Origin of the sequence: Paenibacillus sp. FSL H8-0457 (genome assembly GCF_038051935.1) — a bacterium.
GTDB lineage: Bacteria > Bacillota > Bacilli > Paenibacillales > Paenibacillaceae > Paenibacillus_AQ > Paenibacillus_AQ lautus_A.
On record NZ_CP150293.1, the window covers coordinates 6,019,449 to 6,134,347 of the forward strand.

115 protein-coding genes and 2 riboswitches (2 of these 117 cut by a window edge) are annotated in these 114,899 nt (G+C 52.4%); of the genes, 27 read left to right on the top strand and 88 right to left on the bottom strand.

Going from position 1 to position 114,899, the window contains the following annotated elements:
• From MHI43_RS27005 to MHI43_RS27035, 7 genes are all read right to left on the bottom strand, one after another.
• On the bottom strand, positions 1-1,698 hold the 5' portion of the coding sequence (locus tag MHI43_RS27005) for an ABC transporter ATP-binding protein (RefSeq protein ID WP_341283183.1). It extends 453 nt beyond the left edge of the window; 1,698 of the gene's 2,151 nt are visible here — the first part of the coding sequence; its start codon is at positions 1,696-1,698; the stop codon falls past the left edge of the window.
• 108 nt (positions 1,699-1,806) lie between these two features.
• On the bottom strand, positions 1,807-2,244 hold the full coding sequence (locus MHI43_RS27010; protein WP_015737325.1) for a signal peptidase I: 438 nt from the start codon (positions 2,242-2,244) through the stop codon (positions 1,807-1,809).
• Positions 2,234-2,515 (bottom strand): PqqD family protein, encoded by a 282-nt coding sequence (locus MHI43_RS27015; protein ID WP_009590425.1) that lies wholly within the window; start codon positions 2,513-2,515, stop codon positions 2,234-2,236. The genes MHI43_RS27010 and MHI43_RS27015 overlap by 11 nt, the downstream gene beginning before the upstream one ends.
• A complete protein-coding gene (locus MHI43_RS27020; RefSeq protein WP_341283184.1) occupies positions 2,512-3,324 on the bottom strand; it encodes a hypothetical protein in 813 nt (270 codons plus the stop codon). Before MHI43_RS27020 ends, MHI43_RS27015 begins: the two co-directional genes overlap by 4 nt.
• A gap of 265 nt (positions 3,325-3,589) precedes the next feature.
• A complete protein-coding gene (locus MHI43_RS27025) occupies positions 3,590-4,642 on the bottom strand; it encodes a nucleotidyltransferase family protein (RefSeq protein WP_036665147.1) in 1,053 nt (350 codons plus the stop codon).
• A complete protein-coding gene (locus MHI43_RS27030) occupies positions 4,639-5,328 on the bottom strand; it encodes a CpsD/CapB family tyrosine-protein kinase (protein WP_009590428.1) in 690 nt (229 codons plus the stop codon). Before MHI43_RS27030 ends, MHI43_RS27025 begins: the two co-directional genes overlap by 4 nt.
• A gap of 116 nt (positions 5,329-5,444) precedes the next feature.
• On the bottom strand, positions 5,445-5,855 hold the full coding sequence (locus tag MHI43_RS27035; RefSeq protein ID WP_015737328.1) for a hypothetical protein: 411 nt from the start codon (positions 5,853-5,855) through the stop codon (positions 5,445-5,447).
• A 328-nt stretch (positions 5,856-6,183) separates the two neighbouring features.
• Here MHI43_RS27035 and MHI43_RS27040 point away from each other — a divergent pair, with 328 nt between their 5' ends.
• Positions 6,184-6,552 (top strand): helix-turn-helix transcriptional regulator, encoded by a 369-nt coding sequence (locus tag MHI43_RS27040; protein ID WP_009590422.1) that lies wholly within the window; start codon positions 6,184-6,186, stop codon positions 6,550-6,552.
• Between the two features lie 97 nt (positions 6,553-6,649).
• Here MHI43_RS27040 and MHI43_RS27045 read toward each other — a convergent pair whose 3' ends face one another.
• The 5 genes from MHI43_RS27045 to MHI43_RS27065 all read right to left on the bottom strand — a co-directional run bounded on the left by MHI43_RS27045 (position 6,650) and on the right by MHI43_RS27065 (position 15,566).
• Positions 6,650-6,796, bottom strand: a complete 147-nt coding sequence (locus MHI43_RS27045; RefSeq protein WP_015737329.1) for a hypothetical protein — start codon at positions 6,794-6,796, stop codon at positions 6,650-6,652.
• A 303-nt stretch (positions 6,797-7,099) separates the two neighbouring features.
• Positions 7,100-11,695, bottom strand: a complete 4,596-nt coding sequence (gltB, locus tag MHI43_RS27050) for a glutamate synthase large subunit (protein ID WP_036665145.1) — start codon at positions 11,693-11,695, stop codon at positions 7,100-7,102.
• 533 nt (positions 11,696-12,228) lie between these two features.
• Positions 12,229-12,429, bottom strand: coding sequence for a hypothetical protein (locus MHI43_RS27055; protein WP_036665144.1), 201 nt, complete (start codon positions 12,427-12,429; stop codon positions 12,229-12,231).
• Positions 12,430-12,505: 76 nt separating this feature from the next.
• The gene (locus MHI43_RS27060; RefSeq protein WP_036665143.1) at positions 12,506-14,773 is read right to left on the bottom strand and encodes a YhgE/Pip domain-containing protein; all 2,268 of its coding nucleotides are present in this window, start codon (positions 14,771-14,773) and stop codon (positions 12,506-12,508) included.
• 211 nt (positions 14,774-14,984) lie between these two features.
• Positions 14,985-15,566 carry a TetR/AcrR family transcriptional regulator gene (locus MHI43_RS27065; protein WP_015737333.1) on the bottom strand — a complete coding sequence of 194 codons (582 nt, stop codon included), beginning with the start codon at positions 15,564-15,566 and terminating at the stop codon, positions 14,985-14,987.
• Positions 15,567-15,892: 326 nt separating this feature from the next.
• Here MHI43_RS27065 and MHI43_RS27070 point away from each other — a divergent pair, with 326 nt between their 5' ends.
• Positions 15,893-17,068, top strand: a complete 1,176-nt coding sequence (locus MHI43_RS27070; protein WP_036665141.1) for a UDP-N-acetylglucosamine--LPS N-acetylglucosamine transferase — start codon at positions 15,893-15,895, stop codon at positions 17,066-17,068.
• Between the two features lie 98 nt (positions 17,069-17,166).
• On the opposite strand, the gene MHI43_RS27075 is transcribed toward MHI43_RS27070, so the two are convergent.
• The 3 genes from MHI43_RS27075 to thpR form a co-directional block, all read right to left on the bottom strand.
• A complete protein-coding gene (locus MHI43_RS27075) occupies positions 17,167-17,850 on the bottom strand; it encodes a metal-dependent hydrolase (RefSeq protein ID WP_015737335.1) in 684 nt (227 codons plus the stop codon).
• 42 nt (positions 17,851-17,892) lie between these two features.
• Positions 17,893-18,789, bottom strand: a complete 897-nt coding sequence (locus MHI43_RS27080; protein WP_036665140.1) for a cell wall hydrolase — start codon at positions 18,787-18,789, stop codon at positions 17,893-17,895.
• Between the two features lie 97 nt (positions 18,790-18,886).
• A complete protein-coding gene (gene thpR / locus MHI43_RS27085; RefSeq protein WP_015737337.1) occupies positions 18,887-19,444 on the bottom strand; it encodes an RNA 2',3'-cyclic phosphodiesterase in 558 nt (185 codons plus the stop codon).
• Positions 19,445-19,766: 322 nt separating this feature from the next.
• On the opposite strand from thpR, the gene MHI43_RS27090 reads away from it, so the two are divergent.
• Together MHI43_RS27090 and MHI43_RS27095 are read left to right on the top strand one after the other, a co-directional pair.
• The gene (locus MHI43_RS27090; protein WP_036665138.1) at positions 19,767-20,720 is read left to right on the top strand and encodes a D-2-hydroxyacid dehydrogenase; all 954 of its coding nucleotides are present in this window, start codon (positions 19,767-19,769) and stop codon (positions 20,718-20,720) included.
• A gap of 149 nt (positions 20,721-20,869) precedes the next feature.
• Complete coding sequence (locus tag MHI43_RS27095; protein ID WP_015737339.1) at positions 20,870-21,181, top strand: MGMT family protein; 312 nt, start codon at positions 20,870-20,872, stop codon at positions 21,179-21,181.
• 16 nt (positions 21,182-21,197) lie between these two features.
• Here MHI43_RS27095 and MHI43_RS27100 read toward each other — a convergent pair whose 3' ends face one another.
• The 3 genes from MHI43_RS27100 to dgt are packed head-to-tail and all read right to left on the bottom strand — an operon-like array spanning position 21,198 to position 24,609.
• Positions 21,198-22,178, bottom strand: coding sequence for an RsmD family RNA methyltransferase (locus MHI43_RS27100; RefSeq protein WP_081746352.1), 981 nt, complete (start codon positions 22,176-22,178; stop codon positions 21,198-21,200).
• Positions 22,179-22,227: 49 nt separating this feature from the next.
• The gene (locus tag MHI43_RS27105) at positions 22,228-23,169 is read right to left on the bottom strand and encodes an LLM class flavin-dependent oxidoreductase (RefSeq protein WP_036665136.1); all 942 of its coding nucleotides are present in this window, start codon (positions 23,167-23,169) and stop codon (positions 22,228-22,230) included.
• A 24-nt stretch (positions 23,170-23,193) separates the two neighbouring features.
• Complete coding sequence (dgt, locus tag MHI43_RS27110; RefSeq protein ID WP_015737342.1) at positions 23,194-24,609, bottom strand: dGTP triphosphohydrolase; 1,416 nt, start codon at positions 24,607-24,609, stop codon at positions 23,194-23,196.
• A 416-nt stretch (positions 24,610-25,025) separates the two neighbouring features.
• Between dgt and MHI43_RS27115 the strand changes: the two genes are divergently transcribed.
• Both MHI43_RS27115 and MHI43_RS27120 read left to right on the top strand, forming a co-directional pair.
• Positions 25,026-26,345: a polysaccharide lyase family 7 protein gene (locus MHI43_RS27115; RefSeq protein WP_036665134.1), complete on the top strand. Its 1,320-nt coding sequence runs from the start codon at positions 25,026-25,028 to the stop codon at positions 26,343-26,345.
• Positions 26,346-26,444: 99 nt separating this feature from the next.
• On the top strand, positions 26,445-31,409 hold the full coding sequence (locus MHI43_RS27120; protein ID WP_036665132.1) for an alpha/beta hydrolase fold domain-containing protein: 4,965 nt from the start codon (positions 26,445-26,447) through the stop codon (positions 31,407-31,409).
• A 265-nt stretch (positions 31,410-31,674) separates the two neighbouring features.
• Here the strand turns inward: MHI43_RS27120 and MHI43_RS27125 are convergent, their stop codons facing one another.
• The 33 genes from MHI43_RS27125 to MHI43_RS27285 form a co-directional block, all read right to left on the bottom strand.
• The gene (locus tag MHI43_RS27125) at positions 31,675-31,941 is read right to left on the bottom strand and encodes a hypothetical protein (RefSeq protein ID WP_015737345.1); all 267 of its coding nucleotides are present in this window, start codon (positions 31,939-31,941) and stop codon (positions 31,675-31,677) included.
• 211 nt (positions 31,942-32,152) lie between these two features.
• Positions 32,153-32,938 carry a glycoside hydrolase family 73 protein gene (locus MHI43_RS27130; RefSeq protein WP_036665130.1) on the bottom strand — a complete coding sequence of 262 codons (786 nt, stop codon included), beginning with the start codon at positions 32,936-32,938 and terminating at the stop codon, positions 32,153-32,155.
• A complete protein-coding gene (locus MHI43_RS27135; protein ID WP_036665128.1) occupies positions 32,925-33,377 on the bottom strand; it encodes a phage holin family protein in 453 nt (150 codons plus the stop codon). Before MHI43_RS27135 ends, MHI43_RS27130 begins: the two co-directional genes overlap by 14 nt.
• A gap of 259 nt (positions 33,378-33,636) precedes the next feature.
• Positions 33,637-33,807 (bottom strand): XkdX family protein, encoded by a 171-nt coding sequence (locus MHI43_RS27140; RefSeq protein ID WP_341283185.1) that lies wholly within the window; start codon positions 33,805-33,807, stop codon positions 33,637-33,639.
• Positions 33,794-34,375, bottom strand: coding sequence for a hypothetical protein (locus tag MHI43_RS27145; RefSeq protein WP_036665126.1), 582 nt, complete (start codon positions 34,373-34,375; stop codon positions 33,794-33,796). Before MHI43_RS27145 ends, MHI43_RS27140 begins: the two co-directional genes overlap by 14 nt.
• Positions 34,376-34,387: 12 nt before the next feature.
• On the bottom strand, positions 34,388-37,060 hold the full coding sequence (locus MHI43_RS27150) for a hypothetical protein (RefSeq protein ID WP_036665125.1): 2,673 nt from the start codon (positions 37,058-37,060) through the stop codon (positions 34,388-34,390).
• Positions 37,061-37,606, bottom strand: coding sequence for a YmfQ family protein (locus MHI43_RS27155; RefSeq protein WP_036665122.1), 546 nt, complete (start codon positions 37,604-37,606; stop codon positions 37,061-37,063). It abuts the gene before it with no gap.
• On the bottom strand, positions 37,603-38,661 hold the full coding sequence (locus MHI43_RS27160; RefSeq protein WP_036665121.1) for a baseplate J/gp47 family protein: 1,059 nt from the start codon (positions 38,659-38,661) through the stop codon (positions 37,603-37,605). The genes MHI43_RS27155 and MHI43_RS27160 overlap by 4 nt, the downstream gene beginning before the upstream one ends.
• Positions 38,654-39,067, bottom strand: a complete 414-nt coding sequence (locus MHI43_RS27165; RefSeq protein WP_036665119.1) for a DUF2634 domain-containing protein — start codon at positions 39,065-39,067, stop codon at positions 38,654-38,656. Before MHI43_RS27165 ends, MHI43_RS27160 begins: the two co-directional genes overlap by 8 nt.
• A complete protein-coding gene (locus MHI43_RS27170; RefSeq protein WP_036665118.1) occupies positions 39,064-39,360 on the bottom strand; it encodes a DUF2577 domain-containing protein in 297 nt (98 codons plus the stop codon). Before MHI43_RS27170 ends, MHI43_RS27165 begins: the two co-directional genes overlap by 4 nt.
• A 6-nt stretch (positions 39,361-39,366) precedes the next feature.
• Positions 39,367-40,332, bottom strand: a complete 966-nt coding sequence (locus MHI43_RS27175; RefSeq protein WP_036665117.1) for a phage-like element PBSX protein XkdQ — start codon at positions 40,330-40,332, stop codon at positions 39,367-39,369.
• Between the two features lie 12 nt (positions 40,333-40,344).
• Positions 40,345-41,064 (bottom strand): LysM peptidoglycan-binding domain-containing protein, encoded by a 720-nt coding sequence (locus MHI43_RS27180; protein ID WP_036665115.1) that lies wholly within the window; start codon positions 41,062-41,064, stop codon positions 40,345-40,347.
• 1 nt (position 41,065) lies between these two features.
• Positions 41,066-43,048, bottom strand: a complete 1,983-nt coding sequence (locus MHI43_RS27185; protein ID WP_036665113.1) for a hypothetical protein — start codon at positions 43,046-43,048, stop codon at positions 41,066-41,068.
• A gap of 194 nt (positions 43,049-43,242) precedes the next feature.
• A complete protein-coding gene (locus tag MHI43_RS27190; protein WP_015737358.1) occupies positions 43,243-43,665 on the bottom strand; it encodes a phage portal protein in 423 nt (140 codons plus the stop codon).
• Positions 43,666-43,694: 29 nt separating this feature from the next.
• Positions 43,695-44,153 (bottom strand): phage tail tube protein, encoded by a 459-nt coding sequence (locus tag MHI43_RS27195; RefSeq protein ID WP_009594586.1) that lies wholly within the window; start codon positions 44,151-44,153, stop codon positions 43,695-43,697.
• Position 44,154: 1 nt separating this feature from the next.
• A complete protein-coding gene (locus tag MHI43_RS27200) occupies positions 44,155-45,474 on the bottom strand; it encodes a phage tail sheath family protein (RefSeq protein ID WP_036665112.1) in 1,320 nt (439 codons plus the stop codon).
• A complete protein-coding gene (locus MHI43_RS27205) occupies positions 45,475-45,648 on the bottom strand; it encodes a hypothetical protein (protein ID WP_015737360.1) in 174 nt (57 codons plus the stop codon).
• Positions 45,645-46,082, bottom strand: coding sequence for a DUF6838 family protein (locus MHI43_RS27210; RefSeq protein WP_036665202.1), 438 nt, complete (start codon positions 46,080-46,082; stop codon positions 45,645-45,647). The genes MHI43_RS27205 and MHI43_RS27210 overlap by 4 nt, the downstream gene beginning before the upstream one ends.
• 77 nt (positions 46,083-46,159) lie before the next feature.
• Positions 46,160-47,341, bottom strand: a complete 1,182-nt coding sequence (locus tag MHI43_RS27215) for a phage tail protein (RefSeq protein WP_036665111.1) — start codon at positions 47,339-47,341, stop codon at positions 46,160-46,162.
• A 1-nt stretch (position 47,342) separates the two neighbouring features.
• Positions 47,343-47,894, bottom strand: a complete 552-nt coding sequence (locus MHI43_RS27220; protein ID WP_081746353.1) for a YmfQ family protein — start codon at positions 47,892-47,894, stop codon at positions 47,343-47,345.
• Positions 47,895-47,901: 7 nt separating this feature from the next.
• Entirely contained in the window at positions 47,902-49,056 is a 1,155-nt protein-coding gene (locus tag MHI43_RS27225; protein ID WP_036665109.1) for a baseplate J/gp47 family protein, read from the bottom strand.
• Positions 49,056-49,514: a DUF2634 domain-containing protein gene (locus tag MHI43_RS27230; protein WP_036665108.1), complete on the bottom strand. Its 459-nt coding sequence runs from the start codon at positions 49,512-49,514 to the stop codon at positions 49,056-49,058. The genes MHI43_RS27225 and MHI43_RS27230 overlap by 1 nt, the downstream gene beginning before the upstream one ends.
• Positions 49,507-49,896 carry a hypothetical protein gene (locus MHI43_RS27235; RefSeq protein WP_036665107.1) on the bottom strand — a complete coding sequence of 130 codons (390 nt, stop codon included), beginning with the start codon at positions 49,894-49,896 and terminating at the stop codon, positions 49,507-49,509. Before MHI43_RS27235 ends, MHI43_RS27230 begins: the two co-directional genes overlap by 8 nt.
• Positions 49,889-50,866: a hypothetical protein gene (locus MHI43_RS27240; RefSeq protein ID WP_036665106.1), complete on the bottom strand. Its 978-nt coding sequence runs from the start codon at positions 50,864-50,866 to the stop codon at positions 49,889-49,891. The genes MHI43_RS27235 and MHI43_RS27240 overlap by 8 nt, the downstream gene beginning before the upstream one ends.
• Positions 50,863-51,507: a LysM peptidoglycan-binding domain-containing protein gene (locus MHI43_RS27245; protein ID WP_036665104.1), complete on the bottom strand. Its 645-nt coding sequence runs from the start codon at positions 51,505-51,507 to the stop codon at positions 50,863-50,865. Before MHI43_RS27245 ends, MHI43_RS27240 begins: the two co-directional genes overlap by 4 nt.
• A 65-nt stretch (positions 51,508-51,572) precedes the next feature.
• Positions 51,573-53,342: a hypothetical protein gene (locus MHI43_RS27250; protein WP_036665103.1), complete on the bottom strand. Its 1,770-nt coding sequence runs from the start codon at positions 53,340-53,342 to the stop codon at positions 51,573-51,575.
• Between the two features lie 17 nt (positions 53,343-53,359).
• Positions 53,360-53,503 carry a hypothetical protein gene (locus tag MHI43_RS27255; protein WP_222125857.1) on the bottom strand — a complete coding sequence of 48 codons (144 nt, stop codon included), beginning with the start codon at positions 53,501-53,503 and terminating at the stop codon, positions 53,360-53,362.
• A gap of 14 nt (positions 53,504-53,517) precedes the next feature.
• Positions 53,518-53,952, bottom strand: coding sequence for a hypothetical protein (locus MHI43_RS27260; RefSeq protein ID WP_015737374.1), 435 nt, complete (start codon positions 53,950-53,952; stop codon positions 53,518-53,520).
• A 136-nt stretch (positions 53,953-54,088) separates the two neighbouring features.
• Positions 54,089-54,496 (bottom strand): phage tail tube protein, encoded by a 408-nt coding sequence (locus MHI43_RS27265; protein WP_009594594.1) that lies wholly within the window; start codon positions 54,494-54,496, stop codon positions 54,089-54,091.
• Positions 54,497-54,605: 109 nt separating this feature from the next.
• Positions 54,606-56,072 carry a phage tail sheath family protein gene (locus MHI43_RS27270; protein WP_036665102.1) on the bottom strand — a complete coding sequence of 489 codons (1,467 nt, stop codon included), beginning with the start codon at positions 56,070-56,072 and terminating at the stop codon, positions 54,606-54,608.
• Between the two features lie 2 nt (positions 56,073-56,074).
• Positions 56,075-56,284, bottom strand: coding sequence for a hypothetical protein (locus MHI43_RS27275; RefSeq protein ID WP_036665101.1), 210 nt, complete (start codon positions 56,282-56,284; stop codon positions 56,075-56,077).
• A 10-nt stretch (positions 56,285-56,294) separates the two neighbouring features.
• Complete coding sequence (locus MHI43_RS27280; RefSeq protein WP_036665100.1) at positions 56,295-57,134, bottom strand: hypothetical protein; 840 nt, start codon at positions 57,132-57,134, stop codon at positions 56,295-56,297.
• 462 nt (positions 57,135-57,596) lie between these two features.
• Positions 57,597-58,073 carry an ArpU family phage packaging/lysis transcriptional regulator gene (locus tag MHI43_RS27285; RefSeq protein ID WP_036665099.1) on the bottom strand — a complete coding sequence of 159 codons (477 nt, stop codon included), beginning with the start codon at positions 58,071-58,073 and terminating at the stop codon, positions 57,597-57,599.
• Between the two features lie 297 nt (positions 58,074-58,370).
• Between MHI43_RS27285 and MHI43_RS27290 the strand changes: the two genes are divergently transcribed.
• Together MHI43_RS27290 and MHI43_RS27295 are read left to right on the top strand one after the other, a co-directional pair.
• A complete protein-coding gene (locus tag MHI43_RS27290) occupies positions 58,371-58,790 on the top strand; it encodes a helix-turn-helix transcriptional regulator (RefSeq protein WP_009594555.1) in 420 nt (139 codons plus the stop codon).
• Positions 58,791-58,861: 71 nt separating this feature from the next.
• The gene (locus MHI43_RS27295) at positions 58,862-59,287 is read left to right on the top strand and encodes an ImmA/IrrE family metallo-endopeptidase (RefSeq protein ID WP_009594580.1); all 426 of its coding nucleotides are present in this window, start codon (positions 58,862-58,864) and stop codon (positions 59,285-59,287) included.
• Between the two features lie 179 nt (positions 59,288-59,466).
• On the opposite strand, the gene MHI43_RS27300 is transcribed toward MHI43_RS27295, so the two are convergent.
• From MHI43_RS27300 to MHI43_RS27335, 8 genes are all read right to left on the bottom strand, one after another.
• The gene (locus MHI43_RS27300; protein ID WP_015737379.1) at positions 59,467-60,204 is read right to left on the bottom strand and encodes a hypothetical protein; all 738 of its coding nucleotides are present in this window, start codon (positions 60,202-60,204) and stop codon (positions 59,467-59,469) included.
• Positions 60,205-60,619: 415 nt separating this feature from the next.
• The gene (locus MHI43_RS27305) at positions 60,620-61,399 is read right to left on the bottom strand and encodes an AraC family transcriptional regulator (protein ID WP_015737380.1); all 780 of its coding nucleotides are present in this window, start codon (positions 61,397-61,399) and stop codon (positions 60,620-60,622) included.
• 6 nt (positions 61,400-61,405) lie between these two features.
• The gene (locus MHI43_RS27310; protein WP_015737381.1) at positions 61,406-62,002 is read right to left on the bottom strand and encodes a LysE family transporter; all 597 of its coding nucleotides are present in this window, start codon (positions 62,000-62,002) and stop codon (positions 61,406-61,408) included.
• 137 nt (positions 62,003-62,139) lie between these two features.
• Positions 62,140-62,499 carry a multidrug efflux SMR transporter gene (locus tag MHI43_RS27315; RefSeq protein ID WP_009594607.1) on the bottom strand — a complete coding sequence of 120 codons (360 nt, stop codon included), beginning with the start codon at positions 62,497-62,499 and terminating at the stop codon, positions 62,140-62,142.
• A 4-nt stretch (positions 62,500-62,503) separates the two neighbouring features.
• On the bottom strand, positions 62,504-63,073 hold the full coding sequence (locus tag MHI43_RS27320) for a TetR/AcrR family transcriptional regulator (protein ID WP_009594579.1): 570 nt from the start codon (positions 63,071-63,073) through the stop codon (positions 62,504-62,506).
• Positions 63,074-63,220: 147 nt separating this feature from the next.
• A complete protein-coding gene (locus MHI43_RS27325; protein WP_015737382.1) occupies positions 63,221-64,027 on the bottom strand; it encodes an energy-coupling factor transporter transmembrane component T in 807 nt (268 codons plus the stop codon).
• The gene (locus tag MHI43_RS27330; RefSeq protein WP_049788745.1) at positions 64,024-65,700 is read right to left on the bottom strand and encodes an ABC transporter ATP-binding protein; all 1,677 of its coding nucleotides are present in this window, start codon (positions 65,698-65,700) and stop codon (positions 64,024-64,026) included. The genes MHI43_RS27325 and MHI43_RS27330 overlap by 4 nt, the downstream gene beginning before the upstream one ends.
• Positions 65,693-66,322 (bottom strand): ECF transporter S component, encoded by a 630-nt coding sequence (locus MHI43_RS27335; protein WP_015737384.1) that lies wholly within the window; start codon positions 66,320-66,322, stop codon positions 65,693-65,695. Before MHI43_RS27335 ends, MHI43_RS27330 begins: the two co-directional genes overlap by 8 nt.
• Positions 66,323-66,413: 91 nt before the next feature.
• Positions 66,414-66,526: riboswitch (TPP riboswitch) on the bottom strand.
• A 165-nt stretch (positions 66,527-66,691) separates the two neighbouring features.
• Between MHI43_RS27335 and asd the strand changes: the two genes are divergently transcribed.
• Positions 66,692-67,495 (top strand): archaetidylserine decarboxylase, encoded by an 804-nt coding sequence (gene asd / locus MHI43_RS27340; protein WP_015737385.1) that lies wholly within the window; start codon positions 66,692-66,694, stop codon positions 67,493-67,495.
• A 63-nt stretch (positions 67,496-67,558) separates the two neighbouring features.
• Here asd and MHI43_RS27345 read toward each other — a convergent pair whose 3' ends face one another.
• The 3 genes from MHI43_RS27345 to MHI43_RS27355 form a co-directional block, all read right to left on the bottom strand.
• Complete coding sequence (locus MHI43_RS27345) at positions 67,559-68,464, bottom strand: oxidoreductase (protein WP_015737386.1); 906 nt, start codon at positions 68,462-68,464, stop codon at positions 67,559-67,561.
• 683 nt (positions 68,465-69,147) lie between these two features.
• The gene (locus tag MHI43_RS27350) at positions 69,148-69,933 is read right to left on the bottom strand and encodes an AraC family transcriptional regulator (RefSeq protein WP_009594561.1); all 786 of its coding nucleotides are present in this window, start codon (positions 69,931-69,933) and stop codon (positions 69,148-69,150) included.
• A 59-nt stretch (positions 69,934-69,992) separates the two neighbouring features.
• Positions 69,993-71,459: a PLP-dependent aminotransferase family protein gene (locus tag MHI43_RS27355; protein ID WP_015737387.1), complete on the bottom strand. Its 1,467-nt coding sequence runs from the start codon at positions 71,457-71,459 to the stop codon at positions 69,993-69,995.
• 127 nt (positions 71,460-71,586) lie between these two features.
• Here MHI43_RS27355 and MHI43_RS27360 point away from each other — a divergent pair, with 127 nt between their 5' ends.
• From MHI43_RS27360 to MHI43_RS27370, 3 genes are all read left to right on the top strand, one after another.
• On the top strand, positions 71,587-72,201 hold the full coding sequence (locus tag MHI43_RS27360) for a pyridoxamine 5'-phosphate oxidase family protein (protein WP_015737388.1): 615 nt from the start codon (positions 71,587-71,589) through the stop codon (positions 72,199-72,201).
• 125 nt (positions 72,202-72,326) lie between these two features.
• On the top strand, positions 72,327-73,625 hold the full coding sequence (locus MHI43_RS27365; protein WP_009592117.1) for an aminotransferase class I/II-fold pyridoxal phosphate-dependent enzyme: 1,299 nt from the start codon (positions 72,327-72,329) through the stop codon (positions 73,623-73,625).
• Positions 73,626-73,793: 168 nt separating this feature from the next.
• Positions 73,794-73,916, top strand: a complete 123-nt coding sequence (locus MHI43_RS27370) for a hypothetical protein (RefSeq protein WP_009592125.1) — start codon at positions 73,794-73,796, stop codon at positions 73,914-73,916.
• A gap of 139 nt (positions 73,917-74,055) precedes the next feature.
• Here the strand turns inward: MHI43_RS27370 and MHI43_RS27375 are convergent, their stop codons facing one another.
• The 4 genes from MHI43_RS27375 to MHI43_RS27390 all read right to left on the bottom strand — a co-directional run bounded on the left by MHI43_RS27375 (position 74,056) and on the right by MHI43_RS27390 (position 78,640).
• A complete protein-coding gene (locus tag MHI43_RS27375) occupies positions 74,056-75,279 on the bottom strand; it encodes an ABC transporter permease (RefSeq protein WP_015737389.1) in 1,224 nt (407 codons plus the stop codon).
• Entirely contained in the window at positions 75,276-76,028 is a 753-nt protein-coding gene (locus tag MHI43_RS27380) for an ABC transporter ATP-binding protein (protein ID WP_015737390.1), read from the bottom strand. The genes MHI43_RS27375 and MHI43_RS27380 overlap by 4 nt, the downstream gene beginning before the upstream one ends.
• Positions 76,029-76,155: 127 nt before the next feature.
• Positions 76,156-77,502 (bottom strand): DEAD/DEAH box helicase, encoded by a 1,347-nt coding sequence (locus tag MHI43_RS27385; RefSeq protein ID WP_015737391.1) that lies wholly within the window; start codon positions 77,500-77,502, stop codon positions 76,156-76,158.
• A gap of 253 nt (positions 77,503-77,755) precedes the next feature.
• Positions 77,756-78,640 (bottom strand): LysR family transcriptional regulator, encoded by an 885-nt coding sequence (locus MHI43_RS27390; protein ID WP_036665090.1) that lies wholly within the window; start codon positions 78,638-78,640, stop codon positions 77,756-77,758.
• A 217-nt stretch (positions 78,641-78,857) separates the two neighbouring features.
• Here MHI43_RS27390 and MHI43_RS27395 point away from each other — a divergent pair, with 217 nt between their 5' ends.
• Positions 78,858-80,138 (top strand): adenylosuccinate synthase, encoded by a 1,281-nt coding sequence (locus MHI43_RS27395; protein ID WP_036665088.1) that lies wholly within the window; start codon positions 78,858-78,860, stop codon positions 80,136-80,138.
• Here the strand turns inward: MHI43_RS27395 and MHI43_RS27400 are convergent.
• On the bottom strand, positions 80,125-80,886 hold the full coding sequence (locus MHI43_RS27400) for an alpha/beta hydrolase (RefSeq protein WP_015737394.1): 762 nt from the start codon (positions 80,884-80,886) through the stop codon (positions 80,125-80,127). The two genes, MHI43_RS27395 and MHI43_RS27400, sit on opposite strands and share 14 nt — an antisense overlap.
• Before the next feature lie 147 nt (positions 80,887-81,033).
• Here MHI43_RS27400 and MHI43_RS27405 point away from each other — a divergent pair, with 147 nt between their 5' ends.
• Positions 81,034-81,975, top strand: coding sequence for a YafY family protein (locus MHI43_RS27405; RefSeq protein WP_015737395.1), 942 nt, complete (start codon positions 81,034-81,036; stop codon positions 81,973-81,975).
• A 44-nt stretch (positions 81,976-82,019) separates the two neighbouring features.
• A complete protein-coding gene (locus tag MHI43_RS27410; RefSeq protein ID WP_015737396.1) occupies positions 82,020-82,853 on the top strand; it encodes a nucleotidyltransferase domain-containing protein in 834 nt (277 codons plus the stop codon).
• Between the two features lie 12 nt (positions 82,854-82,865).
• Here MHI43_RS27410 and MHI43_RS27415 read toward each other — a convergent pair whose 3' ends face one another.
• A complete protein-coding gene (locus tag MHI43_RS27415; RefSeq protein ID WP_313958358.1) occupies positions 82,866-83,639 on the bottom strand; it encodes an SDR family oxidoreductase in 774 nt (257 codons plus the stop codon).
• Positions 83,640-83,733: 94 nt separating this feature from the next.
• A complete protein-coding gene (locus MHI43_RS27420; protein WP_009593072.1) occupies positions 83,734-84,192 on the bottom strand; it encodes a chemotaxis protein CheX in 459 nt (152 codons plus the stop codon).
• A gap of 419 nt (positions 84,193-84,611) precedes the next feature.
• Here MHI43_RS27420 and MHI43_RS27425 point away from each other — a divergent pair, with 419 nt between their 5' ends.
• Positions 84,612-85,514: a LysR family transcriptional regulator gene (locus tag MHI43_RS27425; RefSeq protein ID WP_009593067.1), complete on the top strand. Its 903-nt coding sequence runs from the start codon at positions 84,612-84,614 to the stop codon at positions 85,512-85,514.
• 53 nt (positions 85,515-85,567) lie between these two features.
• Entirely contained in the window at positions 85,568-86,377 is an 810-nt protein-coding gene (locus MHI43_RS27430) for a histidinol-phosphatase (RefSeq protein WP_015737398.1), read from the top strand.
• Between the two features lie 243 nt (positions 86,378-86,620).
• Here the strand turns inward: MHI43_RS27430 and MHI43_RS27435 are convergent, their stop codons facing one another.
• Positions 86,621-87,529: a metallophosphoesterase gene (locus MHI43_RS27435; RefSeq protein ID WP_036665082.1), complete on the bottom strand. Its 909-nt coding sequence runs from the start codon at positions 87,527-87,529 to the stop codon at positions 86,621-86,623.
• 97 nt (positions 87,530-87,626) lie between these two features.
• Between MHI43_RS27435 and MHI43_RS27440 the strand changes: the two genes are divergently transcribed.
• Positions 87,627-89,006, top strand: coding sequence for an aldehyde dehydrogenase (locus MHI43_RS27440; protein ID WP_015737400.1), 1,380 nt, complete (start codon positions 87,627-87,629; stop codon positions 89,004-89,006).
• A 74-nt stretch (positions 89,007-89,080) separates the two neighbouring features.
• Here the strand turns inward: MHI43_RS27440 and MHI43_RS27445 are convergent, their stop codons facing one another.
• The 5 genes from MHI43_RS27445 to MHI43_RS27465 form a co-directional block, all read right to left on the bottom strand.
• On the bottom strand, positions 89,081-89,767 hold the full coding sequence (locus MHI43_RS27445; RefSeq protein WP_015737401.1) for a potassium channel family protein: 687 nt from the start codon (positions 89,765-89,767) through the stop codon (positions 89,081-89,083).
• A 213-nt stretch (positions 89,768-89,980) separates the two neighbouring features.
• Positions 89,981-90,781: an AAC(3) family N-acetyltransferase gene (locus tag MHI43_RS27450; protein WP_036665079.1), complete on the bottom strand. Its 801-nt coding sequence runs from the start codon at positions 90,779-90,781 to the stop codon at positions 89,981-89,983.
• Positions 90,782-90,913: 132 nt separating this feature from the next.
• A complete protein-coding gene (gene sdhB / locus MHI43_RS27455) occupies positions 90,914-91,678 on the bottom strand; it encodes a succinate dehydrogenase iron-sulfur subunit (RefSeq protein ID WP_015737403.1) in 765 nt (254 codons plus the stop codon).
• Between the two features lie 19 nt (positions 91,679-91,697).
• Positions 91,698-93,440 (bottom strand): succinate dehydrogenase flavoprotein subunit, encoded by a 1,743-nt coding sequence (gene sdhA / locus MHI43_RS27460; RefSeq protein WP_015737404.1) that lies wholly within the window; start codon positions 93,438-93,440, stop codon positions 91,698-91,700.
• A 17-nt stretch (positions 93,441-93,457) separates the two neighbouring features.
• Positions 93,458-94,126 carry a succinate dehydrogenase cytochrome b558 subunit gene (locus MHI43_RS27465; protein ID WP_015737405.1) on the bottom strand — a complete coding sequence of 223 codons (669 nt, stop codon included), beginning with the start codon at positions 94,124-94,126 and terminating at the stop codon, positions 93,458-93,460.
• A 275-nt stretch (positions 94,127-94,401) separates the two neighbouring features.
• Between MHI43_RS27465 and MHI43_RS27470 the strand changes: the two genes are divergently transcribed.
• Positions 94,402-95,319 carry a LysR family transcriptional regulator gene (locus tag MHI43_RS27470; protein WP_015737406.1) on the top strand — a complete coding sequence of 306 codons (918 nt, stop codon included), beginning with the start codon at positions 94,402-94,404 and terminating at the stop codon, positions 95,317-95,319.
• 36 nt (positions 95,320-95,355) lie between these two features.
• Here the strand turns inward: MHI43_RS27470 and MHI43_RS27475 are convergent, their stop codons facing one another.
• Positions 95,356-96,030 (bottom strand): TrkA family potassium uptake protein, encoded by a 675-nt coding sequence (locus tag MHI43_RS27475; RefSeq protein ID WP_009592874.1) that lies wholly within the window; start codon positions 96,028-96,030, stop codon positions 95,356-95,358.
• Between the two features lie 16 nt (positions 96,031-96,046).
• Positions 96,047-97,387: a TrkH family potassium uptake protein gene (locus MHI43_RS27480; RefSeq protein WP_036665075.1), complete on the bottom strand. Its 1,341-nt coding sequence runs from the start codon at positions 97,385-97,387 to the stop codon at positions 96,047-96,049.
• Positions 97,388-97,450: 63 nt separating this feature from the next.
• Positions 97,451-97,595: riboswitch (cyclic di-AMP (ydaO/yuaA leader) on the bottom strand.
• A gap of 290 nt (positions 97,596-97,885) precedes the next feature.
• Here MHI43_RS27480 and MHI43_RS27485 point away from each other — a divergent pair.
• Positions 97,886-99,574, top strand: coding sequence for a CPBP family intramembrane glutamic endopeptidase (locus MHI43_RS27485; protein ID WP_036665072.1), 1,689 nt, complete (start codon positions 97,886-97,888; stop codon positions 99,572-99,574).
• Here MHI43_RS27485 and uvrC read toward each other — a convergent pair.
• Together uvrC and trxA are read right to left on the bottom strand one after the other, a co-directional pair.
• Entirely contained in the window at positions 99,546-101,549 is a 2,004-nt protein-coding gene (gene uvrC, locus MHI43_RS27490; RefSeq protein WP_036665070.1) for an excinuclease ABC subunit UvrC, read from the bottom strand. The genes MHI43_RS27485 and uvrC overlap by 29 nt on opposite strands.
• Before the next feature lie 137 nt (positions 101,550-101,686).
• Positions 101,687-102,004 carry a thioredoxin gene (gene trxA / locus MHI43_RS27495; protein WP_009592891.1) on the bottom strand — a complete coding sequence of 106 codons (318 nt, stop codon included), beginning with the start codon at positions 102,002-102,004 and terminating at the stop codon, positions 101,687-101,689.
• A 251-nt stretch (positions 102,005-102,255) separates the two neighbouring features.
• Here trxA and MHI43_RS27500 point away from each other — a divergent pair, with 251 nt between their 5' ends.
• The gene (locus tag MHI43_RS27500; RefSeq protein ID WP_006212594.1) at positions 102,256-102,411 is read left to right on the top strand and encodes a hypothetical protein; all 156 of its coding nucleotides are present in this window, start codon (positions 102,256-102,258) and stop codon (positions 102,409-102,411) included.
• 126 nt (positions 102,412-102,537) lie between these two features.
• Here MHI43_RS27500 and dnaI read toward each other — a convergent pair whose 3' ends face one another.
• The 3 genes from dnaI to MHI43_RS27515 all read right to left on the bottom strand — a co-directional run bounded on the left by dnaI (position 102,538) and on the right by MHI43_RS27515 (position 105,531).
• Entirely contained in the window at positions 102,538-103,491 is a 954-nt protein-coding gene (gene dnaI, locus MHI43_RS27505) for a primosomal protein DnaI (protein ID WP_009592849.1), read from the bottom strand.
• Between the two features lie 34 nt (positions 103,492-103,525).
• Positions 103,526-105,031, bottom strand: coding sequence for a helicase DnaB (locus MHI43_RS27510; protein WP_015737410.1), 1,506 nt, complete (start codon positions 105,029-105,031; stop codon positions 103,526-103,528).
• A gap of 200 nt (positions 105,032-105,231) precedes the next feature.
• Positions 105,232-105,531, bottom strand: a complete 300-nt coding sequence (locus tag MHI43_RS27515; protein WP_015737411.1) for a YuiB family protein — start codon at positions 105,529-105,531, stop codon at positions 105,232-105,234.
• Between the two features lie 250 nt (positions 105,532-105,781).
• Between MHI43_RS27515 and hemQ the strand changes: the two genes are divergently transcribed.
• Positions 105,782-106,531, top strand: a complete 750-nt coding sequence (gene hemQ / locus MHI43_RS27520) for a hydrogen peroxide-dependent heme synthase (RefSeq protein ID WP_015737412.1) — start codon at positions 105,782-105,784, stop codon at positions 106,529-106,531.
• A gap of 69 nt (positions 106,532-106,600) precedes the next feature.
• Here the strand turns inward: hemQ and MHI43_RS27525 are convergent, their stop codons facing one another.
• Complete coding sequence (locus MHI43_RS27525; RefSeq protein WP_009592851.1) at positions 106,601-106,861, bottom strand: hypothetical protein; 261 nt, start codon at positions 106,859-106,861, stop codon at positions 106,601-106,603.
• Entirely contained in the window at positions 106,862-108,055 is a 1,194-nt protein-coding gene (locus MHI43_RS27530) for an NAD(P)/FAD-dependent oxidoreductase (protein WP_036665068.1), read from the bottom strand.
• Between the two features lie 479 nt (positions 108,056-108,534).
• On the opposite strand from MHI43_RS27530, the gene MHI43_RS27535 reads away from it, so the two are divergent.
• On the top strand, positions 108,535-109,536 hold the full coding sequence (locus MHI43_RS27535; RefSeq protein WP_015737413.1) for an NAD(P)/FAD-dependent oxidoreductase: 1,002 nt from the start codon (positions 108,535-108,537) through the stop codon (positions 109,534-109,536).
• Between the two features lie 193 nt (positions 109,537-109,729).
• On the opposite strand, the gene sda is transcribed toward MHI43_RS27535, so the two are convergent.
• Both sda and MHI43_RS27545 read right to left on the bottom strand, forming a co-directional pair.
• Positions 109,730-109,873, bottom strand: a complete 144-nt coding sequence (sda, locus tag MHI43_RS27540; protein ID WP_006212600.1) for a sporulation histidine kinase inhibitor Sda — start codon at positions 109,871-109,873, stop codon at positions 109,730-109,732.
• A gap of 298 nt (positions 109,874-110,171) precedes the next feature.
• Positions 110,172-110,834: a YheC/YheD family protein gene (locus MHI43_RS27545; RefSeq protein WP_009592895.1), complete on the bottom strand. Its 663-nt coding sequence runs from the start codon at positions 110,832-110,834 to the stop codon at positions 110,172-110,174.
• 222 nt (positions 110,835-111,056) lie between these two features.
• Between MHI43_RS27545 and MHI43_RS27550 the strand changes: the two genes are divergently transcribed.
• Positions 111,057-111,266 (top strand): hypothetical protein, encoded by a 210-nt coding sequence (locus MHI43_RS27550; protein ID WP_009592898.1) that lies wholly within the window; start codon positions 111,057-111,059, stop codon positions 111,264-111,266.
• A 163-nt stretch (positions 111,267-111,429) separates the two neighbouring features.
• Here MHI43_RS27550 and MHI43_RS27555 read toward each other — a convergent pair whose 3' ends face one another.
• Positions 111,430-111,789 carry an iron-sulfur cluster assembly accessory protein gene (locus MHI43_RS27555; protein WP_009592872.1) on the bottom strand — a complete coding sequence of 120 codons (360 nt, stop codon included), beginning with the start codon at positions 111,787-111,789 and terminating at the stop codon, positions 111,430-111,432.
• Between the two features lie 392 nt (positions 111,790-112,181).
• Here MHI43_RS27555 and mqnE point away from each other — a divergent pair, with 392 nt between their 5' ends.
• Positions 112,182-113,288: an aminofutalosine synthase MqnE gene (gene mqnE / locus MHI43_RS27560; RefSeq protein WP_009592862.1), complete on the top strand. Its 1,107-nt coding sequence runs from the start codon at positions 112,182-112,184 to the stop codon at positions 113,286-113,288.
• Positions 113,289-113,443: 155 nt separating this feature from the next.
• Positions 113,444-114,502 carry an FAD-dependent oxidoreductase gene (locus tag MHI43_RS27565; RefSeq protein ID WP_009592908.1) on the top strand — a complete coding sequence of 353 codons (1,059 nt, stop codon included), beginning with the start codon at positions 113,444-113,446 and terminating at the stop codon, positions 114,500-114,502.
• 65 nt (positions 114,503-114,567) lie between these two features.
• Here MHI43_RS27565 and MHI43_RS27570 read toward each other — a convergent pair whose 3' ends face one another.
• Positions 114,568-114,816 carry a YuzB family protein gene (locus MHI43_RS27570; protein WP_015737415.1) on the bottom strand — a complete coding sequence of 83 codons (249 nt, stop codon included), beginning with the start codon at positions 114,814-114,816 and terminating at the stop codon, positions 114,568-114,570.
• Positions 114,817-114,898: 82 nt separating this feature from the next.
• On the opposite strand from MHI43_RS27570, the gene MHI43_RS27575 reads away from it, so the two are divergent.
• A protein-coding gene (locus MHI43_RS27575; protein WP_006212609.1) for a NifU family protein crosses the window boundary here: on the top strand, position 114,899 shows a 1-nt sliver of it. 245 nt of this gene lie beyond the right edge of the window; only 1 of the gene's 246 nt is visible here; the start codon is cut by the window's right edge — 1 of its three bases falls inside, at position 114,899; the stop codon falls past the right edge of the window.

A 114,899-nucleotide genomic window follows, 5' to 3' on the forward strand; every position in this document is an offset into this window, starting at 1 on the left:
ACTGGCTTCGGGGCATCCATAAGCGATATTCTGCGATATGGTCCCATCGAAGAGGAAGGTTTCCTGAAACACTACCCCAATATTTCTCCTTAACTCCTCTTGCTTAATGCTGGTAAGCCTTCGTCCGTCCACATAGATGTCCCCCTCGTCCGGATCATAAAATCGGCACAACAGATGGATCAAGGTCGACTTCCCCGCTCCTGACGGACCGATGATGCCTATCATCTCGCCAGGTGCTATTCGTAGGTTGATCCCTTGGAGAATTCGTCGATCTTGCGTATAGCCGAAAGCCACCTGATCATAGACGATTTCGCCTTGAACGTTGTTAAAGCTCGGAGCTTTCTCGTCATCCTTCACTTCAGCAGGCGTTTGAATCACCTCAAAGATTCGTTCGGCCGATCCCAGCACCTCATTGATCCAGCTGGCGGATTGCGCCAGCCATTTGACAGGACCGAAGAACATGATCAAATACGATGCATATGCGCTTAATGTTCCGACAGTCATGCTGCCTTCCAGCACGCTCCGTCCTCCGGCAAACCATACGAGGGCTGCAAACAGTGAAATGAATAACGTGAGTACCGGCGTCATGAACATCCATAAGTTTTGAATTGAAATCATGCGATGAACATATTTTTGATTGACCTGATCAAAGCGTGCTTTTTCAGCATGTTCCTTGGAGAAGGCTTTTATGATTCGTATTCCCTGAAGAGCCTCCCCTACCATATTTTGAACGTGAATGGACGACTGCCACTGGGCATACCACATGTCCCGGACTTTCGGCCACAGTCGCATCACAACGATTCCAAGCGGCGGCAGCGGCAGAAGGATCATCAGGGTCAAGCGCCAATCCAAATAGAACAGCATTCCCATAATAAAAATAGCGGATAAAAATTGAGAGGTCAGGTGAACAATCCCTTGGGACATAAAATTTTTGAGCGCATCCGTATCCTGATTAATGCGTCCGATATATTGAGATACCTGCCGATTATCAAAAAAACGCATCGATTGTTTCATCAGGGAGTGAAACATATCTCTGCGAATCTCCCCGAGGAAGCGTCCACCGATCCTAATGGCCGTATAACCTTCGATCATCTGAAGCAATGCCTGCAGAATATACAAACCGGCGAGCATTGCGGCCAACCATATCAATGACGCGGAATCCCCGTCTGAGCGAGTAGGCGATGATATTTCATCAATGATCCATTTGATTACGTAGGGTGGTGCCAGGGATACAAGAACGGTAACGATTACGATGATCCCCATCATCATGATAGAAGATCGATAGGCTCTGCTCCGCTGAAGAAGATGGGACACCGTACTCCATTTCGGATTGCAGCGCATGCAGAAAGCGGAAGCAGTCCGTTTTGCGCGGCCGCAGCGGTCACATTTCCCCTTTTTTTCATCCAAATCGCCGCGTTGGTCCATACGATGCGGCGATGAATCCGTTATCCACTGTTCGACTTGCGGCAGAGCCTTGCGACAGGACTCAAGGTACGGTTCCGTGAATCGTAAAATTTCAACCGGGCCATCCGAAGTGCCAGCGACAAGACAACCACCGCCGATGACCTCAACCAGGTCGATGTTCATCATTTTACGCTTGGGAATCTCCAGCAATTTCTTTCCTTCCCGATCCAGCACCTGCAGCCTGGAAGCTGTAAACACAAGCTGCAACGGTTCAAAACGCACATCACGATTCAAGTCTCCGTGCAATATTAGCCAGGGCGTCTCTTTGCCATGCGTTTCCGATCGTTCCGAAATCCTCGATCCTCGTTTTCGTAATATCCTCATATCATCACATCTTTCTATTTAAAGCCTTCTTAACGACAAATACCGCCTTACCATCTTTGGCCACAGCGGTATGTTGAGCGTTATCCAGGTTAGAATCGACAATTTCCAATGATCGGCAGGAATCCAACCCTTCCTTTTATAAGTTCCGGTAAACCGTCCCAAGATTTGTTCTTTCCGTACCGGCTCATCCGGGACAATGTTGGTGTCCCCTTTAAATATGTATCGTTTCAAGCTGCCTTCGCCATGAATGTCATGAAGCCGATGACAGACGAGGCTTCCCGCTCCTGTAACAAAGAGATAGACTTCACCGATTCTGGCTTCCTCATGATTGAGCTTTTCAAAAGAACTTAGCTCCCCCTCCACCATGAAGGGGTACATGCTGCGCCCCAAGGAGGGAAGTTGGATCCCCCCGCGTCTTTCCATCCATTCGTTGGCGATTCTGGCCTCATCCAGCATACGTCAGAAGGCCGCTGCCCAACAGTTCTTCAATAAATGGTTTTACGTCCTGCTCAGCAGTATGACGGTCAATGTCATACTCCTCCGCAATTTTTTCAATGATTCCTTCCATGTGCCCATATTCCGGGATGATGCTCCAGATATACCCCCCGAGTTCATTCAGCTTGGTTGCCACATGCTCCTTCATGTTCAGCAGTATCCATTCGTTTCCGATCATTTCGCTTTCAACGTGCTCGTTTCTTATCAGCAGCCTCGTTTGTGTTTGGCTCATGAAATCCTCTCCCAAAACGTATCATTTTTCTGAAAATAGAGCTGATAGGAAGGTACTTGCTGCACTACCTTCTTGCATAAAGCAATCATATTTCTTGTTTCCTCAGGATCATGACGCCAATAAAACACCTTATCCAGCATTAGCGCGAATCCATCTAACGGCGTTATGGACACACGCTCCACTTCAGGGGATTGAATAATGTAATGGATGCCGGATAATTCGGCTTCCTCAAGTTCACAGGGATTCTCCATCTCGCTGCGAAATGGAGAATCGAACACGGTTATACGTCCGTTTTCTTCTATGTACAGAAACGTAGCTTCATCAGATAAAATCGGACGGGGACGCGACAGCTCAGCGACAGTCGACTTACCTGCACCGGATTGGCCTGCGAACATCCACGCTTTGCCGTCTTGAACCACACAAGAGGAATGGATCAGCAGTCCGCGCTCTCCATGGATTAGCCATGAGCTATACAAATTAATTAATGCATGCTTCAGGGCAAACTCGTCATAGACATGGATTTCCGCCGAACTGTAATCCCGGGATGAAATCATATGATAATCACAGCGTTTGAAGTTAATTAGATGTTCGGATACAGAAATCTGGACAGGTCCATCATCAAATGGCTCTCCGTACCCACCTCGAATACGAACATTCAAATCAGCCTGAGGATCCTGACCAGAAATGGCGGATACCCTAAATCGCTTGGCGACAAATTCGGCTATCCGTTTCGATTCGGTTTTAAAGGACACCCGGGACTTTCCGACTATTGCCGTTGCTACATACATATGATCAACCTCGACTTCCACCTATAATAATTCAATTCCAGCGAAGCGCTTTATGGAACGATGAACAAAGGAATGTATAAATACTACCAAATAGGGTTTCCGCCGCCGCCCGGGTTGCTGGGACGAGTCGTGCCAAACTCCACTTTGCCCTGTGCCAAAATTTTTGGAGCCTCGTAGGTCTTTTTCATACTTAACACCTCCTTCTTGAGCATTAGTTTATGATACAATTTGTATCATGTCAACTAGATAATGCTACATATCACAACCAAAAAATAGTAAAAATATCCTATCTGAAAATTTCACGTTTTCTTATCCACAACAGCGGCAAATTCCAAATAAGGAATCCTACCTGGGACCAGCGCTGCCTCCAAGTATCATGGACCGTGAAGGCGGTCATCATTCTAAACCATGAGTAACTAAAGCCCTTGCGACCCTGCATAACTTTACGCGCCTTTTCAAGATTCCATCCTGGATATTTAAACTTGTATGAAAGCAGCGGCAGCGGCCATCGTGCCTGAAGATGCGGGAACATGCTGTAAACCAGATTCAAAGCGATCCATACCTTCGAGAGATTTCGATCCGCAGCGGCCATATCCAACAGTTTCTCGTAATCCAGCCTTGTATCAAGGGAATGTATAAGCGTTGCAATGTCTACAAAGTATTTCATCGACATCATATGATGGTTCATGCCGTGCAGACAAATATGGTAAAAGGTGTGCAACGGGCTTAGCTCGTAAATGTAATTAAAATCGCTCATCACGCAAGCTTCGTCCCACAAACGGGACACATCCGTAGCCGTAAAATCCTCTCTGCTGATATTCCAATGCAATTCAATGGTTAGCGAGGGAAAATTATCGTTATCCAATGATTTGACGTATTCTTCATGAAAATGTGTAGCGTCGCCCGCAGCTTTAACAAATCCAGCATTCGTCAACAGCGTGGCGGCTCGATGCAAGTCCTCCTTGCCCACAAGCAGGTCGATATCTGTTGTGCCGCGTGCTGCGAGACCGCCAAAATAGCGTTCTGCAAGCAGCGTTCCCTTGAGAGGGATCGCTTCTATACAGGACGCTTCGAAGGTCTGCAGGATCTTTTTGAGCTCGATTTTTATAAAAAGGTTCTGTAAGAGTACGGTATTTGCATCAGAGCTTAATTTGCGCCGGAATTTTTCCGGGATTTGAAGAAGAAGTTGTTTTCGCTCAAGCCCTGAGAAAACCTGGGGCCCGATATCAAACAATTCGACATCTTCCATCAGTTTGTCATATTGAGATTCACTCAGGGAAGGAAGCCTCCCCTGGTACAACTCATCCAGAAACATAACCAGAATGTCGCGGTTCTTCATTTCAACCACTTACTACCGTAATAAAGCTGCTCTGCTTCATTTTCTCTGATCGTTATATTGTTAAGCACTACCCCAAGAAGATGGGCCTTAACATGCTCAAGTTGAGTTTTGGCTTTTCTCACCTGGGATTTCTTCACCTTCCCACCCAGTACAACCAAAACGACGCCATCGCATAAAGCACTGACAATAAGCGCATCGCTCACTGCCAATATGGGAGGGGTATCAAACAAAATCATGTCGTAGCGTTGCTTAAGATCGTGAACTAACATTTGCATGTTGTGGGAACCTAGCATTTCGGAAGGGTTGTATGGAATAGAGCCGGAAGTTATGACGGAGAGATTCGTAACCGCCGTCGGCCGAATGACGTCTTCAACATCTACCTGCTGGGCCAAGACATTGGTCAATCCGGTATCGTTCGAAACGCCGAATACGTGATGCAGTGAGGGTTTGCGCAAATCCGCTTCAATCAACAGCACATTTTTGCCTTCATGCGCATAGGCGACGGCCAAGTTGCTAACTGTGGTTGTTTTGCCTTCGTTCATTTGAGCCGAGCCAACCATGATCACCCTAACCTGTTTGTCATGAACGGAAAATTGAATGTTCGTCCTTAGCCCCCGATACGATTCCGCTGCCGGAGATTTCGGGTTAATGACGGTAACCAGAGGATTTTTGTATTTTCTCGCCATTTAACTCACCTGCCTATTAAAATAGTCCGATCCCTGTGAAAAGAGTGAGCGGATTTAAGGTAAAAGAACTAATGACCAAGCATCTTAAATATAGTAAAATGTCTGTATCTAGTTTGTTACTGTATGATTAGCTTTTTATTATATTGGCCTGGCGAACGATATATGTAATTTTGATAAACGGCATGGCTAAACGCCACATGACTGCTTATCATCCGGTTAAGCATGCCCGTTATCCGTGCTTTTTGATCACGATCCGTACATATTTGAACCTGATACAACCGATAATCATGCAATGGCTCTTGAGTCTGTATCCTCCCATAAACCTGAATATGATCAAACATGTCATCGATTTCATAACGCAGCTTTATCTTGGGACTCATGGGGATATCCCAGGGACACAGGAAAACAAGCTTCTCCGGACCCAGCTCGATCGGCGTCACATCGTGGCTTCTGCCGTGCAGGCTCAGGGGACCAATCTCCATGACTCTAATCCCTACCTTAATAAGATGCTTCGTTTCGCTTGACATCAGGAATTTAATTCTCCTTTATTTCTATAAATTCTGGTATGGGACATTTTATCGATGGATAAAATGATACTAAGTGTCACTCGAAAAATGATAACAGATACAAATTGTATCATTTTATTTTCCAATTTTACGATACATATCGTATCGAGTCAATAGAAAAATCGTCATTTTCTACCTTCCGTGTGTAAATTTAGGATGTTGCGTAATTTTACGACCCTCTCATCACCAAACCGTGACTTTACGTACATTAAGCTGCTTTATATAGAATCGACGCATTTTTCTAATCACACCATCAGGTATGCCAAGCAATTGAAAGGGGGATCAAAGCATGAACTACGGAGAACGAATTGCAGAACTACGTGAACAGCGCGGGTGGACTCAAGAAGAACTCGCTACCTCTGTCGGCATTACTCGTGCTGCACTATCCCATTACGAAAAAAACCGGCGCAAGCCGGATTTTGAAACATTGACCCGCCTGGCAGACCTCTTTGACGTATCCATAGACTATCTGATCGGGAGAACAACATTGGAGAAATCGGTGCTTGACCCGGAGGTTCGCTCATTTGTGGACGGACTTGAGCTTTCGGACCAGGATTTGCTGGAGCGGTTCAATCTCACGGTGGATGGCCGCAAGTTAACCGAAGAGGAAGCCAAAAGATTTATTGCTTTTGTTCGCATGGAACGCTCCATGAAATAATGCAGATCATGAAGATGGAAATCCCCGTTACTCACTATGTCCAACATAGCGGTATCGGGGATTTTCACTAGAGTCATGTTTAGCAATGACAAATGTATTAATCGTTATGAGTTTCCTCCATTTGCAGCCATTTATCAGGATGGATTCCCAATTGAGTCATGAGCTTATTGATGTCGATGTTCGTCTTCTGCTGGTCAAGCCGCTGCTCGGTGCTTCCGGAGCCTCTCTCCTTGTCCACACTCATTTCTTCAACTACCTCGCTTATCTATAGTTTCATCTCCATCCCTGCTGCATGAACACGATGATAACGCATATCTTCCCAACAACTTACTTACCAATATTATAACGAATGAAATCACATGATGCTGTCGTCTTGTGGAGCCTTTGTCCTATGCTTCCGGTTCTAATTTTGTCGAATTTTCTTTTGGTGAATCCTGTCATCACCATAGAAGATTCTTAAACCCTTGTAATTTATTTATATATGAAGAAAAACCACATTGCATTCATTAAAGAATACAATGTGGTTTCCCGTCATACGTTTTGGATTCTAGTTCCCTGTACGTGCCAGCTCTTTCATATTCGCCTCGAAGGCGGCGAGGAGCGCTGCTTCCCCCGTCAGGCCTTGATCTTGTACCTTCTCGATATGCAGCAGCATGCGTTTGTAATCCTTCGGAATGATACGGACAAAGCGGCTGAGCGCTTGATCCCAGTCTCCCAGAATTTGCTGTGCCGGCACGCTGCCGGTATACTGCTCATGCTGCCGGACAAGACGGTGGAGGGCTTCCGCTTCCGTTCCATCCTCGACGCGTTCCAGAAGCACCATCTCCAGATTGCAGCGATCCACGAAGGTTCCCTCAGGATCATAGACGTAGGCTATGCCGCCGGACATCCCGGCCGCGAAGTTGCGTCCGGTTTCCCCGAGAACGACCACCCGGCCGCCGGTCATATATTCGCAACCATGATCGCCGACGCCTTCAACGACGATGTTCGCGCCCGAATTACGTACGGCAAAACGCTCGCCGGCAATGCCTCTTACATAGGCTTCTCCGCCTGTAGCCCCATAGAATGCGGTATTCCCCGCAATAATGTTCTCCTCGGCTTTGAAGGTTGCTTTAGGTGAAGGTTTCACGATCAGCTTGCCGCCGGAAAGGCCTTTACCGATATAGTCGTTGGCATCCCCTTCAACCGTCAGCGTCATCCCTTTCGGCACAAATGCGCCGAAGCTCTGCCCTGCGGAACCCACGAAGTCGAATCGAATGGTGTCTTCCGGCAATCCGGCAGCACCATACTTGCGCGTGACTTCGCTTCCCAGGATGGTTCCCACGGCACGGTCCACGTTCGTGATCGGGAAGGTGCCCTTCACCGCAGCTCCCGATTCCAATGCCGGCGCCGCGGTGCCCAGCAGCGAACGCATATCCAGCGTCTGTTCCAGACCATGATTCTGTCTTTGGGTACGGTAGCGCGTGCTGCCCTCCGGCAGCTCCGGCGTATAAAGCAATGCCGAAATATCCACGCCTTTCTTCTTCCAGTGATGTTCCGCTTTGACGGCATCCAGGCAATCCGTACGACCAATCATCTCGTTAATGGTACGGAAGCCAAGCTCAGCCATCAGCTCGCGCATGTCTTGAGCGACAAAGCGCATAAAGTTGGCGACATGCTCCGGATCTCCCGTAAAGTTCTTGCGCAGCTCCGGATTCTGCGTGGCCACGCCAACCGGGCAGGTGTCCATTTGGCAGACGCGCATCATAATGCATCCGACGGCAATCAATGGTGCCGTTGAGAATCCATACTCTTCGGCTCCGAGCAGAGCCGCCACCACCAAATCGCGCCCGTTCAGCATTTTGCCGTCGGTCTCCAGCACCACGCGGTCACGCAGATTGTTCATGATGAGGGTTTGATGGGTCTCGGCAAGCCCAAGCTCCCAAGGCATGCCTGCATGACGGATGGAGCCTTGCGGCGAAGCACCCGTGCCGCCATCGTAACCGCTGATCAGGATGATGTCCGCGCGGCCCTTCGCAACGCCTGCGGCAATCGTGCCTACGCCCACTTCGGATACGAGCTTCACGTTGATATCCGCACGTGGATTGGAATTTTTCAGGTCATAGATCAGCTCCGCCAAATCCTCGATGGAGTAAATATCATGATGCGGCGGCGGCGAGATCAGCCCTACGCCCGGCGTCGAACCGCGGACCTCGGCCACCCAAGGGTATACCTTGCGGCCCGGCAGCTGTCCGCCTTCACCCGGCTTCGCTCCCTGCGCCATCTTGATCTGGATTTCGTCCGCGTTCACCAGGTAATTGGAAGTGACGCCGAAACGTCCCGACGCCACCTGCTTGATGGCACTTCGGCGGGAATCGCCGTTGGCATCCGGAATGAAGCGGGCCGGATCCTCTCCGCCTTCACCCGTATTGCTCTTGCCGCCGATGCGGTTCATCCCGATCGCGAGGCTTTCATGCGCTTCCTTGCTGATGGAGCCGAAGGACATCGCGCCCGTTTTGAATCGGCGCATGATGGACTCCGCGGATTCAACCTCATCGAGCGGCACCGGTTTGCCGGCCGGCTTGATTTTGAGCAGTGCGCGAAGCGTCAGATGCTGCTCATTCTCACCCTGCACGAGCTCGGCGTATTTCTTGTAAGTTGCGTAGTCATTGGTCCGGACGGCCTGCTGCAGCAAATGGATGGTTCTCGGATTGAACAAATGCTCTTCCCCGTCCGCTCTCCACTGGTATTCGCCGGCTGAATCCAGCGCTTTATCGTTGCCGTCCTTATCGGTAAAGGCACGCTCGTGATGGGCCAGCGTTTCCCTGGCCACTTCCTCCAGGCCGATGCCGCCGATGCGGGACGGCGTCCGCGTGAAGTAGCTCTCCACGAAATCTTCCTTCAGGCCGACGGCTTCAAAGATTTGTGCGCCGCGATAGGACTGAATCGTGGAGATCCCCATCTTCGACAACACTTTCACGACGCTTTTGCTTGCCGCTTTAATGTAATTTTTCACAGCCTTCTCATGCGAGATGCCGCGAAGCATGCCTTCCTGAATCATGTCGTCCAGCGTTTCGAACGCAAGATACGGGTTGACCGCGCTCACGCCGTAACCGAGCAGCAGAGCGTAATGATGGACTTCGCGAGGTTCGCCGGATTCAAGCAGGATCGCCACCTTGGTCCGGGTTCCCTGACGAATCAGGTGATGATGGAGCGACGAAACGGCTAGCAGCGAAGGAATCGCCGCATTGTCCTTATCCACGCCGCGGTCGGACAGGATCAGGATGTTATGCCCCTTGGCGATGACTCGATCCGCGGCTTCGCAGAGGGTGTCGATCGCCTTGCGAAGCCCTTCAGCTCCTTCGGCCGCCGGGAAGAAAATCGGAATCGTCATGGACTTGAAGCCCGGACGGCGGACATGGCGCAGCTTCGCAAACTCTTCGTTGGACAGCACCGGCGAATCCAGGCGGATGTGGCGGCAGCTTTCCGGTTCAGGCTTCAGCAGATTGCGCTCCGGGCCGATCGTCGTCGCCGTCGAAGTGACCAGCTCCTCGCGGATCGCATCGATCGGCGGATTCGTCACTTGGGCGAACATCTGCTTGAAGTAGTTGAACAGCCGCTGCGGGCGGTCGGACAGCACTGCAAGCGGTGCGTCATATCCCATGGAAGCGATCGCTTCCGCGCCGGTGATCGCCATCGGCTCGATCACTTTGCGCAGTTCCTCGTACGTGTAGCCGAACGCTTGTTGGAGCTGACGCACATTCTCATGCTTCGGATCCGGAAGTTCCGGCGCATCAGGAAGATCATGCAGCTCTACCAGATGCTCATCCAGCCATTCGGAATATGGAAGCTCTGCCGCGATGCCGGCTTTGACTTCCTCGTCGGAAATGATGCGGCCTTCCTTCGTGTCGACAAGCAGCATGCGTCCAGGACGCAAGCGATCCTTGTACAGCACATTTTCCGGCGCAACGTCCAGAACGCCCGCTTCGGAGGACAGGATGATCAGATCATCCTTCGTCACGTAATAACGGGATGGGCGCAGCCCGTTCCGGTCCAGGGTGGCGCCGATCTGAACACCGTCCGTGAATGCCATCGCCGCTGGTCCGTCCCATGGCTCCATCAGCGTGCTGTGGTATTCGTAGAATGCTTTTTTGGTCTTATCCATGCTCTCATGGTTGCTCCACGGCTCGGGAACCATCATCATGGCCACGTGCGGCAGGGAACGACCGCTGAGGTACAGGAATTCAAATGTATTATCGAACATCCCGGTATCGGATCCGTCCGGGTTGATGACAGGTTTCACCTTCTCCAAATCGCTTCCGAACAGCTCATGCTCGAACATGGACTGGCGCGCGTGCATCCAGTTCACATTTCCGCGCAGCGTATTGATTTCGCCGTTGTGAATCATGAAACGGTACGGATGCGCACGTTCCCAGCTCGGGAACGTATTCGTGCTGAAACGGGAGTGAATGAGCGCAATCGCCGATTCCAAACCCTCATCCTGCAGATCCAGGTAAAATTCCCCTACCTGCTCCGTCGTCAACATGCCTTTATATACGATTTTTCGGCAGGAGAGGCTGGATACGTAGAAGCTGTCGCCTTCGGGCTTGCCGCTGTAACGGATCGCCAGCTCGGCTCGGCGGCGGATGACATACAGCTTGCGCTCGAACGAGAGATCATCCTGAATGTCGGCGCTGCGTCCGATGAACACTTGGCGGACATACGGCTTTGCCGCTTTTGCGGACTTGCCCAGCATTTCATCATGGGTAGGTACATCGCGGAAGCCAAGCAGGGTCTGGCCTTCTTCGGCAATAATCGAAGCCAACTGCTCCTCATGTGCCGAACGGACGGCAGGATCATGGGAAAGGAACAACATGCCTGCACCGTAATGCCCGGCTTCGGGAAGCTCAAAGCCCAGTTTCGCCGCTTCGGCAGCAAAGAAGGAATGAGGAATCTGCAACATGATTCCCGCACCGTCGCCGGAGTTCGGCTCGCTGCCCTGACCGCCGCGATGCTCCATATTGGCAAGCATGGTCAGCGCGCTGCTGACGATTTCATGGGATGGCTTACCCTTGATATGGGCAACGAAACCCATACCGCAAGCATCTTTTTCGAACTGCGGATCATAGAGGCCCTGTTTCTGGGGAAAATCAGTATGTTTCATAAGATGCAACCTTTCTTTTTATAGAATAAAATGCTGCTGATCAATAACAGAAAACATAAAGTGCGTGTTCAAAAAGGTCGGTTTTCAGCACCGAGAAGATTGGATGAAGCTAGGGACTGAGGAGTGGAGCGTACGTTTTGGTACGTGAGCACCGGAAGGCCCGGTTGAATTCAAGATTCGATGTCGAGTGGCTTCCTGATTCACTTCGTGATCAAAAGCGGACTTTTTGAACAACCTCTTAAAGGTTGGACATCAATCCTCTCCTGCAGTGGACACACTGTCTTGAGGCGATGCAGTATTGTGCAAAAGCGACAAGGGTTAACATTTACCTAACACGTAAGATTAATTAGTTCTATATATTTTATCACCGTCATACAATGCAGGCAATTCAAAGTTTTTATGAATTTGATAAGAATTGTTTTTGTGAGAGTAATCACAAAAGTTAGTTAAATATTATGTAGAATAGTGCAAAAAAACATGCAAATAGAACATTCCGAACAAGCGGTTTTCATCACTTTTTTCGTAATTCGTTATCATATCGCTCCGCTTTGGCCGCTCACTCCTCTCTCCGGCAGTGAAGCCGTGATCATCCTGACCATCCATCCTATATAAAATGAAGCTCCTTCATGATCGGTTCTCGGGAATATTTCCAGCGGCAGGTTGAGGGGAGCCGATGAAACTTGACGCAACATACCCGCCATCGCCTCGATGATCGCCACGTTATGTCGGCTCATCAAAAAAGGACCTCCCCTGGATCTGTTCGATCCCCCGGGAAAGTCCTTTTCCTTACATATTATATAGAAGCTCTTCTTACGCAGTCACCGCTGTATCGGCGTCTGCTGCTTGCTTGTTGTTTCGGATTGCCAGGAAGTACACCGCGGTCAACACTAGGAACACCAGACCGAATCCGACCAGTACGCCCACGTTGGCCCACATGCCGTCGAAGCTTCCCGTGGAAATGACGTCTTTGTAGCCTTTTACGCTGTAGGTCATCGGCAGCAGCGGATTCAAAGCCTTCATCCAGTTCGGAATCAGCTCTACCGGGAACGTGCCCGCGCTCGTTGTCAATTGAAGGATCAGGATTACGATGACGACGAAGCGTCCAGGCTGATCCAGCCATGTGACGAACATTTGCACCAGGAACATGAACGACAAGCTGGTAATGATGGAGAAGAGATAGAAGAGCGGAACGCTCTGAACCTCTAGCTTCAATCCGTACAGCATGACAACCGAAGCCAGCAGCGCTTGAATCAATCCCATGCCGGCAAAGGACAGCGTACGGCTGACAAACCGGTTCCAGCCCGATGCGTTCGGTACCGATGCCTCACGGATCGGCAGAATAATCGTGCAGAGCAGGGCTCCGACAAACAAGCCGAGCGACAGGAAGTATGGCGCGAATCCGGTACCGTAGTTCGGTACTTCGTTCACTTTATGCTCATCTACCTGAACCGGTCCGGCAAACATCGTGACCGTTTCGTCGGTGGTTTGGATACCGCCAGTCTTGTCGGCAGCCTCGTTCAGCTTGCCTGCAAGCTCCCCGCTGCCTTCCTTCAATTCGTTCATTCCGTTGACCAGCTCGCCAGCCCCGGAATCCAGCTGTTTCGAGCCGTCGGCGAGGGTCGTTACGCCGCTTCCCAGCTTGCCGGCTCCGCCTGCCAGCTGCTGCGTGCCCTGCGACAGGGCGGCCGCGCCGCTGGCAAGCTCCTTGCCGCCGGCTGCCGCTTCGCTCAGCTTCGTGCCGAACAGCTTCATGCCGTCGGCCAATTGGTTTTGGCCGGCGTTCAGCTGTTTGGCGCCGGCCAGCAGCTCTTGGCCGCCCGCGGCGAGCTGTTTGCCGCCGTCAGCGAGCTGGTTCGCGCCGGCGCTCAGCTTGCCTGCGCCTTCCTGCAGCTGCTGCGTGCCTTGGTTCAGCTCCGCTGCGCCTTGCGCCAGCTGCTTCTGACCGGCATTCAGCTCATTCGTGCCGGAGGCGACGGACTGGCTCGCGGCCAGCAGCTTCTGAACCTCCGGACTTTGCGCCAGCTCCGGATTGCCTTCGGCCAGCTGCTTCAGGCCGTCCGCAACGGCCTTTGCGCCTTGCTCCAGCGCAGCCGTGGCTTCCAGCGATTGATTCAGGCCGGCCTTCAGGCTGCCGCTGCCATCATGAGCGCTCTTCGCGCCAGCGGCAAGCTGGGCTGCCCCTGCCTGGTTGGCTTGCAGGCCTTCATTCAAGGCCGTGCTGCCGGCTGCAGCAGATTCAATGCCCGCTTGCAGCTTGGCACCACCCTTGGCGGCCTCTTCTGCCCCTGCTTGCAGCTGGCTGTGAGCCGCCTTAAGCTGATCCAGGCCGGAGGCGAGGGAGCCCGCTCCCGTGTTCAGCTTGCCGGCACCGTTATTCAGCTCCTGCACGCCCTGCGTCAATGGCGCGATGCCGTCTTGCAGCTCCTGCGTGCCGCTGACGAGTTTAGCCAGATTCTCTTTAAGCTTCACCGCGCCGTCGTCCAGCTTCACGGCACCTTCGGACAGCTTCGTGGCGCCGTCCCCCGCTTCGCTTAGGCCGTCAGATACTTTGGCCACTTGGTCGAACAGGGTTTCCGTGTAGGCTTCCGTCACTTTCGCCGACACCTTGGACTGAATCTGCTTCACGGCAGATCCGCCGATCTGTGCCGCAAGGAAGTTGTAGCCTTCGTTCGGCTCGAAGACGATTTGCGCAGGCTGCGGATGTTCATCCATTAACGTTGTCGCCTGCTGCGAGAAATTTTCCGGAATGCTGATGGTCATGTAGTATTTGTTATCCTGCATGCCCTGTTCAGCTTCACTCCGGTTAACGAACTGCCAATTAAAATCTTTTCCCTTCTTCAGCTCGGCCACCAAATCCTCGCCGGCGTGAAGCGTCTTTCCTTCAAAAACAGCGCCCTGATCGTTATTGACGACCGCTACGGGCAAATCCTCCATCTTTCCGTACGGGTCCCAGAAGGCCCCGAGGAACATACCGCTGTACATGACCGGTATGAACAGCACCGCGATGATCGGAATCAATATTTTTTTATTCCGAACGGCGGCACCAAGATCTTTGGCAAACACAGATAATGACTTCATCCAGTCTCTCTCCTTTTTTTCTTTAGATACAGCAGTTAACCAGCCGACATGAATCTGCTCTTACGGCAAATCACATCTTCATTCCAGTACACAATGACCAATATGCTCATTTGGTCAGTTTAGACCAAAAAAACGATCCCTGGCAAGGAAGGCGATCCCTCAAGCCAAGAGAGTCCGCCTTCCTCATCACGAAGGAGATTGCATCTTCCTCTTACGAGGAGGCTTTGAGCCCGTCAGCCAAGAACACCATCATATATTCCTTGATCTGTTCCTTGCTGAGCGGCTTGTGAAGCTGATTGAAGTCGGTCGTGAGCGCAACGTACAGCTTAAGCATCACAAAGGATACCACCTGAGCATCCAGCGGCTTGATCTCACCGATCGAAATGGCATTCTCCACGATTCCCTTGAGATACCCGACGATTCCGTTCTCCACTTTCGTCAATCCCTCATGCGCCTTAGGCGTGCCGATGTCCCGAACTTCCTGCGACAGCTTGATGAACAGCTCATGCTCGCTTCGGAATTCAAGCAGCGCATCCAGCACCCGGTAGAGATTGTCAAAGAAATCCCTGTCCTTCCGTATCTCCCGTTCGGCCAGACGTTTCATCTCCATGATGGCCGATAGCAGGATCTCGTCGAACAGCTCATCCTTATTCGTGAAAAACGTGTAGATCGTGCCTTTCCCAACATTTGCAATCTTCGCCACCTGTTCCATCGTCGTCGCTTTGTATCCGAACAAAGCAAACGACTTGGAGGCAGCATCTAGCACCTGCTTCCGTCGGTCCACAGCTGGCATGCTTACCCCTCCTTCTACGATCTTCTTTTGATTGGCCTTTTCTTTCGAAACTGACCAAAATACAATTCTGGTCATTCGGTCAAAAATCACTTTACCAGATTATCGGATGCGTTGCAATATCTTTCGTTAAATTTTTTTGAAAATGCGGATGCAGGGTTCAAATCTTATCATAACGTCTAATGAAAGAAAAAGTCCGCCGGTAAAATAATTGAAATGCTTTTCCCTTTTGCGCGTATACTTAGGATGCATACTCTTTTTTTTCGCGCCGCTCTTCAAAAAATGATTCCTGTTTTGTAAGATAGAGGGAGAAAGAAGTAGGTGAAACCATGCGATATACAAGAGTGCTCCTCTTCTCAGAGGGTTTCGGCACAGGACATACGCAAGCGGCGTATGCGCTGGCTGAAGGTATAAAGCGGATGAATCCCCGCATCCACTGCCGCGTCATTGAACTTGGCAATTTTTTGAATCCCACCGTGGGGCCGTTAATTTTGTCCGCTTATCGAAAAACCGTCAGCACCCGGCCGCGCCTTGTCGGCATGCTGTACCGTTCGCAATATAAGAAATCGTTAAACCGTCTGACGCGGCTCGCGCTGCATCGGATTTTCTATGCGCAGGCCCAGCGGGTCATCGAGGAGCTGAAACCGGATCTGATCATATGCACCCACCCGTTTCCTAACGCCGTGGTCTCCCGTCTGAAGCGCCAGGGGCTTGATGTTCCGCTCTATACGCTGATTACCGACTATGATGCGCACGGCACCTGGGTCAATCCGGAAGTTGATGAATATCTCGTATCGACGCCTCATGTGAAAAAGATGCTCATGCTGCGGGAGATTGAGCCCGAATTCATCCATGTGACCGGCATTCCGGTGCATCCGAAGTTCTGGGAAAGAGGCAGCCGGGTTGCGCTGCAGGCCGAGCTTGAATTAAAGAACATGCCCACCGTGCTGATCATGGGAGGCGGATGGGGGCTCGTATTCAACAAGGAGCTGCTCAGCAAGCTGGCCGGCAGGGCCGATGATATCCAGTTGGTCTTCTGTATGGGACAGAACGATAAGCTGGTTGCCAGCATGCGCGAAGATCCGATCTTCCAACATCCCAACATTCATGTTCTCGGTTATCGGGACGATATACATAAACTGATGGACGTGTCCGATCTTCTCATTACGAAGCCCGGCGGGATGACATGCACGGAAGGAGCCGCCAAGGGAATTCCGATGCTGTTCTATGAGCCTATCCCGGGACAGGAAGAAGTGAATTCCCACTTCTTTGTCAGCGAAGGCTACGGGGAAATTCTCGACTCCCCTGCCGTGATCGACAAGTGGTTGAACCTGCTGTCCGATCATTATGACCAGGTGGAGAAGAAGCGTAACGGAGCGGTCCGGCAGCGCACGCCGCATCTGGAGCCCGACCACTGCGCCGGCCAGGTGATGGGATTGCTGACCGAAGGACGCATACCCGTTTATCCCGAAGATGCCGTCAAAATATTGGCGGACCAGCCCTAATATGCATCCTGTTCCAAGAACGCGCTTATGCACTTATCCTCTACCAAAAAGCTTCCCTGTCCTATGTGACAGGGAAGCTTTTTTAAGTATAAATCGATCTATATTTCCAGCGTTTCTCCTGCTTTCAACGGATGACCCTGAATGCCCGTTTGGGCCAGTTCGTCGCAGAAGGCCCTTGCATCCTGTTTAATGCCCGGGAACGTGTCATAGTGCACCGGGATGACATGCTTCGCACGAATCCACTGTGCGGCCAGCAGGGCGTCCTGCGGGCCCATCGTTAACATATCCCCGATCGGCAGCGCGGCTGCATCGATGTTGTTCATCTCTCCGATCAGGCGCATATCGCCAAACAAACTTGTGTCGCCAGCATGATAGAACGTTTTTCCGCCCATGGTCAGAATGACGCCTCCAGGCTGCCCCGCATAGATCCAGGTATCCCCCACCGAGATGGAGGAAGAATGGAAGGCCGGGGTAAACTTCACCTTAAAACCGTCGAATTGCGCGCTTCCGCCGATATTCATCCCATGGGATTTGGCTCCCTGCTGGCCGCAATACACGGCGAGTTCGTACACGGCGATAATCGGACAATCATTCTGCTTCGCAATTTCGATGCAGTCGCCAAAGTGGTCGGAGTGCCCATGCGTCAGAACCACTGCATCCACTTTCACGTCACTGGGTTCGATGCCGGAACCGGGATTACCGGACAGCAACGGGTCGATGATGACACGAACGCCGCCTTCCTCCACCAATATGCTGGAATGGCCATAATACGTAATATTCATGGTTAAACACACCTCCTACATCCTAGTTTACCCTTATGGGCACTACTTGTAAAAAGAGTGATTTCCTATTTTTTTAACAAAAGTCCTGGAATGATGCACCGTGAGATCCTGAGCCAGCTTCAAAGACAGGAAGAAGTACGTATCGTCCTTCACCTCTTTTTGGCCATGAAGCGCCGCATTCACGGACTTAATCGTCTCTTCGTTCGGCTGGACACGTTTAAGACGCCCGTTCGCTACAGGACTAAATTGATGCTTTTGATAGATGACATCGGTAATCGTATCGGGAAAATTGGCTGACCGCAGCCGGTTTAAGACAACGTTGGCAACTGCCACCTTGCCTTCGTACGGTTCGCCTTCCGCCTCTGCCATGACAATCTTCTGGAGCAGAAGCAGTTCTTCAGCTGACAAATCATAGGTCCAGGTCGCTTTGTCTTTTTGGTCCTGGGTTAACGTATTTGTTCTTGTGAAGAATAAAGTTGTGGGGGGTGATAGGCTTTCCGCCTTGGATTTGACGACATGAGTCCCCTTTTGTTTTGCCGGTTTCCCGTCCGCAGCCTGAGATTTGGTTGCTTTCTTCTTCTCATCTGCAGTCTTCAATGATGCTTTCGAGTCGATATTCCCGGAGGCTAAACCAATGCCTTTTGCGTTTGAAAAAGCATGAACCTTGCTCCCCGGCTTATTCCACTCTTGGAAAACAATTGAAGACAAAATGTTGACAGGTTCCCTATCCTGCTGCCTACTCTCAGCTTTAACGTAGTGATCAGGGTCGCCTTCCGGAACCGGAGCAGCCGTTACAAATTTGGGCATGTCCTGCTTTGGCTCTTTCCCTTCCGTCGTTTTCGATTGCATTCCAAGCAAACTTATAAGAGACAAACTCACAAAGAGCGCTCCGATGAGCAGCGCAACCCAGCGATTTTGCCGTAGCACTTTCATAACCATATTTTTCCTCCTATGATGTCGGCACATTTCTACACTATGTAACCACATTTTTAGGCGTTGAAAACATGGTAATTTTATGAACATTCTATTTTCAATTTCAAAAAATGGTCGAAAGCCGCGCCACACCTACGGTTTCGTACATCGGGCTCGCCTGTAAATTTGTTCGAAAAAGAACCATTTCTAGCACGTCCCACTGGATAGGTTCGGGTCCTTTTCCGATAACATCCAAAGAAAATGTTTGATTTCCTTGAAATTTCCGGCCAACCGTAATATGCGGTCGAAAGGGACGCTCCTCCGGTACGAATCCGAAAGATTCCATCCGCGACACGACCGATTGCTGCAGCTCAGCGAGCGCATTCAGATCCCCGCCGACCCCAGCCCATAGAATCCTTGGGGAGCCGCTTGCCCCGAACACGCCGGCATCATAAAGACTGAGCTTGAAGGGCTTGCGTTCCTTGGCTACCTCCTGGAGCGCACCGGTAAGCTCCGCTATGCGATGAGAGGGCGTATCGCCCAGAAACTGTAAGGTAATGTGGTAATCCTGCGGATGAACCCATTTTTTGAAATTGGCATGCTTCCTCAATGTTTCCGTCCAATCCTGTATCCGGGAGGAGACCTCCGATGGCAGACGCACGGCAACAAACAAACGATCCATAGCTCCCTCAGCCGAATGGCTCAACTACGACACTTCCTTCCAATCATCTTTTATCGCTAGCAGTCTAAGCACTGCCACCATGTTTTCCTGGTTCGTTTATAGTTTGAGCAAGAACATCTGAAAATAGTATGAGGGGTACATCAAATACGCCTAAAAATATGATGAAGCTTCAATTTACCATAAATCGGACAATAATTCATGTACAAATTTACCAATCGCGTCCGTTCGTTCATGCGCAGAGCGATGATTTCTGATAATATGTTCCCTAAGAGATTTTCGCTATGATTCTGGTTGAACATCATATTCCTTAGGAGGTAGTACCATGCCGAACATCGTGGCCATACACGACTTAACCGCCGAGCAGCAGCAAAAAATCAAGGAGATTGCCCCCCACTATGACCTGTTGGTGACAAAAGCGAAAGAGTTGACGGGAAGCATCGTTCGGAATGCCGAGATCATGATCGGCTGGTCACGCTCCATGCAGGACGAGGTATTGTCCGCCGACAGCAAACTCAAATGGATTCAAGCCTGGTCGGCCGGGGTGGATAAAATGCCGCTCCGGGAACTAGAGGAAAAAGGCATTCAGTTGACCAACGCCAGCGGCGTACATAGCGTTCCGATCACGGAGCATATTTTTGCGATGATCCTGGCCTTCAACCGCAACCTTCATCTCGCAATCCGTCAGCAGTCGAACAACAACTGGGATACATCCGGCACGTTCACGGAATTGGCCGGCAAAACCATCGTCATCGTCGGCGTCGGCCAAATCGGCAGCCATACGGCACGGGTGGCCCAGGCGTTCGGTATGCGGACCGTCGGGGTCCGCAACTCCGGCAAGTCCGATCCTAACGTGGAATCGATGTATAAGGTCGATCAGCTCGATGAAGCACTGGCGCAAGGCGATTACATCGTCAATATCCTGCCGCTGACCGATGAAACCCGCGGACTGTTCAATACGGCAAGATTCTCGGCGATGAAGGACTCCGCCTTCTTCGTGAACGTAGGCCGCGGCCAGACCGTGGTCACGGACGACATGGTCCAAGCGCTGCAATCCGGAGGTTTGGCAGGAGCGGGTCTGGATGTCTTCGAGGATGAGCCTCTTCCTGCGGACCATCTGCTGTGGAACCTGGACAACGTCATCATGACGCCTCACATGGCAGGCGATACGGATCGATACGGCGAGCGTGCCGTGGATATTTTCCTGGAGAATTTAAAGCACTACGTAAACGGAGAGCCGTTGTCCCGCAATGTGGTCGATTACAGCAAGTCGTACTAAGACCAGGCAACAAGTCGTGAAGCACCATTTCGTATCTAGATCCACGCGTTGGTTTAAGGAGCTTGTCAAAAAAAGGAACGTCCCGAGGTTTTCCTTGCCTGTCGGGACGCCCTTTTTATTTATATGGAAAATGGAGTGAGCACACATAAATGCAGCCGTTTACAAAACGCGTCATTGAAGTGATTCAGAGCATTCCGGAAGGATACGTGATGACTTATGGACAGGTGGCCAGACTGGCCGGCAGCCCAAGAGGTGCCCGGCAGGTCGTCAGAATACTTCACACCCTCAGTCATATTCACAAGCTGCCGTGGCATCGGGTCATCAACGCCAAAGGCGAAATCGCCATCCAAGACGACGAGTCCAGGCTCATGCAGGAGCTGTATCTGCAGGACGAAGGCGTTGCCGTCAATCACAAAGGCATCATTGATTTGGAAAAGTATCGATATGATCCTGCCGAATAAATTTTTGGATGGCCATTTACTCGCACAGCCAAATATCTCTTATGAAGCTCCCCTTGCGGGTCGTGCAATGAGAAAGCACCTTCCACCCCGTGTCCGTCAGCTGCTCTCTTAGCGGCTCCGTACTGACGATGACAGCACGATCTGACAAGCGGCGTAAGCTTTTCAGCATCCGCAACTGCTCATCCTCTGGAAAGACGGAACACAGATTATACGGCAAATCCAGTACAGTGGCATCATAATGTCCATGCAGCGTGTTCATGTCCTGGACGGCAACTTTATTGTCATCATAACCGTAGTGCCGGAGATTCACCCTCGCTCCGCGAACCGCGAGCGGATTGATGTCACGGCCCTCGGCCGGGATTCCCATCGAGAATGCCTCGATCAATACATTTCCCATTCCGCAGCAGGGATCCATGAGCGTGGCACCGTTTATCCGAGGCACGGCCAGATTGACCAGCGCCCTGGCCACCCTCGAGCTGAGCCCTGTCGAATAATTTTGCGGCTTCCGCTTATGCTCCAGCCAGGCACGTTCAGGCTCGTGCAATACCCCCAATCGCCAGATTCCGTTTAGGGATATCAGGCCGAGCGTGACATCCGGAGATTTCATCTGCGCCGTTCCTTCGATTCGGCCACCTACCATCCGTTCGAAACCGCGCAATTGATCATAGCTGAAACGATCGCCCGCCTTAAGGCAGACGACTTTGAAGGTCGTTTGGTTAAGTCGAATGCGGCCTGCTTGCTCGGCGATGCTTTCGATGGATTCTCCAATCATCTTGACGTCAAGGCAGGCCGATAGGAACGGGCTGCGATCCGGATCGACCCGCCGCTCGCTTTCCAGCCAGTCCGCTCCGTCAGGCCCCTGACCGAACAGCTCCGTCAGCTCCATCAAGCATAGCGCCCGCTCGGTTTCATGACAGGCATACGTATACAGATAAGATGATATATCGCTCATGGAGGACGGACCGAAGGTCATGTCATAGTCGTTCGTATTCATCATGTATTTCGTCTCTCTTCTATTATATATGTGCAGCAGTGTGCAGCAGTCGCTACTGCCCCATTAACAGCCGATACGATTCCAGCCGCGCACTGTAATCGCTCACGGGGGTAACGACCAGGAACTCGTCGCACCGGTATTTTTCCGCCATCATCTGCAGCTTATCTCGCACGCTTGCAGGCGTGCCGATGATTAGCCTCCGGGATGGACCGGCAGAATCGGAATCCGTCGGTTCCGAAGGAAGGGTGCTCTCCCCAGGCCGTGGAATTAACGCGGCCAGCTTCCTTGCTTGCTCCTCCGTCTCCGCGCAAATCACGCTCACCGCCACCATCGCACGCGGTTCTCTCAAATCAGCGCTTGCCTGAAAGCCTTCCCTGTAAGAACGGAGAATCTCCGTCCCGTCCGTATCGCTCATAAACTGTCCGAATACATAGCCCGTCCCGAATTCGGCTGCATACCCGGCACCTTTCGTATTCGTGCCCAGCATCCACATCACCGGCTGCGCTGCGGGTACCGGTTTGGCTGCCACCGGCACATCGTCGTAGCGATACCGGTCCTCCAGCAGTTCGGTCAAAGCCTGAATCCGCTGCGGCAAATCCGCCACATGCCCCAAGAAATTCCCGCTAAGCGCCATGCTCGTATGAGCCGAACCTCCCGGAGCCCGCCCGATCCCGAGATCGATGCGACCGGGATACAGCGCCGCCAGCATGCGGAAATTCTCCGCCACTTTCAGCGGGCTGTAATGGGGCAGCAGCACGGCCCCGGAACCGAGCCGGATGCGCGTTGTTCGGGCGCCGATATGGGACAGCAGGATCTCGGGCGACGCACAGGACAGGTGCTCCAGATCATGATGCTCCGCTGCCCAGTATCGCCCGTAGCCCCATTGTTCAGCAGACTGCGCCAATATCACCGCTTGCTGCAAGGCTTCTTCGAACGAGCTCTCTCCCCATCGCGGAACCAGATCAAGCACGCTCAGTTTCAATTGGCTATTCATGCAATCCCCCTTGTATCGCGGTTACTAATCCAAATCATAGATCGAACCCACCTTGAGTCCATATAACTCGTTATAGATTTTCTCGGCAAAAGCGTCCGTCATCCCTGCGATATAATCAATCACCATATGCTCCCACGTCCAGATCGGCTGGGCCCGCTTCTGATCCGCCTCATAACGCTGTAGCCAATCGGATGGAATGATCGCCGTTGAAGCGACAGGATCCAGAAAGGCATCCCACAATCGCTTGATGATCCATTCGCTGCGCTTCTGCAGGCGCTGAACCCGCAGGTCGCGAATCATGGTCACCCAGGCGAAACTTTTCAGGACGCTGACGGTACGCAGCATATCCTCGTCTTCGACGCCGTCTTTGACAAACGTGACCTTTTTCCAATCCCCGTTCGCGATCACGCCAAGGCTGCCCACAAACAGGCTGACCCAGTAGGCCTTGACCTCGCGCCGTGTACGTGAATAATCATTCTCGCAGGTCGGCATTTTTTCGTTCCATATTTTCAGAAACTCGTCCAGCACCAAATCCACCTTCGGCTGGATCTGCTCCTTGGTCCATCCCTTCCACACCTCGTCTTCCAGCGTCATGATCTTCTGCACGATCAATTTGTTGAGATGGCTGTCCCGCAGAAAGTGCTCATGCACCTCAATCTTCCCGGCTTTGATGCCATCTTCCAGATCATGCGCGGAATACGCGATGTCATCGCACAGATCCATAAGCTGCGCTTCCAGCGTTCTGTGCGTGCCAGGGATTTGCCACTCCTTCCGGATATGAGAGATGTATTCCCATTCATGCCGGTACATCCCCTTGGGATTAACCAGGCCGGAGAACGGATATTTGTTGATGCCAAGCAGCACCGCATCCGACAGGTTGAGGCCGTTTACGTTCTCTCTTTTCTCCAAAAACATGATCAGCCGGAAATTGTGCGCGTTCCCTTCAAAATGTTCATATTTGCGCCGCATGGCCTGCTGCACCTCGGCCGCCTGCTCCGGTGTCGGCGTGCCGGGCTGGCGCGTCAGTTCCTTCTCGGTCCTGCGGTCAATGAGCTTCTCCAGAATGCCCTGCAGCACCTCTTCGCCCTTATGGCCGAACGGAGGATGCCCGAAATCGTGGGCGATCGCCGCGCATTCCACCACCTCGGGATCAATCATCAGCCCTGCGTTCTCGGCCTGCTCCGGCAGCACTTCGGGATAAAGACGCGTCAGGCTCCGTGCAGCTTCTCTCGCAATCTGCGCCACCTCAAGCGAATGCGTTAAGCGCGTCCGGTAGTAATCGCCGGTGCCGGCGCCGAATACCTGCGATTTTCCTTGCAGCCTGCGGAACGTCGGCGAATGGATCAGGCGCGAATAATCCCGCTCGTATACCGCGCGTGAAGCATCCGACTTCGTTTGCTCCGGATATTGGCGATGCTCTCTAAGCTCCTTCAGTGTCATTTGTCCCACTCCTGTTTTTTTATCTATTTAGGGTCGATTCGGAATCGTTCGTTCTTTAGATTATATGCCATACGGCATCCGAAGAAAAATGTTATTCCCTTTCCGCCTGTTCCCTCATTGTATACCCGGCTCATCATATCCGTTATCGCCATGCAAGATATTTCCTGTCCGAGTCAGGTGTGGCGAAATCCAAATACACGATGCTTCATCATCCAGGAAAGCTGCTTGGAGGCAGAAGGCGCAATAAATCCTCCCATTATGCAAAAATACCAAGTACTTATAGGATTAACACAAGACCTGTGCGCACATTCTTGCTACGTTTTAGGTAAGCGCTGTCATACCAGTCTGAAGCGCACCGCAGAAAGGAGGGAAATGATATTTATTAACGATTACATCAACCTACGGGAGGGATCGCCGTGAAACGAAGGTTTGCTTTACCCAAAAGAATAACCTTCTGCCTGATCAGTGCAGCCATGCTGCTTGCTCCTTTGTTTGAAGGACAGAGCATGGCAGCTAATGAGAGCAAGTACCCGGCTTCCGCATCGGCCAGCAGCTACGACACCCGCTGTGCTTGCGATGCATCGAAAGCGGTGGACGGCAATCTTAGCACACGCTGGTCCGGTGAAGGCAAAGGCACTTGGCTGAGACTGGATCTTGGGTCCGCCCAAACGGTTTCATTGGTCAAGATCGCGTTTTACAACGGAGATTCGCGTACATTCACCTTCGATATCCAAACCTCATCGGATGGCTCCAACTGGCTTCAAGCCCGGAACGCTGTCACTAGCGCTCTAAACAACCAGCTGCAATCCTTCTCCATCCCCGTCGCGGAAGCCCGGTATGTACGCATTGTGGGCTACGGCAACACCTCCAATGACTGGAACAGTTATACGGAGGTCGAAATTTGGGGAGACCCTACGGATGGAGGAGGCGGGGCCCTTGACCCGGCTAAACCCCCTTCGGGCAATTTTGACCTAACCAAGTGGAAAATCACCCTGCCTGACGCGTCCGAGATTCCAGCTAGCGCACTCGCCGGCGGCTATGAGCATCCGGGCTGGTTCTATACCGATCCCGTCAGCGGCGGCATGGTATTCACATCCCCTAATATCGGCGAGACCACCACGAACAGCACCTACACCCGCTCCGAGCTTCGGGAAATGCTGAATCCGTCGACGAACAGCGCCTCCTCATGGGCCAATAATTGGGTAACCTCTACCTCCTCCCCATCCATAAAGTCGCAGGCCGGCGGCGTGGATGGAACGATGAAGGCTACCTTACGCGTGGATCGTGTATCCGTCAGCGGTAACGAAGCCGATAAAATCGGCCGCGTCGTGGTCGGGCAAATCCATGGCCCCAGCACCGAGCCGATACGGCTTTATTACCACAAGCGTCCTTCGGACAGCAGGGGTGCGGTTTATTTTGGGACCGATGATCTGGACAACAACAACACCTGGGTGAACATACTCGGCGGACCGAACCAGCTTAACCCTGTAAACGGCATTGCCCTCGGCCAGACATGGAGCTATGAAATCAAGGTGACCGGACTGTTCATGACGGTAAAAGTAATCCCGGAGGGCGGATCGGCCACCACCGTGAACCATACCCTCCCAAGCGGTTACAACGATAAATATCTTTACTTCAAGGCAGGCGTCTATAACCAGAACAAATCCGATACCACCTCCGATCAATCCGACCATGTCAAAGCCACTTTCTTCTCACTAACGCACATGCATCCGTAGCTTCCACTTGTCCATCCGATGCCCGGGACAGTCCAGCGCCTGCTTCCGGGCGTTCTTAAACACGCTTCAACTACCAATCGAAAAGCGAGGGATGAAACGTTGAAGAAGAAACTTTACCGGTTCTCATGCCTAGTCCTCTGCCTGCTGATAACCATGAGCGTCATGGCATCCCCAGGGCAGCTTCCTGTTATATCTGCACAATCTGTTGCAGAATTCGATCTTGCGGCAGAATCTGTTGCCTCAGCTTCCGATCTCCTACCGGAACCAGAAGGTCCGGATATTCTGTTCTTCTCCGATAACTTCGATTCGGAGCGATACGGCACCGCCGGAGGGGTCGTCGTTCCCCTGCCCTGGGTTCAAACCGGGGAAGGCGGAAGCAAAGCCAAGACCTCCGTATCCGGCAGCGCGCCGTCCACGCCGAACCTCATGAAAATCGACGTGACCGATTCCGTCTATCTGCCCGTCAATACGACGGGTTACGGCAACATCAAGCTGAGTTATTATACGAGAGCCTCCTCTTATGTCAGCGGAAGCATCGTGGCAGAGTGGTCCGGCGACGAAGGTTCAACCTGGAGCCTGTTGGAGGATTTCAAGCTGGCCCCGGGAACTCCTGAAGCGCCGCGCAGCGAATCCAACACGTTAAAAACCTGGACGCTGCCGCCGGAAGCGAACAGCAATCCGAACGTGCGAATCCAGTTCCGGGTAGGTGATCCGATGAACGCCAATATGTATATCGACAGCGTCTCGCTGTCTGGTCAGGCCATCCCGGGCATTCCGCCTGCGATCAATCCCGTGCCTGAACCCCCGCCGGCCGAAACCGGCCCATACCCTGCTCCGGAAGGCGTAACCCTCTATGAGGACGTTTTGATCGGCAAAGCCGGCGACCGGGACCTCTATACGTCCATCGCCGTTCCGAGCACTCCGCCGGCCGAGCCTATGCCGGTCATGATCTACATTCACGGGGGAGGCTGGAACAAGGGCGACCGCAAAAACGCCCTGGGCAGCATCTGCAACTATGTCCTTAAACGCGGGTATATCGGCGTTTCCTTAAGCTACCGTCTAACTCCCGAAGCGCCTTACCCGGCCCAAATTCAAGACGTGAAGCTGGCCATCCGTTATTTGCGCGCCCACGCCGAGCAATACCACATCGATCCGAGCCGAATCGGCGTCTGGGGCACTTCGGCGGGAGGGCATCTCGCTTCCCTGCTCGGAACGACGGGAGACCTGACTCTGGAGGACACGGTCACGCTGGATACCGGGGATACGGTGCATCTTCCCGATATCGAAGGCGCCGGTGGCTGGCCGGAATACTCCACCAAGGTGCAGGCCGTGGTGGACTGGTATGGACCTGCCGATTTCACGACCGATTTTGCCGACCGGTACAGTTCGGTCACGAAGCTGCTCGGCGGGCATAACGCCCTGTCCGTCCCGATTGAAGCACGGCTTGCCATGCCCGGAACGTACGCCACTCCCGATGATCCGCCGTTCTGGATTCGGCATGGAGACGCGGACGCCACCATCCCTTATACCGACAGCGTCACCTTCGCCAATCAATTGATGTCTGCCGGCGTTCCTGTGGTCGATTTCGAAATCGTTCCCGGCCAAGGCCACGGCTTTACCGGAGAAGCCAAAACAACCGCGGATGCGGAAGCTTGGGCCTTCATGGAGCAGCACGTAAAGAATCTGGAGGTCACGACGCCGATTCTCTACAAAGACGGCTACACGCCTCCTGATCCGACGGATCCGACCGATCCCACCGACCCGACTGATCCTTCAACGGGCATCCCCGTTGAGGTTGGCCGTTTGGAGCCCTCGGACGATGCGTTGATCGACAGCTCCAAACCGGACGCCAATATCAATTCCGCTACAGGCACAAGCGTCGGTCTGTTTAGCGTTTCATCCGGTACAACCAACAAAAGGTATGTCTATTTCAAATTCGATGCTTCCACTCTGAGCGATCCCGATTACCGCTACGAATTCCAGGTCGCCGCGAAAAAAGGCACCAGCAACACGGATCTTGAGCTCTCCCTCTACGGGATCGAGGATACAGCCTGGAGCGAAAGACAACTGACTTGGAACAATGCACCCGTGAACGTTCTCGATCCAAATGCTTATATTGGATCGTTTACCGTACAGGCCGAGAATGGAGGCCGGCCGGAGGTATACAGCGTCGATGTGACGGACTATGTCCGCAGTCACCTAACAGATGGCAGCGTATCGTTTCTCCTGGCGGATGCGGCCCATACCGGTGTCAGCGTCAATATCTATACCAAGGAAGCCAACGGCTCCAGCAATCCGAGACCTGCCATGGTCGTGAGCGAATGGGTGGATTCCAGTCAGGATACAACGCCGCCGTCCTGGCCGGACGGAAGCCGCCTGTCCATCGGCAGCATTGGCGAAGATTATGTGCATTTGTCATGGCCGACGGCGGAAGACAACAAGATCGTCGCGAAGTATAACGTTTATCAAAACGGCGTCAAAGTCATGGAGCTGGACTCCGACATCACCCGCCATGAAGCGGAAGAGCTATCTCCGCACACGGAGTACAGCTATAAGGTCGAGGCCGTGGATGCCGCCGGAAACGTCAGTCCGGTTCCGCTTACGCTGCAGGTTACGACGCTTAGCGCTCCCTTAGCGCCTTGGCCAGTGGTCTCGGTCACGGCAAGCGGCAGCGACGGCAACATCGAGGATAATACCCTGGACCAGAATCTGTACACCCGCTGGTCTGCCGCCGGCGACGGTCCGTGGATCATGTACGATCTCGGCGAGGCCCGGGACATCGGTTATCTGGGCATCGCCTTCTATAAAGGGGACACTCGCGCTACGGAGATCGATATCGAAACCTCCGATGACGGCGTGACCTGGTCTCCGCTCTTCAACGGTTCGAGCAGCGGAACCACCACCGCGATGCAGCCTTTTGACGTTACGGACACGAGTGCGCGTTACGTGAAGCTGACCGGGCGCGGAAATTCGGACGGCAGTGCCTATACGAGCCTAACGGAAGTTCATATCTATCCGCCTTTCGCTAACGGGGATACGCCCGTGGCGATCATTCCGGATTTAGTGCCGCAGCCGCCGGAGGGTACCGTTCCTTTTACCGCCCCAGGCATGAAGAATGCGGACGGCAGCGACCATCCGGTGCATCAGGCTTTTGCTGCTACCGGAAGGACGTTGAACGTGGTCGATTACGGGGCTGATCCTGCAGACAATGCAACGGACGATCGACCGGCGATACAACGAGCAATGGATGAAGCGCTCCCGGGCGACGAGGTGTTTTTCCCGAATGGGGTTTACAACTTAAACAGCACGCCCGATGGACTGACCAATCTGATGCTGAAATCCAAGGTCAATTTACGCGGGGAAAGCCAGAACGGCGCGATTCTAAAGACCTCGCTGAACAAGGTCCGCAACAGCACGATGCTGAGATCCGCCAAACAGCATGATCTGACCATCTCCAACCTGACGCTGACATCTGCCTGGGATGGCCAGTACACGACGGATCACAGAATCAACAACCCGGATGCCGGCGGGCCCGACATGATGATCATTGCCGCTAATTATGGCGAGGCGCCATCGTACAACATCACGATCGACGGCGTGACGATCGAGAAATTCAGCCGCATGGGCGTCCGCATCGAGAACAGCCATGACATCGTTGTCCGCAACACGACGTTCCGAAATGCCACGGACCTCGGTCCGGGCGGTGCCGGGTACGGCGTATCCATTCAGGGCGTGCCGAAGGTCGACCGCAACGGGTTTGCCAACGATACCAGGTGGAATCTGGTCGAGGACTCCTCCTTCGAGGGGCCTTACCTGCGACACGGCGCACTCATTCAATATGTGGCCCATAACAATGTGATCCGGCACAACGAATTCCGCCAGGTCCGGCTGGATGCGATTGATCTGCATGGGGAGCTGGAGTATTTTAACGAGATCCACGAAAACCTGATCACCGACATGCCGTATGGCGGCGGCATCGGCATCGGGAATACCGGGGGGACCGCCCCGACCAATCACAGCAAATCCGGCCCGAAAAACTATATCCACGACAACACGATCCGCAATGCGCGGGAAGGCATCGTCGTATCGATGGGCTCGCCGGATACCATCATCGAGAACAACCGGATCGAGAATACCCTCGATATTCCTAACGCGGCAGGCATCAATATTTTGAACGGCCCGGGCACGATCATCAAAGGCAACACGATCCGCCAGAATACGGCCGAGCATTATTGGGGCATCCTGCTCGAGCATGACAACGGGGACACCAACGCGGGCGGCATCGGAGCCGGAGACCCGGAGAACGTGCAGATTCTGGACAATACCATCACCGGCAACAGCAACGGAATTCAGCTCCAGGCAGGCAAGAATATCAAGCTAAGCGGCAATACGCTGGACAATATCGGCGAGAACTTCACGGCGGCACCTGGCGTCACGTATACCGATTTCACCGTGGGCCTGGAGTACAGCACGACGGCCCCGACAAATGGAGACGTTATAGCAGCCTTGGTGTCGGAGAGTCCGATTACCGTTACGAATAACGGCGGATCTCCAACTTACAGGTTTACGGAGAACGGTTCGTTTACCTTCGAATATGCGGATGAGGACGGCAACGAAGGCACCCTAACGGCAACCGTGTCGAATATCGATAAAATCGCCCCAGTTCTTAAGGTTACGCTCTCGCCTTCCGTATTGAAGGCGCCGAATCACAAAATGGTCGATATTCGCGCCAGCCTCGAATCCAGCGATGAAGGCTCTGGCGTTGCGTCCATCGTGCTAACCTCCATCACCATTGAGAGTGCAGGCGGCAAGGGGGGTAGCCGGGATAGCCAGGAGATTTCCATTGAGAAAGATAAGGACGCGAGTAACAGCGAAAGCAAAGGCAAGGGAGGTGATCGAGGACCGGATGTTCAGGATGCCGAATTCGGTACCCATGACACTCATTTCCGGCTGCGAGCGGAGAAATCGGCACGCGGCCAAAGCCGAATCTACACGGTGACCTATACCGTTACGGATCATGCGGGGAATCAAGCAAATGCGGTGGGGACGGTGAGGGTGAAGTGAGGTAAGGTGAGGTGAGGTATAATGCCTGGCAACGCGTGGGGAGGCACGTTATTCTACCCTTTTACATCGAGAAATTAGTTGGTTTCCCAGGCTAGGGTAACCCGGAGTAGAAAAATCATCGAAAACTGCATCGCTGCTTTATTTTAGTCGCCGCTAGGCGACTTTTCTTTTCAGGCTATTCATGCTTGGTTAAACATATTGACCGATAAATATTACATATAAGCGGTAATTTATAACACGCCTACCGCCAATGCGCCAGCTCCTTCTACAACGGGGCAATAATCCAGCGAATATGCCGGGCGGGGATCGTATTCTGCACAAAAGTCAGAAGGCCCAGCGTGACGGAATCACCGAAGCGGTCCTTCTGACCGTCGGCGTAGACATAATTTCCGTTCACACCGCTAGTCAAGGGAATGGTACGGATATACAATGCCTTTGATTCCATGTAAGCATGAATATCCCCATCGAATTCCTCCACACCCGGATAAGCTTTCTCCCCTTCTACATGCGTTAACAGATACTTTGCCATCATGATTGTTCTCCTTCTGGTTTATATGATCAGGAATTTTCCCTGTAAAACCCGTGCCAAAAATAAAAAGGCCGCCTAATGGCGACCAAGCGGTTCCTTATTTTGTTTTCCTTACACTTCAATTTCAAGGGAAGTTGTATCCAAATTCATTCAAAAGAATAAAGAGCTACCCTGTTAATTAGATGGAACCGTCTCTTAAAGAAAACTCTAATCGTCACTTACTCCCTTTACTGATAATCCCCAGACGATGCAGCACGGTCATGATCCGGTAAAAATCGAAGCTGCCCTCAGGATCATGAAGTACTCCTGCCTGTTTTGCAGCTTGTACCGCCGGTTCCGCCCAAGACGGAACCTTCGCAGGCTTCTCCGTCTCCGCCGCCTTAAGCCTGGCATTCATCTGCTTGATGGCATTGCCCTGCTCGGTTAGCAGTTTCATTGCCGAAGCATACTGCTCGTTAAGCTGCCGAACCTGGTCCTGTGTTTTTTGCAGTTCTGCCGTTAATTGTTCGATTTTCATGCGTTCCTCCTCCTCCGGACTAGGCACATCATATTGATGGAGCGAATGCTGCTCCATAATGGAAATGAGCTTTTTGGGATAATTGGGGTCAGTGGCATAGCCACCTCTCCAAATCTCCGTGGCCGCCGTTTTATAATCCGCCCACAACACGCCATGGTAGCGCTGCGGCTTGTCACGCGTACCGTTCAGGATCAGCCGGGTATGATCGGCAACCGATTCATGCCAATGGTTGTATTTTCGAAATGAGGCTTGAGTCGTATAGGGCGTCTGTCCCCGGTATTCCGTTGTCTGCATGGTGACGCTGCCCGCCGGGCCGGTTCCTTTGATGCCGAACAGATTGTTCGCCTTTTGCGTCAGGCCGCTCGTTCCCCAGTTGGATTCCAGGATTGCCTGGGCAAGCGTAAGCGAAGCGGGTACCCCGTACTGACGCATGTCCTGAGCAGCTATGGGGGCCAGCTTGGCTATAAATTCAGAGGGCCTCATCCTTTTTCTCCTCCTTTCCTGCGGTTGGCTTTTCCCCTTCTTCGGATTTGATCTGGAATACCTGTACCACATTACGCAGAGACTGGGGGATCGGTACCCCCATTCTTCCTACGTTCTCAATAATAGACAGCAGCTCATTCGCGAGATAGAAGAAGATCACCGTATTCTGAAAATAATTCATCTCCCCCAGCACCCGGTCCACCAGATGCATCAGGGCGATGATGAGAAAAATGGTCATTTTGCGTGCAATTCCAGTATAACCAATACGGCTGCGCAGCTCGCCGTTCATCCAGGCCGCGCCCCACCCGGTCAACCAATCGATCACCACGAACCACAACAACAGATGCAGCGGCAGCGACCATCCGCCCCAGACGTACCCTGTCACGGCCCCCGTCCCCGCCACCAGCATCTTAAAAAACTGACCGATGTGCTCATACATAATTCTTCCTCCTTTGATAGGGTTTTGAAGGTGTGAAAAAGCCCTCGGGGGAACCGAGGGCTTGGATTGAAAACCTTATTTAAGCAGTACACCACTTCGCATGCGGATCATGCTTCCGATCGCTGTTGCCCCCAGATTTTTCTATAACTTTATGGATAGGGTTAAAATCCGTGGACAAAGGCGACCGCTCCGCTTCTCCAGCACGATTCCGCCTTCTCCGTTGAAGCTTCTTCTCATGTGAGGCCATTCAAAGCAGCGTTTAGTATGCCTCGCCAGTGATGACTTCATATTCATCCGAGGTGATCACGCCAAACGCAACATACTGTCTCAATTGAGATTTCTGCGCCCACTTCTTGTCATAGTAATACTTCAAGCGTTCAAAATCGTTCTCGAACATCGTCTCCCGCTCCTTTCGATCAGCTATTTTCAAGTGACAGCAACCGCAATTCAAGTCCCACGATTTGAGCGCCCTGTGCCTCGTTCTGCTGACGCAGCTCCAAGGCCTCCAATTCCCGCGTTACCATCTCGCTACCTAAGCGATCCATTTCATTAGGCTCTACTGGTTGGGGTCTGGTTAGCTCCTCGATTTCCTCTGGGGTTAGGCCTTCTACCCAAAATATCGGCGGAGCCGGAGACTCCAGAACCGGCATGTCGCCGCGCTGCTCTTCCGGGAGTACATGCCATTTAGACAAGGCTTGTTGGAATGAATCTTGTGCTGCGCTTACGGCAGACTCGTATGCATTCCAGGCTGCGAGATCAAAGCGCGGGCGGAACAAACCGGGAATAACCGGAATGCCGATGATGTAGCCGGAGATGTTGGATTCTGGTTCGTTGGGCGCTTCGCCTTCTGGTTGAGTTACGTTTTCTGCTGTCGTTAGCACATCTAATATTCCTTGTTCCATGTTGGAATAAAAAGGGACGACACCAGAAAAGGTATCGTCCACTAGGGTGTCCTCTAAATAGAGGCCGTTTGTATTTACTTTGGGAACGGCTTTCATGTGGTGCCTCCTTTATTGTTCGGCTAGGAATGGTGGTAAATACAACATTACTGACGTGTTGTAGGCATTTGATGAGAATATTACATCACCATTAGGATTAATATCGATGATGGTTGGGTATGGAGCAGTCCCATTTAAACATAGTGTTGGGAATGATAAAATTTTTATTGGTCTATAACCTGGGGGTAATTTTGCAATTACTGTCCCCACGTTTCCAACTCCCCCGGTAATAAGCCCTCTCCCATGTACAAAACCTTCAGAGTCTTTAGAGAAACCAAAAGTAAAGTGAGTACTGGAATTAAATGCATTCCAACCATTCAAAAGTGTCGGCGTTATCCATACAACAGAAGCATCTTTATCCACCTTCTTATTCATCAACACGGATACAGCAGTCGCTTTCTGCTGCACGGCATCGGTCAGTTCTTGGAGCATGACCTTTTCGTTGGCAGCGTACGATCCGCTAAATGAGACGATTGGCGACTTGTCCAGAGTCAAGTATGTGACAGAGTAGGCTGCTGCTGGATCGTACCTTCCGCCGCCTACCATGTACAGTCGCTCTATACCATACGCATATGGAGCATGGCGTTCAAAGGTCCACGATGTGTTATCGGTCATCCCGTTCTCGTACACATACAGAAATTTATCAACTTTCATTTTAGTTTTGGAAATTTCCTCACCAGGATAAGTTGAGTTAATCACTGTATTACCATTACTCGGTACCCTGTACGGTTTCACACTCTCCCGAACCACAATCCCCGTCCCAACTTCGATCTGATTATCGCCTTCATTAAACTTCAGCATGCCTTCGGATACGATAGGCTCGACCGTTGGCGTTGCTAATTGGTAAACGAGTTGATAGGGGGTCCATTCCACAGCGGGTGTTGTTGGAAGAGTCGTGGTCCAGTTGGAACGGTTCCCCACCAAAGATTGGACTAAATTAACCCATGCTTTTAATCCAGTTCCATTGTAAGGAACTCCGGCGCTACCGCTCCCGTCATACATCTTCCAGCCCATAAAATACGCCCTAATCTCGTCGGCTGTCGGCGTGTAGTTATCACCCCATCCGCTGTCTGTGTCGGATACGACAATCTGAATTTTATTCTGATAGGCAGTATTCAGTAAAAAATCATCAAAAGTATTAAGGGCATTGTTTTCAATCTTGTATTTCATTATTTTACCATCGAACTTGGTCATAAAGGCAGGAAGAGCTGCATTAGTACGGCTGCCGTCCGGAATGACGGGCTGTATATAAACAATTTTGGCCCCTCTTGGTACATTCCCTTGATTTATGGGGATTACAAAGTTGCCAATTAAGTTATCAATTACAACATGTTTCCACTTCGCCAGTTTGAAATACTGCCCGTCCTTCTCGAACACCTCGTCAGCATTCGCATCTGTCAACGGATCAGCGAATAAGTCCGTTTGCAGCGTGAGTATACAGTCTTCACGTGGTTTGTGTGTTCTAACCGTAGCTCCGAGATTAAGCGTAATATCTTCGACAACATAGTCACCAACAGCTGCATCTTGTGGTGCTACAATACGAACCTCCATAGTTTTGATGTTTGCTGGAGTAGCAAATGTATCTGTACCAGTACCTGTTCCGCCGACAGAGGTTCCAGGTGTGTCTAACACATACAAACCAGCTTCATCGTAACCCAGTACATCAACGTACACCCCATTATATTTTTCAATGCCATTATGAGTAATTATCGCACGGAGTGTATATTTTGTATTAGGTATAGCGGGGATGAGATTAGAGCGGTATTCTACTACTGTTTCACCTGTAGCTTTGACCAAAGCCGAATATTCCGATAGCATTTTCGTTGACCGTTCCACTGTGCCTTCAAAAAGTGTGGGAGCCAAATTCTCTCCGTACCGGATCGCATACGGATTTCGTACAGGCGTTACACTATTAACATAAGGATATTTAATATTTCTTTGCTCAGGGGAAAGAGTTCTAAAGATAGTATCTTCTACTTGTGAAATTTCATAAAAACTAATATTTTTAATATCAAAATTTGCTGTTGCAAATACTCCGGCAGCATAACATGTACCAATAATAATGTTTAAAGCATTATTAGACCCTACTTTAATAGTATGATAAACTCTTTGCCATACTCCAATTTTAGTTTTATCAGCATCTGTTGCTCCTTCAACAGTACCTCCAACTTTAATCTGCCCTGTACCAGAAATACTGTTTATTTTAACATCTGCAGATATCACATAATATTTTCCAGTATCTATACTATAATGTGAGTTACTTACCTGCTTATAAACTATATATCCTTCATTTGTATTTTTAATATCTACATTAATAGTATCAGTATTATTATAAATTGAGTTAACGGCGACATTTAAAGTTACTATAGAAGGATCATTATTAGATACATAAGATTTTCTCCCAGCCAAATTCACCAGCGTCCTACCCTTAATTCCACTCAGCTTAAAAGGCGCGCTCCGCTCCGCGTTCACGATCTGAAGTCCCGGCTGGAGCACGACTTCCCTGCGTTCTTCTGTGTCCAGGCGCTTTTCCAAAGCGTCGATGGACGCACTGGTTTCACCCGCGAACCGATCTACGGCATCCGCGTTCTGATCAATATACTTCTCCAGATCGAAATACGTCGTGGACGGCGAGGTTCGATCAATTTTGTTCAACCCGATATTCGGCGTAACCGGATTCGTCATTTAGGCTCCTCCTCCCAACAATCTGTCTTGTGTCGTTGCTGATATTTCCTCGAACGTCATGCCCTCCACCTCGGCGATGGTAAGATAACGCAGGGCGTAATCAACCGCCATATGGGCGGGTTTGATCTCCTCAATGGCCGATTTCAAATCGCTCAGATTTGGCGGAATGCCCAGCGTATCTCTAAAATGAATCGTCACTTTATACTCCGCCCGCTGGACGGATACCTCGATGCTGCCCCGCTCATAGGCTTGTGCCACACTTTTGAGCATGCTGGCAGACACCTTCCCGCTCCCCCGCATTTTCGAGATAATCACCGACCGCCGCTGTTCAATCGGCTTGGATAAGTTGACCGGGATGTTCAGATCCTGCTCATACCTGGATAGCGCCCAAGTGGCGGTTTCGGGATAATACTGATCCAACTGATCCTCCAGTTCTTGCGCCAGCTTGTCCAACTCAGCCCCTTCGGCTCCGGCAATGGCTTTCATTTCCCGAACATCATGGTAAAAGGACGGCAAGTAACCCAGCCAAGCTTCAGCTTTACTCATCGGACCGTCACCGTCCCCAGGACAGCTACCGCTTCCTGTTGGATCGGAATGCTGTCCGTTCCTCCATTCACGGTCAATACCTCGTAGTCGATGACAGCCGGAATATCCAAAATCACGTTGGCGATTCGGTTATACCGGACCAACGGGTCGGACATCGCGAGGTCTTTCAGATACTGGCGCACGCCTTGCTCAATCGCTTCCTGCACACCATCCAAGCCGGCCCCATCGAGCAGCGTAACCTGCACTTCGATATGGACTGGCACTTCAGCAGCTCCCACAACGGTGACCACCGAACCGACGGGAGCCGCCCCTTCTCCCATGCCATCCATGGTCGGATCGATATGCTGCTGCACTGATTCCACTACGGAAGGCGTAGGCGAACGCATCTCGTTATCCAGCAGCACCACCTTGACCGTGCCGGGTCCGTCCCATAACGGAAAAGCCTTGGCCTTGCCGACCCCGGCTTTCTCCCTCGCCCATAACTCATACTGATTCCGGTTCGCGCTGGTCACGGGCCGGGAGACTTTTTCGCGGTATCGGTCATATAACGCTTCATCCGATTCGGTGTCTTCGCCAGGTACCCAGAGCTCCACCAGTTCGGCCTTAACCAAACCTTCTACGTATTCCAGCGGAAGCAGCGAACCGAATCGACGGTTGCCTTCCTTCCCGCTTGTCTCGCATTCCAGCACATACTGCCCTGCACCCAGCCGGGTCATGACTTTGTAATTCAGCGGATCCAATGAAAAACGGCTCCCTATGGGCACATCCACCGGGGCGCCGTTACTGCCCGAAAATTGCCCCAGCAGCTGTGCTTTTGTAGCCTGCTTTCGGGTCAGTCCCGACCAGGCAATGCTCCGATCCAAAAATTCGCCCGATGCCGTAGCGGCAAATTTCAGGTTCATGGAATACTCCAATTCCACATACATCTGGGCAAGCTCAGCCGCAGAAGGTGCCAACGCATCGTAGATGATGCTGCCCTCTCTTTTGTCCATACCCTCCGGGATGCGATCCAGCATCCGCTCCAGAATGGCTTCATACGTCTGTTCCTCAACCATCCTCCCTCACCTCCTTGGTCATACTGTAAGTGCCATACACGCTTCGGACCGTAAACTCTGCCATGGCCAACTCGCCCGTAAACGTAATGTTCATGTCATCCACTGACAACACGCGATCATCCTGCAGCAGCGCTTCCTTGATATGCCGCTCGATTTCAGCATAGGCCCACAGCGGGTCGCGGCCAATGACGGAGTCCAGCTCCTGCCCATAGTTGCTGCTGTAGATCAGATGCTCAAATCGGCGAGTCTGAAGGATTTTGACGACAGCCTGTTTAACGGCCTCAAGCCCGTCAATGTGACCGGAGATCGTCCCTACCTCCAGATTCAAATCATATGTCAAACTAGGCTGCTCCAAGGTTTCGACGATCTCGCTACCCGGCTGCAGCGTTCCTCCTTGCGGGATCATGACGGCTTCACCAACCGATCCAGCACGAGATACGTTTGCCCGCCCTGGTAACGTATGAGCAGCACCGTGTCTCCCGTTTCCAGCCCTTTTCGAATCACATATTCCGCGCCGCCAATGTTCAGCTTGTACTCGGTCATCGACTCTCCGATAACTAAAAAATCCTCCGTCAGGCTGAAACGCTGATCCACGTTCACCTCCAGAGGATGGATTGATGCGACTGTGCCGTACAGCACCGCCATCGGGTTTGTGCTACCCACGGCGCTGAGACTGGCTTTTTTGATAATATCCAGCATCCCTGCTTACACCACCTTCATATTCAGCGACATCGTGTGCGTACCGTTCGAGAATTTATGCGTACACTCATCGATGAGATACGGCTTCAAACCTTCTTCCGGCAGATTCACATAGATCGTGTTTCCGGCACGGACCCGTATATCCCCGATAGCCTCGATCGACAGCGTCTGCTGCTCCCTGTTCTTCAGCTCCAGCAAATTTTGCGCTAACTGCTTCAACTGAGCGGGATTCATGTTCTCGTCAGCAACCTCGTATAACTGGAGCAGGCCCCACTGGGCAATGTTTTGTCCGTGCTGATATAGGTAAACGTCCCGCTTGCCCGTCTGCTTGTTGTCCCGCACGACTTTGATGCGGTTGTACGTCTCGTTGTCGATGCTTTTTTTATATGAAAAATCCGTCATGAGGCTGTCTTCTCCCACCGCAAGCATGAGCAGCATGTCATTGATGTTGGTCAACGTCAGTTCGCCGTACCGGTCGTAAAACATATAGTACTGCTTGGTCGCGATCAACGTGGAATCCAAGGCCTTGCAGATGATATCGATCAGTTTCTTGTCTGCTTCCAGCATGGCAGGGATCGTATGGCCCGTATCGGCCAGCGTTCCTGTCTTCAGATTGAAATCCTTGGCGATCTTCCGGATGATATCCTCCACCTTGGCATTCGTGAATCGGTAGGTGTCGTTGCTGGACAGGTAGCGCAGCTGATCGTAAGCCATCACCTTAACCTGGGCGTCCATGCCCCACTCTTTGGAAAAAACATACCCATAAAACAGTTCCTTGTTATCCTTGCGGAAGCGCACAATGTCGCCGTTCTCCACTTCGAATGCCTTGCTCTGCGCCAGGCCATCGTTCACATAGTTGATATCCAGACTTGCCGGCTTCGCCTGACGGCTTGTTTTCCATGTGATGTCGGTTACGATCTGCCCCAAATCCCACACGCTTCCGTTCTTGCGGTCAATCATCAGTTCGATCATGGCGCCACCTCTTTAGGGAATTTTCAGAACCCGGCCGACGGCCAGCTTCCGGACCTCATGGTCCTTGATTCCATTCAGTTTTTGGATGTCCGCATGACGGGAACCGCTGCCGAGCAGCTTTTGGGCAATACTCCACAAGGTGTCGCCTTTGGCAACCTTATAGGAGGTTGGTTTTTTGCGGTCATCCGGCCTGTCTTTGTTTTTCACCGCAGCGGCCTTTTTGTCCTTAACCGGCATAACCTTGCGTGCCCCATAGAACACATAGCGCTTAAGCGTGATCGAGAACTCGATATCTTCCGGCGATCCGGACATTGTATTCCAGTTGAAACTTTCGATGGAGGCCGCCATGTTGATGCCAAAAGACTTCATCGCCCGCACCACATTCTTGCCATCCGTAACGCTCAGCGGATCGGGAACAAGCCCCGTCATAACAAAGCGAATAGGCCTTCGAGACTCCATCCAGCCTTTAATGGTATTTACGTAATCAATCGGAAGCTTCAGCTTCTGGTCAGAGCCTAGATGGACAAAGGGGTACACCCTACCCGGAAAAAAGCTTTCAAACGAGATCTCCGTCAGCTTTGGATGCAGAATCGCATTCACTTCGCCAAGCCCCGCGACCGTATAGGATTTGCCTTCACCGCTATCCTTGATGTCAATCCGCTCAGGGTTCACCGGAAATCGAAAAACCTCCTCCTGGTTATTGAAGCTCAGAAAAAAACCGTAATCGCTCATGCTACAAATACACCCCCTCGGCACTGGACACAAACTGCTCCTCCAGCGTCCGGTTAATTCTCGACATGATCGTATCCAGATCGGCCCCGGAATTAATATCTCCCGTCGTCATCTGCACAGTCGGCGTCAGGGTGATCATATTGCTGATCGCATTCACTTCCGCCAAATCGCGCATCACCTTTAGATCCTCACTTGCCACGTCCACCGAGTTATCCACTTTACCAATGGAATCGATGCTGCCGCCCGCAGGGGCTACCGGGATTGGGGCCGTTGGCATGGCGGGCATGGACGGGGTTGGGGTGGTTTTCGGAACGGTAACATCGTATCCGGTTTTGCCGTTGTTGTATTGTTTTAAAAGATCCTCGTTGTTCTTGCCCAAGTTCTTATCCGGCATGAATTTATCCTTGAAGGTATCCATCGAAAAATCTTCTATCGCTTTCTGTCCCGTATCCTTAAAATTCGTAAAGTCTGCTTTATACTCAATCTCGGCGATTTGCTTGGTATCTACGCCTAGAACTTTACCGAAAAAGCCCGCTACCGCGTTCACACCTTTAATGATCCCGTTAATGACGGAAATGACCGTGTTGACCGTGTTTTGCGCCAGATCGACAATGAAGCCGAACACGTTACTAAAGACCTTTTTCAGTCCTTGTGTGACTACACTCCAAACACCGAATGCTGAAATCACGGCGATAATTAAAGCAATTAAATACATAAGTGGATTCGCATTAATAATCATATTAAGAATCCTCATTGCTCCGGCTTGGATGCTGGTTGCTGCCGTTAAGAGATTCGTTTTCATAGCTGCAGCTAGTTGAGCGGCTCCATAACCTAAAGCAACGATTCTACTGGTTATTAGCCCAATATTGAGGATTCCTAGTAATACAGCTGCAAACGTAATGATGGGCAGTAACCCCATAAATATGCTGATAACGTTCCAGATTGCCATTCCTACGCCAGAAATCGCACCTTTAATAAATTCCCATGCCGGTGGCACCAGTTCTGCAATCCACATAAACACTTGGACCAATACAGATAACCCAATTGTTAAAGCATCAATGAACGGCTGAAATGCTCCTGATTCAAATGCGGCACTTATCATTTCCATTAACGGCATAATGGCTGCCAAAGCTCCAGTTCCAATCTGAACAAACGAGTTATCCACTAGTCCCAGCAGCTTCTGCCACTTGTTAACGGGAGAATCCATCATTGAGCCTAATGCTTCTTGCGTCATGCCGGATTTTTGAAGCAGCTTATCCATGGATGAGAGAAACGCAGTAAAATTGCCCTTAGATGAGGTAATTTCCGCATTGAAACTTTTGATTTGGGCATCAGGAATATTAAAATTTTTCGCTAAAGAACTAGTATCTCCGCGCATTGCACTCATAATTGCCTCTGTTGCATCTTTAGAACTCTTGTTTCCTGACGACATCATGCTCATTCGATCGGCAAAGCCAGTAAGCTGCGTGAGTTGATCCGAATTTTTGGTTGCCGACATAAAGGTCAGTGCGTTTTCTAGAGATTGATTAACATCCGAGCCCGTCTTCAGCGCATTATTCTTAAAAGTCTGAAACATCGCAGTTCCCACTTCCGCATTACCTGCTTTTACTTTAAATAGATCTTCTAGCTTCTGTTCCTGAGCAGCAGGAGCAATAGTCGCCTTGACGACAATTTCTCCCGCTTTATATGCCGATTTGGCAAATTTTAAAGCTTTGCTGAGGGCGCTCGCTTTCTTTTCGCCTTCCCCCATTTTTTGATTCATTTGTTCGATGCCATCCACAACTTTTTCGGTCATCTGAAGCATTTTTTCTTTATACGAGACAGATTTTGCCGTTGAACGCGTTAATTTTTCTTGCTCTTCCTTAGCCTTAGTAATCTGTTTGACAACCTGTTCGTATCCCTTTTCAAACTGCAGCCATTGACCAACCAACACATCATTGGCCATGTTGTTAAAGTACGACAGCGCATCCTTTACACTCGCCATTCCTTCACCCCCTTCTTCTACAACCTATCTCCGCTTCCGGACTCGCTCCAGCTTCTCCTTCTCCACCCGCATCGAGATCATGGCATAGATGGCGGCCCGTTCCCGGACCGACATCGCCATGAGCTGGTGAGGAAGGATGTGCAATTCGTGGAGGGCGTAGTACGCATAGTTCGCGTCTCCGTCGCCCTCTTTGATTAGTTTTTTACATCATCCACCAGATCGTTCATATCGCGGTCAAAACCGTTCAGGGCTTGCACCCGCTCGCCAAGCGCGGCGAACTCGCCGGGCAGCAGCATTTTGCGGAGCAGGGATTCCGCACCGAGCACGCCGTAGGATTTTTGCAGCTCGCTGTTTTTCAAATCCGGGTAAATGACGCTCGATACCATCAGCTTCGCCATATAGTCGTTCGGGTCGATTTCCGGCGTGAAGACGCCATTCTTACCCTTGACCTTACGCGTAGCCGCTTTGCGGCACTCCTGGTTCTCCTCCTCCGTGATGCTGCGCAGCTTCCAAGGAACGGGGCTCCCTTCTGCGTTCTTAAAACGAACAGAGACCACGAATTCCTCCGTGATCTCCGCAGACGACTGCCCAGCAAAAAACATACTAAAATCGCTCATATTCCTTCCTCCTCATATATGAATAAGTATTAAGCCAATGGGTTAAACGGCGTCTCAATCCGCACATTCTCAAACGTGAAGGCCACTTCTTCCTCCAGTGCCTCCGCTTCCGTGTCTAGAGATGCCATAATCACGCTGTCCAGGTTGACCCCTTCCAAAATCACCGTCTGACGTCCCGTCGACGAGCCCGGATCCTCGTTGCGCACTTCGATCATGAAGTAGGCGTCTTTGCCGGTCTGAATGTATTCCATCATCAGCTCGCGGAACAGCGTGGTCACGTAATAAATGGTCATCGTGCCACTGCCCTTCCAGCCAATGGCTTTGTGCTGCACAGCGCGTTGGCCCATCGTTTTCAGCTCAGCTTTTTCCTTCTCCACCGTAGCTTCCAGTGTTTTAATGTAGAACATTTCCTCCATACGGTCGCCAATCTTGACGAATGCCTTGCCCTCTTGCCCCGAAATCGTGTCGCTTGCCCGCAAAAATGCCATCTTAGACCACCTTCACTTTCATGTATACTTTTTCAATCGCATCCACCGGCTGTACCTTGATATCCACAAACAGCACATCGCCTTCCGTGCCCGGCGTCACCACAATATCTTCGTTCGCATCGAAATTTTGGATAGCCCCGATGTTCTGCAAAGACGCAAAATACGCCGCGCATTCCGCCCAAAACAGCGTCCGGCCATCCACATTGTTGTCTACCTTCCCGATATAGGACTTCTCAAAAATCAGCTTCAAATCATTCGCAATGCCATCCAGGACGCGGACCACACGGTTTTTGGAAAAATGGCGCGCTTTGGCCGGCTCAATCGATGTAAAACTGTTAATATCCTGCTCGACCACGGCCTTGCCGCCGCTGTAGCTGAACAGGAACTCGCCCTTCGTCAGCGCTTCTTCAATCTCCGTATGGCTAAGACGAACATCGGTATCCACCGCTTCATCGTAAGCCGCATACGTCAAGGATTCGTTGACCGCTGCCGCTGCCGTGGCTCCAGTGACCCAAGCGACCGCCTTGACCTTGTCCACGACGGAGCCGTCAGTGAGAACAACGCCATTTTTCACGGAGATGACGCCTTCATAATCCGCTGCCGGATAGTCAGACAATACAGCTTGGACCTTCTTGCCTTCCTGCTCACGAAGTCGCTTGACGAAAGCGGTATACAGAGACTTGAGCGTTGGGTCTCCAGACAACAGGCCAACGGTCTGGAAGTCTTGGACCTCAAGCGCGGCAAGAAAGTCCACATGCTCTTGGTTCGTTACAGTGCCGTTAGCGCCGCCTGTCAGTGCGAATCCTGCCGTTGCGGCCAAATCGCCGGTATCCGGCGCGAAGGTTACATACAGGTTCGGCTGCAGTTCGGCTGCACTAGCTACAAGCTGCTTGTCCACAGCTTTGCCACTCAGCAGCGTGCTGACCACAAACTTGCCTGGATCATCCACCGCGTTCTCAACAACGATCTGGATGTCATTCCCACGCTCTCCGCCGTAAAGAGCGGTTGCTTTCAATCCGGCCACAGAACTGGCCGCCTGTACGCCGCTGTTCAGACGGTACAACAGAAGTGTGCCAGCACGCTTGAGGGTTTCTTTTACCGAAAGAAGCTGCGGTGCCGTGATATCATAACCCAGCACATCAACCAGATTGGTACCTGGTTTGATCGTCAGAATCTTTTGCGGCTCTCCCCATGGAAGGGACAAGCCCAGTGCGGCAATCCCCCTTTCACCTACTCGCCCGATCGGCTGCTCCTGCGATGAGATTTGGGTGTAAACGCCTGGTCTTACTTTGTTGGGTGTTGTCCATGTTCCTCCGGCCATTTAGATGACCTCCTTTTTCAAAAATGTGGTGAGTTGCTCTTTCGCTTGCTGAACGGTGTACGTTTTGCCCACTTCGAGAATGGCGCTAAGCACATCCTTTTCGCGATTACTAAATTGATTGGATTGTACCAGCTGGTGTTTGTTGAACGTCGGTGCTGTTTCTTTTTTACTCATTTCAAACCGCCTCCCTGTTTCAATGTTTGCATCTTGCTTTCCGTTTCGACCTGATCGGTCGTCAGCTGAATGACGTACTCTGCACGAAAATATCCTTCTCCCGATGTCCCATCATTCCCCGTTGGCTGCTCCCAAGCCACTGATGAGGCGCGGCATGGACGGCCTTCAACTTCAAGGGTTGTTAAGCTTTCCAGCATCTTATCCATGATCATTGCTACCGGCTTCTCTGGAACCGGAACGTAATAGATCTTGAAACGAAAACGAGCCGCATATCGATTGGTCGATATCGGCTCGAACTCGGCTAGGGTTAGCTCGGTTTGGAAGTATGGGGCTGGTGGTAATGGGTCGGCATCCTCTTTGAAGATGAAGGGGATGTCGGGAAAGGAGATGGTAAGTCTAGTTGCCAAAGAGAGGCGTATATTTTGTGTAGTCATAGTCGCTCCTTTCAAAGTATGATCTCCCATCCATATATACTTCTTTCATTAAAAAACTCATTCTTCCCTTTTAGATATCAAGAATAGTAAATATCTGATTCGCACCCTGCGTTATAATCTACACTCGTTGCTCCATTAATAACTTGGTGCCATAATCTTAGCTTAACTGGGCCCGCATTAGTATCGAAGTTCTCTGGGATATTATTAATACTAAATGGAAACGGATATACTTCATTTGAGATATCGTTAACTTGAGTCAAAAACTTTCTCGATGAAAAATCTAAGATGGTCATAAACAAATATTTTGTACTCCACTCGCTTGAGCTATACTGTGATGAATAAGCTTGTACTAACGGTATTCCAGTACCATTAGCATCAACTATCTCAAGAGTAACCCATAAGTTAATACCAAGTGCCTGTACAGAAATTTTTGAACGATTGTATTGTGTACCGGGCTTACTAAAAATCGAGATGTAAGAAATACCTTTTGGTAATGTAGCAATATCTGAGTAACTCCTTATTACACTTGCTGTCCCACTATCCCTAAACGATGTTGTAGTACTTCCCTTTTGACTTGGTCTAAGTGTTCCTGCGACACCCAGTAAACTTCTACCTTCTCGAATATTCTCAGGGATAAAATCTAAAGCTGGTGCAGTTACCCAAGTACTCCCGTTATAATAACCAGCTGGTGGCCTGATAAATGCTCGATCCCCCGTCCATACCGTTGTCTCTAGCCCAGGCATGTGGTTGTTCTCGGCACTCCGATTCGGCATCGTCCCTACAACCCCATTCCCACTACCATTACTAAACGTCCTCCCCGCCAGCACATCCCCAGCTGTCGCGTTCCCCGTCGATTTTATAATCCCCGCCATCTTAGCAACCAGTTGCGCCCAGCTTTCGCTCGTGGATGCCACTACCCCAATGGAGTTGAGCGCGGCAACCACATTGGCTTTTTGCTCAACTCCAAGCTGCTTTCCCGCGAGCGCCTCATCATAAGCCGCCTTCACCGCCTTCTCCGTTGCCGCCACATTCTCCCTCGTCCCATTCGTGGCACTGGATAGCTGCACAATACCCTTCTCTGTCAACGAAGCTTCCGGAATATCCACATCGATATTTCCGAGCTCCTCCCGGACCTGCCCCACAGCCTCATCAACCTTATCCCAATTTTCATTCAGCATCGTCTCGATGTTAAAGGTCTCATTGCCATCCACCATCGGGTCTTTCTTTAATAGTCCTAAATTCGGTGTGTTACTGGACAACTCAAACACCTCCTGCAAATTTGTTTAACGGCGTCTGCCCCAGCTCGCCCAAAGTCATCACGTCATGAATATCGCGTATGAGCAAGTAGTTGAACGCATACGCCACGGCCAGATGCGCCGGCTTGATCTCCTCGATCGCCGACTTCAAGTCCTCCAGATTCGGCGGGATGCCGAGCGTATCCACGAATTTAACCGTAAAGCCCCATTCCTCGGGCTGAAAAGATACCTCGACCGTGCCGCCGTCATAAGCCTCCGCCACATTTTTCACGAGTGCTCCGGAGAAGGTCCCGGCTCCGCGCAGCTTGGACTCCAGCACCGCCCGCCGCTGCTCGATCGGCTTGTTTCGGTCGGTGGGAATGCCAAGCTCCATCTCCCAGCGCTCCAGGCCCCAGGTTGCTGTACGGACAAAAAACTGGTCTGCGGCTGAGTTCAGCGCCTGGTAGAGTGCATCCAGCTCGCTGCCCTTGGCATCCATATCGGACTGCATGACACGGGAAGTCTCGTAATAGGCCGGAAGATAAGAAAACAGCTCGCGACCGCGCAAGCTGTTCATTCGGGCATTATTCACTTACGCTCACCGTCCCCAGCACCGCGACCTGACCGGAGCCAATTTCGATGTTTTTCTGCTCGGTATGGCCGTTAATGGTCAAATCCGAGTAGTCGACGATAATCGGAATGTCCAGCAGTACGGCTGCAATACGAGTGTATCTTACCAACGGATCTTTCCTATTAAAAGCAATCTGCTGTAAATACGCCCGAACACCGTCCTCGATCAGCTTCCGAATTTCTTCCATCGTCGAAGGCTGCTCCTGTGTACGCTGCACTTTGACGGAGATATCAATCGGAACCTCCGCCGCGGGCATCACGGTGATAACCGGTCCCGCTGGTGCTACGCCTTCTCCCTGTCCATCCTGGGACGGGTCAATGTGCTGCTGAACGGTATCCACGATATCCTGGCTTGCTGCACGCTTGTCCGTATCCAGAAGATAAAGCCCAACGGTGCCGGGCCCTTTCCACAACGGTGCCACTTCCACACCGCCAACGCCGGCAATCTCATTGGCCCACTGCATGTACTGCGCTTTGTTGCCGCTCGTTCCCTGACTTCGGACTTTGGCGTAAAAACGCTCCAGGAGCGACTGGTCGCTTTCGGTATCCGTCCCGCTCCGCGTCGGTTCCGGGTTCGTAACCGATGTTACGCCGCTGACCGACGTCATCATCAGCTGAATGACGCCTGCAGGTACATTGCCGCTGCTGCCCGGCGTAACCGCGCGGATTGGCGCCGTGCCGATACCCATGTCATTCAGCGTTACGCCTGACGTGGTCACATACTCCACGGAGGACTCCCCGGAGCCCTCATCGGCTGGCGTAGCGACATAGGTTCCGGCAGGCACGGTCGTCCCCGGCTTCCCCACAAACACAACGCTGCCGGATGAAGCGACCGCTTCCCGCCGGGTAATCCCATGCTCTGCCGTCCTCAGATCGAGTTCGGCAGACCGGATATCCGGGTGATCGCTTGCCACCGTGCTCGCAAAGCCACGACGCAGCAGCTCCTGCGCCCACAAGGCAGCCTCAGACAGCATAAACGCAACCGGCGCCTGCGCATCCCAAATAAAAGAGCCCTCCGACTTGTCGATGTCCGAAGGCACTTTGTTCAGCATGCGGTTCATAATGTTCTCTTCCGTCTGATCCAACAAATATAACGGCAAATCTGCCATCAGATCACCACGCTTTCTATGATTTCCGTCTCATCCCGAACGCTCGTAATACGGCAGCTGAAACGGCAGGCTTCTCCTTCCCATTCAAAAAGAAATTGATCCACGCTCTCCGTCCGTGCGTCCGCCAGCAGCGTCTCGGTTACCATGCGCTGAATTTCGCTCTCTTGCAGAGATCGGTCGTAGCCTTTGCCGACCAGCTCCTCCAGCTCGCTGCCGTAATCGGGCGTATAGATCAAATGGCGGTAACGCGGCGTACGGATCGCTTTTTCGCACCAGATGACCCAGGCTTCCTTCTCATCCGCAACCGGAATCTTCCGGGTGGGAGTCATCACGAACTCGCCGGCTTCAAAATCATACCGCCAGCACCGTCCAAAAACGGCACCTTCACCCTCCAGTACCTCCGGATCCGTGGCATCCGTCCAAACCATATCCTCGTTTTCGGGAAACAAATTAGCCACCGCTGCTCACCACCTTGCATACAACCACCACGTCATTGCCGCTGTTGACCCGAACGGCCAGCACGCGGTCCCCCGGTTTCAAGCCTTTTCCCAGCTCAAAAAGGGTATCTTCGACTTCATTTTCTTCCACATCAAATGTCATTTCCTGCTGCTGTCCTCCCAAAGTGGCGGTACCAACAGCCGTATAACGGGGTAAGGACAACATTCCAGGCAGCTCCGCCACCATATAGTCCTGCAGCTCATGCTTGAAATCATCCAGCTTAAGTCCCGTCGAGGTTATCGTGCCGAGAACGGCCCCTACACCGCCCATGGCTTGACGGGTTTGCTTGTTTAATGAAGCATATAAGGAGGACGCCAATTGTCCATAGGGGTCTTTATTCAAGGTAAAACCTCCTTTTTACATCGTCATAACTCCCCAGCTCCAGCATCATGCTCCCGGGGTTTCCCAGCTCCCGGCTGACGGAAATCACGAGCAGCTTCATCGAGCCAAGCATTACCGCATCTCCGGCGCGAATCGTATTGACATCAGGTGCATTAAGGGAGATCGTCTCCCGGATCCCCCTCAGTTTGCTTCGGGCCAGCTGGCGGGCAGCCGCAGGCGACTTCACTTCATCATCCTGAATGATCGCTTGGAGTTGACCGTATTTGGCGATATCCTTCTCCTCAATGGCCATTACCTTGGAAGGAACCTCTTGCCCGGTCTCGCTGGCGGCTGTCGCCAGCACCTTGACCTTGGTCGCCGCGCCCTCCAAAGTCCGCGATTGCGTGGTATCCGTGATAGCCTCCAAGATGTAGACTTCTTTGTTCGTTCCCAACTCATACAGCTCAAGCCCTGAAGAGATCATCCGCGGATGATACAGCTTGCCGCCGGCTTTGGCCGTCTCCCGCAAATCAGCGAACATACTGGCATAAATCGACTGCGTCCGGTAAACGGAACGCCCCAGCTGCTTCTCGGTATCCGGCAAAACGGCAATTTTCAGGTTCCAGTCCGCCGCATACTTTTTGAATCTCTGGGTGGCGGTCTGCTTCGCCGGGAACAGATATTCATCCTCCGACTTGTCGAGATATACCGTCCGATCGTACAGCGTGAGGATCATCCGCTTCACCCCATTGTTGGAGGTTTCCACTTCCCACACGACAGCCGGGTGCAGCAGGGGAACATAATCCTTCTTACCATACGGAATACCGCTGATCCGGATCGCCATTCCCGGCGAGATCGGCGGCAAATCCGGCGTGACAACCAGATTGACGGTTCCCTGATAAGCGACTTGTTCAAGCGAATCCCGTAAACTGATAGCTTCCACCAAGGGAGATAAATCGTATTGATCCTGCAAAATCACCTTGTAACTCATGACAGCACCAGCTTCTGGCCAGGCTTGATGGCGTTCGGATCTTTGCCGATCATTTTCTGATTCAGCTTGTAGATCTGGTTCCATTTCGAGCTGTCCCCGAGCTCCAGCTTGGCGATTTTGGAAAGCGAGTCTCCTGCCTTCACGGTGTACGTCTTGTTCTTCTCCTTCATGTCGGCCCGGGCCTTTTTATTCGTTCCGGCAGCCCCGCTGCTGCTTGCTGTTTTGGCCACCTTCATTTCACTCCATGTCCGGAGCGTGATGTCAAAATACACATCCCCAACCTCCCCGCCCCGGAACGTGGACTGATGGGAGGCGACGTACACCGGAACGTTCACCGCCGTCCTGGTAATGACAAATTGCAGCGGTGTTTTATACGCCAGAAACTCATTGAGTTTGTTCATCGCGGTTTGCGGTTTGATATGATCTCTCTCATGGCCTTTACAAAAGGCTGCATCATATTCTTGCGGGAAAAAGGAAGAGAACGATATCTCCTTAATCCGATTCCCTTGCGGAAAATCAAACTCTCCATAGTTGAGAATCGTGGCCGTTTCCAGTCCCTTTTGCCTTGAAATGGTTACCTCTTCCGGATTAACCGGGAATTGGAATGTCATGCCTTTACCGTTCTTCAAAATAAACTCCACCTTGGGCCCCTCCTTTCTGTATGGATGCCTTCGGACCCGCTTCATACTGCCGTTAACCATCATCTTCAATAGGCCATCGGAGTCGGCTTCCGGTTCTGGGCTGCTTTGCTGAATTCGGCTCTCAGTCGCTGCCCGACTAGAAGGATCAATCCTTCCACATCGATCGGGTGCTCCTCATGCACCGTTACCTGTACCGCGCCTGAAGGTAGATTGTAATTCACGGTTGTCTCTGTTTTGAAATCCATCAGCAAGCCGGATATCGTGCTCATCTGCTCCGGACTGATCTGAACGGATTGCGGGGACGTCGGCTTCCCTGCAAAAGCTTGGTTTTGCGCTGCACTCACGGGTGGACCTAAAGTACTCATGCTTGTAGCATGGCTAGGCGGCATATACGGGCCGTATGTCGGGTTCAATGTTGGATTCGGCAGCAGCGGCTTGCTGAAATCAGTCGGCGCTGGTTTCGGGATGATGGGAGCCGGAAGGGCAGCTGCACTCGAAGGGGGTTCCTTCGGTTGAGCAGCTTCCTTGTCTTTTTTCCCGAAGGAAAACGTTTTGGAGAACCATTTCGACACCGTCTCCTTACCCTCGTTGAATTTATCACCGATACCGGTAATGGCGCCGCCCACCTTCTCGCCAATAAAGCTACCTACGGTGCCGCCGAGCGTTGAGCCGATCATCGTGCCTGCAACCGGGATCACGGAGCCGACGAGGCCGCCGATGGTGCTTCCGATGCCGCCGCCGACGGTAGAGCCTATCGCTTGGTTTCGTTCTTTTCCCGGTTTAGCGATAGCGATTGCGGTCGCATCGGCTATAAAACTTAATGGGCCAAGTGCGCGTTTACCAAGCCCCTTCATCAAGCCGGAGCCTAGGCCGCTTTTGCCGGCATTTTTCACTGCATTTGCTCCAGTGCTACCGTCAGCTGCCTGTTTTACTGCATCTGATCCTGCACCCGTCTTGGCAACGCTCGCCGCGCCTCCGGATACGATGCCGCTGGCACCGCCACCAAATATACCCTTGGTAATATCCAAAACACCCTTGATTGATTTCACTGCTCCAGATCCCGTGTTGCCCGCAGTTTCTATGAAATCTCCCAGTGTTTCAGCTTTGTTAAAACGCTTACCCCATTTGGTTAGTGGCTTATCTGCTTGGCTACTCGGGGTCGTAGCAGCCTGGTTTTGACTGGAATTGGATCCACGGCCGCCCCCCCTTCTGACCCCATTCGGCCTAGGCGCCGTCCTAGGGGCAGGTTCAGGGGCCGGTTTATCTTTACCCCATGCTTCGCGCATCTTAGTTCCTTTACCATATAGTTGGCCCCCGTTTTTCATGGTAGAACCAATCGCAGTTATAGTACCAAAAACATTCAGAGCAGTATCCCATCCAGATTTTTTACCGCTCCCGCCGCCTCCAAGCTGAAGCGATCCAAGCGCATCCGTAAGCTTATCCACCGCCGTCGTATTCGCATTCAGCGCAGCGATCATCGGAGAAAAATCAAGCCCTGCCGCCCGCAAATCCACCTGAACGATCGCCTCGATCTGCTTCTGCACGCTCAGATTTAGATTCGTATCAATCTGCTTCTGCACATTCAGCTTCACATTCGCCGAGGCCTGAATAACTTGCGACTTCACCCGCTGCATTTTGGCCAGCAGATTGTCCAACCCCTTCGAGGCGCTGTCCTTCAGCACGATTTCAGGTGCCATGCGGGTACGTCCGATTCGCATGACACGTCCCTGGATCCGCTCAAAATAACGCTCCATCGCCCGCAGCTCGCGGTTGGCCTTGATCACGTTTTTCGGATCGATGACCAGATTCATGCGGTAGTTCATGGCTTCAGCCATTTCGTTTCACCTCCTGTTCACTTCAAACTCTGACCGGCCATGCCCTCGATCTCCTCCTGGGAGAAAGCGAGCAGCAGCAGGCGCTCGCCTCGCGGGAGCCGCCAAAAATCTCCGGGACGAAGGTGATGCCGGACCCACAGATGATACAGCATCGTCGTCATTCCCCCGGAGCCGATCAGTTTTTTAGGTCAGCAATCTCAACCCCGAAGCCGGACAGCTCCAGTACTTTATCGCCTACGGCATCCAGCTCTCCGGCCAGCAGCATGCGGCGGACCGCCTGCTCTCCGCCCGACAGCTTCAAGCGGCTTGTAATTCGCGGATCGCCCCAGCCGCTAAGCGTCAAGCCCTTCACCGACAGACTGCTCGTCGCTTCGGAGATGAGCAGCGCATTAAAGGTTTCGGTATCCACCTTCTCGTCCACTGTGCCCTTCACCGTCCGGCGAACCGTGCAGCGCTCGCGGATGCTGTCCACCTTGCTTGAAGTCAAACCCTGCAGCACCATCTGCATATCCAGCCGCTTAATGCGTACCGTTTCCTCCGGCAATCTTTCCGCCGCCTCGAACAGACTGTCCAGAATTTGCTCCTCGCTCATGTTCTCGTGTAAGCTCATGTGTATATCTATCTCCTTCACTCATAAAATAGTAGCCCTAAACTCAGCGGGCGACGTTCGCCCGAACCAGACACGCCATGCCGGGCGAAGCCCCGCTTATTGACCGCTCTCAAGCCGTGCTTAAGGTAAACAGCCCTTAATCCCCCTGAATCGGATCCAACAGCTCGTACCCCTCAAAGGTAAACGAGGTTTCCTCCTGCACTTCCTCGCCGGCCGTCCAGTTGGCCAGCTGGATTTTGTCCGGCATGCAGCGAATCAGGCGAACGCGCTCATGGCCGTAGGATTCGGGATCGTCCAGCTTGGAGATGATATCGAATTTGGTGAAGCCGCGGGAGATCATATCGGAAGTGACCTTGTACCCGCTCATCGTGCCGGTTCCTTTTTTGCTGCCGTTTTTGTGCACCGTCCAGTCGTTGCCGACCAGCTTCAGTTCGCGCTTCTCCAATTCCACGCTGGCTTCCAGCTTATTAATGTGCGTCTGCCATACCCCGTCGATATATGCCTGGCCGTATGTCCCCATAATGACTCTTGAAGCATCCAACATATTAAGTTCCTCCTCGATTTCGTTAAGTTTTTAAGAAAAACGTTTATGGACGTGCATCCACAAAAAGGCAATTCGGTTCTCATCTTAAATGTACTGATCGCTCTTCTCGTTATTGCACGTAAAACGTACCGAACAGCTGCTCCATCACGTCGGTCAGCTTCACGTTCCACTGCAGGAAGACCTGGTCCGGCTCCGGCGTGTTCACGGCGGAATCGCCGTAGTAGGCCGGATCGAGAATGACGTCATAACCGTCCGGCTCGATGACATTGCTCAGCGACAACGAAGCGAGATATTCCTTCACGGCGCCGATCAGCGCGAGTCGGCCTTCCTCGGTATTGTTCACCTTGCCGATGTAGGTCTGTTCCGCGGCCAGCTGCAAATCCGCATGGATCGCATCCATCACGCGGATGGAACGGATTTTTTTCCAGGCATTGTTTTGGGCTTCCGCCGGATTCACCAGCGTGTTGATGCCGCGCAGCGCCTTTACCTGACGACCGTCGTAGAACAGGACGAATACGCCATTGCGTACGGCCTGCTCCTGCTCGGAGCGCGTCCAGCGGCGTGTCACGTCCTCGAATGGCGTTACCGCGTATGTAGCGGATTGGTTCAAGCGCTGACCGGCAATAAGTCCGGCTACGTAAGCAGCCGTCTGCGCGGAACTGTAATTCACGCCGGATAGACGCACGCCCGTACCTACATTGATGATTCCTTCATGGTTTAATGCAAGCGACCGGTCTGCAGCCAGCTTGGCTGCATCCTTGGAGATGTCGTCCGCAGCGCTGCCGCCGAATACGGCCATCACGCCGCGTCCTTCTTGACGGAGACGCTTTACCCAGGCCGCAAAGCTCTGCAGCAGAGCCATATCCGCAGCGTAATCCAGGGCGAGTACGTTAAATTCCTGGCCTTCGACTGCATCCAACATCTCGACATAATCTGCATTCGTCAGACCCCCGTTGCCGCTCTTGCCTCCGGACAGCGCGGCTCCGTTCACGTCAGCGGGAACGCCGGACGTGTCCAGTGCGATTGCCGTCACCCAAAGGTTCTCGGCATCTTCGTTGATCTGCGCCGCCATCGACGCGGCGGATCCGTCCGGGCTGGAATAGGTGCCAAGCAGCTTGGCGCCTTCATAGAGGCGAAGCTCGCGTGCGGCCGGGTCGATCAGCGACGGCTGCACCGTTACGGTGAAGCCGTTGCCACGGCTGCCCGGGTATTTGGCCTCAAGCTTCAGCACGTCCGAAGTCGCAGCTTCCGCATTTTGAAGCGTCACGCTAGCCGCTGCCGCCGTATTGTCCGCCAAACGATAAGCCAAGAGCTTTTTCGGACCGCCGAGCAAGGCCAGATAAAGCGTCTCGTAAGCGGTAGCACCATTCTGGCTATCCGCGGAATACTGCTCGGAAATCGCGAACTCGCTTCCGATCTCCACGAACTCCCGCACCGGTCCCCAATTGGCTTTGACCGGCACGACGACCGTACCGCGACTGCCACCCTGAACAACCGACGCGGCTGCTGCCTTGAAATTCATATACAAACCCGGCAGTACCGGTTTATTCGTGCTTTCCCATGTTCCACCTGCCATGATTAGACCACCTTCGCTTTCATGAATTGTTGGATTCTTTCTTTGACCTCGGTTACCGTGAACTGCTCTCCATCTGCCCCATACATGGCACCCGCAAGCACTTCCGCCCGAACCTGGAACAGTTCATGGGCGTGTGCTTCAAGTTCCGCCAAGGCATATCGGGGAGCGCTGCTCCCGGGAGTTTCGGATTTGAGTGTTTTTTTCACAGCCATATTGGCCACCTCACTTTAAGATAGGATGAATGTTAACGCGCCTGATCAAGGCGGCTTCCTCCGGCGAACGGTTCTTCCGCTGGGCCAGGGTCAGCTTAATCTGACCGTCCAGAATGGGATCGGCCTGCATATCGGAGGAAATTTCCGCAACGGATAAAAAACGGCGTTCCTGTAAGTCCAGAACCAGCTGGACCTGGGTGCCAAGCTCCTCCACCAGCCTTGCAGCCGTGAGCTGCTCGTCCGCGGAATCCAGGGAGGCGATATGCCCGATAAAGGTTTTGCGGACTTCGAACATCGAAGCTCCCGCCATTCGGGTCTCGCAGCCGGTCATCCGCCATAATACGGCGTGATCCTCCCGCCCCGCAGGCCATGCCGTATGGTAGATGCGCCAAGGACCACCCAGCATATCTCCTGTCCAGGCTGTCAGCGTGTCCAGCCATTCATCCGGCTGTCCGACGGAGCCTGCCCCGGATGCCTGCGGCATATAGATCCCGAATCGCAAGACCCGGATCATGCTGCCTGAAACAGGATCAAGCTTGTCGGCCTCCGGAACACCCAAATAATGAAGCTTGAATGCATTTCCGTCGGCTCCGGCAACCCGCTTGCGGTGAAGTCCCTGAATGAGTAGATCCGCCGATCGATCCAATTGCGGCAGATCGGAACGATCCCCATGCAGCTTCAATCGCACCACCTGCCGGTACCCGGCCCATGAGGATTTCCAGACGTCCTCGCCGAGCGTGATCACGGCATATAGCGGTTCGCTTACCCCGTCCGGCGGATGCACGTCATATACATGGCCGTCAAGCTCCGGAATGAGGAATGCAACGGCCTGTTTGACCGCCCCTCTCATTCCGCGGTTTGCCGGACGCTCTCCGGTCGGCCATAGGACAGCCAGCTGCTCGCGACGATCACATGCTTGTGCAATATGACCCCCTCCTTTCTTTTCGTATAAAGAATCGGAAATGAGACGCCCCAGGCATCAACCGCAGCAAAAAACCGGTCCTTCTCAAGGCCGGCTCACATCGACTGTGTGTGTGTTCGGTACGCTCTGTTTTGCTTCATTTCCGATAATACAATCTTACACCCCTAAATCGGATGCGCTGACGCCTTATGGGACGGTTCATGCTGAACTTTAAGCGGAATGTCGGCGGAAAATAGTACGAACCTATGTTCGTATTTATAGTTAATTTCCCAGTCTTAACTTGTTTTTTCCGTGAAATGCTGCCTTTCTATATTAGAAATAAAAAACCGGAGGACCTCCATTATGAGGTCCTCCGGTTTTGCGCGATGTGATGATCCGTGCTCGCGTTTGTCAGCTCATTTTGCTCTTGGCGGCTTTCTCCAATTCCTGCAGCTTCAGCAGTCCTCTGTCCGCCAAGGCCAAGGCCAGTTTATAAAAAGCCCGGGTTCGGATCTTCGTGTACGTGTCCTTGCTGACCGGCGGCTCGAGGATATGGTTGTACACTTTGTAATCGAATACGTCGTCCTGCTTCATGTACCGTTCCCGAATCAGGGTCTGCTCCCGCTCGCCAAGCCGTTCCACGATCGATTCGATCATTTCGCAATACTGCTTCCTGGCCGCCGGCATATCTACATTATATATGGCAACCGCTGCCGTTTGGTCCGAGGTGACGTTGGTCGGTCCGTGGAACCTCTCCGTGTAGGATGCGGTCACGCTCATCTCCCTGACTTCGAATGTAATGGTTCTATAGATGCGATATTTTTCGAATATCGCTTCAACGGCGCTTTGGGTCTTTCTGCGATCCAATTCCGGTAACAATGGATTCATTCGGAAACACTCCCCTTTTATTGTCATGGTCAAGCTTACAATTTGCCATTTGGCAGAAGTCGGTTCTTCATCTTATGTTCGCATATTGTTCGTATTTTTCATTAATATACCACTATTTGGAGACCGGCGTAAACCTTCAAATGGACGAACTATATAGAGGTATATGGGACATCCCTCTCGTTTTCTTGCCTTTTGGCAATGATGCTCTCTTTTATTTTACCTGTTGGCAAAGGATGAGGGTGCGTTTATACTATAAGTAGATGTTTCAGATGGACTATGGTGAGGAGTGGCCGGAACGTGGAACGCATATTTGGATCGTACTTGAAAGAGATGAGGGAGAACAAAGGCTGGAGCATCAATCAGCTGGCCCAGGCCGCCGACATCAGCGGATCGCAGATCTCGCGGATCGAGAATGGGCTGCGGGGCATACCCAAGCCGCAAACGCTGCGCAAAATGGCGGAGGCGCTCGAGGTTCCCTATGAAGAGCTGATGAACAAAGCAGGTTATCTGCAGCAGGATGCCGCCAAGCACGAAGAGATACCGGCTCCCGCTTGGGCAACCTCCAGGGATAAACGGGATTTCAAGAAAATGCTCGAGGATGACGGCGAGCTCATGTTTGACGGGGTCCCTCTGAGCGGGGAGGACAAGCAGCGCATCAAGGATGTCTTGACCGGACTGTTCTGGGAAGCCAAGCAGATGAACAAACGCAAGAAATAAATCCACATGCATAAGGAGATACATAACGATTCTTACGATTCAACCAAAACCAATATTGCAGGTGAACTGCCATGGATGATCATTTACAACCTTTAATCCGTCAGCTGATCAAAAAACATCACACCAACTGCCCCTTTGAAATAGCGGCTTCCTTGGGCATACATATTCGGTTCGCAGATTTAGGCCAGACGACCAAAGGACTGTATTTCCGTAAACTAAGACGGAGATTCATCGTCATCCACAATCAGCTGCCGCCGCCGTGGCAGCGCTTCGTATGCGCGCATGAGCTGGGGCATGACCGTCTTCATAAGGGAATCAGCCGTTTTTTTCTGGAGGAGCATTCCTATTTCAGCCCGGGTAAACTGGAGCGGCAGGCGAACCGCTTTGCCATTGCCCTGTTGACCGCAGGTCTCGCGCCCGGAGCGGGAGAGTCCCTGCACGAATTCTACCTGAGAGCCGGCATTCCGCAAGAAATGCTATATTTTTTTAGATTTTAGACGAACATACGTTCCTGATTAGCATCCATTCTTTATTTTCATTCAACCACCGATGGGCAAAAAAGAACCCGCCTTTGGCTTGTCGCCAAAAGCGGGCTGCTTGGTGAAAACTCATTCAAGAGGTTAGCGGGAGAGGATGCCGGCGGGCTCTTTCTATAATCCGGTCCGTTTAACTGCGCTCATAACGGTTCAAAGATGGCAACCTGCCGCTTGCCAATCTTCAGATGCTGAATTCTTTTAAACCGGTCATGCTTTAATTTCTGGCCTTTGTCGGATATGACGGCAACCACCGAACGGACGGGATCCAGGATCGCATGTATGCCGTTAAAAAAATCCTCCACCGGCTCCTGGCTTCCGCCGCTCCAACTAACCATGTCCCCGTAAGGGAGATCGGTCATGACGATCTGGGTCCCCTTGCAGGAGGCCAGGCTTTCCTCCGGTTGGGGCTGGGTAATATCGGCTTGAAAACAAAACGTTTCTTCCAAACGGGACATTCTTATCAGCTCCCGCAGTCGGTCAGCGCTTTCCAGCGCATCCTGATGGGATGGCTTATGATAGAGCGCGAGCAGCTCTTTCAGCTGTTCGGTGCGTTGTTCCAGCCCCTCTTCACGGAGCAGCGACAGGTTCTTCCCGGCGATGCCGAGCACCTCCGCGTTAATGTCCGAGCCGATCACGCGGCGAATGCGCCGCCCGTGCAGCAGGCCCACCACCGTCAACAGATACGCCCCGCCGCAGCAGGGATCGTATAAGGTATAAGGCCCCTGTACGCCTTTTTCCTCTAATATATGAAAGCACCGCTGGGCAATCTCGCTGGCCAGCCTGACGGGAAACGACGTCGTTCCCTGCGCATTATACAGTACCCGGCCGCTGGCGAAATCCTCGTAGCTGCGCTGGGCTGATTCATAGATATATTCCATTCGAACGATTCCTTCCATCCGGCTAAAGCCTGAGTAGTTTCCAATGATTCCTCATACAGATTAACATCCCTTGGCCATATCTCAAAATCCGGTTGCGGCTCCCTGCTCACAGTTTCAACGAACGGCTTACCTTTCGTACATTCACAGAAGACAGACCGCGTTTAGAGGACGTTTTTCTTGCGATTATCGAATGAGTTCAGCTTCGCTGAAAACTTATAAATTCTATAATCTTAAAAAGAAATAGACCGCCCTTGGTCAGGATCACGGTCTATTTCTGATCGGATTTCCTATAGTAAGGCCGCTCTTATAGCGGTACGTTGTACGCCGGGATCGTGTTCGCGCACTATAACGGAGTTTATTCACAAATGCCAAGCCTGGCTTGAAAAATCGCGCGCATGATCGGCTCCTGCCGCCTCTACTTATCCAGATGGGACATATAATCAAACGCCGTCGTGCCGTACACGTTCTTGAAATGCCGGTTCAAATGGGCAAGATCCGTGAAGCCGCATTGGGTCACGGCTTGATAAACATCCCGGCTGTCCTCGATCAGGTGCTTGGCGCGCTCCACTTTACAGTTCAGATAATACTGATAGGGCGACAGCCCCGTATTCGCTTTGAAGGTACGGATGAACTGATACTTCGACATCCCGAACTCCCCGCTCAATTCGTCCAAACGGAGGACATGCTCCAGATGATCCTGCATCATGTCTTTCGCCTTCCGCGTAAATACGCTGTCCTTCCGGCTGTCCGGGTTCAGAATATCCTCGTTAAAATGCCCCGCCAGGCCCAGCAGCAGCTCGCTGCTCTTAGCCTCCGGCTGACCTGTGAAGATCGACCTCGTCACATTGAGAATGCTCTGCCGCAGTCCCGCATGATATACGATCGGAGATTGGAACCGCACGATATCCTTTTTCTGAGTCAATTCCAGGAAGAGCTCCGGATGAATATAGATCATCACATAGTCGATGCCCGTTCGTTCCTGGGACCAGCCATCATGATTCTGCTCCGGATGGAACAGCATGACCCCGCTTTGGTAAGAAGCCTGCTGGCTGCCGTCAAGGGAGTACTTCTGTATGCCGCGCAGCGTAACGCCGAGGGCATACTCTTCGTGGTAATGCTTCTTGTATTTGAAATCCGTCAGGCTCGCGGACAATGCGGTAATGCCCACCGCTTTTTTGTAAATAAACTGCTCCATCTTCCTTCACCCCTTTATGAGCTCCGGTATGCCGGATACGACGATGGCCGAATACAGCAGAAACAAAGCCAGGATCGTGTTGGTCGTCCTCCGATATTTTTGCATAATTCCTTGAAAAAGGCTACCGCACACGGCCCAGGTCATATACGCGGACAGCCCGATTAACGATACCGCGACCACAAACGCCGAAACGACAGGGCCTGCCGTATAATACGGCATCACGTAGCTGGGAATGACCGTCAGCGTGAACATTACCACCTTCGGATTGATAAACTGCATCAGAAATCCGGACGTAAAAGAAGCCGTTTGGTTAACGCCGGACTTGGATACGTCCATATTATACACTTGATACGCAAGATACAGCATGAACAGGCAGCCGGCTACCCGCATGATCGGCAGAATGATCGGCATGCCGGAGGACAGCAGCTGGCCTAATACGACCGAAGCGGCGATTAATATGAAAAAAGCGATGGAGGCACCGGCGATGTAGCGCAAGGTCTTCTTCATGCCGGAGTTCTGGACCGAAGACAGAATGACGATATTGGACGGTCCCGGTGAGAAAGCCACGATAAAACAGTAAATAAAAAACGAAGACAGGTTCATGATGATAGCTCCTAACAAAGGAATTTCCTTTGTCATTATAGAGCCGGACGCGAAGTGGGGCATAGTACATTATTGCAGCAGAACAAGAGCCGTGACGATTACGGCCCTTAAGCGAAAATCATTTCATGATACTGTCCTTAATGACCGGACTGGTGCGTCTTCGGTTGCTCCTGCGCATGCGCGCTGCCGGATAAATTGAGCAGCACGACCCCTGCGATGATCAGCAGGATCGAGAATACCTTGAGCCCGTTGATCTGCTCCGCAAAGAACATGTAACCGATCAGCGTAATGATCATGATGCCGAGTCCCGACCAGATCGCGTAAGCCACGGATATTTCAATCTGCTTCAGGCTCAATGTCAGGAAGCTCAAGCTGCAAATATAGAACACGACCAGCAGCACGCTTGGCAGCGGTTTGCTGAATCCTTCCGACAGCTTCATGTTCAGCGTGCCCGCCACCTCGAACAGAATAGCCAAACTTAGATAGACCCAATGCATAATCTCAAGACCCCTTCCGTTTCTCAGCGGCAATGCCGAACAATAAAATATCCATGACGGACTGCAGCAGCTCCCCCAGCGGCAGTTGATGCTTCACCGTCGCCCTCGAATCGTAAATCTGATGGAGCGATCCGAGGTACAGGTCGATGAACAGCGGCATATGAATCCGTTTGATGCTGCCCTCGGCCATACCCTGCTCCATCAGCTCGGTGACAATGCCCCATTCTTCTCGAAAAAAGGTGTCCAGCTTCTCCCACTGCGGATAATGCGACCGCTTCAGATCCGGCAGCATCCCCAAATCCATCTTCTCCATCTCCTGAGGCAGGCAGATCAGGATCTGATGGATTTTCTCCAGAACGGTAAGCGTCTCGTCCGCCGCAATTTCGCGTTCGCGCTGCTGGATGTGACGAATCATCCCGTCAATGATATGCTCAACGATTTCTTCCTTGGATGAAAAATGCTCATATATCGTCCGTTTGCTAATCGCAAGGCCGCGGGCCAGATCACTGACCGTAAACGTAAACCCCTGCCGCTGAATCAAACGGATCGTTTCATTCAATATTCGCTCGCGCAAGTGGCCAAACCCTCCTTCTGGTACTGAAAATACTTCATTGGTACCATTAGTATTATAACGCTTCAATCAGCATAAAATCCAGAGTTTTCTATAAAAAAAGAGCCTGCTTACAAGCCGTAAGCAGGCTCTTGTCCGGAGAACAACGGTTTAATCAAACCGCACGTCGCCAATGCCGAACCAAGGAAAATATCCGGCCGCCATATAAGCGCAGCAGGCGGCGGATGCCAGTAAACCGACGACCAGAAGATCGTAGCGGGAATATCGTGACGGGTAATAATACGTTCGGGCCTTCGCCCGTTCCCCGTCAAATTGCTTCGCCTCCATCGCCGCAGCCACCCGGTGTGCCCGGCGGATGCTTTGCGCCAGGAGCGGCACCACATACATGCCTGCACGGTTCACCATGCCGCGAACTCCCCGAATCGGGCGGACTCCCCGTACCTTCAAGGCCTGGCGGCGGATCACATATTCCTCCCAGACCATCGGCAGCAGCCGGATCGAAGCCATGAAGCTGTATGCATACTTCGGCGCCAGCCTCAGCTTCTGCATCAGGCTGTAGAACAGATCCACCGAGGACGTTGTCGTCACGAGCAGCAGTCCCTCCGATGCAAAGGCAATCCCCTTAAAGCCCAGATGCAGCCCCCGATAGAAGCTTTCTTCCGATACCCGGAACAATCCCCATTCCCACCAGATCGTCTCCCCCTTACCGAACAGCATCATGGAAGAGGCTGACGATATAAAGGCAAGCAGGAACGGAATGAAAAACAGCAGCATCTTCCACGGCTTCACCCCGCTGAGCACCACGAGGCAAATCATAAAGATAAAGGCCTGATACATGACAAAATCAAGATCATGGGTCAGCACCGTCATAAAAAACAGCGCACAGATCAGTCCCAGCTTCACCACCGGATTCGCCCGGTGCAGCCAAGTGATCCGCACAGGATTCCATATATTCATGCGTTCACCCCCGTATGGAGATGACCGGATGCAGCCAGCGTATCCCGCAACGCATCGGCGTGATTCGCTTTGCCCGTCTCCCGTCCGGATTCGGTCCCGCTACACCAGCGCGGGGAAGGCAAACTTGACGTCAACCGCCCTTCCCGAATCTCCCAGATGTGCGTGGCCGCCCGCTGCGCGATCTCCATTTCATGGGTCACCATGAGAATGGCGGTTCCGGAGCGGCGCAGCCGTTCGCACATCTCCAGAATCGCGAACGTGTTCCGCGCATCCTGTCCGAAGGTCGGTTCATCCAGGAGCAGGACGGCCGGCTGCCTTGCCATGGCCGTGGCAACGCTCAGCCGGCGCTTCTGGCCTGTCGACAGCTGGTACGGGTGCCTGTTATCCATGCCGTCCAGCCCAAAGCGTTCCAGGCAGCGGTCGGCCCGTGCCTTCGCTTCATCCGGCGGCATTTGGTCCACCAGCAGCGAGTACATCACCTCATCGCCGATACGTTCCGTCAGAAACTGAAGCTCCGGATTCTGAAACACGAATCCGATTTGGCGCAGCTGCCGCTCTCTCTTCTTCCGCACTTTCCTGCGCTTGCCCTGGATGACCTCCTCCCCGCAGAGCACATAGGTCCCTTCGGCGCGCAGGAGCCCCATCAAACTGAGCAGCAGCGAGCTTTTGCCTGCGCCGTTCGGCCCGATCACCGCAATGAAATCTCCGGGGTATACCTCAGCCGAAGGAAGAGAGACGACCGGTTTCTCCCATCGCAGTCCCCGGAAATCATCTAACCGAATGACAGGCTCCCCAAGGTGGGCATACGTTGAGTCTGCCTCAGGTATGAGACTTCCCAGCTCATCGCCTGGCGCGTCTACCGGAGCAAACAGCTCCCGTCCTACCCGAGACTCCGCATAATCCTCCCATACGCCGGGATACCAGATGCCATACGCCTGAAGCTCGCGCGCATACTCGGCGAATATCGCTGCCGGCGGACCATCGCCCAGAATGGCGCCATCCGGGGTGAACAGCACCACGCGGTCCACGTATTGGGCCATTTCTTCAATCCGGTGCTCCACGATAATCAGCGTACGCCCTTCCGATACGGCCTTCACCGCTGACCAGATTTGCTCCCTGCCTTCCGGGTCGAGCAGGGCGGACGGCTCATCGAGGAACAGCACCTCCGGCTCCAGCAGAAGGGCCGAAGCCAGCGCAAGCCTCTGCTTCATCCCCTGCGACAGATGACCGATCGGCATATGCAGCTCCTGAAGGTCAAGCCCAACCTCATGCAGGACGGCTTGCATTCGCTCCTTCATCTCGTCGCGGGGAACGCTGAGGTTCTCCAGCACGAAGGCCAGCTCTTCATCCACGTACGGCATGCAGAACTGGGTATCCGGATCTTGGAATACATATCCCCAAGAGCGAGGCACCAGCTGGGCTTCGCATTTCATCGGCACCTCCGTGGCGCGGGGAATCATCCCGCTAAGCACCTGAAGCAGCGTAGATTTGCCGCAGCCGCTCGGACCGAGCAGCAGCACCTTTTCCCCGCGGGCAGCCGAGAAGGACAAGTCCTTAAACATCAAACGCTCCTCGCCCGGATACTTCAGGCGCAATCCCTCCACATGCACGGCCTGCTCCGTAACCGCCTCGGCGGTTGAAGACGAAACCAAGCGGGCGGCGGTTTTAGACATGGCGCGGATCATCCAGTGCTTCATAATCCTTCTTGGACGCAGGGCGCAGCAGGGATGTGACGCCCGTACGGTCCAACGCTTTGGCCAGCAGCAGCATGAGCAAGCCGGCAATGACGGCGCCGCTGAGAATCCGCATGCCATACTTGGCAAGGAACATCCAGGTCTGAAGATCATCGGTATAACTGTAATAGAAGTCCATCACCATCGAGCCGACCGCCGCGCCGGCCCCGGCAATCGCCACCGTCCACGCCGAGGTGCTCCGGTAACGGAACGCCGCGAATACCAATTCCGCGCCCAGCCCTTGAATGAGACCGTACAGCAGCAGCGTCAGTCCCCAGCCGCTCCCGAACAGCACTTCCACGTGGGCCGCCGCCACCTCCGCGATGATGGCCACTCCCGGCTTGCGGATCAGCAGGTAAGCGAGCGTGGCCGCTGCGAACCACATGCCGTATAACAGTTCATCCGCTTCGAAGAACAGCGGTTTCAGCAGATTGTAAACCGATCCCCAGAAGTGATAAATGACGCCAAGCACCAGCGATACCAGCACCGTCACCAAAATATCGCTTAATCGCAGCCCTTTTCTAGGCTGTACCCCCAATTTCTCTTGCACAGACGTTCCCATAACAACACATTCCCCTCTCCACCGCTTTTTTTGTATAAACACAACAAAAAACCGTCTGGAAAAACGCGCAGACGGAAAAATAGGCCCTATGTAGGCAGGGTCGGATATTCTCTACGCTGGCATTACCCAGTTCAGATTAACGGTCAACAGCGGATAGCAGCTGCAATCTCAGCCTGATTCACTCAAGCCCCCGTATTCCCTATTCGGTTTCATGTTAATCTTAAAATACACATTCGTTCCCCAATTAGCAAGAACCTTTTTTCAAAAATGGCTATTTATTGATTTCCGGCTCATTCTATGTCAATATCAGAGTGATTGGCTTTTCCACCAACGTTTTATTGCCGACACCTATGCACAAAGGAGAATGACATGGCTAAACAATTGCTGCGTCTGATGACCGAGCTGTCCTCCCGCAAGTGGCTGTCCCGCATCATGGGGCATTGTTCCCACAGCCGGCTGAGCCGTCATCTAATACCTGCATTTATACGAATCTACCAAATCCCGGCGCATGAAGCGGAGAAGGAGATCCACGAATACCGTTCGCTGAACGAATTCTTTTCCCGCCGGTTAAAAATAGGCCTCCGCGCCATAGACGACACCGCCGATGCCATGGTAAGCCCCGTCGATGCCACGATTTCGGCGATGTGCGCCGTCAACGCCGGCACCATCCTCAGCGTCAAGGGACAGGATTATACCCTGAGCGAGCTGCTCGCCAAGTCACCGAGAATGGAGAATTATATCAACGGTTATGCATTCGTATTGTATTTAAGCCCCACCGACTATCATCGCATACATTCCCCGGTAACCGGCATTCAAGCGGAAAGCGAGCATTTGAAGGGCCGGGTATACCCCGTGAACGATTTTGCGATGACCCATATCCGGAACGTGCTCAGCCGCAACGAGCGCCTCATTACCTATATTGCCCATGAATTCGGCGAAGTTGCGGTCGTGAAGGTCGGAGCCATGAACGTAAGCAGCATCCGTTATGCCGACGAGAGCGTGAAGAAATACGACATTGGCGACGAACTTGCGTACTTTGAATTCGGCTCTACCGTCGTGCTCTTGACGGAGAACGGCACGTTTACACCCCGCGGTGACTTGGAACCGGGCTCCAAGGTGAAGATGGGAGAACTGCTCGGTTTGCTGCACCCTTCCACAGCCCGAAAAGGGTAATTCCTTTCAGCTTCCAAGCATGCGCTTTAAGCTAAGTCCATGAAACATTCGACGGATGAAGGATTACCGCCTGCTCAGCAGCCGGTAAATGATCCGCTGAAACAGCCGATCTGGCAGCAGTCCCTTGATCCGCGCGGTCAGCCGCGTGCCTCGGGGCAGCGTATAGCGGAACCTCGGTTTGGTCATGGACGATATGCTTGCCACAAGACGGGCTACCTCCTGCGGATCCCCGCTTTCCTTGGCCGTCCGCTCGGAATAGTCCAGCACGCCCTTCAGCAGATCGCTGTAGGGTGATCCTTCCTTGACCGCCAGCTCCCCAAAACTCTTGTTCCAGATCGGCGTGCCGTAGGCACCGGGCTGGACCAGCACGACGTCGATCCCAAAGGGCATCAACTCCATGGACAGGCTCTCGCCGAACCCCTCCAGCGCAAATTTGGAAGCGGCATAGGGACCATAACCCGGAAAGCCGACCCTGCCGCTAATGCTGCTCATGAGAATGATTTTAGACCGTCCGGTCTTGCGCAGCAGCGGGAGCATATGCTGCGTCACCGATACGGTCCCGATGAAATTCGTCTCCATCTGCTTTCGCCAGCCCCCCAGCGGCACTTCCTCCACCATGCCGCCCACCGCCTCGCCGGCGTTGTTCACCAGCACGTCCAAGCGGCCGAACTTCTGCTCCAGCGCCGAAGCAGCAGCCTTGACCTGCTCCTCGGCACTTATATCCAATCGGAAGATGTGAATACGCCCGGTAACATCTGCTTGTTCAGCCTGAGCCAACAGCTCTGCTGCCGCCTCAGGTCTGCGAAGACCCGCGGCCACGTCATAACCTGCTTTTGCCAGCTCCAGACTGATCAGCAGTCCGAACCCGCTTGACGCGCCCGTGACCAGCGCAACCTTCCCTGCTCCCGCCGTTACCACCGGATCACCGCCGGCTCCGTCGATGCCGTTATTCCTCTCACATGCCAACATCCTTCCTTTATCCAAATGCCTAATCCCTTACTTTTTCGAGCTCTGCTCTTAAGCGTTTTATGTATATTCCCAATATATCAAATGTTTGCAATGTCAACAGAGTCTATCGCAGCTGCATCCCTTTACAACGTAATCAGACAAACTCCCTGTCCGTATAGGCACCCACTAAATAGCCCCACAAAGCGGAGCCTATGCTTCGATGCTTATTCCAAATACTTTGCGGGGACTCCAAAACATATCGAAAAAAAGGGAGCTTGTCAGCTCCCTTTTGCGTGTTTCCAGCGAAATGCGTATATGATAACGGGATTCAACATCACCCGTATGTAGGCCAAGGTCCTTTAAAACCAAACGTCCTGATGATTCGGATTCGTTGTCTTCATGCGGCGCAAGCGATTTCTGAAAATACCGCAGCCGCCACGACTGAAGAAACGTCCACGCACCCGTCTTCTTGGGCTCATTCCCCTCTCCCCCCTTCATAAGAAAAACGTCTATCGACGTACTCGCATAGAAGACAGACCGCATTTAGCGGAAGTTTTTCTTGCGATATCAGGAAGGCTCATGCTTCGAATTTATACTTTCTGATATCTTAAAATGAAACTGTACGTCGTTTTTACCCTAAATCGCTTGCTATGAAACCCATAGGCCCCTTCCACCAAGCAGGTAAGTTATGGAAGGGCGGGGAATCACCGAATTTCGGATGGGCTCTTGCCCGTATACTGCTTAAATTGTCGGCTGAAGAAGAAAATATCCCGATAACCCAGCGCGTCGGCCACTTCCGTTACGTTCATCCCTTGATGCAGCAGCAGATGCTGCGCCCGCTCGATCCGCATCTGAATGATATAGGATTGCACCGGCGTGCCGATCAGCTCCTTGAACTTGATCGAGAAGTAGCGGGGAGACAACCCCGCTCTGGCCGCCAAATCCTCGACCCGATGGGGAACCCCCGGGTGCTGGCGGACGTAATTCGCGATTTCATGGATCGCCTCGGACAGCTGATTGCTTGCTTTTTTGACCACCGGAGCATCCAGATCCGAGCGCAGCAGATGAATCATCAGCTGCTTCAGAATGAGCTGGCCCTCTTCCAGTGAACCATAGGGCTTGTCCAGATACAAACGCACATAGCGTGCAAGCAAATATTCGAAATCCATCGTTTCCGTCAGCTTGCGATAAGATGCCGGAATCTCTTCGACCGGGTCGGTCACGTCAAAATGGATATATGTCAATACGAGCGGCTTCTGCGGATTGTGCGTCGCGCTCGTATGATCTCCGGGTCGGAACAGGAAGCAGCTTCCCTTTCCCACGGTAAAGGGCTCGTCATTTAGCTCGACCGTGCCTTCGCCGCTCCATACATAGAACAAATCGTAGTTCTGCATGGGCCTTTCGCGTTTTTGCCATTTCCAGCCCGGCTCGCAAACGATTTTGGCAAGCGCAGGCATGATTATAAACGAAGACGGCGATGCATTCAGCATCTCGTCATAACCCCCTCATCTCATTCAAAAATTGACCTCTTTCCCATCATACCCGTTTTTTATGTTTTTTGCATGTCCCGCCATGCCTGCGCCATCCGGGCAACCCCTTCTTCGATGCTGGATATGCCGAGATGCGAGAAGCCGAAGCAGGCGGCAGGCGGCCCGGGCGTACGATGATAGGCCGCCGCATCCCGAAACATGACGCCGCGCTTGCGGGCAGCCTCCTGGAACAGGGCGTACTCTTCCGCGGAGCGCAGCCAGTTCGCGTAAACGTGCAGGCCGGCATCGCCGGGGTGAAGGCGAAACAAGCCCGAGGCGTGGGTTTCCATCCCATGGCGAAGCGCCTCATACCGCGCGCCGTACAGCCGGGTCATTCTTCTGAGATGCCGCCCGTAACCTCCCCTTACAATAAAGCGGGCCAAGGCACGCTGCTCCAATACGGCTGGCGAGATCGGCTCGTACAGAGCCTTGGCCTGAACGACCGCCTCAACCAGGCTCGGGGGAAGCACGGCATAACCGATGCGGAGGCCGGTGAACATCGTTTTGGAGAATGAACCGACAAAGATGACGCGCCCCTCGTCGTCCAGCATTTTCAGAGGTTCGATCGGCTTGCCGCCCCAGCGGAATTCGCTGTCGTAATCATCCTCGATAATGAAGGCCTGGCGGCTTCGCGCCCAATTCAGCAGCGCCCTTCTTCGCTCCAGCGGCAGCACCGCGCCGGTCGGGTATTGACGGCTGGGGCTTACGACAAGCAGGCCGGCGTCCCATTCGCACGGAATCAATCCGGCATCGTCGACAGGGGACGGCAGCGGAATCCCGCCGCTCAAGCTTATGCCCCGGTGGATTCCCTGATAACCCGGATCCTCCATCACCACGTGATCGCCGGGATCAACCAGCAGCTGAAACATCAGGACAAGCCCCTGCATGGAACCGCTGAAAACCACGATATGCTCGGGATCCGCCTGTATGCCCCGCGTGAACCGGAGGTGTCCGGCTATCGCCCGGCGCAGTTCGATATCCCCCTCCGGCGGCGCTCCATTCTGCAGCTCGGCTCCCCCGCTTCCGCCTGCATAGGATAACGCGCTCCGCCACTCCGAATAAGGGAAATCCTCCATGGGCATCCTCGCATTCGCGAAAGAGATCGTACCCGGGGGAGGCTCCTTCAGCAGCAGCTGTGCCGAGACATATTCCCCGCTCTGGCTCATCAGTCGCTGCCCCCAAGCGGAGAGCGCCGGCGCCCGCTCGGCCAATGGCGGCTGGCCTGCCGTGGCAGCGATTCCCTCGGCCACGTATGTTCCGCTGCCCTGCCGGGATACGACGTAGCCCTCGGCCATGAGCATGTCATAACACTGCGCGGCCGATCCCCTGGACACCCCGTAGAGCCTGGCCAGCTCGCGGGTTGCGGGAAGCCTCGTGCCTTCCGGCAGCTTGCCGCTATGAATCGCGGCGCGAATCGCGTGGTACAGAGCCAAATATTTATATCGATATTGTTCCACATAGGTCTCGAACGGCAATCCAAGCTCCATGACGATGTCTCCTCTATTTTGGGATTACGATCAAATTGGACTATACAAATTACTCTAAATTGGCGCTTTTTCCTTGTCAATGAACATCGTATGCTGTTATTCAAAATGATAGGGGGAGCATGTAACCATGAGAAGAGACGAATTTGCGATGGAGGATCCCCAAGAGATCGAGGACTTCCTTCGCGGGATGAGCTTTGGTTTCCTTGGAACAGCCGATGAAGAGGGAATCCCGCGTGTAACGCCTTTGAATTTTGCCTATGTCAACGGAGCGTTCTATTTTCACGGCAGCCGGATGGGTGAGAAAATGGACCATCTCCGCCGGACGCCCGCCGTATGCTTCACCATTGCGGATGAGTATGCCCTCATCCCTTCCTATTTCTCCGACCCCGAGATGGCATGCCCGGCCACGGCCTATTTCAAAAGCGTAACCGCTATCGGCGAGGCCGTGATCGTAGACGATCTGGAGGAAAAAGCGCTTGCGATGGAAGCGCTGATGCAAAAGCTGCAGCCTGAAGGCGGATACCGCGCCATCGACGCGAACGACCGGGCTTATATCTCCAGGCTGAAAGGGGTAGCCGTCATCCGGCTGACTCCGCAGCGAATGAGCGCCAAGTTCAAGTTCGGCCAGAACCTGAAGCCCGATCGGCTCCAAGCCGTCATCGAAGGCCTGGAATGCCGCGGCAAGAATCGGGACGAGGAGACGGCAGGACTGATTTGCAAGTATCACCCTGGACCGCGTTAAAGCATTACATTTATCCGTGACGGTTCCTGGGGTAGGTGGTATAATGTTAGGCAATGAAAACGTAAAGGCAACTTGTCACCTGCTCTTACCTTAACCAAAAGTATTCGGAAGGAAGGAATCAGTTCATGAACCCATTGGTTGGTCAATTGAATGGAAAAATGCAAGCTGGCAATCCGCATGTGTACGACATGCTCTCCACACTCGGCAGGGAAATCTACTTCCCGAAGGAAGGCATCCTGAGTCAATCCGCGGAAGCGACGAGCCATGCGAAAAAATATAACGCTACGATCGGCATTGCAACCGAGGGCGGAATCCCGATGCATCTGGGCGTCATCCAAGACAAACTTTCGGCATACCAGCCGAAGGATCTGTACCCGTATGCCCCTCCGGCCGGCAAGCCGGAGCTTCGCTCCGTATGGCGGAACAAGATGATCCAGGAGAATCCTTCGCTTGAAGGCAAGAGCTTCAGCAATCCGATCGTCACGAATGCGCTGACGCATGGACTTAGCATCGTAGCCGATTTGTTCGTGGATGAAGGGGATGCCGTCATTTATCCCGACAAAAACTGGGAAAATTACGAGCTGACCTTCGGCATTCGCCGCCATGGCATTCATGTAACCTATCCTCTCTTCACGGACGATATGAAATTTAACGCCGACGGACTTCGTCAGGCTCTGCTGAGCCAGAAGGATAAAGGCAAAGCCGTCGTTCTGCTGAACTTCCCGAACAACCCGACGGGTTACACGCCCGGCGCGGAGGAAGGTGCGGCCATCGTGTCCGCGATTCAGGAAGCTGCCGAGGCCGGCATGAACGTTGTCGTCGTAACGGATGATGCGTATTTCGGCTTGTTCTTTGAAGATTCGCTGAAGGAATCGCTCTTCGGACGCCTGGCGGGCCTTCATCCTCGCGTGCTTCCCGTGAAAGTCGACGGTGCTACGAAGGAAGAATTCGTATGGGGATTCCGGGTCGGCTTCATTACGTATGCGGCTGAAGATAAAGACGTGCTGGACGCTCTGGAGCAGAAAACGCTCGGCATTATCCGCGCAACGATATCCAGTGCCTCCCACCCTTCGCAGACCTTTGTTCTGGAGGCGCTGAAATCGCCGGAATTCCACGAGCAGAAGGAAGAGAAATTCGTCATCATGAAGGGCCGAGCCAACAAAGTGAAGTCCATCCTCGACAGCGGCAAATACGGCGATGTTTGGGAGTACTATCCGTTCAACTCCGGCTACTTCATGTGCCTTAAGCTGAACACGGTAAACGCCGAGGAGCTCCGCTCCCATCTCATTCATGAGTATGGCGTAGGAACCATCGCCCTCGGCGAGCATGATCTCCGGATCGCCTTCTCTTGTATTGACGAGGAGTATTTGGAGGATCTGTTCGACCTGGTCTACAAAGGGATTCAGGATCTGCAGAAGGCTTGATGATCCATGCATCCGAATATATAAACGTTTAGGTAAAATAAAGACCGGGAATTCTCCCCGGTCTTTATTTTTTCTTCTGCCATATCTAAACGCTCGCCCATACACATAGACCAATAGCTACATACAATACCGTGTACTATAAATCATCGAACTGAAAGGGGAATGAACATGGGTGCAGTTGAAGAAGTAAGACACGGTGGATACGGCGGATACGGCGGTGGATACGGAGTCGGAGCAATCCTGGTTCTCTTTATCCTGCTCGTTATCATCACTCGTTCTTTCTGGGTGTAATGACAACCAGATAACAGCTATACTAGAAATCGCAGGTCGCCACACGACGCACTGCGATTTCTGCAGCCAACCCTAACCCATACGATAACCACCGATAGAAGGCCGGGACGCTAACGTCCCGGCCTCTTCCCGTTATATTCTATTCGTCGTCGTCATCGTCTTCGCGCCGGCTCTTTCGGGCAGCGGCGCTTCGGAACAGGAACACAATCGCGATGCCTGCAGCCATCGTACCGAGTATCCGCCCTGGCGCGCTAAGGATGCCCGGAACGAGCGGAAGCCACAGCAGTACGGCCCAGAACAGCTGTACCTGGAAGATCAGCTTGCCTTCATTGTCGCGGCGAGTTCCTTCCGGAAGCGGATAGACGTGCAGCCAGAACGATTCCGGATGCAGCTTGCGCAGCGCAGACAATTGGAGCCCGACAATCATCAGGCTGATCAGATATACAAGCGCAGATACCAGGCTATCCCGGGTGGCCCATACGATAAAGGCTCCAAGCAGTCCGACACGGATCAGAATGCCCAGAATATCGCTGCGTGTCAGGCTCTTGATAAGAAGAAAGCGATAGGCGCTCTCCTTCTTCCACGCCAATCCTTTCCCCCATCCGGACAGCCATTTCCGCGCATGGACGCGCTGCTCCCGCTGAGGCACATTCACGAACCAGCTCAGCACCATCATAACCCGGCTTGCCTGCCGCTGCTCAACGGCGATTAATCGCTCCCAGGCGACCAAGTGTTTGACGGGAACGGATAACGCGGCAACATACGTGAGGCCGAGCAGCGCCATGAATAGGAGGGCACGGCCCGTTGGATGCCATAGCCAGGCAGCCAGGCTCAGTGCCGGAACGATCCAGCGGAGTGCCCGATAGGCTGCTGCCGCGTTCCGTGACACCATAAGCTGCTCCTTCCAGCTGCCATAGCTGGACAGCAGCTTGAACACGGTCAGGACAGCAAACGTAGCCAGCAGCGTCTTTGGCGAAACATCGCTGCGTATGTATAGAGGCCATAGAATGAGCAGGACCAATCCCAAGCCGATGATTTTATATATGACTCCGCTAAACCATGCTTTGCGGAAATATTCCTTCATTCGGGATTCCTGCGGAATGAGGAACACCGTATCCGCCGTGCGCAGATACGTGCGAATGCTGCTGTTGATCATGAGGGGCGCAAGGAAAATCAGCATGATCCAGCGTATCGGCAGATCTGGCGGAACTTGCTGCAGAAGTGCGGTATACCATGCCGCGAATGCAATCAGCAGGAACAGGAATACGACGGCGACCCCGCTCTGTATGACATAACCCAGATAGGGAAGGATTTCACCCCAGAACTGCCCGCGTCGTTTGACATACAGCTCACGCAGATTCATTCGCCCTTACCGTCCTGAATCAGCACATTGAACAGCTCTTCCAGGGACATGCCCGGTCTTCCCGCTTGATCCTGGATTTCCTTCAGCGTCCCCTGAGCAATGATGCTGCCGCGGTGCAGCACGATGAACCGGTCGCAATAATTCTCGATCGTCGAGAGAATATGGGAGCTTAGCAATACGGAAGCACCGGATGCTTTCAATTCCAGCATAAAGTCAAGCAGCGAGCGGATCCCGAGCGGATCAAGCCCAAGGAAGGGCTCGTCGATGATGTACAGCGACGGTCTCGCGACGAATGCGCACATGATCATCACTTTTTGGCGCATGCCCTTGGACAAATGCGTGGACAGGCTGTCCATCTTTTCTTCCATTCGGAACATCTTCGACAGCTGCGCCGAGCGCGTCTCATAATCCTCGCGGGACACGCCGTAGGAACGAGCCGTAAATTCCAAATGCTCGCGCACCGTCATTTCCTCATACAGCAGCGGGGATTCGGGAACGAAAGCCAAGGCGCTGTGATACGCTTCCGAATGCTCCGAGCGGCTCTTCCCCTGGACCTGGATGATCCCCTTTTGCGGATTCATCAGACCCAGGATATGCTTCATCGTCGTACTCTTGCCCGCGCCGTTCAGGCCGATCAAACCTACCATTTCCCCCGGTTCCACCTGAAAGGTTACGTCATGCAGAACCGGTCGGTTTATGCTATATCCGCCGCTTAATCCTTGAACAGACAATACCGGCTGTTCGCTCATTATCGATCACCTCTTATTCTGAAAAGAGTCCAATCCACACGGATGATGACCTTACCGAATCCGCATAAATCGGACCCAAAAAACAACATCATCGCTGCAAGCCCCTACGCTCGCGGAGGCCTCAGCTTTAGCCCCGTGGAGGCTTGTTCTTCAACCATTTCGGAGCGCCCTTGTTCTTGCGGTCACGCTCCCGTTCACTTTGACGCTCGCCCGATGCCTTGCCGTTTCCGGACTTGCCATTGACGCTGATGGAAGCGGGCTTTCGGGCAGGCTTGTCTTTGCGGGCAGCCCCCGCAGCCGACCCGCGGGGACCTTGACCCCGATCGGTTGGAGCGGAACGCGGGGTTCTTACCTTGCCGCCATACAGGGCGCGTTCTTCGATCGATATGCCCAGCTCGCGATTGAACTTGCGCATGATGAACGTTTGACGGTCCGTGACAAGCGTAATCGCCATGCCGCTCCGCCCCATGCGTCCCGTGCGGCCTGCGCGGTGCGTGTAATGCTCGGCATCAATAGGCGGATCGTAATTGATCACCATGCCGAGCCCTTCAATATCGAGCCCCCGGGCGGCGACATCGCTAGCCACCAGAAGCTTGGTGCGCCCTTCTCTAAACGCGTTCAAAACCCGACTCCGGGTCATCTTGTCGGCGTCCCCGTATAGGGCAGCTGCGTTTAATCCAAGGTAATTCAGCTTCGCCTCCACCTCTGCCAAGTCCTCGGTGGCATTGACGAACACGATCGCACGGTCGGGATTGTAATGCCGTACCACGCGGCGAAGCATGTCCAGCTTGTCGCGCTCTTCCGAGACGAAATAATAATGCTCCAGCGCGGACGGCGTCCGACGCTCCGGATCGATCCCGATTTCAACGGGCTGATCCATCTCCTTCTTCACGAGCTCGGCCGTCTCCGGACTCACCGTTGCGGATAAGAATACCAATTGACGGTCGCGCAAGGCACTGCGCAGGATGCGATCCACATCGCCGGCGCCGCCTAGATTAAACACCTGGTCCACCTCGTCAACCACGATCGTGGTCACTTGGTGCATTTTCAGCTTCCGGATTTCGATCAGTTCCCGCACGCGTCCCGGCGTTCCCACGATCAGCTGCGGATGCAGCCGCAGCTTCTCAATCTGACGCTTGGCCGCGGCACCGCCGATCAGGCCGAGCACGCCGATTCCGCGGGCTTCCCCGTAGCGCTCGCTCTCTCTCACGATCTGAACGGCGAGCTCCTGCGTCGGAGCGAGAATCAATTTCTGGGCTCCCTTGATCTCCGGATCGATGCCCTGAAGAACGGGCAGCAAATAAGCAAGCGTCTTTCCCGTGCCCGTCTGGGAAGTCGCCAGCACGTCCTTGCCTTCGAGTATGGGAGGAATCGCCTCAGCCTGAACGGGAGAAGGCGTGGCAATGCCGAACTCCGCCAATCGGGAGGACAAATCCTCCGCTATTCCTAATGTATGAAATGTAGTTCCAGTCATATGTTAGTCCATCCTTTTTTTAGATATCAGAAGTCTATGATTCCAAAGCGCGTCTGCCTGATATCGCTGGAGAAACTTCCGTTACGTGCAGTTTGTTTGCTTTATTGAAAGTACAGCAGGCGTTTTTTCGAACGAGTCTTGTTCACTCTTTCTCATTATATGCCAAAACAGGAGTTGCCACCAAATCAAACATGAGAAATGGCCTTACTCTGCGTTTCATGCAGGTTATTTCTGCTATGCTTGATGGTCATGCCTAGGGCAGTAGAGCGAGAAACGACTTGGCCGCTGCAGATAGCGGAATGCCTCGAAGCGTTGCAATTCCGATGCTGCGCTCGGGAATCGGCGGATCGAGCGGCACCTCGATCAGCTGGCCTGTTTGCATTTCGTCTTTGGCATAGTCGCGAATGACAAAAGCCAGTCCGAAGCCGCTTCGGGCAAACTGTACCAGCAGCTCGATGCTGCCAAGCTCGAACTCCGGTTTTAGCTTTACGCCCTGGAGCTCGGCGTATTGATCCACGTACATCCTCGTGCTTCCGCCAGTCTCCAGCATAAGCAGCGGGTAGTTCCCGATATCGTGAAGGGACAACGGGTTCGGTAATCCGGCCCGCTCCGCATACGACCTGCCAGCCACTAAACAATCATGGATCGGCGAGCTTGGGCGAAAGTCGATTTGTTTATCGGAAGCCGGTAAATGGACGATGCCGAAATCAATCTTCCCTTCCTTAAGAAGCGACAGCGTTTCCGGGGTGGTGCGGTTGGTGATGCGGATGCGAATATCCGGATAGGCGGCGTGGAAATACTCCAAATGCGGCAGCAGGTAATACTTGCACAGCGTATCGCTTGCCCCGATATTGATTTCGCCGCTGTGCAAATTATGCATGTCCGCGATCGCCTTCTCGCCGATTTCGATCAAACCGAAGGCTTGCTCGATATAGCGAAACAGCACATCGCCCTCGGACGTGAGTTTCACTCCCTTGGTGGTCCGAAAGAATAGCGGACCTCCGATCGTTTCCTCCAAATGCTTAACGGTATGGCTGACGGCTGGCTGGGTGATATGCAGATGATCCGCTGCCCTCGATAAACTGCCGAGCCGCGCAGTCCAATAAAAGACGCGATACCACTCCATATTGATTTCCATCATGATGACCTCGATTTTATCAAATGATAACAGGAACCTTGGATCGAAATTCGAGAGTTCATCTTCGAATCCCTCCGTTACCCGTATTCTTCTCTAAAGAATCGTATAACATAAGTGAAACTAATGTCTACTATTACAAATATCAATTTTATTTATAATCAAGCAGCTCATATAATGAGCCATGTACAAGAAAATGATCGTAGGAGGCGAACATGTTTTGACAGTCACAGCCATTGTAGGAGCCAATTGGGGAGATGAAGGCAAAGGTAAAATGACGGATGTTCTTGCGGCGCAATCGTCGTATGTCGTTCGATTTCAGGGAGGGAGTAACGCGGGGCATACCATTATCAACGATTACGGGAAATTTTCGCTGCATATGCTGCCATCGGGTGTATTCTATCCAAACGTAACGAATATCATCGGTCCGGGAACGGCTTTGGATATGGAGGTTTTGATCGGGGAGCTTCAGGAACTGGAAGCCAGACACGTTCCCGCTCCGAAGCTGTTTATATCCGAGCGCGCCCAGGTCGTGCTTCCCATTCATCGGCTGCTGGATGAACTCAAGGAAGAACGGCTCGGCGCCCGGGGATTCGGTTCCACGAAACGCGGAATCGCGCCCTTCTACGCGGATAAATATGCCAAGCTGGGCATTCAGGTCGCTGATCTGTTACACCCCGATCGGCTTCGTGAACGGCTCGAGCAGATGCTTGACATCAAGAATGTGCAGCTGCAGCATCTTTACGGAAGGGACCCGCTGAACGTTGATGAGATGGTCAAGCAGCTATTGGAGCCCTTCCAGTTCCTGTCCCCGTATATTCAGGATACGACCACGCTGCTGCAGCAAGCTTATATGAAAGGCGATCCGATCCTTGTGGAGGGCCAGTTAGGAGCCCTGCGCGACCCGGATCACGGGATCTACCCGTTTTCCACCTCCTCCTCCACGCTGGCAGGCTATGCACCGGTCGGGGCAGGACTTCCGCCGTACGCTATCAGCCAAGTCATTGCCGTTGTTAAAGCATACTCAAGCTGCGTCGGCGCAGGCCCCTTCGTGACCGAACTGCATGGGGATGAGGCGGATGAACTCCGCCGCCTTGGCGGCGATGCAGGCGAATACGGAGTTACGACCGGCCGGCCAAGACGAATGGGATGGTTTGATACGGTAGCCACCCGTTACGGCTGCATGATTCAGGGAGCTACCGAAGCCGTTCTCACCAACCTTGACGTACTGGGGTATCTGGATGACATTCCGGTATGCGTCGGCTATGAATTAGAGGATGGAAGCATCATTGACCATTTTCCGGTAACGGCCGATCTGCATTCCGCAAAGCCTGTCCTGCGAACGCTGAAGGGCTGGAAATGCGACCTGTCGCACATCCGCTCCTTCGACGAGCTCCCGGAAGCCGCGCAGCGATACGTGCAGTTTATTGAATCGTCCATTGGCGTACCCGTCAAGACGATCTCCGTCGGCCCGAGACGGGATCAGATTATGATGAGATAGCTGATTCACGGCTTGTTTTCACTTGGCCAACGAAGCCTTCCAGAATCCGCCGGACACCAAGGGGATCGCTCAGCATCGGCAGATGGCCGGTGCTGAGGCTCTCCACCCTGTCCGCCGACAGATTGGCTGCCATGCGCTCTTGCAAGGATTCTCCGAACTCCTTGTCTTGGGTGAGCTTCACGTAAAGCTTAGGCACTTGGGGTGCGGATGCTTGAACGCGATCCGTATAGACCCTACGGGATTCCGGGATGAACTCTGCTGCGATGCGGGAGGCCTGCTCCTCCGGCAAATCGCTGCACAGCCCCTTGCGGATCACGGATTCAGGCGGCTTCGTTCCGGCCATTTTTAATAAAACCGGCATGATGATCCTCTGGGGAAACGGAAGCGCCGAAACAAACGAACCGCCGCTCTTAGGTATGGCGGCACCGATGGCAACGAATCCGGCTACCCGTTCGGATAACCTGGCAGCCAGCTCCATGGCCAACACCCCGCCCAGGGAATGCGCCACAAGGACGAACTTGTCCGTATCCCATCTTCTCACCTGCTCCGCCATATGGGTTACATAATCCTCCAGCGTCAAATGATGCCCGGGCATCCCTGCAGCCTCTTCCCGCGACGGGTAATCAACCTTCAAACACGGATAGCCCAGTCCTTCCGCAACGATATCCCACACGCCTCCGTTCATTCCGGCCCCATGTAAAAAAACAAACCCCAGTTCTTCCTGCATCATTTTTTGTTGTTTAGTCATGCATATTCCCCTTTCATAATGTACCTCTGTTCCAAGGATTCAATGGAACCCTTGCTGCTTGAGAACATCATATCCGTTAAATAAGACAAATGTTGTCTTATTTAGAGAATAAGATAAAATAAATAATCAAGAGACTGGGGGTTCGTAATGCAGAAATCGCAGCGCCTGATTCAATTAATGATGATGATCAATGCAAAAAAGTCGTTTACCGTAAGAGAGCTGGCCGACGAATTCGGACTCTCCGTTCGAACGATATCAAGAGATCTGGATGAGCTGAGCGGGCTCGGCGTCCCCATTTACTCTGTGCAAGGACGAGGCGGCGGCTACAGATTGCTGCAGGAACGGATGCTGCCACCGATCAGTTTCACGGAAAGCGAAGCGATTGCCGTCTTTTTTGCCTGCCAATCCCTGAGCTACTTCAGTACGCTGCCCTTCGGTGAGGGAGCCGCCACGGCGCTCCATAAGTTCTATCATTACTTGCCGGCAGATATTAAGGAGCAAATCGAACGTCTTAAGGATCGCGTCATGATTCACAGCCCGTTCCGGCCGATGTCGGCCGATATTTTACAAACGTTAATGCAAGCCGTCATGGTCCGGCAAGCGGTCACGATCTCCTATCGTTCTTCCGCCGGAAGCAGCCAGCGGCATATTCAGCCGATCGGGCTGTATGCAAGCTCGGGGTACTGGTATTGTCCCGCCTACTGTTTTACGCAAGAGGACATCAGGCAATTCAGGGTAGACCGGATGACGGCGGCCAGCCCCAATGAATCCTTATCGATCCGTGAAGATATCGCGAGCCAAACGCTGCAGGACATGCCCGGGATCGGGGATGTCGAGATGAAGTTTTTTGAGGTAGAATTAACTTCCAAAGGGGTCTGGCTGCTTGAGACGGATACACGGCTCGGTCCCCATATCCATCGGAACACGGACGGCAGCGGCGTCGTTCGGCTTGAAATACCGGCAACCGACGTCAACTTTTATGCGGACTATGTGTGGCGTCTCGGAGAGGAGGCAGTCATCACCTCGCCAGCCGAAGCGGTTCAATGGACCCGGGAGAAAATTGAATCCATGAGATTAAGGTATACATAAGGACAACTCAATCCCAGTTGGGAGAAATGAAGGAGAGAATATGCATGACTTCACAAGTGGATCACTTAATTGAGCGGATAACGGAAGAGCTTCGCGGGGTACCCGGCGTTACAGGAGTCGTTCTCGGGGGATCCAGGGCCAAAGGAACCGCCAGACCGGATTCCGATATCGATATCGGCATTTATTATGATGAAGCCCAAGGTTTCAAGGTGGAGGACATCGCCAAAATCGCGAAGAAATTAGATGATGAGCATCGGGACGGGATTATCACTTCATTGGGCGAATGGGGAGCCTGGGTTAACGGGGGCGGATGGTTAGTGATCGAGGGGTATCATGTGGATTTCTTATTCCGGGATGTGCACCGCGTGTCTAGCATCATCGACGACTGTTCGGCAGGAAAGGTGTCCGCGCATTACCAAACCGGACATCCGCATGCCTATCTGAATGTAATGTACATGGGGGAAATTGCGATCTGCCGCATATTATGGGACTCGGATAACCGCATACAGACTCTGAAAGCCAAAACGTCTCCCTATCCGAAGCCTCTGCAGGATGCGATGATCGGCTATTTCACTTTCGAGGCATCTTTCTCTTTGATGTTGGCGAATAAAACGGCTTCCAGCGATGACATCACGTATGTTACAGGTCACTGCTTCCGCTCCATTTCGTGCTTGAACCAAGTGCTCTTTGCCAAAAATGAAATGTACTGTATCAATGAGAAGCGTGCGGTGGCCATGATCGAGACCTTCTCCCGCAAACCGGCGAATTACAAGGAACGCCTGGACCAAGTGATCACGCTGCTCTCATCGGATACAGAAAAAACAAAACAAGCCACTGCGCTGCTTCAGGACCTTATAGCTGAAACGGAAGCTTTGTAGCGCGCATAGTCCTCATTTCTTATTCATCCATTTGTAAGACACACGGTCTGCAAACCGCGGAAACAGCTGATACAGCCTTATGCCAAAGGAGGCCAGTCTCGGAAGATTCAGTTCTTCCTTGCGTTTATGAACCAGCTTTACTACCTGATCCGCAACATAATCCGCCTTCATCATGAACCAGCTTACATTCTTGACATACCCGCCGGTCGGATCGGCCAAGGAAAAGAACGGCGTATCGATCGGCCCGGGGTTTACGGTCGATACGGTTATGCCCGTGTTCCGCAGCTCCTGGCGGAGTGAATTGCTGAACCCTAGCACGGCATGCTTAGTAGCCGAATAAGCCGTGGATTTGGCCGTTCCGATCTTCCCCGCCATGGATGCAATGTTGACGATTTGACCGTCCCCTTGCTTCAGCATGCCCGGCAGCACCGCTTGCGTACAGCGTACAATGCCCATATAGTTGACGTCCATCATATCCTGAAACTCTTCCTGTGGCATGTCCATAATACTTTCAAACTTGCCGTATCCGGCGTTGTTAATCAGCACATCGATTCTGCCGTGCCGATGAAATACGGCCTCCATGACAGACGATACCTGATCAGAGTTCTGAACATCCATGGTTGCCAGCTCGTGGGGACCGGATAAACGCGCACCTACCTCCTGCAGACGATCGGCCGAACGGGCGCACAGAACAACGTAAGCCCCCTGAGCGGAGAGCTTCTCCGCGATCAAGGCACCGATTCCGCTGGATGCTCCCGTAACAACTACAACTTTATGATTCAGCATGATTTCATTATCCCTTTCCTCACCGGCGCAGCCCTCCATTCTAAAATATCCATAGAGCAGCTTTACGCACGGAATTGGGTTCATTACTCCTATTTTATGAAATCATGACTTGAATATCCAGCTCTCCGATTCCTTCCATTCGAAGCGGAATACATAGCGCCTTCTTCTGAATAAGACTAGAGGTGCTATCCGACTTCATTACCTTGGGAGGTGTGATATCCACGCTGACGCCCTGGTTCGATAAAATGGTGCTGGCATTGCCGCTGATCATGTTGCCGAGCTCTGAAATCGCGCTTTGCCCCATCTCATCCATTTCGGTAATGACATAGCCGCCCATCATCACCGATACCATCTGCAGCGCTACCTGCTCCTGAATTCCAAATACGATGTCACCGTTCATTTGGCCTGTCATGCCGATTTGGATCCAGATATGATTCTCCATATATCCGATCTCTTTGACCCCAAGATTCCCCGTGGAGGGTGAAACCTGTATGACTTGTTCGATAACGTGTCGTGCGGACTCTAAAAAAGGATTGATGACTTCCGCTTTCATTCCTCATTACGCCCCTTTCACTGGGTTGTTGGTCAGGGTCCCAAAGTCCCACCTATATATTTAAACATTATAATGGATACCTTGTAATAAATCATCACAAAATAGCGACAGCACTCATTCCGACCACTGTCTTACAATGTCAGCTATCGCTTGAAACGCTTTAGTACGAAGATATTCCTTTCGCTTAAACGGGCCTTAGGTCTCACCTTTTTTCTATGTCTACTTTACTATTATCGGATGGTTTCCCCATCTTTTAATAATAATTAAAATGAAAATAAAAATGTTTTTCATCTTTTTCGGCCGAAAACCATCCGGTTTGCTCCCTTCGTTGCTCCACCGGGGAGAATAACCTATAATTTATAACATACAGGTTGCACGCGATAGATGAGCGGAAGAATATATCAAGAAGGAGGAAGGCTATGAACATCAGCCAATTGGAAACGCTTATTACCATCTCCAAAACGATGAGCTTTCGCAAAGCGGGAGAGCTTCTTAATCTGACACAACCGGCGGTATCCGCCCAGATCAAGAGCCTGGAAGAAGAATTTAAGACGGTGCTGGTGGACCGGAGCCAACCCGTGACGTTAACGGACCGGGGCCAGGTCTTCGTGGATCATGCCGAGCAGATCCTCGGCATCGTGGATGAGTTGAAGCAGCGGCTGTCCGACCTTGATCAAACCCCCCAGGGTCATATCCAGCTGGGCACAACCACTTCCATAGCGATTCAGATCCTGCCGCGGGTACTTTCCTACTTCCAGGATCAATTCCCTCACATAAAAACAACCATTCAATCCATGGCCTCTTCCCAAATCTACCACAGCGTGGAGAACGGGCTCATCGACATCGGAATCGGCTATCTGATCGAGCGCAATCCCAACTTAAGCACATCCGTTCTGTATTACGATACCTTTGAGCTGGTCGTATCACCCCAGCATCCGCTGGCCAAGCTTTCCACGGCCAACATGGATGTGCTGGCCGGAACCCCCCTTATTTTGCTAACGCGCGACACCGTCGGCCGCCGCTTCGCCGATGAAGTCATGAAGAAGCACGGCGTCGATCCTCAGGTAGTCATGGAACTGTCCAGCAGCGAAGAAATCAAGCGGATGGTCGAGATCAATCTGGGCGCAGCGATTATTTCGAAGCAGTCCGTCGCGACGGAGCTGCGCAACGGCACCCTGCAGATCGTTCCCCTAAGCGAGCTTGAAGTCAGCCACCCTGTCGGCGTAATCTATAAGAGCGGGCGTTATGTCAGCTCGGCCATGCGCCAATTCCTTAGTGATCTGAAGGGCATGCCCGAGACCCAATTCATCAGCAGTGAATAATGCCGACCGTCCCATAGAACCATAACCAATCAAGCGACATGAAGGAGGTCAATATGAAATTCGATCTGCATACCCATCACTTTCGCTGCGGCCACGCCGACGGCAATATCCGGGATTACATCGAGGCTGCGATCGCAGCAGATTTAAAGGTCATCGGGATCTCCGACCATACGCCATACTTTGGAAGCCCGGAAGAACAGCCCTTCCCGGCCATCTCCATGGGGAAAGCGGACTTTGCGGCCTACGTGCAAGAGGTTCTGGACTTAAAGCGGGAATATGAGGGGAAAATCAAGGTCCTGCTGGGCATCGAATCCGATTATTTCCCGAACCATGCCCAGGTTTACCAGCAGGCGTTATCGGCCTATCCTTTTGACTACATCATCGGCTCCATCCATCACGTCAGGGATGTCAGCATCTTCAACAAGAACCGCTGGAAGAAGCTGACGCCTCAGCAGCAGGTTGCGGATAAAGAGGAATACTTCAATCTGATCCGCCAATCCGCCCGAAGTGGAATGTTCCAGATCATTGCCCATATGGATGCTATGAAGGGCAATTATCCGCTATTCTCCGAGATCAAAGCCGATGAAGCGATTGAGGAAACACTGAAAGTCATTGCGGAATCGGGCCTTGCCATCGAAATCAATACGTCCGGCAAAACCAAGCTGTGCGGCGGCTGGTATCCGTCGAACGCCATATTGGAAGTAGCGCACCATCATGGCGTCGAGGTCACCTTCGGCTCCGATGCCCACAAACCGTCCCGGGTCGGAGATGAATTTGACGAAGTGGCCAAGGTGCTTAAGGAAATCGGATACACGGAATGGGTCTATTTCGAACAAAAACAGAAGGTGCCCGTACCTCTTTAACGGGGTACTCCTTCTGTTTTTTTGCATTTACATGGGTATTGGCGGCAAAATGGGCAAAAAAAGTGGACCCGTTACCGGGTCCGAAACATAATATATATTCTCAAAAGGGGGTCATGTGATAAGTTTAACCCGCGGCTGTTAGAGTTTGATAACAGGTATATTTCAATTGTGTAACAAATTCCTAGTGATCCTTTCAACTTGAAATTTTCAGATTACATATCAGATTACATATCCCGCTTTCGCTTAAACCATGGACCGCAGCGTAAGCACGGTAAGCTCCGGCTTGCATAGGAAACGAAAAGGCAGATGCGTCGTGCCGATTCCCCTGTTTACATAGAGCTGCATGCCTTGGGAACCCACGGTGTACAGGCCCTGCACGTAACGTTTGGCTCCAGGCGGCGTGATCACCTCGCCCATCCAAGGCAGGCGGATCTGTCCTCCGTGGCTGTGTCCGGATAGCTGAAGATGAAAGGGATAGACTGCCGCAGTATCTGCATAATCCGGCTCGTGCATCAGCAGCAGCTTGAACATGCCTTCAGGCAGATCCCGAATGGCAGCTTCCGGATCCGGCGTTCCCCAGATGCCATCGTCCAAGCCCGCAACGGCGAAGACGGCACCCTCCCGCCTAAGCTTCACGGCGTCGTTGCGCAGCACCTGAAACCCGGCCTCCTCCTCCAGAGCAATCAGCTTCTTCACGTCCCCGTAATCATGGTTGCCTAATATAGAGAATAAGCCTAACGGGGCTTTCAGCTGAGCGAGCGGTTGAATGGCAGCCCTCATATCTTCCGCATTGCCGTCCACCATATCTCCCGTAAAACAGATCATATCCGGTTTTTCATGATGAATGGCTTGCACCACACGAGCCGCGTTGTCCGCCCCTGCATGAAAGCCCAGGTGCAAATCGCTAAACTGGACGATCTTCATGCCATCAAAAGCCTTGGGCAGCGAAGGAAACGTTAGCGTGTGTCTCGTAATATCCAATTGACGAGGCTCCCATAACGACGCATAAGCACCGCCCGCAAGGCCAGCTGCGGCCAAGACGGAAACGCCGATCTTCAGAAATCGGCGGCGCGACATCCTCTTCTGTTTAAGTTCTCGCTTCGCCTCGCCGCCGGCTGTACCCTGGGGCATCTCCGAGGATAGATTTCTCATAGGGGGACATCCTCCTATATAATAATGAAAGAATTCAAGTATTAACGCTCTTATGTTTATTCATATACATGAAATAACAAGAGAAAGGGGTTTATGTATGACTGTTAACGATTCGATCGCAGCCATAGTTTCGGCACAGCGGCATTTTTTTCATAAAGACATCACCAAGGAAGTGGATTTCCGTCTCCAGCAGCTGACCAAGCTGCGCCAAATCCTGATTGCCAGAGAGAACGATATCATGGAGGCGCTGCGCAGGGACCTGAACAAGAGTGAACAGGAAGCCTTCACGACCGAGATCGGAATCGTCTACAAAGAGCTCTCCTTTATCATAAAGAATTTGAAGCGCTGGGCCAAGCCGCAGCGCGTCAAAACCGCGCTCACGCATGTGGGCAGCAAGGGAATGGTCTATCCTGAGCCCTATGGGACGGTTCTGATTATCGCTCCCTGGAATTATCCTTGGCAGCTGGCCATCTCTCCGCTGATCGGAGCCTTGGCCGCCGGAAACACGGCCATTGTGAAGCCATCCGAACTGACGCCTAATGTATCCGCACTCCTTACGGCCATCATGGAAGAGACGTTTGAGCCGGAATACGTGGTTTCTGTAGAGGGAGGACCCGAGGTTAGCACGAGCCTGCTGGAGCAGCCTTTGGATTATGTCTTTTTTACCGGCAGCACCCACGTCGGCAAAATCGTCATGGAAGCCGCCGCCAAGCAGCTGACACCGGTAACGCTGGAGCTGGGGGGCAAGAGCCCTTGCATCGTCCACGAGGATGCGCCCCTTGCCCTGGCGGCTTCGCGTATCGCATTCGGCAAGTTTACGAATGCAGGCCAGACGTGCGTCGCTCCCGATTATGTGCTCGTGCACAGCAAGGTGAAAGAGAAGTTCATCGCGCACCTGAAAGATGCCATCACTTCATTCTACGGCGAGAACCCGTTAACCAATCCCGATTATGGGCGCATCGTTTCGGAGAAGCATTTTGACCGGCTTTCCAACTTTCTGGACAACGGAACCCTCCGCCACGGCGGGGGCACGTCGCGGGATAAATTGCTCATCGAGCCCGCCGTGCTGGACGATATCACCTGGGATATGCCGATCATGGAGGAAGAAATCTTCGGCCCGCTGTGTCCGATCCTGACTTATGAGGATCTGCACGAGGCGGTCCAAGCGATTCAAGCCCGTCCCAAACCGCTCGCGCTTTACCTGTTTACCGAGAATGAAGATGTACAGGATTACGTGCTCTCCTCGGTTTCTTTTGGCGGGGGTTGCGTCAACGACACGCTGATGCACCTGGCAACCCCCTTCCTTCCGTTCGGAGGCGTCGGGGAGAGCGGGATCGGCTCGTATCACGGGGAATACAGCTTCCATTCGTTCTCCCATAGAAAAAGCGTGCTTAAGCAAACCAACCGGTTTGATTTTAAATTCCGTTATCCTTCCAAGAACGGGCTGGGCATTTTAAAAAAGCTGATGAAGCCTTAGCTTTCATCCAGCCTTCGCTTTCCTGCCCCGTTAGCTATAACTAATAAAGGCGCACCGTTGTCGGCGCGCCTGTTTCACTTGGATGAATGTTTTCTGCGATGCGGCATATTGCCCTTTGTCTTCACTTCGCCGCCTTCCGTCTCCAGTCCGTCGTCGCCGGGCTTAAAGATCCGGCGCAGCGTCCCCAGCATGGACAGCGCATAAGCAACGGTAACGAAGCTGAAAGCAATCTCCAGCACCACGACAAGCCGGGACGTATTATCGACAGGGGCTACATCGCCATACCCGACCGTGACAAACGTCGCCATGCTGAAATACAGGAAGGTAATGAACTGGCTCAGCAAATCCTGACCGAGGTTCTCGCCTTCGAAGGAAACGCCTCCGAACAGCTTATAAATCGACATATACACCACCGTGAAAAATAGAATGCACATCCCCGCCGCCATGCTGATCCGAACCAGGGTCGTTTTCATATCGACATGCTGATGGACAGAGTCTGCAATCTTATCGAAGATATACAGCACATAGAAAATAACGGAACATAATGAAAACAGCAGGATCAAGGCCCGCATGCCACCTTCGCCGGGTACGACATGCATGAGATCAATCCAGCCGAGCAAATCCTCGACCGATATCAGGACATAAATGAGCAGCGGCGCCAACAGCAAAGGCCTGCTGGACCACTTCTTGTCCATGCTGTAAAACAGATAGATCAACGACAGCAAGCCCGCCAAATTGAGCAGCCACATCCACCAAGACATCTCTAGTCCCTCCTTGAGGCCCGCAACCTGCAGGCCGTGCCATTACGTCCTATTACCCTCGAAACGGCACCTCTGCACCTGGAGGTCATTGGCAGCTTGGCAGCTGGCAAGAGCTGACTTTAGTCCTGGTCGAAGTCTGGATATCTTGCGCTGCGTCGGCTCCAACACACGCCTGCGGTAATTCCGAAAGCTTGTGCGATGCGCCGCTAACATTTAACGGTTCTTCTCCATCCACGACACGGCATAATCCACCATGGCCCGCTGTTCAGCCAATATGCAGTCGGCCTTTCCTACGCGTCCATGGATATACGCATCGGGGCACTGCGCTTCGAACGAAGCCCCCAATGCCTCGAAGTCGTCCGAATGATAGTTGATATCCTGAAACGCCTCCCACACTGTCACTCCCTGCACCCTGCGGACTGGCGCGTGGGCGGTGACCGCCTCCTTGCCCTTCCAATTCGCGCGGTATTCGCTGAGGTGGAACGACGTATTGTTGCCATAACCACTGCCCAGAATAAGCACGTACGCGCCCGCCTCATACAAGCGTGCCAGCGGAGAAGCTTCGCCTAAGCTATGGTCCAGCGGATGGGATTGCATTAGGGCCCTGGCCTCCCTGCCGCGTGCCGCAAACGACACATGCGGATGAGCGCTTCGGATAACCCCTACTTGTTTACGGAACACTTCCGGAATGATCCCCATCCCCGAAGTGACCGTCAGATCCGGATCATAGGGCGGCATGCCCTCGCGAATCAGATTCCACCATTTTGGATCGGCCGGCGGATTTCCCCATGTCTTTGGATCGGTTAAGTTCGCGGATTGGGTCGGCATCACCAGCGTCCCTTCTTCCCCCAGCACGTCTTCGAGTGCCAGTATGACGGCCTCCGGACCGCCGACGATCCACCCGCCCACACTCTTGAGCGAAGAATGGACGAGCAAGGTCATGCCCTTCCGGACGCCCAAAGCGGCCAAATCATCGCTAATATCCTTTATCGTAATCGGTCTTTCTATGATCAAGTGACTCACCTCAGATTCAATTCGAAGATTTCCTATCCTATAAAAAAAACACATAAATTATAGCACACAACAAAAAGCGCCTGTACCGAAGCCCATGCCCCGGTCAGACGCCTTGGTATTGAAGTTAACCGATTAAACGCCAAGCCAGCGCTTAAACAGGTGTTTGGTCGTATCCTTGTTCATTTCCGCAATGGACGTTGTCAGCGGAATGCCCTTCGGACAAGAACGCACGCAGTTCTGCGAGTTGCCGCAGCCCTCGATGCCTCCGTCCTGCATCAGCGCTTCCAAACGCTCCTCCTTGTTCATCTCGCCTGTCGGGTGAGCATTGAACAAGCGAACCTGGGAGATCGCGGCCGGTCCGATAAAGTCCGTTTTTTCGTTGACGTTCGGGCAAGCCTCCAGGCATACGCCGCAGGTCATGCATTTGGACAGCTCGTAAGCCCACTGACGCTTCTTCTCCGCCATTTTGGGGCCGGGACCAAGGTCATAGGTGCCGTCGATCGGAATCCACGCTTTCACGCGCTTGAGGGCCGTGAACATGCGGCTGCGGTCGATCACCAAGTCTCTCACGACCGGGAACGTCTTCATCGGCTGAATCCGAATCGGCTGCTCCAGCTTATCGATCAAGGCCGCGCATGCTTGGCGCGGCTTCCCGTTGATGACCATGGAGCAAGCTCCGCACACTTCTTCCAGGCAGTTGGAGTCCCAGCATACGGGGGCGGTGGTTTGGCCCTGCGCATTTTTGGGATTGCGCTGAATTTCCATCAGCGCACTAATGACGTTCATGCCGGGACGGTACGGAATTTCGAATTCCTCGGTATAGGAATTCGTCTCCGGATTGTCCTGACGTGTAATGATAAATTTAACGCTCTTTGAGGCAGCTGCCGTTTGAGACATCGTAAATCCCCCTTCCTTCTTACTTGTCTTTCGAATAGTCGCGAATCCGCGGCGGGATTAAGGAAACATCCACTTCTTCATATGAAATCTGTGGTCCATCCGGCGTCCAGGTTGCTTTGGTTGTCTTGAGGAAGTCTTCATCGTTACGATCCGGGAATTCCGGCTTGTAGTGAGCGCCCCTGCTTTCGTTCCGGAGAAGCGCACCCAGCGTCATGGCCTCGGACAGCTCCAGCATGTTCCACAGCTGACGCGTGAACGCCACGCCCTGGTTGTTCCAGCGGGAGGTATCCGTCATATTGATATTGCGGTAACGCTGCTTCAATTCCTTGATTTTGCCGATGGTTGCTTCAAGCTTGTCATTGTAACGAACAACCGTCATGTTGTTGGTCATCCATTCACCGAGCTCTTTATGGATCACGTAAGCATTCTCGGTTCCTTCCATCTTGAGCAGGCCTTCGTACTTGGTGGTTTGCTCTTTCGCTGCGCGGTCAAATACCGTGGAGGATACATCCTCTGCGGATTTCTTCAGTCCTTTGACGTATTCGATCGCTTTCGGTCCGGCCACCATGCCGCCGTAAATGGCGGATACCAGGGAGTTGGCTCCCAGACGGTTCGCGCCGTGATATTGATACTCGCATTCGCCGGCTGCGAACAGCCCAGGAATGTTGGTCATTTGGTTGTAATCGACCCACATGCCGCCCATGGAGTAATGGACTGCCGGGAAGATTTTCATCGGGATTTTGCGCGGATCGTCGCCCATGAATTTCTCATAGATTTCGATGATGCCGCCGAGCTTGACGTCCAGCTCTTTCGGATCCTTATGGGAGAGGTCCAGGTAAACCATGTTCTCGCCGTTGATGCCGAGTCCCATATCAACGCAGACGGAGAAGATTTCGCGCGTAGCGATATCGCGCGGCACCAGGTTTCCGTAAGCAGGGTATTTCTCTTCGAGGAAATACCAAGGCTTGCCGTCTTTATAGGTCCAAATCCGTCCGCCTTCGCCGCGTGCCGACTCGGACATCAAGCGGAGCTTGTCGTCGCCCGGAATGGCCGTCGGGTGAATCTGGATGAACTCGCCGTTCGCATAATGAACGCCTTGCTGATACACGGCACTAGCCGCTGTTCCCGTATTGATCACCGAGTTGGTTGTTTTTCCGAAAATAATGCCGGGACCGCCGCTGGCGAGAATGACGGCTTCAGCCTTGAACGACTTGATCTCCATCGAGCGCAGATCCTGGGCGGCAATACCGCGGCATACGCCTTCGTCGTCGATGACCGCATTCAGGAACTCCCAGTTCTCGTATTTGGTCACAAGACCCGCGGTTTCCCAGCGGCGAACCTGCTCGTCAAGCGCGTACAGCAGCTGCTGGCCGGTGGTCGCGCCGGCAAACGCGGTACGGTGGCGCTTCGTTCCGCCGAAGCGGCGGAAATCGAGCAGGCCTTCCGGCGTGCGGTTAAACATAACGCCCATGCGGTCCATCAAGTGGATGATGCCCGGCGCCGCTTCGCACATCGCTTTGACCGGAGGCTGGTTCGCAAGGAAGTCGCCGCCGTAAACGGTATCGTCAAAGTGCTCCCAAGGAGAGTCACCTTCACCTTTCGTATTTACGGCTCCATTGATGCCGCCTTGCGCGCACACGGAGTGAGAGCGTTTAACGGGTACAAGCGAGAATAGATGAACGTGAGCGCCTGCTTCCGCCGCTTTGATGGTTGCCATCAGCCCGGCGAGGCCGCCGCCCACTACGATAATATTAGATGCCATTTTTCGTTCACTCCCCTTTAACTTAAGACTGTCTTAACTACATCGATCGCTGCCGTCGCCGCCTGGAATTCGGAACCGCGGAATGCTGTCATGGCAAGAACGAACAGCACGCTCATCAATACGAACAAGCCCATGCAGATGTAAGTGGATACCTTCTGCGCACGCGGACCGACGGTGATGCCCCAGCTGACGAGGAACGCCCACAGGCCGTTAGCGAAGTGGAAGGTAGCGGAAACAACGCCGATGACGTACAGAATAAACAGAACCGGGTTGTTCATGATGCCGTGCATCGTGGCGCCCAAATCGTCATGCGTGATTTTGCCGATCATGATTTGGAAGCGCGTATCGTACATATGCCAGATGACAAAAACGAACGTAATAACGCCGGTGATCCGTTGGATGGTGAAGCGGATGTTCCGTTCATAGTTGTAGTTGCCCACGTTGTTATTCGCCTGGTAAGCGATGTATAACCCGTAGACGCCGTGATATAGCAATGGCAGCCAGATCAGGAACAGCTCGAGGAAAAAAATCAGCGGCATGCTGTTCAAAAAATGCACCGCGCTCGCGAAGCCTTCCTTTCCACCCTCGAAAGCCTTAAAGTTGGAAATCATATGGCTGAGCAAAAATGCCCCAAGCGGTATGACACCGAGCAAAGAATGCAGCTTTCTGGAATAATACCCTTTCATCAGTTGACGTTCCCCTTTCCAATGTACAGCGTTTTCATTTTCAATCTTTCCTATTTTCAGAACAATTACACTTCCCCTGCCCTAAAAGAGGTTGTTCAAAAAGCCTTGCAACGACAAAAAGTTGCCTATTTCAGCAATCGTGTGAACAACTTGTGTCATGTTTCATGTTACTCCTTTTTTTCTTATAATGGAATTGCAATATAATTATTAATCGTTATAATCTATACGCATAAGCAACGTTTTGCACGCATGTCTATTTTAATAGGAGGATTTCCATGTTCGAAGAACTGGACGTGTTCGCCGTCGTCGTGGAGCAATCCAGCATCAATCAAGCCTCCAAGCTGCTCAACCTGTCACAGCCGGCCCTGTCCCGAAAAATAGCCAAACTGGAGGACCAGCTCGGACTGCAGCTGTTCAACCGCCGCGGCAAAAGGCTGGAGCTTACCTCCATCGGGCAGATTGTGTATACCTTCGCCCTGGAGCAGCGCCAGCAGCAGATCAAATTCTTGCAGACCTTGGCCCATTACCGGGAAGGGGACCAAATCTCGATTAACCTGGGCGCCAGTCTGACCACGCTGCAGACCACCCTGCCCCCGCTGGTCAATGCCTTCATGGAACGTCATCCGTCAGCCGAAATCAAGCTCATCACCGGCAAGACCCACGAAATCGTGTCTTATGTAAGGGATAAACGGGTGGATGTCGGCATTGTTGCTTCATCCATCAACCAGCCGGGCTTGAACTGCATCCCGCTGTTCGATGACCACCTGGAGCTTGTCATCCCGTCTTCACATCCGCTGGCGGAAATCGAGGATGTGGGCATCGAACAGCTTCAAGGCTTGCCGATGATCATATTTTCGACCGGAACCTGGTACCGCAAGCTGACGGACGATCTGTTTCACCGCTGGGGCATCATGCCCGATATCCGGATGGAGATCGACTCCTTCGAAGCGATCGTCAGGCTGATCCCGACCTGCAAGGCGGCCGCACTGCTGCCCAAATCCTATCTGAGGCCGCAGCTGCTGTCCGATAACGGGCTCGTCGACATTCATATTCCGGCACTCATCGAAACCCGGCGAACGACTTCGCTGATCTACGGTCAAGCCTCGGAGCTGAGCAAGGCGGCCAGCCGCTGGATCGAAGAAACGGAGATCCTGTTCCGCAAGCTGGAGGAAGATAAATCGAAAAAAAACTGACGATATTTCGCAATCGTCAGTTTTTTTCTACTATATTTATTTTTCGAGCATATTCACGACTTCGGACTCAAAGCGGTCCACGTTGTCATTGGAGCCGATGACGACCATAATGTCGCCGGAGTTCACGACGTCCATGGCCGTCGGAGCAACGATAATGCCGGACTGTTTATTCAGCGCCACCACGCTGACGCCGTACCGGACCCTCGTATTAAGCTCGCTCAGCGTTTTTCCGTCCATGCAGTCCGTGACCGTCATCTCCACAATCAGATAATCCTTGGATAATTCGATATAATCAAGCAGGTTCGGCGTCACGAGCTGGTGCGCTACCCGGATCCCCATATCCCGCTCGGGAAAGATGACCCGGTCCACGCCAAGCTTCTCCAGCGCCCGGCCGTGCAGCACCGATATCGCCTTGGCAACGACCATCGCGACACCAAGCTCTTTCAACAGGATGGCGGAGAGGATGCTCATCTGAATGTCGTTCCCGATCGCAACGATTCCGCAGTCGAAGTTGCGAATGCCAAGCGATTTAAGCACTTCCTCATCCGTCGCGTCCGCCACCACCGTATGCGTCAGCAGCTCGCTCATATCCTCGACGACCTCTTCGTTCCGGTCGATGCCGAGCACCTCATATCCCTGTTCCATCAGCTCCAGCGCCAGACTGGCGCCAAATCGCCCCAAACCGATGATTGCAAATTGCTTTGGTTTCATGTCTCTCCTATACCCCTTATCCAATTATCATTTTGCCTTCCGGATGACGATATAATTCTTTACCCTTTTTCGGCCCCAGTGCATAAGCAAGCGTCAAAGGCCCCAATCGACCCGCAAACATCGTAAGGCTGATCAGGATCTTGCCGAACACGGTCAAATCGGGCGTTAAGCCCATGGAGAGACCTACCGTACTGAAGGCGGATGTCGTTTCGAATAGAATCTCCAGGAAGTCCCCTTCCTCTGTCGTCGACAGAATCATCGAGACGGTTAGAACGAGCAGCAGGGCCAGCAAGGCAATGGTCAGTGCCTTCAGCACCCGCTCCTGGGCCAGGCGATAACGGAACATAACGATGTCTTCCCGCCCGCGCATCATCGCAATGACCGCCCCTACCATAATGGTAAAGGTCGTGGTTTTGATGCCGCCGCCGGTTGACCCTGGAGATGCTCCGATAAACATCAGGATGACGATAAAAAATTGCGTTGCCTGTCTGAGCCCCGTAATATCTATAGTATTCGCGCCCGCCGTACGCGGCGTTACGGATTGGAATAACGCGCCGAAGAATTTTCCGCCCCAGTTCAGGGAACCCAGCGTTCTCGGATTGGTAAATTCAAATATGAGAATGACGATAAATCCGACCGCAAGCAAGGCAGCCGTCATCGTGAGCACCACCTTGGAGTGCAGGGAGAGCCTCCGCTGTTTTCGATAATCGATCAGATCGGACAGCACAATAAATCCAATGCCCCCGGAAACAATCAAGAACATCACAACGAAGTTGACTACCGGATCGTATACATACCCGGTCAAACTCCGAAAATCGCCAAACAAATCGAAGCCGGCGTTGTTAAACATCGTCACCGCATGAAAAACACCGTAATAGATCGCCCGGCCCAGCGGCATATCAAACGCCCAACGAACCGATAAAAGGACTGCGCCGCAGGCCTCGATGACGAGCGAGTACAGCAATACTCTGCGTATCAGCCTTACGATGCCTTCCATCGAGGACTGATTCATCGCTTCCTGCAAGATTAGACGGTCTTTGAGCGATATGCGTCTCTTCAGAACCAAGGCGAATAAAGTAGCCATCGTCATGAATCCGAGCCCGCCGATTTGAATCAGCAGCATGATCACGACTTCTCCGAAGGAACTGAATGTCGTTCCCGTATCCACTACGACCAGGCCCGTTACGCACGTTGCCGAGGTCGAAGTGAACAAGGCGTCAGTAAATCCAAGCGGTTCGCCCGTCGTCGTCGAGATTGGCAGCATTAACAGCCCGGTCCCGATGAAGATGATGGCCGCAAAACCAAGCACGAGAATTTGGGGCGGAGACAATGTAAGCCAGTTTAATTTAGCGTTCAATCGGACACCTTCTTTAAAAAAATCAACGAAAAAAGACACTGGAAAACGCAGTGCCTTTCGGTCTGGTTCCTGTGCAACAGCCTACGAGGTTAGCTGACGGATTCGGGCATTTCCACAGGTCGCCCTATTCATTATTCCGGGAATAATGAAATTCACCCCAATTACATGGTTCCCCCATTTTCATTACGAAATTCGGCTGGAATATTCGGTTCCTTCAAGCATGATGTGATTATAACTCAATCCGTTACGTAACCCAATGCCGTTTTTCGCCCGAAATATCTTTAAAAGAGCGCGAATTGGGCATATTCAAGAATACAAGCGTAGGGTTCTCTAACGTTTTCGAAACCTTTCATTCATTTTCATCGATTTATTTCAATATTCCGATAATTGGGATAAGCTGCTTATGGCTTTCATACTATGTTATATTGACTCTATGCGTTCTTAATCAGGCATATCGAATACCAGTGGGAGTATCAACTTTCTTAGAGGAGGAATTTCATGAATCGTGCAAGAGAGCCCTTGAAGCTGAAGCCCAATCTGAAGCAGCTCATCGCGCCTGCCGCAGTCGGCCTGATTCTGTTCCTATTATTTCAGGTATTTCCGTGGGCGAATCCGGACGATGCCGAGATGGCCTCACCGGATATCATTTCCAAGGAGCAGGCTCGGCAGGCAGCTTCAAGGTTTGCTCAGGAGCATCTGCAGTTTGCGGCTGCGGACACGGACGAAGCCTTGGTTACATATCAATCCAAATCGGAACTTTACGGATATCTGGCGAAGGAGAAGAGACTTTCGGAATATAACAAAACCTATGAAGCCAAATATCCCTATGACGTATACCGCGTTCGCTTCAGCGAGCCTGGAGGCGATGCCCTCAATGTGGACGTGCACATGCAAAATTCCGGCATCGTCGGATTCTCGTATGATTATGCCCGTTCCAGCTTTGATCGGATCGAGCTGAACAAGGGCGAGATTCAGAGGCAGATGCTGCTCGTCGTTGAGGACGGCATGACATTGGCCGAGAAGCAGGCGCTGGCGGAGCCATGGCTTCAGCGGGCGGGTTATGACCTGTCGAATCTGGAGCTGGTTACGAAGGAGGGGGATCCCCGTCTCAAATATGTGGACCCTGAATCCAGGATCGGGGACTCCAGGCTGGAGCACCGCTTCACCTTCGAGCAGGGGAAATTGCGCTCTTATGAGCCCTCCTTCTCGGTGCCAGCCGCCCACTCTGCTTATGTCAACAAGCAGACGCAGGATGCCACCCTGCTGACGCTCGCAGGGTACGGCCTGTTCACCCTAATCCTGGGCATTCTTGCGATTGTGTACAGCGTGAAGACCAGGGCCTACACCTCGTTTAAGCGCGGCCTGTTCTTATCGGCGCTGCTGTTCGTCATTCAAATGCTGAATACGTACAATCTGATTCCCGTTTTCAAATCCGAAGGCATGTCGCAAACCGGCGTGCTCGGGATGATGATTTTCTATGCCGTCTATTCGCTCGTCTTCTCCGCCCTGCTCTATTTCTCCCTTGTCGGCGGCAGCGGGCTGTGGCATAAAGAAGACGGGCTCAATCCATGGCCGCGCGCCAAAGAACCCGGATACGGGCATTACGTGCTGGACAGCATGAAGCTGGGGTATATGTGGGCCTTCATCCTGCTTGGCGTCCAATCCGTCATCTTTATCGGTCTTGGTCTGACCCTGAATACATGGTCCACCACGGATGCGACGCAATCGCCTTACAACATGCTGTATCCTTGGCTGTTTCCGTTGATGGCCTGGCTGGCCGGCATATCCGAGGAGGCCGTGTACCGGCTGTTCGGCATCAAGATGGTGAAAAAGATCGTCCGCAATACCTTTGTCGCAAGCTTGATCACCTCGCTCATCTGGGCGCTGGGACATACGCTCTATCCGATATACCCCGTGATCTCCCGGCCGATTGAGCTGGTCATCATCGGTTTGCTGTTCAGCTACATCTTTTTGAAATACGGGTATTTGGCGGCCATGTTCTCCCATGTCATCTTCAACAGCATCCTGATGGGCATCAGCCTGATCATGCTCAAAGATGCCGCCAACCTGCTGACCGGCGCTTTTTACATGGTGCTTCCGGCGATTGTCGCCTATGCGATTTACCGTTTCAACCCGACAAAAAAAGAGAAGCCGTATGTCACGACTCCTCCTCACGAAGTGCATTAAGAATATCCGTTGCTAATTTTTCACCGATGGAAAGGGGCTTGAAGTCTTCGACTGAAGCCTCTTTTATTTTTTTGACCGAGCCAAAATGCTTCAGCAGCATTTTGCGGCGCTTCTCCCCGATGCCCGGAATCGAATCCAGCTTGGACGTCACCATCGATTTCCCGCGCTGCTCTCGGTGGAAGGAAATCGCGAAACGGTGAACCTCATCCTGAATGCGCTGGAGCAAATAGAACTCCTGACTGTCCCGAGGCAGCGACACCGGCTCCGGCGGATCTCCGACCATCAGCTGCGCCGTTTTATGCTTGGCATCCTTCACAAGCCCGCAGACCGGGACGAACAGCCCGAGTTCATTCTCCAGCACGTCGATGGCTGCTGAGATCTGTCCCTTCCCCCCATCGACGACAATGAGGTCCGGAAGCGGCAGGTTCTCCTTCAATACTCGCTCGTAACGCCGCCGGATCACTTCACGCATCGTATCGTAATCGTCCGGCCCCTGCACGGTACGGATCTTATATTTGCGATATTCCTTCTTATCCGGTTTTCCGTTGGTGAATACCACCATGGCCGATACCGGGTTGGAGCCTTGAATGTTCGAGTTATCAAACGCCTCGATCCGGTTCAGCGACTGGAGGCCGATCACCTCGCCCAGATTGGCCGCTGCAACCGAGGTCCGTTCTTCATCGCGCTCAATCAAGCGGAATTTCTCGTCCAGGGACACCTTCGCGTTATCCGATGCCATGCCGACCATCTGTTTCTTCAAGCCCCGCTGCGGCACGTGAACCTTTACGCCCAGCCATTCCTGCAAGGCGGCTGCGCCCCCGGCAGCATCCACGAGGCCGGCGGCCTCCGCCTGCTCCGCCTGGGCTTGGACAAGGACTTCCCGCTGTTCTTCGGATGCATCCGTGGTCAGCTTTTTCTCCGCATCAGCAGCTTCGCCTGCGTTCCGAGCGCCTTGATCCCCGGCGCTTCCGATTGCCGTCTCTGATCCGGCCTCCTCTGCCAACAATGGCCCCGGCAGCAAAATTTCCTGCGGCAACGCAGGATTATCGCTGTAATACTGGGCTATGAACGACATGAAATCACTGTGCGCATCCCCGTAGAACGGAAAAACGGACTTGTTGCGCTGCACCATTTTGCCTTGGCGCATGTACAGAATCTGCACGCACATCCAGCCTTTGTCCACGGCATAACCGAATACGTCGCGATCCCGGGTATCCGTTGTCGTGATCTTCTGTTTCTCCATCAGGGTATCGATATGGATGATTTGGTCCCGCAGCTCCTTGGCACGCTCGAAGTACAAATCCTCCGCGGCCTCCTGCATCTTTCGCTGCAGTTCCTTCTTGATCTCTTCGTGCCCGCCGCTCAGGAATGAAGTAATCTCTCCTGTAATCTGTTCATAGGCGGATTTCGGCACTTCCTTCACGCATGGAGCCAAGCATTGTCCCATATGGTAATACAAGCAGACCTCTTTGGGCATAACGCCGCATTTGCGCAGTGGATACATCCGGTCCAGTAGCTTTTTGGTCTGCTGCGCCGCATACGCGTTCGGATAAGGACCGAAGTATTTGGCTTTATCTTTAAGCACCCTTCTGGTCACTTCCAGGCGGGGATGCTCTTCATTCGTTATTTTAAGGTAGGGATAGGTTTTATCGTCCTTCAGCAGCACATTGAATCTCGGCTGATGGGTTTTGATCAGATTGCACTCCAGAATTAACGCTTCCATGTTGCTGCCCGTCACGATGTATTCGAAATCGCGGATTTCCGAAACGAGCATCTGGGTCTTCCCGTTATGGCTCCCGGTAAAATACGAGCGCACCCGGTTCTTCAGCACTTTGGCCTTGCCCACGTAAATAATCGTGCCTTCATGGTTCTTCATCAGGTAGCAGCCCGGCTGATCCGGCAGCAATGCCAGCTTGTGGCGAATATTCTCCTGCGCCTTCTCTTGCTCCTGAAGCCGTTTGGCAGAATCGTCCATGCTATTCCTCCTCTCCAAGGAGATTTATAATATTAACGTTATAAATATATACCATGATAATGAACCACACAAAGCGCCTCCGGGTTACACCGAAGGCGCTGTATGAAAGCGGATTGCAGTCTATGGGCAAATCCTGCTTATTGATGTTTTGCAATGATGCCCTTCAAGGCTTCTTTGGAGTTCAGACCTACGACTTTATCGACAGGCTGGCCGTCTTTAAAGAAGATCATGGTCGGAATGCTCATGACGCCGAAGCGTGCTGCGGATTCCGGATTCTCATCCACGTTCACCTTTGCAATTTTTACATCATCGCCGAGTTCTGAAGACAATTCGTCCAGAATCGGAGCAAGCATTTTACAAGGGCCGCACCATGGCGCCCAGAAATCAACTACAACCGTGCCTTGTCCTTCTACTTCATTGACGAAGGTTTGGTCGGTAACATTGACGATAGCCATTGTATTCTCCTCCTCACAGGATAAGATCGAGTAAAGTGCGAATCATAATTGTCGAATGGGTCGACGAATTTAGTATACCACAATCGGCCGGAAAAAGTGAAATATACTCACCTAAAGAAAGAGGTTTTCACGGGATTTTTATGCAATCTTTACAAATGATTTGCGCATTGGGTATACTACTAGTAACAAGTCGGGTGACTGTCAAGTTTTTCGTTCGCACGGCATGTTCACCTTTTGAGGAGGCAAGCACCATGGATGTAAACGTACGCGTTAACGATCCACGGGAGCACATCAATGAAGAACCACGCAATGACTTTGGCGATTTGATGATGGGCTTCGTGGGGATGTTCGGTTTCATGACCATCATCTTTTTCGGATTCGTCATTATCAAGTTCTTGGTCGGTTAATATTTGATGATTCCTTGTGCACAGATAAAAAGTCTGATCCTGCCGCGCTCCATGCGCAAGCGGGATCAGACTTTTTACGCTTCAAGGGACGTTTGTCCACTCTGTTCATGTGCTCGTTGCAAACGTCTAGAACTTCCCTCTCTGGTTCTCTCCGAACAAATGAACGACATCCACGAAAGGCGCGATCCGGTTCATCAACCGCTGCCCTTTGTGAAGCTCCTCGCCGTCCTTGCTCGTGAAGCTGAGATGCTGCTCCAGCCCGTCGAGCGGATAGTTCGACGTATAAAAGGTCGGCAGCCGGTTCATCCTGAAATTCAGAATGGAGCCGAGGACATGATCCCGTACCCACGGATTCAAATTCTCCGCTCCAATGTCGTCAAAGATCAGCAGGTCGCAATGCTTCATCGTCTCGACCATGTCCTTCAGCTTCTGGCCGTCCTGCATCATGGTTTTCAGATCTTCCACGAAATCGGGCATATAGACGATCACGCCGGAGTGGCCCGCTTTGGCAAGCTCATGCATCAGGTAGCCCATCAGGTACGTTTTCCCGGTACCGAACGAACCGGTCAGATACAAGCCGCGCGGGGACAAGCCGTTCTCCTTCGTATCCCGGATATATTTGAAGACCTGGTGCACCGCAGGTGCCCGCAAGCGGTCCTTCGCCATAATCTCCATGTTGTCGTACCCTTCGCTCAAGGCATGCTCGTCAACATAAAAGCTGCGAATCCGCTTCTTGATCTGATCCTCATTGGTTTTTGCAATCTGCAGGGAGCACGGCGCCTTCCGTTCATAGATCTCCACCGTGCCGTTCATCCGCTGGATATCCAGCTTGCTGAAATGTCCCTGGAAATCATTCGGACACCGGTCCAGACCCGGGCATGCCTGGCAGTGGGCCTGGTCTCCCGCATATTGATACAGCTTGCTTAAATTCAATCGTATGACCCGGTCATCGATCTCCGGATATTCGCTTCGCAGTGCTTGAATCAGCGGATTCCTGAGCAAATCCTCCGTAATCTGCTCGGTTCTGCGCAGGAGCGCAGTACTTTTCATGCTTTCCAGCAGTTCACCAAGGGACTCCATCACCTGTTCCCTCCTCTCTTAAGCGGGATTTTCCTTATCCGCCCTTCTTGTTGCCAGCCTGCATTTCTGCCGCAAACCGCATCATCTCTTCGAACTCCTCATCCGATACGGCCTCCGCCTGATCGGTCTCCAAAGCCACTGGAATTTCCGGCTTCGCCTTTCCGCCTTTAGCGTATGTACGCGTGCGCTGCGAGGCTGCCTTCTGCTTGCCTTTCATTTTGGCTTGATCCCGTATATACTGAACGGCTTTCTCATAGCTGTTTACTTGCTTCAGCAGCATGTTGGAAGCGATGGCTTCCACAAAGTTGCGGTTGATCCGCTGCTCTCCGCCTGCGGCAATGAGCGACATCAAATAATGAATGAGCACGTTGATGACTTCGCCCGGCAGCTTGTAGCTCAGGTCAATCTTTTCGAAGATGTCCAGAAACTGCGCGGGAACCGAGCCCGGGAAGAACGTCTGCAGGAGCCGTGTATAAGGCTCGTTGCGAAGCATCATATTATATTGGTGAATATCGCATTTGGATTGGAACTGGGCCGGAACCTCGACATAATATTCCATCTGTACGGCATGCTCCTGCGCAGGCTCGTCCGGATCGGCCGTCATCTCCTGATGCAGGGCAACCACCTTGCCCGCCGTAATCTGCCGCTTCTCCTGCATCTTCATTCCCTGCCTAAAGTGAAGGCTGGCTTTGTGCTGCAAATCGTCCAGGACAACCTCGCCGTGCTCGGTAAAGATGCCGTCCTCGTCAAGCAGGCGGCACAAATCCTGCGTGCTGAGATCGTACTTGCGTACGACGTAATTCACGATGCCCATCTGTTCATGGTCATAGCGAAGACGCTCCACAAAGACGCGATTGCGGGATTCGCGCGGGAATCGCAGAATAATGTCCGCGTAGTTCAGACCTTCTCCCTGCGGATTCGGCGGCAGCACCGACTTCCTTGATACCGCTACCTCTTCCAGCGCCTGCTCCAGTTCATAATCAATGACATGCGTGTTCAACTCGAAAATATCGTAAAAGGGAACCGAGATGTTCTCCTTGTTCAGGGAAATGCCGGACCATTCCAGGGGTTCCTTGCTCCAAAGCTCTTCCCTCAGCGACAGGACGGCGAATTTCCCCACCTTGTCGCGAAGCAGCAGCGTCAGATGCTGGGTATTGAAGAACTCCGCCGGACTGAGCGGCGCCTGCAGCTCATATTCATAGACATGGTCGTCCGTTTCCGGGACGAACATCCGGCTGGTCTGCAGCAATCCTACCGCTTCCAGCTTGGAGGTTTGCTCAATGAGATAGCGGCGTCCTTTTTCGCTGGGCTCAAGCCCTAATGTCAAGAATAATCTTCGCTGCTGTTCAATGGCCGAATAACCCACCTTCTCCAGCGGCACATGCGATACGAGAAGACGGTACAAGCTGACCGCAAACGCGCCGACCATCGGTTGATATATCGAACCAAGCATTTTGTCGTCCAGGCCGCTTAAGCAGAAGTCACGGTATACGCAGTAACGGTGATTCTCTGTAAAATGTAAAAAATTAGTCATGCGCATCGTTTATGCTCCCCCTGTCGCCCAAAAATAGACTTCCTCTATTCTATCATAAATCCGATGCTCAGAAGTCGGTTCTTTCGCATCAAAAATTATGGAATTCTTGCGTCTGCCTTTTGGCAGAGCTTCCATAAATATAAATGACGGCCCCCAGGTATCGAAGAGCCGCCATTAACATTACATTCAATTTGCGCCAAGCGCGATTAAAACATTCTAAACCCTTTAATACGCAATGTCTTAATGGTCCATCCGCTCATGTAAGCCCCGATCAGACCCGCAACTCCCGTTAAGTAATCCACCAACTGGAACGATCCGACGTGAGTCCAGAACGACATTTGGCCCCGATCCCACAAGCTGTATACAACGACCGGCAGAATGACAATCACGAACAGAAAGCACGGAAACCAGGTCGTCTTCATCAACATATTTAGGATAAAACCGATACCGAACATCATGACAAAAAACAAAATCATCAGCACGAGCACAGGAATAAATTGAAGCATGATCGCTGTTTTCACCTCTTCTTTATCACCTACGCATAGCAGCTATCCTACTTTATTGCAGCAAGAAACAGCACACCAAGCTTTAGCTAATAGCTAGTTTACTAAAAATCATGTCACAGATCAACGAACAATCGTGAATACATTGTGTCGGCGTTTGCCCTTCCGACTGCGCTTACAGTACAATATAGGAAGTTAATGCAAGCGGCCATCCGCTTCAATTATAACGAACATAATGTTTAGGAGTGATCACATGAACGAAGCTGCAATGACGCTCGAGGGCTGGTATGCGCTGCATGATTTCCGCACCATCAATTGGCCGGCCTGGAAAGCTGCAGACGAAGAAGTACGCGCATTTGCGCTGGACGAGCTGAATGCGTTCCTTGCGGAATGGGATGCCGTCGAGACCGCCAAGCAGGGCAGCACCGCCGTATATACCATCGTCGGCCAGAAAGCCGATTTTGTTTTCATGCATTTGCGCGAGACGCTGGAAGAGCTGAACGCGATCGAGAACGCTTTTAACAAAACGACGTTCGCCCAGTTCACCACCAAGGCTTATTCCTATGTCAGCATCGTCGAGCTGAGCAATTACTTGGCCGGCTCCTCCGATGAGGATCCGATGCAGAACCCGCATGTCATTGCCCGCTTGAAGCCGGTCCTGCCAAAATCGAAGCATATCTGCTTCTACCCGATGAACAAAAAGAGGGATTTGGCGGACAACTGGTACATGCTGAGCATGGATGACCGCAAATCCATGATGAAGAGCCACGGAATGATCGGCCGCGGTTATGCCGGCAAGGTCAAGCAGATCATCACCGGTTCCGTCGGCTTCGACGATTGGGAATGGGGCGTTACCTTGTTCAGCGACGATGCGCTTCAATTCAAAAAGCTCGTGTACGAAATGAGATTTGACGAAGTGAGCGCGCGCTTCGGCGAATTCGGTCCTTTCTATGTCGGCAACCTGCTCGACCAAGCTTCTTTCACCGACTTGATGAAGGTATAATTCCTTCTGCACATAAATGGCATATCAAAAAAAGGGATGCTCTTCCGAATGAGAGCATCCCTTCTTCTGTTATTCGCCGTCTTCCTCATCTTGCTCTTGCTTGCGCAAGGTTTCAAGATATTCAGCGGTGGCCCGGTCCCGGGCCCGCCCTTTATCCTTGAGGCGCTCAATGGCAGGAAGAATGAGAATGTCGACTTCCTGCTGAACGGTATAAGCCAGATCGTACCGCTCTTGCGACTCCAGGTAGGAGCCGACCTCCATCAGGGCGTTGTAGCGATCCAGTTCATCTCTTGTGAGCAGCCCCCGTACTTGAACGCTGCAATGTCTCATTTATAGGAACCTGCCTTTTTTCAGGACGAGCGGAATGCCTCCGATAATGAAGAGGTAGCGAAGATCAACCAATTTTTTCAGCTGGGCCGCTTTCCATCCCTGATATTTCTTATCCCCTACAACCGCAATGCCTTCGCCCCGGCCGAGGGAAGCGACCGTGCCTTTATTATGGAACTCGAATTTGCGCATGGACTTGTCCCGGATCGCCGCAACGATATTCTGGGCACAGCATACGCCCTGCTGCATCGCCATTTGGGCGGTCGGCGGATAAGGTCTGCCTTCTTCGTTAAAAATGAGGGAGTTATCGCCGATAATATAAATGTTCTCGTATCCCGGAGCGCGTAAATATTCATCAACCTTCACGCGGCCCCTCATCGTTTCGAAGCCGGCCGACTCAACCAGGCGGTTCCCGCGGATGCCGCCGGTCCATACGACCGTTGCCGCCCGGATTTCTTCGCCGTTGTTCAGCACGACCCCGCCCGACAGGCATTCCTTGATCGCAATGCCCATCTTGAAGGTAACGCCCTTCTTCTCGAGAACGTTCATGGCGTACTCCACCAGCTCGGGGGCAAACCCCGGCAGCGCCGACGGCGCGGCTTCTACGTTATAAATGTTCACCAATGTCGGATCGACGTCATACTCCTTGCACAGTCTCGGAATGCGGTCCGCCAGCTCGGCTACAAACTCGATGCCGCTGAACCCGGCTCCGCCAACCACGAAGTTGATGCGCTCTTGCGGTCTGCGTTCATTCTTATATAAAGCAAATTGATATTCAATATGCTCTCGAATCAATCGTACCGAGTTGATGCTTCGGATCGTCATCGCATGCTCTGCGAGTCCCGGGATCCCGAAGGTCTCCGGCTCGCCGCCGAGTCCAATGACAAGATAGTCATAGGATAACGTTCCATCTTCAAGGATAACCTTCTTATCGTGAAGGCGGATTTCCTGAACCGAGGATTTGACCAAATCGATTTTGAACTCGTCTATCAACTTGGATATGGATACCCGGGTATTCTCAATGCTGTCGGTTCCTGCTGCCGGCATATGCAAATGCGTTGTAATATAATGATAATCATGGCGATTCACCAATGTAACATCGGCCTCATTATAATTCAGCTCTTTTTGCAGCCGCTGCGCTGTCAATATGCCCCCGTAACCCGCGCCAAGGATTACGATCTTCGGTATGCTGCTCATTCTACTGCTCCTTCCAGCTTACTCTTTATATATACAGTATGGTACACATGTTAACATTCTGTGAAATTGCATCCAAAAAAAGAGAAGAGCCCTTATCAGAGCCCGTTTCATCATTTGACCTGATGGTTCATTACGGTTCAAAAACAGCTGTAATCCTGCGGTTTCCTTATGATTGCTGCCGTAACCAATCGATATGAGAACCCTGCAATGAACACAAGTTATCACGTTAATCATATGCATAAACCATGCAAATATCAAGAATTTTTTTGCCATTAAATATGCAAATCATTCCGCCATTTCCCCCCTTGCTTGCTAAGTAAGCGCAACCATTCCAATGTTAGGTATTTTAACTCAATTCTCGTCTTTTCATGCCGGTTCGGGACGATTATAATAGGTAAGGAATTCATGAATCAGCTTTATCCGGACAAGAACGTCTGTCTGATTCGAATATAAACTCATTTTATGGAGGTGCTTACCGCATGACAACGATGCCACAAGACAACAATATGACGGATCTTTTGATAATCGGTGGCGGACCTGCAGGCATGTTTGCCGCTTTTTACGGCGGAATGCGCCAAGCCTCGGTTAAACTTATCGAGAGCATGCCCCAGCTCGGAGGCCAATTGGCTGCGCTGTATCCCGAAAAATATATCTATGACGTAGCAGGCTTCCCAAAGGTTACCGCTCAGGAGCTTGTGAACAATCTGTCCGCGCAAATGGAGCTCTTTAAAACGGACATCCGTCTTGAAGAGAAAGTCCAAGCTGTGGAAAAGCTTGAAGAACGTCATTTTGTCGTGAAAACGAATCTGGGGGAACACCATGCCAAAGCCGTCATCATTACGGCCGGCGTCGGGGCGTTCCAACCCCGCCGACTGGAGATAGAAGGTGCCGAGAAGTACGAGAAGGCGAACCTTCATTATTTCGTCAACGATCTCAGCCGCTTTAAAGGCAAGAAGGTTCTCATCAGCGGCGGCGGCGATTCCGCGGTAGACTGGGCGCTCATGATCGAACCGATCGCCGAGCAGGTTACGCTGGTTCACCGCCGCGACAAGTTCCGTGCCCACGAGCATAGCGTGGAGCAGCTGATGGCCTCGAAGGTGAACATCGTGACACCAACCGAAATCACGGAACTGCATGGTGAAGATGCCATTACGAAGGTGACGCTGTCGCATATTAAGACCAAAGAGACGCAAGAGATTGAAGTTGACGATGTCATTGTCAATTTCGGTTTCGTTTCCTCCCTTGGTCCGATCTCCGAGTGGGGCATCGCCATCGAAAGCAACTCCATCGTCGTAGACTCCCGCATGGAAACCAGCATCCCGGGTATTTTTGCGGCGGGCGATATCACGACCTATCCTGGCAAGGTCAAGCTCATTGCCGTCGGATTCGGCGAAGCGCCAACCGCCGTCAACAATGCCAAAGTATACTTTGATCCTGAAGCCAGATTGGCTCCGGGACACAGCAGCAACATGAAATTGTAGAGGTACTCGGAATTTCCTAACACTTCGACATACAGAAAAAAAGGTATCTAACGTTCCAGAGGGCGATGCGCCGCTCCGAACGGAAGATACCTTTTCTAATTCTTCTTCAAACCATATGTAGAACTTGGTTGAAAGCTCCCACATTATATGCGTATCATGTCGTAAGTTATCTATTCTATATACGAAAATCTGATTAATGCAGGATGCTGCCGGAATCGGTGTCCAAGTTCCGTTTATGAATTTCGGCCAGCAGTAGAGTGATGAACTCTCGTTCCAACTTCAATTCAACAGCCATATGATAGGAATCGAGAAGCATCTCATCCGTCAACATAGCCATCCCCTCACACCCCTTCCTCATATTTCCTGAATCTATCATATCAGACATGCGAAAACGGAACAACTGTTCGCTTATCCACAACCTCTTGTGGAAATCCTGTGTATAATTTGTTGGTAAGTGTAAGAAACAAGGTCATATCAAAGTGGATTATGGGGATAAATGTTATACACAGGATATGGGGTAAATCTACCATAAAAAAAATTGATCAATTATTATATCGGTAGATTACGGTTATTTTTTTATTACCCTATTAAAAAATCATATAAACGACTTCTGTTGGGAATATTAAACAAAAAATTCAGCTCGGTCTTGTATTTACTTCCAAAATCCATATCTTTCCTTCGACGTCGAGTCCGTAATCGAATCCCAGTTCCCCGATCCCGGGAAAGCGCGATTCCAGGATCGTGATGCACTGTCTGGTTAAGTGGCGCATTTCATTACGCTTCTCCCTGGCATTGATATGGGGCAGCGACAGCCTCAGAGCATGGCGGCAACGAAGCAGCGTCCCCCCTTTGCAAATGTTCGTCACAAACAGCCCGGGGTTCGCGAGCCGTCCTAGCATGGCCCGGAATTCCCATCTTCCTCTTTCCTTGACTACCTTGACGCGGTAATCCAGCGGACGTCCCTGAATTTTAGCCAGATGAATCCCCTGTTGTATCATGTAGCGCCGTTTCAGTTTCATTCTGTTCAATACGTGCAACAGGGAATTCAATGTATCTACATGAACAGTACGCCTCTTATGGGTTACCAAGTATCCCGTTCCGTCTTTCTGTATTCGGATGACTCCGTTACCACCGGTGCCTACAATCGGCTTGATCACGACCATTTCGTGTTCATCCAGCATTGAGACCAGGGTATCCCCTCCATACGACTGGGTCGCCGGAATGTAGGGAGCAACCTGCGGATCGGTCAGCAGCGCTTCCGTCTTCAGCCACTTGCTGGCCAATTGTCTTCCCGCCATGCTGCTTTCGCCTCCTTTTATTCATGACATACGTTATCCTATTCTCTTATCCGCACTTTGTCTTGGATGATTGTCCGGGATCGTTATGCCTAATAATTTGACGTATTCATGGCCGCGAAGCGAGCTTCCCTTTGCAAATGAGGTGATCTATCGTATAGTAAGGGCAGAGCTTTGTCCGTAATAAATCCATCCATGGATAACCATAAAGGAGGCTTTGTCACCTTGGCAGCATTGTTTGAAGTTTTGTACTGGATTGCCATTGTCGGCATGTCGGTTGCCCTTGCAGCCATCACCGTTCTGATCTTTGTCATGGGCTTCAAGTTCATCAAAGACAAGCGCCGCGGACTCGGGGCCGGCTGCATCGTGTTCTCGCTCGTAGCTGCCGGCATGATCGTGCTGATGCTGAACGATACCTTCTTCTTCCCGGTCTGATCGGATAGGAAGAACAACAAAATGCAGCTGCCCCCGTTTGGGAGTCCGCTGCATTTTTTCATTTTCTTATGGGCGGCAGCAAAAAAAGGACCCCCGCGACAACAGGGTCGCAGAGGTCTTTTTATTGGTTAGATTCAGAGCACAGTCCCCGAAAACCCGCTGCTTAGCAAGGCTCTTCGTTCGGTTTGCCCGCATCCGTTGCCGTGCGGAAGGAAGATCCGCAGCCGCAAGTTACGGTCGCGTTCGGGTTGTGGATGGTGAACCCGCCCGTCATGCCGGATTCCTCGAAGTCGATTTCGAGACCGTTCAGGTATTTCAGATCGTCCTTCTCGACAACGACTTTCATATCCTGCAGGTCCATATATACGTCCGCTTCCGTTTCTTGATCGTCGAAGCCCATTGCATATGAAAAACCACTGCATCCGCCGGCAGTGACACCCAGTCGAAGGAACATATTGGGCGTTTCCTGTTCAGCAAGCATTTCTTTCAAACGTTCTGCAGCTGTTTCGCTGATTGATATCATAGGTCACCCTCCTTTTCGTTCATTCTTTAAGTATACTCCTCTTCGCGAATTCGCTCAAGGTTGAGATGATGGCCATTTTACCATATGGTCAATAACCTATTTCAATTCCTCTATATGTATTGCTACCCCGAGGGGTCAGGTTTATAATAGGGAAGGAACATGGGCGGCAACTGTTGGATAATTGTCACATCCCCCGGCTAAAATGCGGCAAAGGTTATGGCTGGTCCACAGTTGTATATTTTTTCACAAAGTTATTTATTTATTCAGCCCATTCATTGATTTCGTTGTTACACGACTATAAACGGACCGTTCCCCGCGGGGAGTGATCCACTTTATGATCACTTGATCTGCCGAATATTCGGCAAGTCAAAGTGTGAACAGGAGGATTGAACATGTCCACGATTGTGACACCATTTACCGATCAGAGAATGGCCGAGATCGTTGCGAAAGTCCAGCGCGGCGAACGCCTGAATCTTGAAGACGGTGTGTATTTGTATCAAACCGATGACCTGCTGACCCTCGGGCAGCTGGCTAATGAAGCCAATTTGCGCAAGAACGGGAAAAAAGTTTACTTCATTGAGAACATGAGTCTCTATTTTACCAATGTATGCGAATCCCGCTGCGCTTTTTGCAATTTCCGGAAAGACCAAGGCGAGGAAGGCTCCTATACCCTCTCCGGAGCAGAAATGATCGAGTATGTGGAACAGCATATTCACCCCGGCATCCGTGAATTTCATATCGTTGGCGGACATAATAACCATGTCCCGTTCCAGTACTATGTAGATTCGCTGAAGGCATTGAAGGAACGTTTCCCTGAAGTTACCTTAAAGGCTTATACCGCGGCGGAGATCGAATTCTTCACTCGCATCAGCGGACTCAGCACGAAGGAAGTGCTGCAGGAGCTGCAGAAGGCTGGTCTTCAATCCTTGACGGGCGGCGGAGCCGAAATCTTGTCTGACCAGTACCGTCAGAAGATGAAGGTGGATAAAGCCAACGTGGATCAATACCTCGACGTTCATCGTACCGCGCATAAGCTCGGCATGAAGACGCACACGACCATGCTGTACGGCTCAATCGAGAGCCATGAGGACCGGATCCGCCATATGCTGCAAATTCGGGATCTTCAAGATGAAACGAACGGATTCATGGTATTCATTCCGCTGTCCATGCAGCCGAAGAATAAGAATGCGGGCATCATGCGCCGCAATTCGGCTTACGAAGATTTGAAAACCATTGCCATCAGCCGATTGATGCTGGATAATATCGACCACATCAAGGCTTACTTCATTAATATCGGGCCGCAATTGACGCAGGTCGCTCTCAGCTTCGGCGCATCGGACGTCCATGGCACGATCCTGAAGGAACGCATCAGCCATGCCGCAGGAGCGCTGACGCCAGAAGGGCTGACCCGCAAAGAGCTTGTGTGGCTCATCCAAGGCGCCGGCCGCATTCCGGTCGAACGCGATACCTTCTATAACGAGATCAAGGTTTACGAATAAGCCATACCAGCAAAGACGCAAGCAAAGCAGACGTTCCAAAAAACGGAAAACAGGTTAAAGAGATAATATAGCGTGGGTAACCTAAGCCGCTTTCAGCGGCGTTTTTCTTGCGAATCGGCGCTCACCTTCTTATCTCTTGAGAAAGGAAGAAATTTATGAAAAAGCTCGTCATTCTCGGCGGAGGCTATGGTGGTCTTGCCCTAATTCAAGAATTGTTCAGCGGCTATCTTCCTCCGGACGTGGAGGTCGTGCTCATCGACCGCATGCCGTACCAAGGACTCAAAACCGAATATTACGCGCTGGCAGCAGGTACGGTGGCCGATACCGCCGTTCGTGTTAAATTCCCGGTGTATGACCGCCTCCATGTTGTATACGGTGAAGTCCTATCCATTGATCTTGAGAAGAAGCTTGTGAACCTGACGAACAACGATCCGGTGGAATACGATCAGCTGGCCATTGCCCTGGGATGTACGGACCGTTATCATGGGGTACCGGGCGCTGAAGAATTCACGTTCAGCCTGCAATCTTTTGCGGCATCCCGGGAAACCTATTTGAACCTGAACAACCTCAGACCTTATGGTCAAGTTCATATCATTGGCGGAGGCTTAAGCGGCATCGAGCTCGCTGCCGATCTTCGGGAAAGCCGGCCTGACCTGAATATCGCCATTTTGGACCGGGGACAACGGGTGCTTTCTTCTTTTCCTAACCGTTTGTCTGCTTATATTCATCGCTGGTTTGAGGAGCACCACGTGGACATCCACAGCGGCGTATCCGTATCCCGAGTGGAGAAGGACGCCGTGTACAATCTGGATGTGCCGATCGCAACCGATCTGGCGGTATGGACGGCCGGCATTCAGCCCGTAAAGGTCGTGCAGGATCTGGATCTGCCAAAAGACCGCAGCGGACGCATTCTGCTGAACGAATGGTACCAGGTTCCGTCCCATCCCGAGGTATATGTGATCGGCGACTGCGCCAGCCTCCCCTTCGTCCCGAGCGCGCAAGCGGCAGGGGCTCAGGCCGAGCAAGTGGGACATGTCATGAAAGCTTTATGGCGCGACGATACGCCTAAGGTATCTCCGCTGAAGCTGAAGGGAACGCTGGGTTCCCTCGGCAAACATGCGGGCTTTGGACTCATGGGCAGCACGTCGGTCATGGGCCGGGTACCAAGGATATTAAAGAGCGGCGTGCTCTGGAAATCCAAGCGTCATTACTAGTCGGACGGTTATGGGCGCTTATGATGCTCCTGTGGAGGGGGACGACAGTGGAGGAGATCGGAAAATCAGCTTTCCTCTCCGCCGTCCCGAAAGCTTTCGAGCTTGCGGATGACAACCTCAAGCAGCTCTTCAGCCGTAGGGGCTTCAACCCAATCGCCATCCACGTAAGCGAAGGGCATCAAATAGCACTGGCCGCAGCTGGTCAGGCAGCCATATTCGATGACTTGGCAATCGTACTTGCCTTCAAGCGTCTGCAGCACTTTATCCGTGCCGAAATAGGAATTGCTTGTGCAAAACTCAATGATAATGGACATTGTTATTAGACCTGCCTTAAGATTGGCATTTTATTTTGCCGGTTTATGTACTATAATATAGGGAGGAAAGGAGTTGAACAAGA

Excerpts from the sequence above, each read along its gene's own strand:
- trxA (WP_009592891.1), bottom strand. The coding sequence starts at position 102,004 with ATGGCTATCGTCAATGTTACCGACCAAACCTTCGTCAATGAAGTAGAA.
- MHI43_RS27515 (WP_015737411.1), bottom strand. The coding sequence starts at position 105,531 with ATGCTTCAATTTATTCCTGTGCTCGTGCTGATGATTTTGTTTTTTGTC.
- MHI43_RS27470 (WP_015737406.1), top strand. The coding sequence starts at position 94,402 with ATGTTCGAAGAACTGGACGTGTTCGCCGTCGTCGTGGAGCAATCCAGC.
- MHI43_RS27065 (WP_015737333.1), bottom strand. The coding sequence starts at position 15,566 with ATGCCAGCTGTGGACCGACGGAAGCAGGTGCTAGATGCTGCCTCCAAG.
- MHI43_RS27430 (WP_015737398.1), top strand. The coding sequence starts at position 85,568 with ATGAAATTCGATCTGCATACCCATCACTTTCGCTGCGGCCACGCCGAC.
- MHI43_RS27180 (WP_036665115.1), bottom strand. The coding sequence starts at position 41,064 with ATGAGCGATTACGGTTTTTTTCTGAGCTTCAATAACCAGGAGGAGGTT.
- MHI43_RS27355 (WP_015737387.1), bottom strand. The coding sequence starts at position 71,459 with ATGGAGCTTGGATTGCCGTTCGAGACCTATGTGGAACAATATCGATAT.
- thpR (WP_015737337.1), bottom strand. The coding sequence starts at position 19,444 with ATGGATCGTTTGTTTGTTGCCGTGCGTCTGCCATCGGAGGTCTCCTCC.
- MHI43_RS27135 (WP_036665128.1), bottom strand. The coding sequence starts at position 33,377 with ATGTATGAGCACATCGGTCAGTTTTTTAAGATGCTGGTGGCGGGGACG.
- MHI43_RS27155 (WP_036665122.1), bottom strand. The coding sequence starts at position 37,606 with ATGAGTAAAGCTGAAGCTTGGCTGGGTTACTTGCCGTCCTTTTACCAT.
- uvrC (WP_036665070.1), bottom strand. The coding sequence starts at position 101,549 with ATGGACGATTCTGCCAAACGGCTTCAGGAGCAAGAGAAGGCGCAGGAG.
- MHI43_RS27295 (WP_009594580.1), top strand. The coding sequence starts at position 58,862 with ATGGATGATCATTTACAACCTTTAATCCGTCAGCTGATCAAAAAACAT.
- MHI43_RS27335 (WP_015737384.1), bottom strand. The coding sequence starts at position 66,322 with ATGGGAACGTCTGTGCAAGAGAAATTGGGGGTACAGCCTAGAAAAGGG.
- MHI43_RS27570 (WP_015737415.1), bottom strand. The coding sequence starts at position 114,816 with ATGTCCATTATCATTGAGTTTTGCACAAGCAATTCCTATTTCGGCACG.
- MHI43_RS27565 (WP_009592908.1), top strand. The coding sequence starts at position 113,444 with ATGAAAAAGCTCGTCATTCTCGGCGGAGGCTATGGTGGTCTTGCCCTA.
- MHI43_RS27300 (WP_015737379.1), bottom strand. The coding sequence starts at position 60,204 with ATGGAATATATCTATGAATCAGCCCAGCGCAGCTACGAGGATTTCGCC.
- MHI43_RS27095 (WP_015737339.1), top strand. The coding sequence starts at position 20,870 with ATGCAGCCGTTTACAAAACGCGTCATTGAAGTGATTCAGAGCATTCCG.
- MHI43_RS27485 (WP_036665072.1), top strand. The coding sequence starts at position 97,886 with ATGAATCGTGCAAGAGAGCCCTTGAAGCTGAAGCCCAATCTGAAGCAG.
- MHI43_RS27285 (WP_036665099.1), bottom strand. The coding sequence starts at position 58,073 with ATGAATCCATTGTTACCGGAATTGGATCGCAGAAAGACCCAAAGCGCC.
- MHI43_RS27015 (WP_009590425.1), bottom strand. The coding sequence starts at position 2,515 with ATGAGCCAAACACAAACGAGGCTGCTGATAAGAAACGAGCACGTTGAA.
- MHI43_RS27060 (WP_036665143.1), bottom strand. The coding sequence starts at position 14,773 with ATGAAGTCATTATCTGTGTTTGCCAAAGATCTTGGTGCCGCCGTTCGG.
- MHI43_RS27445 (WP_015737401.1), bottom strand. The coding sequence starts at position 89,767 with ATGTCTTGGTGGATGTGGCTGCTCAATTTGGCGGGCTTGCTGTCGTTG.
- MHI43_RS27475 (WP_009592874.1), bottom strand. The coding sequence starts at position 96,030 with ATGAAACCAAAGCAATTTGCAATCATCGGTTTGGGGCGATTTGGCGCC.
- MHI43_RS27165 (WP_036665119.1), bottom strand. The coding sequence starts at position 39,067 with ATGATCCCGCAAGGAGGAACGCTGCAGCCGGGTAGCGAGATCGTCGAA.
- MHI43_RS27465 (WP_015737405.1), bottom strand. The coding sequence starts at position 94,126 with ATGAAAGGGTATTATTCCAGAAAGCTGCATTCTTTGCTCGGTGTCATA.
- MHI43_RS27435 (WP_036665082.1), bottom strand. The coding sequence starts at position 87,529 with ATGAGAAATCTATCCTCGGAGATGCCCCAGGGTACAGCCGGCGGCGAG.
- MHI43_RS27385 (WP_015737391.1), bottom strand. The coding sequence starts at position 77,502 with ATGACTGGAACTACATTTCATACATTAGGAATAGCGGAGGATTTGTCC.
- sdhA (WP_015737404.1), bottom strand. The coding sequence starts at position 93,440 with ATGGCATCTAATATTATCGTAGTGGGCGGCGGCCTCGCCGGGCTGATG.
- MHI43_RS27390 (WP_036665090.1), bottom strand. The coding sequence starts at position 78,640 with ATGGAAATCAATATGGAGTGGTATCGCGTCTTTTATTGGACTGCGCGG.
- MHI43_RS27400 (WP_015737394.1), bottom strand. The coding sequence starts at position 80,886 with ATGACTAAACAACAAAAAATGATGCAGGAAGAACTGGGGTTTGTTTTT.
- MHI43_RS27210 (WP_036665202.1), bottom strand. The coding sequence starts at position 46,082 with ATGACTACACAAAATATACGCCTCTCTTTGGCAACTAGACTTACCATC.
- MHI43_RS27035 (WP_015737328.1), bottom strand. The coding sequence starts at position 5,855 with ATGTCAAGCGAAACGAAGCATCTTATTAAGGTAGGGATTAGAGTCATG.
- MHI43_RS27055 (WP_036665144.1), bottom strand. The coding sequence starts at position 12,429 with ATGAGCCGACATAACGTGGCGATCATCGAGGCGATGGCGGGTATGTTG.
- MHI43_RS27510 (WP_015737410.1), bottom strand. The coding sequence starts at position 105,031 with ATGCGCATGACTAATTTTTTACATTTTACAGAGAATCACCGTTACTGC.
- MHI43_RS27070 (WP_036665141.1), top strand. The coding sequence starts at position 15,893 with ATGCGATATACAAGAGTGCTCCTCTTCTCAGAGGGTTTCGGCACAGGA.
- MHI43_RS27250 (WP_036665103.1), bottom strand. The coding sequence starts at position 53,342 with ATGGCTGAAGCCATGAACTACCGCATGAATCTGGTCATCGATCCGAAA.
- MHI43_RS27045 (WP_015737329.1), bottom strand. The coding sequence starts at position 6,796 with ATGAGTGTGGACAAGGAGAGAGGCTCCGGAAGCACCGAGCAGCGGCTT.
- MHI43_RS27365 (WP_009592117.1), top strand. The coding sequence starts at position 72,327 with ATGAACCCATTGGTTGGTCAATTGAATGGAAAAATGCAAGCTGGCAAT.
- sda (WP_006212600.1), bottom strand. The coding sequence starts at position 109,873 with ATGGCTATGTTGACGGATGAGATGCTTCTCGATTCCTATCATATGGCT.
- MHI43_RS27080 (WP_036665140.1), bottom strand. The coding sequence starts at position 18,789 with ATGGTTATGAAAGTGCTACGGCAAAATCGCTGGGTTGCGCTGCTCATC.
- MHI43_RS27100 (WP_081746352.1), bottom strand. The coding sequence starts at position 22,178 with ATGATGAATACGAACGACTATGACATGACCTTCGGTCCGTCCTCCATG.
- MHI43_RS27350 (WP_009594561.1), bottom strand. The coding sequence starts at position 69,933 with ATGCTGAATGCATCGCCGTCTTCGTTTATAATCATGCCTGCGCTTGCC.
- MHI43_RS27275 (WP_036665101.1), bottom strand. The coding sequence starts at position 56,284 with ATGGCTGTGAAAAAAACACTCAAATCCGAAACTCCCGGGAGCAGCGCT.
- MHI43_RS27415 (WP_313958358.1), bottom strand. The coding sequence starts at position 83,639 with ATGCTGAATCATAAAGTTGTAGTTGTTACGGGAGCATCCAGCGGAATC.
- MHI43_RS27370 (WP_009592125.1), top strand. The coding sequence starts at position 73,794 with ATGGGTGCAGTTGAAGAAGTAAGACACGGTGGATACGGCGGATACGGC.
- MHI43_RS27195 (WP_009594586.1), bottom strand. The coding sequence starts at position 44,153 with ATGGCATTTTTGCGGGCAAGCGACACGATTTCGGGGCAAGAGGGCAAG.
- MHI43_RS27280 (WP_036665100.1), bottom strand. The coding sequence starts at position 57,134 with ATGAGAGGGGCGGTCAAACAGGCCGTTGCATTCCTCATTCCGGAGCTT.
- MHI43_RS27545 (WP_009592895.1), bottom strand. The coding sequence starts at position 110,834 with ATGGCGGGAAGACAATTGGCCAGCAAGTGGCTGAAGACGGAAGCGCTG.
- hemQ (WP_015737412.1), top strand. The coding sequence starts at position 105,782 with ATGAACGAAGCTGCAATGACGCTCGAGGGCTGGTATGCGCTGCATGAT.
- MHI43_RS27160 (WP_036665121.1), bottom strand. The coding sequence starts at position 38,661 with ATGGTTGAGGAACAGACGTATGAAGCCATTCTGGAGCGGATGCTGGAT.
- MHI43_RS27305 (WP_015737380.1), bottom strand. The coding sequence starts at position 61,399 with ATGGAGCAGTTTATTTACAAAAAAGCGGTGGGCATTACCGCATTGTCC.
- MHI43_RS27360 (WP_015737388.1), top strand. The coding sequence starts at position 71,587 with ATGAGAAGAGACGAATTTGCGATGGAGGATCCCCAAGAGATCGAGGAC.
- MHI43_RS27530 (WP_036665068.1), bottom strand. The coding sequence starts at position 108,055 with ATGAGCAGCATACCGAAGATCGTAATCCTTGGCGCGGGTTACGGGGGC.
- MHI43_RS27525 (WP_009592851.1), bottom strand. The coding sequence starts at position 106,861 with ATGAGACATTGCAGCGTTCAAGTACGGGGGCTGCTCACAAGAGATGAA.
- MHI43_RS27345 (WP_015737386.1), bottom strand. The coding sequence starts at position 68,464 with ATGTTGGCATGTGAGAGGAATAACGGCATCGACGGAGCCGGCGGTGAT.
- MHI43_RS27010 (WP_015737325.1), bottom strand. The coding sequence starts at position 2,244 with ATGCTGGATGAGGCCAGAATCGCCAACGAATGGATGGAAAGACGCGGG.
- MHI43_RS27500 (WP_006212594.1), top strand. The coding sequence starts at position 102,256 with ATGGATGTAAACGTACGCGTTAACGATCCACGGGAGCACATCAATGAA.
- MHI43_RS27555 (WP_009592872.1), bottom strand. The coding sequence starts at position 111,789 with ATGATATCAATCAGCGAAACAGCTGCAGAACGTTTGAAAGAAATGCTT.
- MHI43_RS27240 (WP_036665106.1), bottom strand. The coding sequence starts at position 50,866 with ATGAGTTACAAGGTGATTTTGCAGGATCAATACGATTTATCTCCCTTG.
- MHI43_RS27425 (WP_009593067.1), top strand. The coding sequence starts at position 84,612 with ATGAACATCAGCCAATTGGAAACGCTTATTACCATCTCCAAAACGATG.
- MHI43_RS27030 (WP_009590428.1), bottom strand. The coding sequence starts at position 5,328 with ATGGCGAGAAAATACAAAAATCCTCTGGTTACCGTCATTAACCCGAAA.
- MHI43_RS27190 (WP_015737358.1), bottom strand. The coding sequence starts at position 43,665 with ATGAGCGATTTTAGTATGTTTTTTGCTGGGCAGTCGTCTGCGGAGATC.
- MHI43_RS27260 (WP_015737374.1), bottom strand. The coding sequence starts at position 53,952 with ATGAGCTTACACGAGAACATGAGCGAGGAGCAAATTCTGGACAGTCTG.
- MHI43_RS27535 (WP_015737413.1), top strand. The coding sequence starts at position 108,535 with ATGACAACGATGCCACAAGACAACAATATGACGGATCTTTTGATAATC.
- MHI43_RS27265 (WP_009594594.1), bottom strand. The coding sequence starts at position 54,496 with ATGTTGGATGCTTCAAGAGTCATTATGGGGACATACGGCCAGGCATAT.
- MHI43_RS27255 (WP_222125857.1), bottom strand. The coding sequence starts at position 53,503 with ATGACGACGATGCTGTATCATCTGTGGGTCCGGCATCACCTTCGTCCC.
- MHI43_RS27205 (WP_015737360.1), bottom strand. The coding sequence starts at position 45,648 with ATGAGTAAAAAAGAAACAGCACCGACGTTCAACAAACACCAGCTGGTA.
- MHI43_RS27225 (WP_036665109.1), bottom strand. The coding sequence starts at position 49,056 with ATGGCAGATTTGCCGTTATATTTGTTGGATCAGACGGAAGAGAACATT.
- MHI43_RS27380 (WP_015737390.1), bottom strand. The coding sequence starts at position 76,028 with ATGAGCGAACAGCCGGTATTGTCTGTTCAAGGATTAAGCGGCGGATAT.
- MHI43_RS27440 (WP_015737400.1), top strand. The coding sequence starts at position 87,627 with ATGACTGTTAACGATTCGATCGCAGCCATAGTTTCGGCACAGCGGCAT.
- MHI43_RS27130 (WP_036665130.1), bottom strand. The coding sequence starts at position 32,938 with ATGAGGCCCTCTGAATTTATAGCCAAGCTGGCCCCCATAGCTGCTCAG.
- dgt (WP_015737342.1), bottom strand. The coding sequence starts at position 24,609 with ATGACACTGAAGGAGCTTAGAGAGCATCGCCAATATCCGGAGCAAACG.
- MHI43_RS27420 (WP_009593072.1), bottom strand. The coding sequence starts at position 84,192 with ATGAAAGCGGAAGTCATCAATCCTTTTTTAGAGTCCGCACGACACGTT.
- MHI43_RS27200 (WP_036665112.1), bottom strand. The coding sequence starts at position 45,474 with ATGGCCGGAGGAACATGGACAACACCCAACAAAGTAAGACCAGGCGTT.
- MHI43_RS27270 (WP_036665102.1), bottom strand. The coding sequence starts at position 56,072 with ATGGCAGGTGGAACATGGGAAAGCACGAATAAACCGGTACTGCCGGGT.
- MHI43_RS27025 (WP_036665147.1), bottom strand. The coding sequence starts at position 4,642 with ATGAAGAACCGCGACATTCTGGTTATGTTTCTGGATGAGTTGTACCAG.
- MHI43_RS27145 (WP_036665126.1), bottom strand. The coding sequence starts at position 34,375 with ATGAAAGCCGTTCCCAAAGTAAATACAAACGGCCTCTATTTAGAGGAC.
- MHI43_RS27405 (WP_015737395.1), top strand. The coding sequence starts at position 81,034 with ATGCAGAAATCGCAGCGCCTGATTCAATTAATGATGATGATCAATGCA.
- MHI43_RS27170 (WP_036665118.1), bottom strand. The coding sequence starts at position 39,360 with ATGCTGGATATTATCAAAAAAGCCAGTCTCAGCGCCGTGGGTAGCACA.
- gltB (WP_036665145.1), bottom strand. The coding sequence starts at position 11,695 with ATGAAACATACTGATTTTCCCCAGAAACAGGGCCTCTATGATCCGCAG.
- MHI43_RS27410 (WP_015737396.1), top strand. The coding sequence starts at position 82,020 with ATGACTTCACAAGTGGATCACTTAATTGAGCGGATAACGGAAGAGCTT.
- MHI43_RS27075 (WP_015737335.1), bottom strand. The coding sequence starts at position 17,850 with ATGAATATTACGTATTATGGCCATTCCAGCATATTGGTGGAGGAAGGC.
- MHI43_RS27185 (WP_036665113.1), bottom strand. The coding sequence starts at position 43,048 with ATGGCGAGTGTAAAGGATGCGCTGTCGTACTTTAACAACATGGCCAAT.
- MHI43_RS27175 (WP_036665117.1), bottom strand. The coding sequence starts at position 40,332 with ATGATCGAACTGATGATTGACCGCAAGAACGGAAGCGTGTGGGATTTG.
- MHI43_RS27105 (WP_036665136.1), bottom strand. The coding sequence starts at position 23,169 with ATGAATAGCCAATTGAAACTGAGCGTGCTTGATCTGGTTCCGCGATGG.
- MHI43_RS27090 (WP_036665138.1), top strand. The coding sequence starts at position 19,767 with ATGCCGAACATCGTGGCCATACACGACTTAACCGCCGAGCAGCAGCAA.
- asd (WP_015737385.1), top strand. The coding sequence starts at position 66,692 with ATGGCTAAACAATTGCTGCGTCTGATGACCGAGCTGTCCTCCCGCAAG.
- MHI43_RS27325 (WP_015737382.1), bottom strand. The coding sequence starts at position 64,027 with ATGAATATATGGAATCCTGTGCGGATCACTTGGCTGCACCGGGCGAAT.
- MHI43_RS27150 (WP_036665125.1), bottom strand. The coding sequence starts at position 37,060 with ATGACGAATCCGGTTACGCCGAATATCGGGTTGAACAAAATTGATCGA.
- sdhB (WP_015737403.1), bottom strand. The coding sequence starts at position 91,678 with ATGTCTCAAACGGCAGCTGCCTCAAAGAGCGTTAAATTTATCATTACA.
- MHI43_RS27375 (WP_015737389.1), bottom strand. The coding sequence starts at position 75,279 with ATGAATCTGCGTGAGCTGTATGTCAAACGACGCGGGCAGTTCTGGGGT.
- MHI43_RS27330 (WP_049788745.1), bottom strand. The coding sequence starts at position 65,700 with ATGTCTAAAACCGCCGCCCGCTTGGTTTCGTCTTCAACCGCCGAGGCG.
- mqnE (WP_009592862.1), top strand. The coding sequence starts at position 112,182 with ATGTCCACGATTGTGACACCATTTACCGATCAGAGAATGGCCGAGATC.
- MHI43_RS27040 (WP_009590422.1), top strand. The coding sequence starts at position 6,184 with ATGAACTACGGAGAACGAATTGCAGAACTACGTGAACAGCGCGGGTGG.
- MHI43_RS27220 (WP_081746353.1), bottom strand. The coding sequence starts at position 47,894 with ATGAACAGCTTGCGCGGTCGCGAGCTGTTTTCTTATCTTCCGGCCTAT.
- MHI43_RS27125 (WP_015737345.1), bottom strand. The coding sequence starts at position 31,941 with ATGATGGCAAAGTATCTGTTAACGCATGTAGAAGGGGAGAAAGCTTAT.
- MHI43_RS27310 (WP_015737381.1), bottom strand. The coding sequence starts at position 62,002 with ATGAACCTGTCTTCGTTTTTTATTTACTGTTTTATCGTGGCTTTCTCA.
- dnaI (WP_009592849.1), bottom strand. The coding sequence starts at position 103,491 with ATGGAGTCCCTTGGTGAACTGCTGGAAAGCATGAAAAGTACTGCGCTC.
- MHI43_RS27315 (WP_009594607.1), bottom strand. The coding sequence starts at position 62,499 with ATGCATTGGGTCTATCTAAGTTTGGCTATTCTGTTCGAGGTGGCGGGC.